Annotated in this window: 104 protein-coding genes, 1 tRNA gene and 1 pseudogene (2 of these 106 only partly in view); 32 read left to right on the forward strand and 74 right to left on the reverse strand. The window is 61.4% G+C overall.

What is annotated here, in order from left to right:
• Together QYC26_RS00290 and QYC26_RS00295 are read left to right on the forward strand one after the other, a co-directional pair.
• Positions 1–20, forward strand: partial view of a YdcH family protein gene (locus QYC26_RS00290; protein WP_317514960.1) — the final stretch only. It extends 172 nt beyond the left edge of the window; the window shows 20 of its 192 coding nt (coding positions 173–192); its start codon lies off the left edge, out of view; the stop codon is at positions 18–20.
• Positions 21–87: 67 nt separating this feature from the next.
• A complete protein-coding gene (locus QYC26_RS00295) occupies positions 88–531 on the forward strand; it encodes a DUF1465 family protein (RefSeq protein WP_317513419.1) in 444 nt (147 codons plus the stop codon).
• A gap of 9 nt (positions 532–540) precedes the next feature.
• On the opposite strand, the gene QYC26_RS00300 is transcribed toward QYC26_RS00295, so the two are convergent.
• Positions 541–1,512, reverse strand: a complete 972-nt coding sequence (locus QYC26_RS00300) for a nitronate monooxygenase family protein (protein WP_317513420.1) — start codon at positions 1,510–1,512, stop codon at positions 541–543.
• A gap of 167 nt (positions 1,513–1,679) precedes the next feature.
• Positions 1,680–2,510, reverse strand: coding sequence for an SDR family NAD(P)-dependent oxidoreductase (locus QYC26_RS00305; RefSeq protein ID WP_317513421.1), 831 nt, complete (start codon positions 2,508–2,510; stop codon positions 1,680–1,682).
• 151 nt (positions 2,511–2,661) lie between these two features.
• Here QYC26_RS00305 and QYC26_RS00310 point away from each other — a divergent pair, with 151 nt between their 5' ends.
• The 4 genes from QYC26_RS00310 to QYC26_RS00325 all read left to right on the forward strand — a co-directional run bounded on the left by QYC26_RS00310 (position 2,662) and on the right by QYC26_RS00325 (position 10,870).
• Entirely contained in the window at positions 2,662–4,953 is a 2,292-nt protein-coding gene (locus tag QYC26_RS00310; RefSeq protein ID WP_317513422.1) for an arylsulfatase, read from the forward strand.
• On the forward strand, positions 4,950–7,286 hold the full coding sequence (locus QYC26_RS00315) for an arylsulfatase (RefSeq protein ID WP_317513423.1): 2,337 nt from the start codon (positions 4,950–4,952) through the stop codon (positions 7,284–7,286). The genes QYC26_RS00310 and QYC26_RS00315 overlap by 4 nt, the downstream gene beginning before the upstream one ends.
• A 33-nt stretch (positions 7,287–7,319) precedes the next feature.
• Complete coding sequence (locus QYC26_RS00320) at positions 7,320–8,222, forward strand: formylglycine-generating enzyme family protein (protein WP_317514961.1); 903 nt, start codon at positions 7,320–7,322, stop codon at positions 8,220–8,222.
• Positions 8,223–8,431: 209 nt separating this feature from the next.
• Entirely contained in the window at positions 8,432–10,870 is a 2,439-nt protein-coding gene (locus tag QYC26_RS00325; protein WP_317513424.1) for a TonB-dependent receptor, read from the forward strand.
• A gap of 71 nt (positions 10,871–10,941) precedes the next feature.
• Here QYC26_RS00325 and QYC26_RS00330 read toward each other — a convergent pair whose 3' ends face one another.
• The 8 genes from QYC26_RS00330 to QYC26_RS00365 all read right to left on the reverse strand — a co-directional run bounded on the left by QYC26_RS00330 (position 10,942) and on the right by QYC26_RS00365 (position 18,932).
• Complete coding sequence (locus QYC26_RS00330) at positions 10,942–11,382, reverse strand: cytochrome c family protein (protein WP_317513425.1); 441 nt, start codon at positions 11,380–11,382, stop codon at positions 10,942–10,944.
• Between the two features lie 99 nt (positions 11,383–11,481).
• Positions 11,482–12,249 (reverse strand): enoyl-CoA hydratase/isomerase family protein, encoded by a 768-nt coding sequence (locus QYC26_RS00335; RefSeq protein ID WP_317513426.1) that lies wholly within the window; start codon positions 12,247–12,249, stop codon positions 11,482–11,484.
• Positions 12,249–13,520 carry an acetyl-CoA hydrolase/transferase family protein gene (locus QYC26_RS00340; protein ID WP_317513427.1) on the reverse strand — a complete coding sequence of 424 codons (1,272 nt, stop codon included), beginning with the start codon at positions 13,518–13,520 and terminating at the stop codon, positions 12,249–12,251. The genes QYC26_RS00335 and QYC26_RS00340 overlap by 1 nt, the downstream gene beginning before the upstream one ends.
• Positions 13,517–14,404, reverse strand: coding sequence for a CoA ester lyase (locus tag QYC26_RS00345; RefSeq protein ID WP_317513428.1), 888 nt, complete (start codon positions 14,402–14,404; stop codon positions 13,517–13,519). The genes QYC26_RS00340 and QYC26_RS00345 overlap by 4 nt, the downstream gene beginning before the upstream one ends.
• Positions 14,391–15,314: a 3-keto-5-aminohexanoate cleavage protein gene (locus QYC26_RS00350; RefSeq protein WP_317513429.1), complete on the reverse strand. Its 924-nt coding sequence runs from the start codon at positions 15,312–15,314 to the stop codon at positions 14,391–14,393. Before QYC26_RS00350 ends, QYC26_RS00345 begins: the two co-directional genes overlap by 14 nt.
• 38 nt (positions 15,315–15,352) lie before the next feature.
• Positions 15,353–16,960: a carboxyl transferase domain-containing protein gene (locus QYC26_RS00355; protein ID WP_317514962.1), complete on the reverse strand. Its 1,608-nt coding sequence runs from the start codon at positions 16,958–16,960 to the stop codon at positions 15,353–15,355.
• Positions 16,960–17,373, reverse strand: a complete 414-nt coding sequence (locus QYC26_RS00360) for an acetyl-CoA carboxylase biotin carboxyl carrier protein subunit (RefSeq protein WP_317513430.1) — start codon at positions 17,371–17,373, stop codon at positions 16,960–16,962. The genes QYC26_RS00355 and QYC26_RS00360 overlap by 1 nt, the downstream gene beginning before the upstream one ends.
• The gene (locus QYC26_RS00365; RefSeq protein ID WP_317513431.1) at positions 17,373–18,932 is read right to left on the reverse strand and encodes an acetyl/propionyl/methylcrotonyl-CoA carboxylase subunit alpha; all 1,560 of its coding nucleotides are present in this window, start codon (positions 18,930–18,932) and stop codon (positions 17,373–17,375) included. Before QYC26_RS00365 ends, QYC26_RS00360 begins: the two co-directional genes overlap by 1 nt.
• A gap of 94 nt (positions 18,933–19,026) precedes the next feature.
• Between QYC26_RS00365 and QYC26_RS00370 the strand changes: the two genes are divergently transcribed.
• The 13 genes from QYC26_RS00370 to QYC26_RS00430 all read left to right on the forward strand — a co-directional run bounded on the left by QYC26_RS00370 (position 19,027) and on the right by QYC26_RS00430 (position 33,268).
• Entirely contained in the window at positions 19,027–20,208 is a 1,182-nt protein-coding gene (locus QYC26_RS00370) for an acyl-CoA dehydrogenase family protein (protein WP_317514963.1), read from the forward strand.
• A 33-nt stretch (positions 20,209–20,241) separates the two neighbouring features.
• Positions 20,242–21,090, forward strand: coding sequence for an SDR family oxidoreductase (locus tag QYC26_RS00375; protein ID WP_317513432.1), 849 nt, complete (start codon positions 20,242–20,244; stop codon positions 21,088–21,090).
• 70 nt (positions 21,091–21,160) lie between these two features.
• Positions 21,161–21,670 carry a MarR family transcriptional regulator gene (locus tag QYC26_RS00380; RefSeq protein ID WP_317513433.1) on the forward strand — a complete coding sequence of 170 codons (510 nt, stop codon included), beginning with the start codon at positions 21,161–21,163 and terminating at the stop codon, positions 21,668–21,670.
• 72 nt (positions 21,671–21,742) lie between these two features.
• On the forward strand, positions 21,743–22,354 hold the full coding sequence (locus tag QYC26_RS00385; protein ID WP_317513434.1) for a TetR/AcrR family transcriptional regulator: 612 nt from the start codon (positions 21,743–21,745) through the stop codon (positions 22,352–22,354).
• 105 nt (positions 22,355–22,459) lie between these two features.
• Complete coding sequence (locus QYC26_RS00390; protein ID WP_317513435.1) at positions 22,460–23,713, forward strand: acetyl-CoA C-acetyltransferase; 1,254 nt, start codon at positions 22,460–22,462, stop codon at positions 23,711–23,713.
• Positions 23,714–23,730: 17 nt separating this feature from the next.
• A complete protein-coding gene (locus QYC26_RS00395) occupies positions 23,731–25,230 on the forward strand; it encodes an AMP-binding protein (RefSeq protein ID WP_317513436.1) in 1,500 nt (499 codons plus the stop codon).
• Positions 25,217–26,032, forward strand: a complete 816-nt coding sequence (locus QYC26_RS00400) for an SDR family NAD(P)-dependent oxidoreductase (protein WP_317513437.1) — start codon at positions 25,217–25,219, stop codon at positions 26,030–26,032. Before QYC26_RS00395 ends, QYC26_RS00400 begins: the two co-directional genes overlap by 14 nt.
• 302 nt (positions 26,033–26,334) lie before the next feature.
• Positions 26,335–28,746: a TonB-dependent receptor gene (locus QYC26_RS00405; protein ID WP_317513438.1), complete on the forward strand. Its 2,412-nt coding sequence runs from the start codon at positions 26,335–26,337 to the stop codon at positions 28,744–28,746.
• Between the two features lie 92 nt (positions 28,747–28,838).
• Positions 28,839–29,264 (forward strand): Zn-ribbon domain-containing OB-fold protein, encoded by a 426-nt coding sequence (locus QYC26_RS00410; RefSeq protein WP_317513439.1) that lies wholly within the window; start codon positions 28,839–28,841, stop codon positions 29,262–29,264.
• Positions 29,261–30,415: a thiolase C-terminal domain-containing protein gene (locus QYC26_RS00415; protein ID WP_317513440.1), complete on the forward strand. Its 1,155-nt coding sequence runs from the start codon at positions 29,261–29,263 to the stop codon at positions 30,413–30,415. Before QYC26_RS00410 ends, QYC26_RS00415 begins: the two co-directional genes overlap by 4 nt.
• Before the next feature lie 6 nt (positions 30,416–30,421).
• Positions 30,422–31,450 (forward strand): alpha/beta fold hydrolase, encoded by a 1,029-nt coding sequence (locus QYC26_RS00420; protein ID WP_317513441.1) that lies wholly within the window; start codon positions 30,422–30,424, stop codon positions 31,448–31,450.
• On the forward strand, positions 31,434–31,748 hold the full coding sequence (locus QYC26_RS00425) for a hypothetical protein (RefSeq protein ID WP_317513442.1): 315 nt from the start codon (positions 31,434–31,436) through the stop codon (positions 31,746–31,748). Before QYC26_RS00420 ends, QYC26_RS00425 begins: the two co-directional genes overlap by 17 nt.
• 32 nt (positions 31,749–31,780) lie before the next feature.
• Complete coding sequence (locus tag QYC26_RS00430; protein WP_317513443.1) at positions 31,781–33,268, forward strand: class I adenylate-forming enzyme family protein; 1,488 nt, start codon at positions 31,781–31,783, stop codon at positions 33,266–33,268.
• 116 nt (positions 33,269–33,384) lie between these two features.
• Here the strand turns inward: QYC26_RS00430 and QYC26_RS00435 are convergent, their stop codons facing one another.
• On the reverse strand, positions 33,385–35,973 hold the full coding sequence (locus QYC26_RS00435) for an aminotransferase class III-fold pyridoxal phosphate-dependent enzyme (protein WP_317513444.1): 2,589 nt from the start codon (positions 35,971–35,973) through the stop codon (positions 33,385–33,387).
• Positions 35,921–38,287 (reverse strand): hypothetical protein, encoded by a 2,367-nt coding sequence (locus QYC26_RS00440; RefSeq protein ID WP_317513445.1) that lies wholly within the window; start codon positions 38,285–38,287, stop codon positions 35,921–35,923. The genes QYC26_RS00435 and QYC26_RS00440 overlap by 53 nt, the downstream gene beginning before the upstream one ends.
• A gap of 571 nt (positions 38,288–38,858) precedes the next feature.
• Between QYC26_RS00440 and QYC26_RS00445 the strand changes: the two are divergent.
• Together QYC26_RS00445 and QYC26_RS00450 are read left to right on the forward strand one after the other, a co-directional pair.
• Positions 38,859–39,052: pseudogene (locus tag QYC26_RS00445) on the forward strand (arsenical resistance protein ArsH); the annotation flags it as partial.
• A 154-nt stretch (positions 39,053–39,206) separates the two neighbouring features.
• A complete protein-coding gene (locus tag QYC26_RS00450) occupies positions 39,207–40,238 on the forward strand; it encodes a sensor domain-containing diguanylate cyclase (RefSeq protein ID WP_317513446.1) in 1,032 nt (343 codons plus the stop codon).
• A 115-nt stretch (positions 40,239–40,353) separates the two neighbouring features.
• Here the strand turns inward: QYC26_RS00450 and QYC26_RS00455 are convergent, their stop codons facing one another.
• The 7 genes from QYC26_RS00455 to QYC26_RS00485 form a co-directional block, all read right to left on the reverse strand.
• Complete coding sequence (locus tag QYC26_RS00455; RefSeq protein WP_317513447.1) at positions 40,354–41,109, reverse strand: SDR family oxidoreductase; 756 nt, start codon at positions 41,107–41,109, stop codon at positions 40,354–40,356.
• A gap of 91 nt (positions 41,110–41,200) precedes the next feature.
• Positions 41,201–41,671 carry a MaoC/PaaZ C-terminal domain-containing protein gene (locus QYC26_RS00460; protein WP_317513448.1) on the reverse strand — a complete coding sequence of 157 codons (471 nt, stop codon included), beginning with the start codon at positions 41,669–41,671 and terminating at the stop codon, positions 41,201–41,203.
• Positions 41,668–42,195 carry a MaoC family dehydratase N-terminal domain-containing protein gene (locus QYC26_RS00465; RefSeq protein WP_317513449.1) on the reverse strand — a complete coding sequence of 176 codons (528 nt, stop codon included), beginning with the start codon at positions 42,193–42,195 and terminating at the stop codon, positions 41,668–41,670. The genes QYC26_RS00460 and QYC26_RS00465 overlap by 4 nt, the downstream gene beginning before the upstream one ends.
• Entirely contained in the window at positions 42,192–43,379 is a 1,188-nt protein-coding gene (locus QYC26_RS00470; protein WP_317513450.1) for an acyl-CoA dehydrogenase family protein, read from the reverse strand. Before QYC26_RS00470 ends, QYC26_RS00465 begins: the two co-directional genes overlap by 4 nt.
• Positions 43,380–43,404: 25 nt before the next feature.
• Entirely contained in the window at positions 43,405–46,896 is a 3,492-nt protein-coding gene (locus tag QYC26_RS00475) for an indolepyruvate ferredoxin oxidoreductase family protein (RefSeq protein ID WP_317513451.1), read from the reverse strand.
• Positions 46,893–47,306: a VOC family protein gene (locus QYC26_RS00480; RefSeq protein ID WP_317513452.1), complete on the reverse strand. Its 414-nt coding sequence runs from the start codon at positions 47,304–47,306 to the stop codon at positions 46,893–46,895. Before QYC26_RS00480 ends, QYC26_RS00475 begins: the two co-directional genes overlap by 4 nt.
• An 11-nt stretch (positions 47,307–47,317) precedes the next feature.
• On the reverse strand, positions 47,318–48,262 hold the full coding sequence (locus tag QYC26_RS00485; protein WP_317513453.1) for a VOC family protein: 945 nt from the start codon (positions 48,260–48,262) through the stop codon (positions 47,318–47,320).
• A 155-nt stretch (positions 48,263–48,417) separates the two neighbouring features.
• On the opposite strand from QYC26_RS00485, the gene QYC26_RS00490 reads away from it, so the two are divergent.
• A complete protein-coding gene (locus tag QYC26_RS00490) occupies positions 48,418–49,026 on the forward strand; it encodes a TetR/AcrR family transcriptional regulator (protein ID WP_317513454.1) in 609 nt (202 codons plus the stop codon).
• Positions 49,027–49,034: 8 nt separating this feature from the next.
• Here the strand turns inward: QYC26_RS00490 and QYC26_RS00495 are convergent, their stop codons facing one another.
• The 12 genes from QYC26_RS00495 to QYC26_RS00550 are packed head-to-tail and all read right to left on the reverse strand — an operon-like array spanning position 49,035 to position 59,754.
• A complete protein-coding gene (locus QYC26_RS00495; RefSeq protein WP_317513455.1) occupies positions 49,035–49,418 on the reverse strand; it encodes a nuclear transport factor 2 family protein in 384 nt (127 codons plus the stop codon).
• Positions 49,411–50,313, reverse strand: a complete 903-nt coding sequence (locus QYC26_RS00500) for an SDR family oxidoreductase (RefSeq protein WP_317514964.1) — start codon at positions 50,311–50,313, stop codon at positions 49,411–49,413. Before QYC26_RS00500 ends, QYC26_RS00495 begins: the two co-directional genes overlap by 8 nt.
• A complete protein-coding gene (locus tag QYC26_RS00505) occupies positions 50,313–51,515 on the reverse strand; it encodes a cytochrome P450 (protein ID WP_317513456.1) in 1,203 nt (400 codons plus the stop codon). The genes QYC26_RS00500 and QYC26_RS00505 overlap by 1 nt, the downstream gene beginning before the upstream one ends.
• A 36-nt stretch (positions 51,516–51,551) precedes the next feature.
• Entirely contained in the window at positions 51,552–51,995 is a 444-nt protein-coding gene (locus QYC26_RS00510; protein WP_317513457.1) for a Zn-ribbon domain-containing OB-fold protein, read from the reverse strand.
• On the reverse strand, positions 51,992–53,152 hold the full coding sequence (locus QYC26_RS00515) for a thiolase C-terminal domain-containing protein (RefSeq protein WP_317513458.1): 1,161 nt from the start codon (positions 53,150–53,152) through the stop codon (positions 51,992–51,994). The genes QYC26_RS00510 and QYC26_RS00515 overlap by 4 nt, the downstream gene beginning before the upstream one ends.
• Positions 53,149–53,634, reverse strand: a complete 486-nt coding sequence (locus QYC26_RS00520; RefSeq protein ID WP_317513459.1) for a MaoC/PaaZ C-terminal domain-containing protein — start codon at positions 53,632–53,634, stop codon at positions 53,149–53,151. The genes QYC26_RS00515 and QYC26_RS00520 overlap by 4 nt, the downstream gene beginning before the upstream one ends.
• Positions 53,631–54,380: an enoyl-CoA hydratase/isomerase family protein gene (locus tag QYC26_RS00525; protein ID WP_317513460.1), complete on the reverse strand. Its 750-nt coding sequence runs from the start codon at positions 54,378–54,380 to the stop codon at positions 53,631–53,633. The genes QYC26_RS00520 and QYC26_RS00525 overlap by 4 nt, the downstream gene beginning before the upstream one ends.
• On the reverse strand, positions 54,377–55,168 hold the full coding sequence (locus QYC26_RS00530) for an enoyl-CoA hydratase/isomerase family protein (RefSeq protein WP_317513461.1): 792 nt from the start codon (positions 55,166–55,168) through the stop codon (positions 54,377–54,379). Before QYC26_RS00530 ends, QYC26_RS00525 begins: the two co-directional genes overlap by 4 nt.
• A 3-nt stretch (positions 55,169–55,171) precedes the next feature.
• The gene (locus tag QYC26_RS00535; protein ID WP_317513462.1) at positions 55,172–56,317 is read right to left on the reverse strand and encodes an acetyl-CoA acetyltransferase; all 1,146 of its coding nucleotides are present in this window, start codon (positions 56,315–56,317) and stop codon (positions 55,172–55,174) included.
• A complete protein-coding gene (locus QYC26_RS00540; protein WP_317513463.1) occupies positions 56,314–57,708 on the reverse strand; it encodes an OB-fold domain-containing protein in 1,395 nt (464 codons plus the stop codon). Before QYC26_RS00540 ends, QYC26_RS00535 begins: the two co-directional genes overlap by 4 nt.
• Positions 57,705–58,601, reverse strand: a complete 897-nt coding sequence (locus tag QYC26_RS00545; RefSeq protein ID WP_317513464.1) for an SDR family NAD(P)-dependent oxidoreductase — start codon at positions 58,599–58,601, stop codon at positions 57,705–57,707. Before QYC26_RS00545 ends, QYC26_RS00540 begins: the two co-directional genes overlap by 4 nt.
• Positions 58,602–58,608: 7 nt before the next feature.
• On the reverse strand, positions 58,609–59,754 hold the full coding sequence (locus QYC26_RS00550; protein ID WP_317513465.1) for an acyl-CoA dehydrogenase family protein: 1,146 nt from the start codon (positions 59,752–59,754) through the stop codon (positions 58,609–58,611).
• A 147-nt stretch (positions 59,755–59,901) separates the two neighbouring features.
• Between QYC26_RS00550 and QYC26_RS00555 the strand changes: the two genes are divergently transcribed.
• Both QYC26_RS00555 and QYC26_RS00560 read left to right on the forward strand, forming a co-directional pair.
• Positions 59,902–60,753, forward strand: a complete 852-nt coding sequence (locus QYC26_RS00555) for a hypothetical protein (protein ID WP_317513466.1) — start codon at positions 59,902–59,904, stop codon at positions 60,751–60,753.
• Positions 60,754–60,793: 40 nt separating this feature from the next.
• The gene (locus QYC26_RS00560; RefSeq protein ID WP_317513467.1) at positions 60,794–61,867 is read left to right on the forward strand and encodes an alkene reductase; all 1,074 of its coding nucleotides are present in this window, start codon (positions 60,794–60,796) and stop codon (positions 61,865–61,867) included.
• Positions 61,868–61,913: 46 nt separating this feature from the next.
• On the opposite strand, the gene QYC26_RS00565 is transcribed toward QYC26_RS00560, so the two are convergent.
• The 9 genes from QYC26_RS00565 to tmk all read right to left on the reverse strand — a co-directional run bounded on the left by QYC26_RS00565 (position 61,914) and on the right by tmk (position 71,544).
• On the reverse strand, positions 61,914–62,747 hold the full coding sequence (locus QYC26_RS00565; protein WP_317513468.1) for an SDR family NAD(P)-dependent oxidoreductase: 834 nt from the start codon (positions 62,745–62,747) through the stop codon (positions 61,914–61,916).
• A 6-nt stretch (positions 62,748–62,753) separates the two neighbouring features.
• A complete protein-coding gene (locus QYC26_RS00570; RefSeq protein WP_317513469.1) occupies positions 62,754–63,524 on the reverse strand; it encodes an SDR family NAD(P)-dependent oxidoreductase in 771 nt (256 codons plus the stop codon).
• Between the two features lie 69 nt (positions 63,525–63,593).
• Positions 63,594–65,891 (reverse strand): TonB-dependent receptor, encoded by a 2,298-nt coding sequence (locus QYC26_RS00575; protein WP_317513470.1) that lies wholly within the window; start codon positions 65,889–65,891, stop codon positions 63,594–63,596.
• Between the two features lie 203 nt (positions 65,892–66,094).
• The gene (locus tag QYC26_RS00580; protein WP_317513471.1) at positions 66,095–66,694 is read right to left on the reverse strand and encodes a TIGR02281 family clan AA aspartic protease; all 600 of its coding nucleotides are present in this window, start codon (positions 66,692–66,694) and stop codon (positions 66,095–66,097) included.
• Positions 66,691–67,458 (reverse strand): MBL fold metallo-hydrolase, encoded by a 768-nt coding sequence (locus tag QYC26_RS00585; RefSeq protein WP_317513472.1) that lies wholly within the window; start codon positions 67,456–67,458, stop codon positions 66,691–66,693. Before QYC26_RS00585 ends, QYC26_RS00580 begins: the two co-directional genes overlap by 4 nt.
• Positions 67,455–68,231, reverse strand: coding sequence for a TatD family hydrolase (locus tag QYC26_RS00590; RefSeq protein ID WP_317513473.1), 777 nt, complete (start codon positions 68,229–68,231; stop codon positions 67,455–67,457). Before QYC26_RS00590 ends, QYC26_RS00585 begins: the two co-directional genes overlap by 4 nt.
• A 3-nt stretch (positions 68,232–68,234) precedes the next feature.
• Entirely contained in the window at positions 68,235–69,794 is a 1,560-nt protein-coding gene (gene metG / locus QYC26_RS00595; RefSeq protein WP_317513474.1) for a methionine--tRNA ligase, read from the reverse strand.
• A gap of 74 nt (positions 69,795–69,868) precedes the next feature.
• Entirely contained in the window at positions 69,869–70,870 is a 1,002-nt protein-coding gene (locus QYC26_RS00600; RefSeq protein ID WP_317513475.1) for an AAA family ATPase, read from the reverse strand.
• Positions 70,867–71,544 (reverse strand): dTMP kinase, encoded by a 678-nt coding sequence (gene tmk, locus QYC26_RS00605; RefSeq protein ID WP_317513476.1) that lies wholly within the window; start codon positions 71,542–71,544, stop codon positions 70,867–70,869. Before tmk ends, QYC26_RS00600 begins: the two co-directional genes overlap by 4 nt.
• 195 nt (positions 71,545–71,739) lie before the next feature.
• Between tmk and QYC26_RS00610 the strand changes: the two genes are divergently transcribed.
• A complete protein-coding gene (locus tag QYC26_RS00610) occupies positions 71,740–73,254 on the forward strand; it encodes an acetyl-CoA hydrolase/transferase family protein (protein WP_317513477.1) in 1,515 nt (504 codons plus the stop codon).
• A 47-nt stretch (positions 73,255–73,301) separates the two neighbouring features.
• Here QYC26_RS00610 and QYC26_RS00615 read toward each other — a convergent pair whose 3' ends face one another.
• Together QYC26_RS00615 and QYC26_RS00620 are read right to left on the reverse strand one after the other, a co-directional pair.
• On the reverse strand, positions 73,302–74,465 hold the full coding sequence (locus QYC26_RS00615) for a D-alanyl-D-alanine carboxypeptidase family protein (protein WP_317513478.1): 1,164 nt from the start codon (positions 74,463–74,465) through the stop codon (positions 73,302–73,304).
• A gap of 56 nt (positions 74,466–74,521) precedes the next feature.
• Entirely contained in the window at positions 74,522–75,529 is a 1,008-nt protein-coding gene (locus QYC26_RS00620) for a lytic murein transglycosylase (RefSeq protein ID WP_317513479.1), read from the reverse strand.
• Between the two features lie 190 nt (positions 75,530–75,719).
• On the opposite strand from QYC26_RS00620, the gene QYC26_RS00625 reads away from it, so the two are divergent.
• Positions 75,720–75,809 (forward strand) — tRNA-Ser (locus QYC26_RS00625).
• A gap of 156 nt (positions 75,810–75,965) precedes the next feature.
• Complete coding sequence (locus QYC26_RS00630; protein ID WP_317513480.1) at positions 75,966–76,193, forward strand: Arm DNA-binding domain-containing protein; 228 nt, start codon at positions 75,966–75,968, stop codon at positions 76,191–76,193.
• A gap of 143 nt (positions 76,194–76,336) precedes the next feature.
• Here the strand turns inward: QYC26_RS00630 and QYC26_RS00635 are convergent, their stop codons facing one another.
• The 7 genes from QYC26_RS00635 to ectA form a co-directional block, all read right to left on the reverse strand.
• Positions 76,337–77,671 carry an MFS transporter gene (locus QYC26_RS00635; protein WP_317513481.1) on the reverse strand — a complete coding sequence of 445 codons (1,335 nt, stop codon included), beginning with the start codon at positions 77,669–77,671 and terminating at the stop codon, positions 76,337–76,339.
• Entirely contained in the window at positions 77,668–78,903 is a 1,236-nt protein-coding gene (locus QYC26_RS00640; RefSeq protein WP_317513482.1) for an MFS transporter, read from the reverse strand. The genes QYC26_RS00635 and QYC26_RS00640 overlap by 4 nt, the downstream gene beginning before the upstream one ends.
• Positions 78,904–78,923: 20 nt before the next feature.
• Complete coding sequence (locus QYC26_RS00645; RefSeq protein WP_317513483.1) at positions 78,924–80,366, reverse strand: aspartate kinase; 1,443 nt, start codon at positions 80,364–80,366, stop codon at positions 78,924–78,926.
• Positions 80,363–81,283 (reverse strand): ectoine hydroxylase, encoded by a 921-nt coding sequence (thpD, locus tag QYC26_RS00650; protein WP_317513484.1) that lies wholly within the window; start codon positions 81,281–81,283, stop codon positions 80,363–80,365. The genes QYC26_RS00645 and thpD overlap by 4 nt, the downstream gene beginning before the upstream one ends.
• 71 nt (positions 81,284–81,354) lie before the next feature.
• Complete coding sequence (locus QYC26_RS00655; protein ID WP_317513485.1) at positions 81,355–81,768, reverse strand: ectoine synthase; 414 nt, start codon at positions 81,766–81,768, stop codon at positions 81,355–81,357.
• A gap of 15 nt (positions 81,769–81,783) precedes the next feature.
• Positions 81,784–83,094 (reverse strand): diaminobutyrate--2-oxoglutarate transaminase, encoded by a 1,311-nt coding sequence (gene ectB, locus QYC26_RS00660; protein WP_317513486.1) that lies wholly within the window; start codon positions 83,092–83,094, stop codon positions 81,784–81,786.
• Positions 83,095–83,109: 15 nt separating this feature from the next.
• The gene (ectA, locus tag QYC26_RS00665; protein WP_317514965.1) at positions 83,110–83,595 is read right to left on the reverse strand and encodes a diaminobutyrate acetyltransferase; all 486 of its coding nucleotides are present in this window, start codon (positions 83,593–83,595) and stop codon (positions 83,110–83,112) included.
• Between the two features lie 270 nt (positions 83,596–83,865).
• On the opposite strand from ectA, the gene QYC26_RS00670 reads away from it, so the two are divergent.
• Positions 83,866–84,354, forward strand: a complete 489-nt coding sequence (locus tag QYC26_RS00670; RefSeq protein ID WP_317514966.1) for a MarR family transcriptional regulator — start codon at positions 83,866–83,868, stop codon at positions 84,352–84,354.
• A gap of 68 nt (positions 84,355–84,422) precedes the next feature.
• Here the strand turns inward: QYC26_RS00670 and QYC26_RS00675 are convergent, their stop codons facing one another.
• From QYC26_RS00675 to QYC26_RS00720, 10 genes are all read right to left on the reverse strand, one after another.
• On the reverse strand, positions 84,423–85,118 hold the full coding sequence (locus QYC26_RS00675; protein WP_317514967.1) for a response regulator transcription factor: 696 nt from the start codon (positions 85,116–85,118) through the stop codon (positions 84,423–84,425).
• Positions 85,118–87,784 (reverse strand): sensor histidine kinase KdpD, encoded by a 2,667-nt coding sequence (locus QYC26_RS00680; protein ID WP_317513487.1) that lies wholly within the window; start codon positions 87,782–87,784, stop codon positions 85,118–85,120. The genes QYC26_RS00675 and QYC26_RS00680 overlap by 1 nt, the downstream gene beginning before the upstream one ends.
• Positions 87,781–88,371, reverse strand: coding sequence for a potassium-transporting ATPase subunit KdpC (kdpC, locus tag QYC26_RS00685; protein ID WP_317513489.1), 591 nt, complete (start codon positions 88,369–88,371; stop codon positions 87,781–87,783). The genes QYC26_RS00680 and kdpC overlap by 4 nt, the downstream gene beginning before the upstream one ends.
• A gap of 11 nt (positions 88,372–88,382) precedes the next feature.
• Positions 88,383–90,479 carry a potassium-transporting ATPase subunit KdpB gene (gene kdpB, locus QYC26_RS00690; protein ID WP_317513490.1) on the reverse strand — a complete coding sequence of 699 codons (2,097 nt, stop codon included), beginning with the start codon at positions 90,477–90,479 and terminating at the stop codon, positions 88,383–88,385.
• Between the two features lie 13 nt (positions 90,480–90,492).
• The gene (gene kdpA / locus QYC26_RS00695; RefSeq protein WP_317513492.1) at positions 90,493–92,196 is read right to left on the reverse strand and encodes a potassium-transporting ATPase subunit KdpA; all 1,704 of its coding nucleotides are present in this window, start codon (positions 92,194–92,196) and stop codon (positions 90,493–90,495) included.
• Positions 92,197–92,209: 13 nt separating this feature from the next.
• Positions 92,210–92,299 (reverse strand): potassium-transporting ATPase subunit F, encoded by a 90-nt coding sequence (locus QYC26_RS00700; RefSeq protein ID WP_317513493.1) that lies wholly within the window; start codon positions 92,297–92,299, stop codon positions 92,210–92,212.
• Positions 92,300–92,407: 108 nt separating this feature from the next.
• Entirely contained in the window at positions 92,408–93,181 is a 774-nt protein-coding gene (locus tag QYC26_RS00705; protein WP_317513495.1) for a TorF family putative porin, read from the reverse strand.
• A 130-nt stretch (positions 93,182–93,311) separates the two neighbouring features.
• On the reverse strand, positions 93,312–94,649 hold the full coding sequence (locus tag QYC26_RS00710; RefSeq protein ID WP_317513496.1) for an amidohydrolase family protein: 1,338 nt from the start codon (positions 94,647–94,649) through the stop codon (positions 93,312–93,314).
• On the reverse strand, positions 94,643–95,917 hold the full coding sequence (locus QYC26_RS00715; RefSeq protein ID WP_317513497.1) for a CoA transferase: 1,275 nt from the start codon (positions 95,915–95,917) through the stop codon (positions 94,643–94,645). The genes QYC26_RS00710 and QYC26_RS00715 overlap by 7 nt, the downstream gene beginning before the upstream one ends.
• 209 nt (positions 95,918–96,126) lie before the next feature.
• Positions 96,127–96,654 carry an RNA polymerase sigma factor gene (locus QYC26_RS00720; protein ID WP_317513498.1) on the reverse strand — a complete coding sequence of 176 codons (528 nt, stop codon included), beginning with the start codon at positions 96,652–96,654 and terminating at the stop codon, positions 96,127–96,129.
• A gap of 349 nt (positions 96,655–97,003) precedes the next feature.
• On the opposite strand from QYC26_RS00720, the gene QYC26_RS00725 reads away from it, so the two are divergent.
• A complete protein-coding gene (locus QYC26_RS00725) occupies positions 97,004–99,406 on the forward strand; it encodes a CoA transferase (protein ID WP_317513499.1) in 2,403 nt (800 codons plus the stop codon).
• A gap of 27 nt (positions 99,407–99,433) precedes the next feature.
• The gene (locus tag QYC26_RS00730) at positions 99,434–99,877 is read left to right on the forward strand and encodes a DUF2147 domain-containing protein (RefSeq protein WP_317513500.1); all 444 of its coding nucleotides are present in this window, start codon (positions 99,434–99,436) and stop codon (positions 99,875–99,877) included.
• A gap of 63 nt (positions 99,878–99,940) precedes the next feature.
• On the opposite strand, the gene QYC26_RS00735 is transcribed toward QYC26_RS00730, so the two are convergent.
• The 13 genes from QYC26_RS00735 to rpsB all read right to left on the reverse strand — a co-directional run bounded on the left by QYC26_RS00735 (position 99,941) and on the right by rpsB (position 112,704).
• Positions 99,941–101,260, reverse strand: coding sequence for a M20/M25/M40 family metallo-hydrolase (locus tag QYC26_RS00735; protein ID WP_317513501.1), 1,320 nt, complete (start codon positions 101,258–101,260; stop codon positions 99,941–99,943).
• 6 nt (positions 101,261–101,266) lie between these two features.
• Positions 101,267–101,500, reverse strand: coding sequence for a 50S ribosomal protein L31 (gene rpmE / locus QYC26_RS00740; protein WP_317513502.1), 234 nt, complete (start codon positions 101,498–101,500; stop codon positions 101,267–101,269).
• A gap of 154 nt (positions 101,501–101,654) precedes the next feature.
• Positions 101,655–102,131 (reverse strand): 3-hydroxyacyl-ACP dehydratase FabZ, encoded by a 477-nt coding sequence (fabZ, locus tag QYC26_RS00745; RefSeq protein ID WP_317513503.1) that lies wholly within the window; start codon positions 102,129–102,131, stop codon positions 101,655–101,657.
• A 6-nt stretch (positions 102,132–102,137) separates the two neighbouring features.
• Positions 102,138–102,773 (reverse strand): OmpH family outer membrane protein, encoded by a 636-nt coding sequence (locus QYC26_RS00750; RefSeq protein ID WP_317513504.1) that lies wholly within the window; start codon positions 102,771–102,773, stop codon positions 102,138–102,140.
• On the reverse strand, positions 102,773–105,514 hold the full coding sequence (bamA, locus tag QYC26_RS00755; RefSeq protein ID WP_317513505.1) for an outer membrane protein assembly factor BamA: 2,742 nt from the start codon (positions 105,512–105,514) through the stop codon (positions 102,773–102,775). The genes QYC26_RS00750 and bamA overlap by 1 nt, the downstream gene beginning before the upstream one ends.
• 66 nt (positions 105,515–105,580) lie before the next feature.
• Positions 105,581–106,714, reverse strand: coding sequence for an RIP metalloprotease RseP (rseP, locus tag QYC26_RS00760; RefSeq protein WP_317513506.1), 1,134 nt, complete (start codon positions 106,712–106,714; stop codon positions 105,581–105,583).
• Positions 106,711–107,880 carry a 1-deoxy-D-xylulose-5-phosphate reductoisomerase gene (locus QYC26_RS00765; protein ID WP_317513507.1) on the reverse strand — a complete coding sequence of 390 codons (1,170 nt, stop codon included), beginning with the start codon at positions 107,878–107,880 and terminating at the stop codon, positions 106,711–106,713. The genes rseP and QYC26_RS00765 overlap by 4 nt, the downstream gene beginning before the upstream one ends.
• Complete coding sequence (locus tag QYC26_RS00770; RefSeq protein WP_317513508.1) at positions 107,877–108,668, reverse strand: phosphatidate cytidylyltransferase; 792 nt, start codon at positions 108,666–108,668, stop codon at positions 107,877–107,879. The genes QYC26_RS00765 and QYC26_RS00770 overlap by 4 nt, the downstream gene beginning before the upstream one ends.
• Positions 108,665–109,408, reverse strand: coding sequence for an isoprenyl transferase (locus tag QYC26_RS00775; RefSeq protein WP_317514968.1), 744 nt, complete (start codon positions 109,406–109,408; stop codon positions 108,665–108,667). Before QYC26_RS00775 ends, QYC26_RS00770 begins: the two co-directional genes overlap by 4 nt.
• A gap of 2 nt (positions 109,409–109,410) precedes the next feature.
• Positions 109,411–109,968, reverse strand: coding sequence for a ribosome recycling factor (gene frr, locus QYC26_RS00780; RefSeq protein ID WP_317513509.1), 558 nt, complete (start codon positions 109,966–109,968; stop codon positions 109,411–109,413).
• Between the two features lie 3 nt (positions 109,969–109,971).
• Positions 109,972–110,697 (reverse strand): UMP kinase, encoded by a 726-nt coding sequence (gene pyrH / locus QYC26_RS00785; protein WP_317514969.1) that lies wholly within the window; start codon positions 110,695–110,697, stop codon positions 109,972–109,974.
• 203 nt (positions 110,698–110,900) lie between these two features.
• Positions 110,901–111,833 (reverse strand): translation elongation factor Ts, encoded by a 933-nt coding sequence (tsf, locus tag QYC26_RS00790; RefSeq protein ID WP_317513510.1) that lies wholly within the window; start codon positions 111,831–111,833, stop codon positions 110,901–110,903.
• An 88-nt stretch (positions 111,834–111,921) separates the two neighbouring features.
• A complete protein-coding gene (gene rpsB, locus QYC26_RS00795; protein WP_317513511.1) occupies positions 111,922–112,704 on the reverse strand; it encodes a 30S ribosomal protein S2 in 783 nt (260 codons plus the stop codon).
• 239 nt (positions 112,705–112,943) lie between these two features.
• Here rpsB and QYC26_RS00800 point away from each other — a divergent pair, with 239 nt between their 5' ends.
• The gene (locus QYC26_RS00800; RefSeq protein ID WP_317513512.1) at positions 112,944–113,177 is read left to right on the forward strand and encodes a hypothetical protein; all 234 of its coding nucleotides are present in this window, start codon (positions 112,944–112,946) and stop codon (positions 113,175–113,177) included.
• Here the strand turns inward: QYC26_RS00800 and QYC26_RS00805 are convergent.
• On the reverse strand, positions 113,152–113,916 hold the full coding sequence (locus QYC26_RS00805) for a phosphatidylcholine/phosphatidylserine synthase (RefSeq protein ID WP_317513513.1): 765 nt from the start codon (positions 113,914–113,916) through the stop codon (positions 113,152–113,154). The genes QYC26_RS00800 and QYC26_RS00805 overlap by 26 nt on opposite strands.
• A complete protein-coding gene (locus tag QYC26_RS00810) occupies positions 113,913–114,647 on the reverse strand; it encodes a phosphatidylserine decarboxylase (protein WP_317513514.1) in 735 nt (244 codons plus the stop codon). The genes QYC26_RS00805 and QYC26_RS00810 overlap by 4 nt, the downstream gene beginning before the upstream one ends.
• A gap of 112 nt (positions 114,648–114,759) precedes the next feature.
• Between QYC26_RS00810 and QYC26_RS00815 the strand changes: the two genes are divergently transcribed.
• Positions 114,760–115,343 carry the start of an NADP-dependent isocitrate dehydrogenase gene (locus tag QYC26_RS00815; protein WP_317513515.1) on the forward strand. It continues 637 nt past the right edge of the window, so 584 of the gene's 1,221 nt are visible here — the first part of the coding sequence; the start codon lies at positions 114,760–114,762; the stop codon falls past the right edge of the window.

Genomic DNA, 115,343 nt, shown 5'->3' on the forward strand with positions numbered 1-115,343 from the left:
TCCCGGACATCATCGCCTGAACGCTGACGCAGCCCCTTTGCTAGTGCCCCTACAACCAAAATATGCGATGCTTCCTGAATGGATCATATGGACACGGCATCGCCGCTGAAACGGCGCCTCGTTGAGGCTCTTTACGAAGAGGCGATGTTTTTGGCAGACGAGGCGCGAGCCTATTTCGATGAACATGGCCAGGACGATCGTAACAAGATGGAGCCGCTTTTGCGTGTCGGCTTCTCATGCGAGTCGCTGAAGGTAACCGCACGATTGATGCACGTGATCGCATGGCTTTTGGTGCAGCGGGCTGTCGATGCAGGAGAGATCAGTACGTCCGACGCACGCCAGCCCGCCCGCCGGCTCGGTCATGCGTCTGCCAGCGAACCCGATATTGTCGGCCAACTTCCCGAAGACGCTCAAAACCTTATCGCACAAAGCAATCAACTCTACGAGCGCGTTCGCCGGCTTGATGCCGGAATGAGCCTGAGCGAAAGCCCGGCGCAATCGTTGATGCGGCGCTTGGAGACCTCGCTTTAACGCATCGGCTCAGCGCATTTTGGCAGCGAGAGCCGCTTTGGCGTCGGCATATTGCTCGCCTAGGCGCGCGATCAGGTTCGCCGCCGGTTCGACTGCACGGATCGCGCCGATGCCCTGACCGGATCCCCAGATATCGCGCCAGGCCTTCCTGGCTTGATTGCTCCCCGAACCGAAGTTCATCGTCGTCACGTCACCCTTGGGCAGATTGTCGGGATCGAGGCCGGCGGCCTCTATCGACTGCCGCAGATAATTGCCGTGTACACCGGTAAACAGGTCGGAATAGATGATGTCGGATGCCCGTCCGGCCACGATGCCTTCCTTGTACTGGCTTTCCGCATTGGCCTCCGCCGTCGCAATGAACGGGGAGCCGATATAGGCGAGATCGGCCCCCATCGCCTGCGCGGCGAGGATCGACCGGCCATGCGCGATCGCCCCGGACAGGGCGAGCGGACCATCGAACCATTCCCGGATTTCCTGAACAAGCGCGAACGGCGACAAGCGTCCGGCATGTCCGCCGGCCCCAGCCGCAACCGCGATCAGGCCGTCGGCGCCTTTTTCAACCGCCTTGCGCGCAAAGCGGTCGTCGATCACGTCATGGAGCGTGATCCCACCCCATTGATGAACCGCGTTGTTGAGATCCTCACGGGCGCCAAGCGATGTGATGATGATCGGGACCTGCCATTTCGCACAGGTTTCGAGATGGGTTTCCAGACGATCATTGGATCGGTGGACGATTTGGTTGACCGCAAAAGGAGCGGCCGGACGCTCGGGATTGTCGCGGTTCCACGACGTCAGTTCCTCAGTGATCTGGTGCAGCCATTCGTCAAGCACCGAATGCGGCCGCGCATTGAGCGCGGGAAAGGATCCTACGATCCCTGCCTTGCATTGCGCGATCACCAGATCGGGGCAGGAAACAATGAAAAGCGGCGAGCCGATAACGGGCAGCCGCAGGCGATCGAAAAGTGGTGAGGCCAGGGTCATGGGCGCCATTCTTGCCCGGTGTTAACCGCCTGTCCAGCAGGATGAATTTGACGCTACGGCATCGTCTGACGCCATGCAGGGTGCTTGAGGTGAGTCGTGCGATAGGTCACTTGCCCGCGTCTTGGGTTGGCGGCGCCGATGCCCCATTACATCGGCGCTACACCAGATCACAATTTCGAAAAATCGAGATTTTGAGGCGCCTGTCGCCCAGTGATCGCCTGCACTCTGCGGTCGAACAGCGGGTCCAGCGCTTCAGGTTGCGGGATGATCCAGTATTCGCCATCGGCCATGGCCGCGAATACGCGCTCGGCAAAGTCGTCGGGCGACAAGCCGTTGGCGGTGAGCATTGTCCGCATCGTGTCGACAAACGCGGCAGTCTCAGGCGTCACCTTGTCGCCAAACGGATCGTTGAAGATGCTGCTCTGCACCGGGCCAGGCGCAAGCAGTGAAACGCGAACGGGCGCCCCAATCATCTGCATTTCAAGGTGCAGAGACTCCGTGAGCGCTACGACTGCGGCCTTGGTGGTCGAATAGGGGGCCATTAGCGGGCTCGGGAGAAAACCACCCACCGATGCTGTGTTCACGATATGCGCAGGCCGCTGCGCCGCCAGCAGGCGGGGAACGAAGGCGCGAATGCCATGAAACACGCCATCGACGTTGACAGCCATCGACTGACGCCAACGCCGGGGTTCGATTTCCCATGTAAATCCGGTCGCCATCACGCCCGCATTATTGAACAACGCATCGACCTGGCCGAAGCGCTGCCAGGCCTGTTCGGCAAGTTTGTCCACCGCATCCATATCCGTCACGTCGGTGGGTATCGCGAGTACTTCTGCGTCGATGGTCTCGGCAAAGCTGTTCAGCAAATCGGCGTTTACATCGGCGAGTACGAGTCTCATGCCTTTTTCTGCGGCTTTGCGGGCCAAGCCTGTACCGATGCCGCTGGCCGCTCCCGTGATTACGGCCACTCCGCCTTCGATCATCACTTCATCAACCATGGAATCCTCTACGCTTTGAATTGTTGAACTGTACGAAACTATATCGTACAGAATGTGGGAAATAACAAATGGGAGGATGATGATGCCCTTTTCAAAAGGAAAGCGGCGTGCGCACAAAATGCTATATTCGTGCGGACTTCTGGCATTTTCTGTGTTTTCTCAGGCTTCGGTGAGCGCGCAGGGCACTCTCCCGCTGCCGCCATCCCCCTTTGCCGGCAAGATTGGCAACACGTATTCCGATTCGACGCCATCCTTCCCGAAACCGATCACCGCACCCGATGGTGCGCCCAATATCTTCCTGATCCTGACCGATGACGTCGGGTTCGGTGCTGCTTCCACCTTTGGCGGTCCTATTGCGACGCCCAATCTCGACAGGCTTGCCAAGCGCGGGCTGGTCTATAATCGCTTCCACACAACGGCCATGTGCTCGCCGACGCGCGCCGCGCTTCTGACCGGGCGTAACCATCACGCGGTTGGTAATGCGGTCGTCAGCGATATCGCTACGGGTTATCCGGGCTATTGGTCTGTGATCCCGCGAAGCGCGGCGACTGTCGCCGAGGTTCTGCGCCAGAGCGGCTACAATACCGCCATGCTCGGCAAGCATCACAATATCCCGATGCAGCAAACGTCGCAGGCGGGGCCATTCGATCAGTGGCCAACCGGCCTCGGCTTCGAGCAATTCTACGGTTTTCTTGGCGGTGATACCGAGCAATGGACGCCCAAGCTCTATCGCGGCAACGCGCCTGCCGAACAGAAATATGACAAGGATCCGAGTTATATTCTCGACCGGGATTTGGCGGATGAAGCGATCAGCTACATCCATGGTCAAAAAGCGGCCGCACCGAACAAGCCATTTTTCCTCTACTATGCGCCAGGAACGGCGCATGCGCCGCATCAGGCGCCTGAAGAATGGATCGCGAAGTTCAAGGGCCAGTTCGACAAGGGCTGGGATGTCATTCGTTCCGAAACGCTGAAACGTCAGATCGCGATGAAGATCGCGCCTGCGGGGACCAAGGACACGCCTCGTCTGAAGGATATCCCTGCTTGGAGCAGTCTCAACCCGGATCAAAAGCGGCTCTATTCCCGGATGATGGAAGTCTATGCCGGAATGCTCGCTTATCAGGATGCGCAATTTGGCCGGGTGCTCGATGAACTCGACCGGATGGGGGAAAGTGGCAACACGCTCGTCATGTTCATCGAAGGGGATAATGGCGCGTCTACCGAAGGCTCGATGCAGGGCAGCACCAACGAACTGGGCACCTTCGCCAACGGTGCCACCGAAGACATGGCGTATCTGAACAGCATGCTCGACAAGCTGGGCGGCAAGGACAGCTATGGTCACTTTCCCGTAGGCTGGGCATGGGCGATCAATGGCCCATTCCCCTGGGCCAAGCAGATCGCATCGCATCTGGGCGGCACGCGTAATGGTCTCGTGGTTTCCTGGCCGGATCGCATCAAGACGCGCGGGGTCCGTTCGCAATTCACCCATGTGGTCGATGTTATGCCGACGATCCTTGAGGCGGTCGGGATCAACGCACCCGATAGTGTCAACGGCGAAAAGCAACAAAGGGTGGATGGCATCAGTTTCGCCTACAGCTTCGACGCGCCGAGCGCTCCGGAGCAGCACGAAACCCAGTATTTCGAGATGATCGGCACGCGCGCGATCTATCACAAGGGCTGGTTCGCCAGCACTACGCCGGCGCGGGTCCCCTGGGTCATGGGCGCGTCCGATCGCGATGCGATGCACTATGACTGGGAATTGTACGATCTCAGCAAGGATTTCTCGCAGGCCAATAACATTGCAGCGAAGCATCCTGAAAAACTGTCTGAGCTAAAGGCGCTGTGGACCTCAGAGGCGCAGCGAAATCAGGTTTTTCCGATCGATGATCGGCAGACCCATGATCGCTCGGCATCGGCCAAGATTGCATTCGCCCCGCGCCGCAAGAATTTCGTCTATTGGGGGAAGGGGATCAGCGTCGCTGACACCGTGGCCCCGCCGATCCGTGGCCGATCTTTCCGCATCGTGGCGAATGTCGACATTCCGCAGGGCGGCGGCAACGGCGCCATCGTGGCGAGCGGCAGCAAGTTTGGCGGGTGGAGCTTCTATCTCGATAACGGCCGCCCCGCAGTACATATGGCCTTCACCCAACAGCCGGCTCACCAGTCGAGCGTGATCGCAAAGGAAGTCCTTCCTGCAGGGCCGGCACAGGTCGTCTATGATTTCGATTATGACGGCGGCGGCTATGGGCGCGGAGGCCTGATGCGTATCAGCATAGGCGACCGCGAAGTCGCGCGCGGCAGGATCGATCGTACCGTCCTCGTTACCGCCGGGCTCGGCGAAACATTCGACATCGGCGACGATACCGGCGCCACCGTGATCGATTATCCCGGCGACAAGCGCTTCAATGGCGGCATCTCGAAGGTAGAGGTTTTCCCGAAATGATACGTTCGCTCGCAGCCATTTTACTCGCTGGTTCGGCAACTTCGGCGCTCGCTGGTGGCTCTGTCCTCCCGGCGCCCGAGCAGCCGTTTGCCGGCAAGATCGGTAACACCTATGCAGATTCGACAGCGGCGTTTCCAAAGCCGGTGTCGGCGCCTGCCAATGCGCCGAACATATTCCTCATCATCACCGATGACGTGGGGTTTGGCGCAGCTTCCACCTTTGGCGGACCGATCCCGACCCCCAATCTCGATCGGCTTGCGGAACGCGGGCTCGTCTATAATCGCTTCCATACAACCGCCATGTGCTCGCCGACGCGTGCGGCACTGTTGACCGGGCGTAACCATCACGCCGTTGGAAATGGCATCGTTGCCAATTTATCGACCGGATTTCCTGGTTATAACAACCTGATGCCTGACAGTGCTGCCACGGTTGCAGAGGTTCTGCGTCAGAACGGTTATAATACGGCGATGTTTGGCAAGCATCACAATGCACCGGAGGCACATGTATCGCCTGAGGGGCCATTCGATCTCTGGCCGACCGGGCTCGGTTTTGAGCAGTTTTATGGGTTCATGGCTGCTGAGACGAACCAGTTCACGCCAGCCCTCTATCGCGACACCACTGCCATCCCGACATTGACGGAAGGTGTGCTCGACAAAGCCTTGGCGGACGAGGCGATCCACTGGATCCATAGCCAGAAAGCCGCAGCTCCGGAAAAGCCCTTCTTCATGTATTACGCAACGGGCTCGGCGCATGCCCCCGTCCAGGCGCCGGCCGAGTGGATCGCGAAGTTCAAGGGCCAGTTCGACAAGGGCTGGGACGTCGTTCGCAGCGAAACTGCCGCCCGCCAGAAAAAACTCGGTGTGGTACCGGCCAATGCCAAGAATACTCCACGTCCCGATGGGATCCGCGCATGGGCCGATATCAGCCCTGATGAACGCCGGATCAACGCGCGCATGATGGAGGCCTATGCCGCCATGCTCGCTTATCAGGATGATCAGATCGGCCGTATTCTCAGCGAACTGGATCGGATGGGTGAGGGGGGCAATACCCTCGTCATGTTCATCGAAGGGGATAATGGCGCGGCTGCCGAGGCAGGGCCCAATGGCAGCACGAACCCTATGTCCAACTTTGCCAACGGGATGAAGGAGACCGTTCAGGATCTTGTCGACAATATCGACAAGATCGGCGGGCCTGAAACCGTCTCCAACTACGGCGATGGCTGGGCTTGGGCTACCAACGCACCGTTCCGTATGTTCAAGCAATATGCCTCGCATCTCGGCGGCACGCGCAATGGTTTCGTGGTTTCATGGCCGGATCGTATCAAGGCGCGCGGCGTCCGTGGCCAGTTCACCCATGTGGTGGACGTCATGCCGACGATCCTTGAAGTAACCGGCATCGCTGCGCCTGAACGAGTCAATGGTGTCGATCAGCAGCCGATCGATGGGGTCAGCTTCGCTTACAGTTTCGACAATGCATCTGCACCGGAGCGTCATACGACGCAATATTTCGAGATGATGGGCAATCGCGCCATCTATCACAATGGCTGGCTCGCCAGCACGACACCGGAAGATGCGCCGTGGAAGGATGTTCGTGGCGGTGTCTTGCCCAGCGAATATAAGTGGGAACTCTACGATCTTCGGAATGACTTTTCTCAAGCCAATGATCTGGCGGCAAAGCAACCCCAGCGACTTGCCGAGATGAAGGCCGTGTTCGAAGCCGAGGCAAGGCGCAACAATGTGCTCCCGCTCGACAATCGGCTTAATCTGGAACGCTTTTCGGCGGCCCAAAGCCAAAACCCGAAGCGCGATCGCTATGTCTATTGGGGCGGCAATCTCAGCATTCCGGCGCTGCGCGCGGCGCCGCTGCTTGCCCGTGGATTCCGGATCTCGGCCGATATCGACCTGTCTTCGGCACCCACCAATGGGCCGCTCGTGTCGCTTGGCAGCAAGTTTGGCGGTTGGGCCTTTTACGTCAAGGATGGTCGACCGATCGCGCTCATGGCTGCGACCCAGCAGAAGGGCGATCAATCGCGCGTTGCAGCACAGGCTCAATTGCCTGCCGGGAAATCCAATCTGGTATTCGAGTTCACCTACGATGGCGGCGTGAACGGCGGTGGGGAAATGGCGATCCTGTCCAATGGCAAGGAAATCGGTCGGGGCCGCATTGCCCGGACGATCTCGAAGCTGCCGGAAATGACCGATACGCTGGACATCGGCATCGATGCGGATACGCCGGTCACCGACGATTATGCGCTTGGCGAAGGATTTTCCGGCCATATCGAAAAGGTCGAAATATCTGTCGCCGCACCGGGGCGTCCCGGCCGCCCGAACTGAGACCAAGAGTAGGAACGGGTTTTGAACGACGGTATGATCGCGCTGGCAGGCGGCACATTTCGCATGGGGTCGGATGACCACTATCCGGAAGAAGGTCCCGCACATCAGGTCGTGGTCGATCCGTTCCTTCTTGATGCAACCCCGGTCACCAACGCCCAGTATTCTGAATTCGTTCGGGCTACCGGGCATGTTACCCTTGCTGAAACCGCTCCCGATCCGGCGGATTATCCCGGTATGCCACCCGAAATGGCGCAGCCGGGGTCGCTCGTGTTCGAACCCGTCCCCGGCCCGGTCGATCTGAACAATCCGCACAGTTGGTGGCGCTTTGCCTTCGGTGCCGATTGGCGCCACCCGCGCGGGCCGGGGTCGTCAATCGAAGGGATGGATGCGCATCCCGTCGTGCATATCGCCTATGGTGACGCAGAGGCCTATGCGGCGTGGGCCGGCAAGCGATTGCCAACCGAGGCAGAATGGGAATTCGCCGCACGCGGTGGCCTGGATGGAGCCGCCTTCGCCTGGGGTGATGAACTGGACCTAGCAGGCGTCCCTCAGGCCAATTATTGGCAAGGGCAGTTTCCCGGTCATAACGAACTCCGGGACGGCCATATGTTTACTTCCCCGGTGCATGCCTTTCCAGCCAATGGTTATGGCCTGGCCGATATGATCGGTAATGTCTGGGAATGGACCTCGGACTGGTTTTCTTCGAGGCATGATGTACCGCAAAAATCATGCTGCATTCCCCGCAATCCCCGCGGCGCAACCGAAGCGGAGAGCCGTGATCCCTGCATGCCTGATATCGCTATCGGCAGACGGGTGCTGAAAGGGGGCTCTCACCTTTGTGCTCCCAATTATTGCCAGCGTTATCGGCCCGCTGCGCGTTATGCGCAGCCGATCGATACCTCCACTTCACACGTAGGGTTTCGCTGCGCCCGCTAGGCGACACACGCCTGTCCCGTCCCCGAATGCATTCCGTCACGCGGCCCGGTTGCGTGGCGCGTCGGCATATGCGCACTTCACGACATTCAAGGGTGTTGAGCCTGAATATGGATTGATGTAACAAATTTAGGCTGCAGTCCAAAATTGGAGCGGCGCCAGAGTTCCAACGACACGAAGCCCGAAAAATATCGGGGGCGGGGGAGGTTAGAATGAATACACGACGTAACGGCGTATCCGGCAATCAGTTGCGCGCGCTTTTCGAAAGCGCTTCGCCACTTCTTATCGCAGTTTCCATGGTTGGCGGCCTCTCAATGGCCAGCCCCGCAATTGCCCAGGACGAGCAGGGCGCCACTTCGGCAACAAGCCTTGATGATATCATCGTGACGGCGCGCCGTAAGGAAGAATCGCTTCAGTCAGTTCCGATCGCAGTTCAGGCGTTCAGCGGTGATGTGCTGACCGAACGCAATATTCAGGACGCGACCGACCTTCAGAAGATGGTTCCCGCGCTGACTACCTATCAGCAGGCGCGCGACGAAGTGACGCTGTCGATCCGCGGCCTTTCCAGCTCGGGCGCATCCGCTCAGGGCCAAAATCCGCGCGTCACCGCCTATTTCGCGCAGGTTCCGCTGCAGACCGGTGATAACGGCCCCGGCCGTTTCTTCGATCTTCAGAACGTTCAGGTCCTTAAAGGGCCTCAGGGCACGCTCTTCGGTCGTAACTCAACCGGCGGCGCGGTGCTCTACGAACCGACGCGCCCACGCCATGAGCTCGGCGGCTATGTCAATCTGCAGCTCGGCCGCTTCAACGATCGCCAGATCGAAGGCGCGCTGAACCTGCCCGCCACCGACACGCTCGCATTCCGCTTCGCTGCCAAGCGCGCCAAGCGCGATGGCTTCACGACGAACATCGTGACCGGTGAGGAACTGGATGATCGCGACTACTTCGCAGGTCGCGCATCGATGCTGTTCACGCCGACGGACAGCTTCGAAAACTTCCTGATGTTCGATTACATGCGCTCGGACACCAATGGTTCGTCGCAGCAGATTGCCGGGCTTGATCCGAACAAGATGTTCGCCCCCAGCGTTGCCGGGATCCCCGTTCCACTCTATCTGGGTGGGAACGGTCCGTCGCCCGCTGGATTGGCAACCGATTTTCTAGGCACCCGGGCTGCAGCTCTCGCTGCCGGGCGCTTCTCGTTTGCGCCCGATCCAATCCTGCAAAATCAGGTGGCTACCCAGAACAGGCTTGGGCCGCGCATCGCGCAGTCTAGTGTAGACGGTGTTTCGCTCACCCGCAGCTGGGGCATCACCAATGTGACGAGCTACACGCTGTCGGATAATCTGACGATCAAGAACATCTTCGGTTATCGTCGCCTGAAACAACTCAGCCGCTACGACCTTGATGGTACGGTGCTGCCGCTGCTCGACCAGATTACGCCGGATGGTGACTGGTCGGTCAACCTGCGCCAGATCAGCGAAGAACTCCAGCTTCAGGGCAGCGCGCTTGACGGTAAGCTCGATTTCACCGTCGGCGGTTTTCTGCTCTGGCAGAACACGCCGTCGCCCCAGCGCTTGGTCCAGACGTCTCTGGGTACTCCTGCGCTCACGATTTCCGAGCCAACAGAACGTAGTCAGGCCGTGTTCGGGCAGTTCACCTATGATCTGTCGGATCTGCTCACGCAGGGGCTGAGCTTCACCGGTGGATATCGCTACACACACGATTACCGTTCGATCACGGCATCCAATTTCCGCGATCCTGCTGGTCGTTTTCCTGACTCGAGTTGTAGCTATGTTCGCGGATGCCCCACTTTTGTGAAGGAAAGCTTCAACGCTTCTTCATATAATCTGGGTCTCGATTATCAGGTCAATCAGGACACTTTGGTCTATTTCACCCATCGTCGTGGCTACCGTGCTGGCGGTCTGAACCCGCAGGCGGGTGATTTCGGGTTTGCTTACGAACCTGAAACGGTCATCGATTTCGAGGTTGGCCTCAAAACCGATTACAATATCGGCGGCATGGAAGGGCGTACCAATATCGCGGCCTTCCATTCGAAGATGAAGGACGCGCAGGTCAGCCAATCCTTCTCGACGCTCAATCCGGTCAATAATCAGATTGCTCTCATCAACCTGATCGTCAACGCGGCTACCGCGAAGATCAAGGGCATCGAAATCGACCAGACCCTTGTCCCCTTCGAGAATTTCAACCTTACGGCGTCCTATTCGTACACCGATGGCAAATACAGTTCGTTCACCGATGTGGCTACCGGCGATGAAATCACCAACCGCCCGTTCCCGTTCCTGGCAAAGCATCGCTTGAACCTCGGTGCGAGCTACAAGGTGCCGCTGTCGCAGGATTGGGGTGATCTCACCTTCGGCGCAAACTGGGCGTATTCGAGCAAGTACGACCTGTCGGTCTTCCCGGATCCGCTTGGCGTCGAAAATGGCTATAACCAGCTCGATCTGCGTCTTCAGTGGGCCAATTTCGGCGATCGCGACGTCTCGATCAGCCTGTTCGCCAACAACGTGACGAAGGAACTGTACAAGATCGGTGGTGTGCCGATCTACTCGGTCCTCGGCTCGACCTCGGTCATCTACAACGAACCGCGTACCTGGGGCCTTCAGCTCCGCTACGGCTTCGGCAGCAAGTAACTACCTCCCGAAGAAAACTGGAGAGGGGCCATCGCAAGATGGCCCTTTTTTTGTTCAGATTGGAACGTTGTTCAATCCGAGTGACTGCGAATATAGGCGATCAGATCTGCGCGATCGAGGGGATCCGGGACGCCCGCAAATATCATCTTGGTCGCTGGAACCACTTTTTGAGGGTCTTCCATCCACGCATCCAATGTAGAGGCGTCCCACCGTCCGTTCGCATTCTGTAAAGCAGCGGTATAGCTGTAACGTGCGCTGTGCTGGCCCAAACGCTGGCCGAAAATGCCATACAGATTTGGTCCGCCGAAGTCTGGAGCGCCCTTGCCGATCTTGTGGCATGCTGCACATTGCCGAAATTTACGCTCCCCTGAATCGACATCCGCCACTGCCAGCAGCGCTTCGAGCGTCGGGTTCGGCCCAGCAGCGTTGAGGCGCTCTTCGCGCCTGTCATCATTACAACTGGCAAGAGCGAAGAGCAGCAGGATGGAAACAATAGTTCGATTGATGTGCAAGGGAGCCTCCTGGGGCTGCCCCTACACATAAGGCCCTATGCGCAATAGTGGACCAAGTGTCTCATATTCGCTGCGGGCGCATAGTTACTTGAATGTCCGTTAAGCGCCTTGCCAGACAGGCTCCCGCTTCTCTGAAAATGCCCGCGGACCTTCTTGGGCATCGGCGCTGCAATAGGCGCGTTCCCAGGCCAGGCGAGCGGCATCAAGCGCCGCGCTACGCCCCATCTCGGTTGCCAGCATGACCGTTTGCCGTGCAGCTGCAATCGATAGCGGTGCGCCTTTCAGGATATCGTGTGCAAGCCCAATCGCTTCGGCCATCAGTCGCTCCGGCGACGTCAGACGATTGACCAGACCGATTTCATAGGCGCGCTCGGCCGAGATCGGCGCCCCGGTCAGCAGGATTTCCATCATGATGCGCTGCGGGATCATGTGGATCAGGGGAGCGGCCCAGGGGCATCCGCGACCAACGCGCACTTCGGTTACCGCAAAACGCGCTGCCGTGCTGGCGACGCAGAGGTCGCATGCCTGCGCGAGCAACCAGCCGCCTGCAAAGGCCACGCCGTTTACCGCCGCAATGGTCGGTTTGCTCAGCGTAACATTGTCCCCGGGCACCGGAAACATGGAGCGTGGCGGGATCGTCAACTGGCTATCGGTCATTTCCTTCAGATTGCCGCCCGCGCAAAAGGCCTTGTCCCCGGCCGCCGTCAGGATCGCGATCCGCATCTGCGCGTCATTCTCGAAACGATCCCAGGCGTCGAAAAGGCCTGCGCGTACATCCCGACCAAGGCTGTTGCGTTCTTCCGGCCGGTTGATCGTGATGATGGCGATCCCGTCTTCCCGGGCCTCGAACAGGACGGCGTCGTTCATCAATATCCCCTTTTTTGAAAGGCGTGCGCTTCGCGGCTCAGATCTTCGCGAAAATCCGGATGCGCGATGGCGATCATGCGTCGCATTCGTTCATCAAGCGGCTGCCCTTTAAGCTCGGCCGCGCCATATTCTGTCACGATGATGTCGACTTCACTGCGTGCCGTAGTGACGGGGCCGCCAAGCTGGTCGACAATGCGGCTAGAGGCGCCTCTACGGCCCGTCGCGGGCAGGGCGATAATCGAGCAGCCCCCTGCAGATCGGCTTGCGGCGCGAACATAATCGACCTGTCCCCCGGTGCCACCGATATAGGCATTGCCGATCGCCTCGGCATTGACCTGCCCGGTCAGGTCCACCTCGACCGCCGAATTGATGCTAACAAGGCGCGGAAGGGCGGCAAGGGCGGCATCGCCATGCGTGTGCCGGGAAGCTTTCAGAAGCAGCGCCGGATTGCGATGCGCGAAATCATAGAGGCGCCGTGTACCGATCAGCGCGCCGCTCACCGAAACACCGCGATCGATGGGCTTGGTCGCATTGGTGACGGCGCCGGCATGCACCAGATCGACCAGCCCGTCGCCGATCATCCCCGAATGGATCCCCAGATCCCTGCGATCGCCGAGCAATTGGAAAAGCGCATCGGGCACCGCACCGATGCCAAGCTGTAGTATCGCGCCGTCACCGATATATCGTGCCGCATGTGCGGCAATGGCGCGGTCAGTCTCTCCGATCTCGACCGGAGCCACTTCGGTCGGCGGGCGGGAGGTTTCGATCCGATAGTCGATGGCGCTCGCATCGAGCCATGCGTCGCAGGTGCTGTGCGGAATCTGGTCGTTGACCTCGGCAATGACGATGCGTGCCTTGGCGAGCGCCGACTGGATATAGTCATTGATAAGCCCGAAGCTGTGGCGCCCCTGATCATCGGCCGGGCTGATCTGAACCATCGCGATGTCGCAGCCGATATGGCCCGTCTCGATCAGCCGACCGATCTGCCCGACATGACAGGGGATGATGCCAAGGCGCCCGGTTGCGGCCAGCGCGCGCATCGTCCCGATCGCGCCCATGCTCGTCAGTCGGATGCCATCGGTCATCTCGGGCGTGAGAATCTTAGAAAAGCTCGAGGCTGCAAAGGCGTTGACTGGGCCGATGCTATGGCGTTGTGCAATCAATGCCTCAATCAGTGTCGCGGGTTCGCCGCAACCATGGCCCCAGACGATGTGATCGCCGGGCGTAATGATTGACGACAGATCGAGATCGGCATCGAGGCGGGTGCTCACGCCGCCGCCCCCAGCGTCAGCACCGCCTGCGCGCGCAACAAATGGGGGCGGTCGAGCATCTGGCCTTTGAACCCCAATGTCCCGGCCTGCGGATTGGCTGCGAAAAGAGCCACGATTTCCTGGGCCTCGGCGAGTTCGGCGGCGGTGGGCGTGAAGGCGTGGTTGATCACCGATACCTGATCGGGATGGATGGCAATCATGCCCTGGAAGCCCGCTTTTCGCGCCTCGACGGCGGTGCATGCAAGCCCGTCCATATCCCTGAAGTCGCCGTGCATGGTCTCGATCGCCGCCACGCCTGCAACTGCCGATCCGGTCACGCAAAGTGAGCGCGCCATTTGATAGGGGAAGCTGTAAGTCCCGTCTTCAGCCCGGTTGGATATCGCGCCGATCGCAGTGGCGAGATCCTCCGCCCCCCAGGTCAGTGCGGTCAGTCGTGCGATGCCCGCATAGCTGTGCGTCTGATACAGGGCTTCGGCCGTTTCGGTTGCAACGATGATGATGCGCGTTACGCCCTCCTCGCGCCCTGAAGCGGCTTCGAATGCGGACAAGAAATGGGAAAGCTTTTCCACATCAGAGCGTGATCGCACCTTTGGAAGCATGATGCCCGCAGGAGCGGCAGGCATGATCGTGGCAAGATCAAGCAAAGCGTGCATAGTGTGCAGCGGATTGATGCGGACCCAGACGCGGCGTGTCTGATCCGGCTGCCCCTGAAGCATGTCACGCGCCATCCGTCGGGCGGTGGGCTTTTCGGATTCTGCAATCGCGTCTTCTAGATCCAGCAGGATCACATCGGCTTCGCTCGCCAGCGCGCGGGCGAATTTGCGTTCGCTGTCGGCCGGAACGAAAAGCCAGGACCGGCGGCGCACGGGATCAGAAACCGACATGGTCAGCACCCTTGAGCGCAAGCATGTGCCGGGCATCATCGGGCGTCGCAACCTCGAGCCCAAGATTTTCGATAATCGCACGGGCCTGGCGAACCTGCTCGGCATTACTGCGCGCCAGTCGCCCGCGTCTCAACCACAGGCTATCCTCCAACCCTACGCGGACATGCCCACCCATCGAGGCAGCATGGGCCGCCACGCGCATCTGGTCTCGGCCGGCGGCGAGCACCGACCAGCTGTAATTGTCCCCGAAAAGCCGGTCTGCGGTCCGTTTCATATGCGCGACATCGTCGGGATGGGCGCCGATGCCGCCGAGCAGCCCAAAGCATGTCTGAATGAAGAGCGGCGCCTGTATAAGGCCTTCGGTCCAGAAGTAATGGAGATTATAGAGGTGGCTTGTATCGTAGCACTCGAACTCGTAGCGCGCGCCAGTCGCGTTCAAGTTTTCCAGTGCGAAGCGAATATCCTTGAAGCTGTTCCGGAAAACCAGATCATCGCTGTTGCGCAGCATTTCCGGTTCCCACTCATGGTCAAACCGGGTGAAGCGTTTCAGCATGGGAAAGAGACCGAAATTCATCGATCCCATGTTGAGGCTGGCAATTTCCGGGCGCCAGCGCAGTGCGGGCTGGATGCGCTCATCCACCTTCATATAGGGGGAGCCGCCGGTCGTGAGGTTCACCACCACATCGGACGCCTGCCGGATTGTGCGCAGGAAGGGCTCGAAAGCCTCCGGGCTCTGATCGGGGCGTCCGTCAACGGGGTTGCGCGCGTGCAGATGGACTATAGCGGCACCAGCTTCAGCCGCGTCGATCGCCGACCGCGCAATTTCCTCGGGCGTAACGGGCAGATAGGGGGACATCGAGGGTGTGTGGATCGACCCCGTGATGGCGCAACTGATGATGATCTTGCTCATATTCCCCTCGCAACTCTTCAGTTTTCATGCCGGTCGGCTTACAGCCGCAGCACCCCCTGCCGTGGTTCTTCAATCGGTGCGTTGAGTGCGGCGTGGAGGCAGATTGCCAGTGCCTGGCGTGTGTCGACGGGGTCGAGGATACCGTCATCCCACAGTTCGGATGTGGCATAATAGGCGCTCTGCTCGCGATTATAGCGCTCGAGAAGCGGGGCGCGGATCGCCTCGATCTCCTCTTCGGTGAACGCTGTTCCGGTTTTCGCGAGTTGGCGGACCTTTAGCTGGGTGAGGACGCTGACGGCTTGTTCGGCACCCATGACTGAAGTCTGCGCCTGCGGCCAGGAAAAGAGGAAGCGAGAGTCAAAGGCCCGCCCGGACATGCCATATACCCCTGCGCCAAATGCGCCGTTGCAATTCACCGTGAATTTGGGGACCGAGCAGTTGGAGACGGCCATGATCAGTTTGGCGCCGTCCTTCGAGATGCCGCGCCTTTCATAGTCGCGCCCCACCATGAATCCGGTGATGTTCTGGAGAAAGATGAGCGGCGTCCGGTTCTTTTCGCACAACTGGATGAAGTGCGCGCCTTTGAGCGAGCTTTCGTTGAACAGGACGCCGTTATTGCCGAGAATGCCCACCTGATAGCCAAAGATATTGGCAAAGCCGCAAACGAGCGTCGTGCCATAGGCGGGCTGATATTCATGGAACCTACTGCCGTCGACGATGCGCGCCACAATCTCGCGAATGTCGAACATGGTGCGGCTGTCGGCGGGAATGATCCCGTAAAGCTCGTCGGCCGGGTAAAGCGGGGGTTCGACTTCGGCGACCGGTGCAAGCACCTTTGCCGGGCGGCGGATATTGGCGACGACCTCGCGCGCGATGGCGAGCGCATGATGCTCGGAATCCGCGGGATAATCGGCGGTGCCCGAAATGCTCGTGTGCATGTCGCAGCCGCCGAGTTCGTCGACCGAGACATCCTCTCCGGTCGCGGCCTTGACCAGCGGGGGACCCGCCAGGAAGATCGCCCCGGTCCCGCGCACGATGATGTTATAGTCGCTGAGCGCCGGGATATAGGCGCCGCCAGCGGTGCATTGGCCGAGCACAACGGCGATCTGGGGAACGCCCATCCGGGATAGCTGGGACTGGTTTCGAAAGATCCGGCCCGCATGATAGCGGTCCGCGAAGAAATCGGCCTGCAGCGGCAGAAACCCGCCGGCGGAATCGCACAGATGGATCACCGGCAGGCGGTTCTCGATCGCGATGTCGAGCGTGCGGACGATCTTCTTCACCGAGTGCGGGTACCAGGCGCCGCCCTTTACCGAGCCGTCGTCGCCATGAATGATGACTTCGCGGCCCGACACGATGCCAATGCCCGAAAGCTGCCCGGCGCTCGGAACCTCACCGTCATAATGCATGTTCCCGGCCAGCGTCGACAATTCGAGAAACGGCGTGCCCGGATCGAGCAGTGCGTCGAGCCTTTCGCGAATGAACAGCTTTCCCTGCGCCCGTATGCGTTCCATGTCGCGCGGTGCGCGGACACTGCGCGCATGTTCCTGGCGCGCCTTCAACTCGGCCGATAGCTGCCGGTTGCGTTCCAAATTGGCGCGGAACTGCGCATTGCGCGGATCGATCCGCGTCTCGATGCTCCGCATCATGGCTGTTCGCTTTCCAGGGATATGAGGCGCGCGTCCTTGTTGAAGGTCTGGCCGATGCCGACATGGACTTCGGCCACGATCCCGCTGCGCGGCGCCTTGATGGCGGTTTCCAGCTTCATGCTCTCGATGACCATCAAGGTTTCGCCCTGCGCGACGGTCGCACCCGATGCCGTCGAAACACTCAGCACTGCACCCGGCATGGGGGCGGCGAGCACATCCCCGGCGTCATGCACAACGCCCTTGGCAAGGAAGGTGACGGCAGGGTGCCATTCCAGAACATGGTTTTGCCCGTCGACATGGATCCAGACATGGCGTCCGTCAAAGATGGCCGGAACGCCGGGATGACGGGGCATGTCCGGGGTCAGGGCCGCGGGCAGGGCGTGCGCCCCGATGGTGAAGAAGCCGGGCATCAGTTACGCCACCCGCCAAGGGCGGCATGCAGCGCGGGAATCTGAGCGACCTCCCGGCGAAGTTCCGGGACAAGCGGCGCGGCCAATGCCGAAAGCCGGCCGAGCAATTCGGCATCGAGCTCCGGCTCGTGCGCAAGATCCGGCTTTTCGCGGATCAGGCCTGTATGAACCTCGCCCGCGATCATGTCGGGATCGGACAGCAGGCGCTGGAGATAGGGCATATTGGTCTGCACGCCAAAGAGCACCACCTGCCTGAGTGCCAGGCGCGCCTGTTCGATCGCATGCGCGCGGTTGCGGCCATGGACGATCAGCTTGCCGATCATCGGATCGAAGGCGGTGGTGACCTGGCTCCCTTCGGTGACACCCGCGTCGAACCGGACATGGGGCGGCATTTGCAGCTTCAGGATCGTGCCGATGCTCGGCGCAAAATCATTGGCGGGTTCCTCGGCGCAGATGCGCAGCTCGATGGCGTGCCCGCTGCAGGTGGCCTCCTCCTGCACCAGCGGAAGCGGCACGCCCGCCGCGATCCGGATTTGCAGCTCGACCAGATCGAGACCGGTTATGGCCTCGGTCACCGGATGCTCGACTTGCAGCCGCGTATTCATCTCGAGGAAGTAGAAGGCACCGTCTTCAAAGATGAATTCGACGGTGCCGGCATTGGCATAGCCGACAGCCCGGGCGATGCCCGCTGCAGCTTCGCATATGGCGCTGCGAAGCGCATCCGAGAGCGCGGGGGCGGGGGCCTCTTCAATGATCTTCTGAAAGCGGCGCTGGATCGAGCATTCGCGCTCGTGGAGATGGACGATATTGCCGTGATGGTCGCCGAATATCTGGACTTCGATATGGCGGGGGCGCTCGAAATAGCGCTCAGCATATAGGCGGCCATCGCCGAAATAGCGTCGTGCCTCGCTGCGCCCGCGCTCGACCTCTTCGGCGAGCATCGCGGGGTCGCGCACGATCCGCATGCCCTTGCCGCCGCCGCCCGCGCTGGGCTTGATGAGGAGGGGCATGCCCAGCGCCTCGGCGCGTGCGAGGAAGGTCGGCGGATCATGATCCTCGATGGCGGATGGTGCGACCGGAAAATTCCGGGACGCCACAAATTCGCGCGCGCGAACCTTGTCGCCCATCAGCTCGATCGCTTCGTGCCCCGGTCCAATAAAGACCATGCCCGCTTCGGCAACCGCCCGCGCAAAATCGGCGTTTTCGGAGAGGAACCCATATCCTGGATGGATGGCGTCGGCCCCCATCGCACGTCCGGCCTGAACGATGCTGGCGATGTCGAGAAAGGCCGAAACGGGGCTGGAGGCGGGATCGAACCAGTGAACCGCATCGGCCAGCGCCAGCGCGGGCGCGTGGGCATCGGCAGGGTGCGCGATCAGCAGCGCGCGCAGCCTCATGGCCTTGACCGTCCGCAGAATGCGCGCGGCGATCTCGCCGCGATTGGCGACGAGAACGGATGTAATCGGAATTGGCGCATCGCTCAGCCCGGGTGCTGTGCCTTGCGCAATATCCGCGCTTTCAATGCCTCTTTCCCGAAGGATGAGCCCGTGGTTCGACATGTTCCTCGCCCAACGTCATTGCGATGTTGACAGTATAGTGAATGCCATTCATTTTGGAGTCAAGGCAGCAAATGGGGATGAGGAGAGCGGGGTGATGGGAGTGGACGGAACAGGCGCATTCACGCTGACGCGCGAGCAGACGCAGATTTTGGACACGGTCGACGGTTTTGCGCGTGCGCATTTATGGCCGCTGCAGCAGAAAATGGACGATGAAGAGCATTGGCCCGACACCGTGATGCCCGCGCTCGGCGAAATGGGCCTGCTCGGCGTGACGGTGCCTGTCGAATATGGCGGCGCGGGCGGGGACCTGTTCACTGCGGCACTGATCACCCAAGGGCTGGCGCGCTGGAACCATGCCATCGCGCTCAGCTATGTCGCGCATGACAATCTGTGCCTCAACAATATCGCGCGCAACGCGTCCGAGGCGCTGAAGCAGCGCTATCTGCCGGGCTTGTGCAAGGGCGATGTCATCGGCGCGCTTGGGCTGACAGAGCCGGGCGCGGGATCCGATGCGCTCGGGGCGATGGCGACCACCGCCCGCTTCGAAAATGGGCGTTACCTGCTCAATGGCACCAAGTTGTTCATCACCAACGGCCCGGTTGCCGATGTGGTGCTGGTCTATGCCAAGACCGACAAGTCACTCGGTTCCAAGGGCATTTCGGCCTTTATCGTCGAAAAGGGGTTCAAGGGCTTCAAGGTGGCGCAGAAGCTCGACAAGATGGGCTTCCGGGGATCGACCACCGCCGAGTTGGTGTTCGAGGATTGCGAGGTACCCGCCGAAAACCTCGTAGGTGCCGAGAATCGGGGGGTCGGCATCGTGATGAGCGGGCTCGATCTTGAGCGCGCGATTGTGGCGATGATCAATGTCGGCATGGCCGAACGCGCGCTCGATCTTGCGATCGACTATGCGCGGACGCGGGTCCAGTTCAACAAGCCGATCGCCTCCTTCCAGATGGTACAGGCCAAGCTGGCGGAAATGTATGTCGGCGTGCAGACGATGCGCACCTTTTGCTACCAGGTCGTGGCCGAAGCGAGCGGGATGGACGAGGCGTCCGGCGGGCGCGGTGAAATCCACAAAAAGACGGCCGCCGCCATCCTCTATTCCGCCGAAACCTGCACGCGCGTTGTGAGCGATGCCGTCCAGATCTTCGGTGGGGCCGGCTATATGCGCGAAACCGAGATCAACCGGCTCTACCGGGCATCGAAGTTGCTCGAGATCGGTGCGGGGACGAGCGAAATCCGGAAAATGATCATCGCGGGCGAGCTTCTTAAATAAGCCTTGTGCGGAAGGAAGGACGGAGGGATCGACATGCCGGAATTTGGCCGCACCGATGCGGAACTGGCCAGCCTGCCGCTGGGGCTGGCGGCGGACAGTCTGGTAGGAAAGGTTGTTCTCATTTCCGGCGCCGGAAGCGGGATCGGGCGCGGCGTCGCGCATTGGTGTGCGCGTCTGGGGGCAAAGCTCATCCTGTGTGGTCGTCGCCTGGAAAAGATCGAGGTGACCGCGCAGGCGCTGACGGCTTATGGCACCGAGGTCATGGTCGAGGCGATGTCGATCCGTGATCCGGCAGCGGTCGCCGCGCTTTTCGATCGGGCATGGGCGCATTTCGGGGCGGTCGACATCGTGATCAACAACGCGGGCGGTCAGTTTCCGCAGGCCGCGATCGATATCTCGCCAAAGGGATGGGCGGCGGTGGTCGACACCAATCTGAACGGCAGCTGGTATATGATGCAGGCCGCCGCGCGCAAATGGCGCGATGCTGGCCTGCCCGGATCGATCGTGAACATCGTTGCCGTCATATGGCGCGGTATGCCCGGGGTTGCGCACACCTGCGCCGCACGGGCAGGGGTGATCTACGCCTCGAAAACGGCCGCGATCGAATGGGCACCGCACAATATTCGCGTGAACTGCGTCGCGCCAGGGATCATCTCGACCGAGGGCATGCGCGTCTATCCCGAGGAAGCCGTGACCGAGATGCCCAAGTCCAATCTCCAGCAACGCTTCGGGCGGATTGAGGATGTGGCCAATGCGGTGTGCTTTCTGGCGGCCGATACCGGGAGCTTCATCACCGGAGAGGTGCTGACGATCGATGGCGGCAACCAGCTTTGGGGAGATCAGTGGACGATTCCACGCCCGGATTATTTCAAGGTAGGGTAAAGGGCGTCCTTTGACAGAAGCAAGCGCGCTATATTCGATGATACGGGTTTCGATGCCAATGGATCCTCATGTGACCGCAGAAGAAGAATTTGATGTCGCTGTGCTCGACGAACCGGGAGCGCTCATCGCCGCCTGTCTCTATTGGCTCCAGGCGCAGAGCCGGCAGACCGCCCATCCGATCTACAAGCACCATGGCCTGTCACCCCAACAGGCATCCTTGTTGTGGCAACTAGCCCCCGGCGAGCTTCTCTCGATGGGCGATGTCGCCGATCGCATGGGGTGCGACATCGCCAATATCACCGGGATTGTCGACAGGCTTGAAAAGCGCGGATTGATCCAGCGCACCATCGGGCAGGATAGGCGGGTCAAGCTGTTGTCGTTCACGCCAGAAGGACTTGCGTTGCGGCGGGAGTTGGTCGGCGCGCTGCATATGCCGCCTGAGTGGCTGGACGGGTTTTCGAGCGAAGAGCAGGGGCAACTCGCGGGCTTGCTTTCGCGGGCAGTTCGTATCGCGGGTGTTGATCCCCGAAACAATCTGCCGCGCCATCCTTTGGGCAGGGCTGTCTCTGGAGAACGGTGAAAAAAGTGGCCATGCCCGGTGCTGCGGCGCCGTCCCGAACTTGCCGATAAGATAATAAGAGGAATATCCCGCTTGCCAGTACCCCCAAAACCACCGCTCTCTCGACGGGAACTGAACAAGTTGCGGATCCGCAACACCATTCTCAATGTCGCTGAAAAGAATTTCGCGCTTTATGGAATAGATGAGGCCTCATTGAATGAGATAGCGGATCTTTCCGAAATTTCTCGCTCAACGCTGTTCAAATATTTCAATGGCAAGGCGGAAATTTTTGAAGCGATCGTCGAACGGATGAATGACGTGTTCTTCATCCAGATCGCCAAAAAATGTGATGAAACTGACGATCCTGCCACCCGCATCCTCGCAATTTTCATCGAATTCGTCGAAGGGTTGGAGCGCTCATCGGCGCCGCCGCGAAAATTCATCGGCCTTTCCATTCGTGAATGGAATGACCCGCAACAATCGCGCCGAATGGAACGCTTTCGTCTCGAATTCTATAGAATCCTGAACAGCGGCAAGCTGCGTGGTGCCCCACAGATCGATTATCTGGTCGATATCGTCGTCAGCATTTTCATAGGCTTGCTCCATAATTGGCGCACATTCGACGATTACCCGCTGCGCCAGAGATTGGTGGAGGCAGCAGGCGAAATTGCGCACATGATCGATCGCCATGCCGTGAAAATTTGAGATCGCTACAATTCCCCCTTGAGTGGACTCAAGTCCGAATATAGACTTGAGTCCTAAAATAGCACGGGTGCATAGGCTGCCCCCGGCAGGAGAGGGCATCAAGCGATGGGTGAAGCCTATATTATCGATGCGGTGCGAACCCCGCGCGGGATCGGCAAACCGGGCAAGGGCGCACTTGCGGACATGCACCCGCAACATGTGGCTGCAACCGTTCTCAAGGCGCTTGCCGAACGCAACAATCTCGAGACCTGCGATGTCGATGATGTGATCTGGAGCGTCAGCACGCAGCGTGGAAAGCAAGGGGCTGATCTCGCCCGTATGGCCGCTCTTGATGCGGGGTTCGACGTCCGCGCAAGCGGCGTGACCATCGATCGCTTCTGTGGTGGCGGGATCACCAGCGTCAATCTGGCCGCGGCCCAGATCCGGTCGGGAATGGAGGATGTGATCATCGCGGGGGGCAGCGAGATGATGTCGCTTCTTGCGTCGATGATGGCAGAGGATATTGCAGCGGGTGTCATGCCCTTGGGCATGAACTCGGGCAATGATCGTTTGCAGGCCGCGCACCCGCAAGCACATCAAGGTGTTTGTGCTGATGCTGTTGCGGCAATGGAGGGTATCGGAAGGACTGATCTGGACGCCTGGGCCCTTGAAAGTCAGCATCGCGCCGCCCGCGCAATTGAAAATGGGTATTTCGACAAGGGCTTGGTTCCGGTTTACCGCGCGGATGGCAGTCTGGCGCTCGACCGGGAACAATATCCCCGTCCGGAAACCACAGCGCAGGATCTGGCCGCGCTAAAGCCCTCATTCGCGGCCATGGCGGACATGCCGCTAGACGCCAAGGCGACAACATTTCGCCAGATGATCAATGCGAAATATCCCGATCTTCAGATCGTGCCTGTCCACCATGCCGGCAATTCCAGCGGTGTGGTCGATGGCGCGGCAGGGCTTCTCCTCGCCTCTGCAGACTATGTAAAACGCAGTGGCCTCAAGCCGCGCGCAAAAGTGCTCGCAGCGGCCAATATCGGCGATTGTCCGACATTGATGCTGAACGCGCCCGTGCCCGCCGCCCGAAAAGTTCTGATCAAGGCGGGCCTTACGATCGCAGATATCGATCTGTGGGAGATCAACGAGGCCTTTGCGGTCGTGGTTGAGAAGTTCATCCTCGATCTTGGGCTGGACCGGGACAAGGTCAACGTGAATGGCGGAGCGATCGCGCTGGGCCATCCCATCGGGGCGACCGGCGCGATGCTTATCGGCACCATGCTGGACGAGCTTGAGCGACGCGACCTCAGGCGTGGCCTCGTCACCATGTGCGCAGCCGGCGGCATGGCGCCCGCAATCATCATCGAACGCATTTGACGGAGATGGGGGTAGATATGACACATACTGGCCCATTGGCTATGGGGGAACTCTTGGCCCATCACGCAGGGCAAGACCCTCGTCGCCCCATGCTGACCGTGGGTGCGGAAACCGTAACACGTGAAGGCTTGGAAGCACGCGCCAATCGGCGCGCCCGTCAGATCGCGGCCTTCGGTGTCGGTGCCGACGATCTGGTTACGGTCGCCATGCCAAATGGCGTCGAATTTTATGAGACGACTTTCGCGCTGTGGAAGCTCGGCGCAACCCCGAACATTGTATCCCCCAAATTGCCAGACGCTGAACTCGGGGCCATCGTCCAGCTCGTCAATCCCAAGGTCGTGATCGGGCCGGATGCGTCGCGTCTGCCCGGACGAAACACCTTGCCCGCAGGGACAATCTTGGACGCTGGCCTGTCCGCAGAACCCTTGCCGCGCGCGGTACCGACTTATTGGAAAGCGATGACCAGCGGTGGATCGACCGGCCGCCCGAAGGTGATTGTCGATCATATGCCGGGATTGTGGGATCCGGCCATGGCCAGCCTCGGGCAAATCCCCGGCGACAATATTTTGAACCCCGGTCCGCTATACCATAATGCCCCGTTTATCGGGACGCATTTCGGCCTTTTTACCGGCTCTCATATCGTCGACATGGTGAAATTCGATGCGGAAATGACGCTGGCGCTTATCGAACGTCATCACATTGGCTGGGTGAATTTCGTGCCGACCATGATGAGCCGCATCTCGCGGCTGCCACCCGAAGTGCGCGACAGTTTCGATCTGACGTCGCTTCGGGCGGTCTTCCACATGGGATCGGCCTGCCCGATCTGGTTGAAGCAGGCATGGATCGACTGGCTTGGCGCTGATCGCATTTTCGAACTTTACTCGGGAACCGAGCGTCAGGGCGCAACGATCATAACGGGTAGGGAATGGCTTGAGCGCAAGGGCTCGGTCGGTCAGCTGCAGCCCGGCGCGCGCATGAAGATCCTGAACGAAGCCGGTCACCCCTGCGCGCCTCGCGAGATTGGCGAGATATATCTACTGCCCGAAACTGGGCGAAATGCGACATATCACTATATCGGGGCGGACGCGAAGGCTGACGGCGAATGGGAATCGCTGGGTGATATGGGGTATGTTGACGAGGACGGGTATCTCTATCTCGTTGACCGTCGCACAGACCTCATCGTGTCGGGGGGCGCCAATATCTACCCGGCCGAAGTCGAAGCCGCGCTTGAAGTGCATCCTCAGATCGTGTCGGCCGTCGTGATCGGTTTGCCCGACGACGATCTTGGCCAGCGCGTTCATGCAATCGTCCAGCCCGTCGCAAACGCAAGCGTCACCGCTGAAGAATTGCTGACGACCGTCAGCGAGCAATTGGCGCGCTACAAGGTCCCCAGAACGCTTGAATTCACCGCTCAGCCGCTTCGGGATGAGGCGGGCAAGATCAGGCGCTTCGCCCTGCGCGAGGAAAGGCTCGGCGCAGTCAACACAGATAAGGGAAGTCAAAGTGAACAAGCTTGAAGGCAAGGTCGCCATCGTTACCGGATCGGGCCGTGGCATCGGCCGCGCGGTCGCACTGAAACTCGCATCTGAAGGCGCCTGCGTGGTCGTGAACGACCTTGACGATGACATTGCGGCCTCCGTCGTGCGAGAAATTGGTGCCAATGCCGTCGCTTGCGCCGGTGATGTGACAGCCCCTGATTTTGGCGAACGGATTGTGCAGACGGCCTTGGAGAATTTCGGCGGTCTGGACATCATCGTCAATAATGCCGGCTATACGTGGGACAACGTCATTCAGAAGACGACCGATGAGCAATTTGATGCGATGGTTGACGTGCATCTCAAGGCTCCGTTCCGGATCCTGCGTGCGGCGGCAGATCCCATTCGCGCGATGGTCAAGCAAGAGGCTGCGAACGGGAAGGTGTCGGCGCGCAAGGTCGTGAACATCTCGTCCATTGCTGGTCTGTTCGGCAATCCGGGGCAGGCCGGATACGCGTCTGCCAAGGCTGCGGTTGCCGGTTTGACCCGCACGCTGGCCAAGGAATGGGGGCGCTACAATGTCACCATCAATTGCGTCGCGTTCGGATTGATCGAAACGCGGTTGATGCAACCGCTGACGGACACCGAGAATGTCGATGCGGAAGGGCGCGCCATTCAGATCGGCGTTCGACCGGAAGCGCTTGAGATCACCAAGGCACTCACGCCGCTTGGGCGTTTTGGGACGCCTGAGGAAGCGGCCGGTGCGGTCTATCTCTTTTGCATACCGGAATCCGATTATATCAGCGGGCAGGTCGTAATCGCGGGCGGCGGGTTGCAGCTCTAAACCGTTATCGTGAGAATGGGTGTCATGCGGCCTTGGCCGCTCCCGCAGGCGCGGCGATCATTCTTTGATTGCCGTGCCTGTTTTATTTGGTGCCTGTCAGATCCTTTGCGAGCCATTCGCTCATCGTCAAAACCACCTCTTCTTCCGTAAGTTAGCATGTCCGCATTAAAAATGAATTAGATTCATTGTCTGTTGAATTACCCCTTCCTGCAGATATAATGAATCAAATTCATAATTCCGGGGAGGGGCTGAGGATGAGGTTGCCAAGGCATATTTGTGCGTCGGCTATAGCGCTTATGGCCATGCCAATGCCCGTTTTTGCGCAAGGCGATGGCGCGGACGGAGCAGATGCGACGCATGTCAGCGATATCGTGGTCACCGCCCGCCGCAAGGAAGAGGTGCTCCAGGATGTGCCGCTTTCGATAAGCGCCTTTAGCGGAGAGCAACTCTCGCAACGCGGGATCCGCACGGTGGAGGAGTTGCGGCAGATATCTGCCGGCGTGAACATCAGCGGGCAGAAGCGCGACGAGGCCAATTTCTATATTCGCGGGCAGGGGCCGGGGGTCGTTCAGGCCGGGCAGCGCAACTTCACCAGCGTCGCCACCTATTTTGCCGAAGTGCCTGCGCTGATTTCGGGGCCCGGCAGTCTTTTCGATCTCCAATCCGTCCAGGTTCTCAAAGGCCCCCAAGGGACGCTTTTCGGCCGCAATACGACAGGCGGCGCCGTGCTCTTCGAACCTGCGGGCCCCACCGACCGGTTCGAGGGCGAAGCGGCGCTGACCTATGGCAATCTCGATCTCATGCAATTTACGGGCATGATCAACCTGCCCTTGGGGGAAAGCGTGGCCTTGCGGGTTGCGGCCGATGTGGCACAGCGCGATGGATATACCCGCAACGTCCTAACGGGGCAAAAACTCGACGGGCGTGAATATCAGGCGGTGCGCGCGACCTTGCTGGTCCGACCATCGTCAAGGTTCGAAAATCGGACGATCTTTGACGGTCGCTTGCAGGACAATAGCGGCAGTTCGGCCATGCTCCGCCAGATCGAGCCGGGGGCAATGCTCGGAGCGATACCGACCCCGGCGGCATTGGCGCCGCTGCTGGGCCTGCCCGCCGGTTCATCGGTCACCATCCCGCTGCGCGCGGGCGGCACAGTTCCGGTCGGCTGTTTGCAGGCGAACCTTGCCGGCTGTCCCACCGGGCAATTCGGCAGCGCGGTCGCCGCGTTCCAGACTGCTTATAATGGCGGTAATTTTGCTGATCCGGCGGCCGGCGGCTTCGCACTTCTCGCCACGACGGCGCAATTGCGCGATATGCTCGAGGATCAACGCGCATTGGGGTCGCGGGCGACGCAGATCCCGATGATGCTGCGCATGAAGCGCCAGTCCTGGGGCGTCACCAACAAGACGCTGTTCGAACTGAGCGATGCTATCACGCTCAAGAACATCATCGCCTTTCGCAGCGCGCGAAGTGCGGACGTTCAGGACTATGACGGTGCGCCGTTCCGCTCGATCGAGACCTATCCGGCGAATGAATGGAGCGCCGGGCAGAACCAGTTTACCGAAGAATTCCAGGTGCAAGGACGCATCGGTGATCGCCTCAACTATATTGTCGGCTATTATCACGAATTCTCAAAACCAGGGTTCACGCCCGTTCAGGGCAGCTATTCGCTTGGGTCGACCGCAACGCGCATCCTGATCAACCGGGACGTGAGCGATGCGCTTTTCGCGCATGCCGAACATGACTTCGCGGAAAAATGGCAGCTTAGCGGTGGCTTTCGTTATACTTGGGACAAGCGGCGCGCCGCGCTCAGCATCTATGATCAAGCGGGCAATTGCAGCCAGCGTGATCCCGCTAATCCGGGAACGACCGGGGCTCCGATTTTCACCTGCCCAATTACCTATGATGCGCGCTTTTCCGCGCCCACCTATGATGCGACCCTGCAATACCAACCGGTCGACGACGTCCTCATCTATGCCGCCTATCGGCATGGTTATAAAAGCGGCGGGTTCAACCTTCCATCACCGCTTCCCGAATATCAGAAATTCGACCAGGAAACGGTCGACGATTTCGAGATCGGGCTGAAGGCCGACTGGAATGTCGGATTTCCGGTGCGGACCAACATTGCACTGTTCCTTGATAAATATCGCGACATCCAGATCCAAACGCCGGTTGCGGTTTCTGGCGTGGGCATCACCTCGCTCGTGCGCAATGCCGGCAAGGCCACAAACAAGGGCGTGGAGCTTGAAGTGAGCGCGCGCCCGGCCGAAGGCCTGATGCTTTCGGGCTTCCTGTCCTATCTGGATTCACAGTGCGATGTGACGCTTGATCGCACCGCCTGCCGCGATGGCGTTCAGACCGCATTCCAGCCCAAATGGAAATATGGCCTGTCCGGGCGGTATGAAATGCCGATCGGGCCGGGGGCACAGGCGCTGGCCGTGTCCGCCGATTATAGCTGGCAGTCGAAGGCCAATACCAACGATCTTGATGCGCCGATCAGCACCTATCCGTCCTATGGGTTGCTGAACGGGCGCCTGGAATGGAACGGCATCGCAGATTCCAGTTTCGATCTCGCGTTGTTTATGACGAACATTACCAACCGACGCTACATCGCGGGTGGTTATCCCCTGACATCACAAATCGGTTTTGAATCCGTATTTTATGGAGAGCCACGTACTTATGGTGCGAGCCTGAAATTCCGCTGGGCAAAATAGTTGACAATATTGAATATCAATATAACCAAATAATTGCACTAGGCACCGGGAAGACTCGGGTCAGCTGCCGCAATGATGATGGAGAGGTGCTGGTGACCAACAGCAACATGGCGTTCCGTCCGGATCCGATCATGACGCTCGATGGGGCTTTTTTCTGGAAGGCTGCCGATGAGAAGCGTTTCGTCGCGCAAAAATGCGATGGCTGTCAGAAGCTGTGGCATCCGCCGCGCGCCATGTGTCCCGAATGCCATAGCCTTGAACGCGGCGAAACGCAGCTATCGGGGCGGGGCGAGGTCATCAGCTGGATCGTGCCGGTCCATCCGGCCGCCTTTGGTTTTGCGACGCCGCCGATCGTGGCGCTGGTGGAGGTTGAGGAAGGCCTTCGGTTCGTCACCAATGTCGAAGGCGTGGATCCGCAAGACATGGAGGTAGGGCTCAAGGTGGTTGTAGATTTTGCGCCCACCAGCGGCGGACATTTCGTGCCTGTCTTCCGCCCCGCAGAGGGAGCCCGCGCATGACGCAGGCGAACCAGACGGCAGCCATTGTCGGTATCGGCCAAACCGAATTTTCGCGCCAATCGGGGCGCTCCGAGCAGCAGCTCGCCGCCGAAGCCGTACTCGCGGCGCTGAACGATGCGGGGCTTTCCCCCGCCGATGTCGATGGGATGATGACCTTCAACCTCGACAATAGCGACGAGGTGGATCTGATGCGCAATCTGGGGGTACGCGAGATCCGCTATACGATGCGCACGCCACAAGGCGGCGCCTCTTCGGTCAGCACGCTCGTCCACGCCAAAAAGGCTGTTGAATCGGGCCTGTGCGATGTGATGGTGATCTGGCGGGCGATGAATGAGCGATCGCAATATCGCTTCGGGCAGCCGCATATGGCGATCACGCCGAACGGGCATAGCTCCACCTTCATCGAATGGTGCCTGCCTTATGGAGCGCAGACGCCGGCGTCCTGGGAGGCGTTGTCGGCGATGCCCTATCTCAATCGCTACGGCGTGACGTCGGAAGACCTTGGTCGAGTTTCTGTTCTGCTTCGAAAGCATGCCTCGACCAACCCGGCAGCGTGGTTTCACGGCAAGCCGATCACGCTTGAGGAACATCAGAACTCACGCTGGATCGTGGCGCCCTATCTCCATCTTCTCGATTGCTGCCAGGAATCGGATGGTGCGGTTGCAATCGTCATCACCCGGGGGGATCGGGCACGCGATCTGCGCCAGAAGCCGGCGCGGCTGCTGGGTGCCGAATATGCCTTTCTGTTCAATCACGAGATCATCTCCGACTTTTATCAGGGCGATCTGACCGAATTGCCGGTGGCACGCCGGGTAACCGAGCGCCTCACGCAATCAGCGGGGTTGGCACCCAGCGAAACCGATGTGGCGATGATCTATGACAACTTCACGCCGCAGGTGCTGCGCCAGCTCGAAGGATTTGGTTTCTGCGCCGCGGGCGAAGCCAAGGATTATGTACGGGATGGCCATCTTGAACTCACCGGACGAACCCCGCTCAGTCCCAATGGCGGCTTGATTGGCGAGGGCTATATTCACGGCATGAACAATATCACCGAGGCTGTCCGGCAACTGCGCGGAACGGCCGCCAATCAGGTGAAATCGGTTGAAACGGTTTTTTGCTGCTCCGGTGTTGCCGGCGCGATACTAGGGTAGAAGGTGATGGTTTTCGTCGATCGTCGAGGGCCTGACATGGGCGCTGCCGCCGCGCGGCGAACAACAAGTCAGGTCGTCGAGATCGATACAAATGTTCGGGTCGGGGATGCAGCTATCCGCGTGATCTGCGAAGTTCACTGGCCCGAAAATCCTCGTAATTCTGGCGCGATCCTCTTCTGCACACCGGGCGGCGGCGTTTCGAGGCGCTATTTTTCGTTGCGCGATCCTGAGGCTCGCCCCGGCCCAGCCATGTTCGACGAGCCCTTCAATTTTACCCGGGCGATGACCCGGGCGGGGCATGTCGTCATAGTGATCGATCCGATCGGAGTGGGGGAGAGCACGCGCCCTGCAGACGGTTATGCGCTGAGGAACGATCTGGTAGCAGAGGTCAATCATCTCGCGCTCGAACAATTGCTTGACCGCTTGCGTCGCGGAGAACTCGCTGCGGAACTCGAAGCCATGCGCAACTGGCCCATCGTGGGTATCGGCCATTCGGCAGGTGCGATGTTGACCGCGCTGCAGCAGGATCGCTACCGCGATTTTTCGGCCCTCATCCTCCTGTGCTTTGGAACGCGCGGGCTACCGGATTATATTGATGAGACGCACCGCGCCGTTCTTGCAACCGGGTTTCCAACGCAGGCGCAAATTGGTGATTTCGCACGCCGCATGTTCGGGGGATCGGGCTATGCCGATCTCCCCCCGCACAACGTGGACAGTCCTGCGGCGCGCGCACTGCAACAAGCCGTCGATAAGGTGGTGGCGCCAGTGGCGGCGCACGCAATGACGCCGGGCAATGTCGCACGGGAACTGGCCGGGATCGACGTTCCGGTATTCCTTGCGGTGGGTGAGCGGGACATGACCGGCCCGCCCGAGCAAATGATCAACGATTATCCCAATTGTCCGAAACTTGCGCTGACCGTGGTCAGAAACGCGGGGCATCATGTCTTTGTCTCGGCGCTTTCTCGTCAGCTCAACTCGGCGATCAGCAGATGGATCTTTCAGCAAGTCGGAGGCCGTAATGACCCGCGAATATAAACCCGGAACCAAGCTCAAAAGCGCAGTTTGCGACACGCAGATCATGGTGTTGCGCGTACCATCCGAGGCGCTGGATCTGCGCTGTGGCGGGGCCGCGATGCTGGAAGGCAATGGGGAGAGCGAGAGTTCGGCGCCCCTTGATCCGACACTTTCGGGCGGCAGCCTGACCGGCAAGCGCTATACCGATGCCGAGGAAAGCATGGAGTTCCTGTGCACCAAGGGCGGGCAGGGGACGCTTTCGGTCGGCGGCGTTCCGCTGGATATTAAGCAGGCCAAGGCTCTGCCGTCCTCCGACTAATCAACGGCGCATCCAATTAGGCGAAATTGCTCATGAACATCTTCATGCTCCTTGAAATGGCGGCCGATGCCTTGCCCGACCGGATAGCCTTGGTGTCGGGAGACCGCGCCTACAGCTATGCCGATCTACTGCGCTTGGCACAGGCAGCCGCCACGGATCTGGCAGAGGCCGATGTCAACCGGCTGGGCTATCTCCACGTCAATTCGCCTGCAGCCCCGATCGCACTTTTTGCTGCGGCGCTGGCCGGCAAGCCTTATGTGCCGATGAATTACCGGCTGACGCGTAGCGAGTTGGACGCCTTGCTCGGGCGCATCGCGCCCGCGCGTGTCATAACGGCGCTCGAGGACATGCCCGAAGGGATCGAAACCGTCGCTCCCGACGTTTTGACCGCACCTTCGCCTCATTTGTCTACCGAACCTGTTCCGGGCGAAAACGATGTCGCGGTCGAACTCTTCACGAGCGGCACGACCGGGGCGCCCAAGGCGGCGGTCCTGCGCCACACCAATCTGCTTTCCTACATCCTTGGTACCGTCGATTTCGCTAGTGCAGATGAGGATGACGCAATCATAGTCACGGTCCCGCCCTATCATATCGCTGGAATTTCGACGATTTTGAGCTCGGTCTATGCCGGCCGCAAGATGATCCAGTTACCGGATTTCGATCCGGGCGAATGGCTGCGTCTGGTGCGCACGCACAATGTGTCAAACGCCTTTCTTGTGCCGACAATGCTCAGTCGGATCGTCGATCACGTTGAAACCGTCAGCGTTGATGCAGCAGAATTACCGAGCCTTCGCGCGCTTGCTTACGGCGGCGGCAAGATGCCGCTTGCGGTCATCGAGCGTGCCATGGCGCTGTGGCCGACCACCGATTTCACCAACGCCTATGGGCTGACCGAAACGAGCAGCACCATCTGCCTGCTCGATCCGGCGGCGCACCGTGCAGCCGCCCAGTCGAGCGACCCGATCGAGCGCCGGCGGCTTGGGTCGGTCGGACGTCCGCTGCCCACCGTCGAGGTCGTGGTGCGCGATGAAGCGGGCCGGGCGGTGGAGGCAGGCGAGCCTGGCCTGATTTTCGTGCGTGGCGATCAGGTCGCCGGCGAGTATCTGGCGACGGGGAGCCTGCTCGATGCCGATGGATGGTTTGCCACGCGTGACCGCGGCTATCTCGATGCAGAAGGCTATCTTTTTCTCGATGGACGCGATGACGATGTGATCGTCCGCGGTGGCGAGAATATCTCGCCGGGCGAAATTGAGGAGGTTCTGCAGAGCCACCCGGCCGTCGCTGAAGCCGCGGTCGTATCGATCCCCGATCCGGAGTGGGGCGAGGGCGTGGCCGCCGCGATCATCCTGAAGCCGGAGCATAGCGCCCAGGAGGAGGATCTACGCCGCTGGACACGGGAACGACTGCGCTCAAGCCGTGTGCCCCAGGCCTTCAGCTTCGTCGAAGGCCTGCCCTACAATGAAACCGGAAAATTGCTGCGGCGCGTGATCCGGGACATGTTCAGGGAACCAGTGGAATAACGCTATTTCGGTATGGTTTGAGAACCTTCAGAGCTTGGATCCCAGGCATGATGCAACCTCATCATGCCTGGTTGAGTAACGATCTCGTCGGAAGATTTCTCGCACCCTCTGTCGCCTCAATTCAGAAAAGTCGACATGTCGACGCAAACCGCGCGGAAGGCCTCGACGAAGCGGTCGGCCTGTGCCTGTGTCAGGGTCAAGGGCGGCTGCAGACGGATTACTGTATTCGAATTGGCCGTCAGGAAAGTCAGGATATTGTGATCCTGCGCCAGCTTGGTCACAAAACGCATGCAGAACATCTCGCCCAGAGAACCCTCGAACCGGCGCATCGCCTCCAGCAGATTGTCGCGCACCTGATCGGGAAGGAAGCGCCAGGTCATGTGCCAGTCTCCGGGTAGTCTAGTCGCGAACTCATGCGCGCCCGCAGAGACAGCACCTGAAAAATCCGCAGCAAATGCAACGGCGAGCATCATGCCCTTGCCTCGGATCTCGCCGATGAACGGAAATTCGGCGGTGGCCTCTTGCAGCCTCAGGCGCAAATTTTCTCCCACGGTGAAGGCCTGATCCATGATCTGACCGTCCACAAGCGCGTCCAACGCGGCCAGCCCCGCAGTCGCCGCCATGTTTCCGCCACCAAAAGTGGAACTGTGCGCCAGGAACCGGTCGCTGCTACCATAGGCGCGATCCCAGATATTCGCGCTGCACAGCGTTGCGCCAATAGGCATAAGCCCGCCCGAAAGCGATTTCGACAAGCACAGGATATCGGCGTGCACATCGTCCCATTGGCTGGCGAGAAAACGTCCCGTTCGGCCCATCCCGGTCTGCACTTCATCGAGGATCAGCAGAACGCCGTAACGGTCGCACAGTGCCCGTACACCTCGCAGATACCCTTCTGGCGGCACATGAACACCGCCCTCGCCAAGGATCGGCTCGACAATGAAGGCTGCAATTGCGTCGGTTGCGAAGCAGTGCTCCAACGCTGCCAGATCGCCGAAGGGCACAGCGAGCGCGCCGGGTAGAAGCGGACGGAACGGCCGCTGATGCTTCTCACGCCCGGTAACCGAAAGGGCCCCCAAGGTTTTGCCGTGATAGCTGTTTTCGACGTGAACGATCTGATGGTGAGGAGAAGAAGCGCGCGCCAGCTTCAGCGCCGCCTCGATCGCTTCGGTGCCCGAGTTCGAGAAGAATACCCGCTCCATGGCACCGCCCACTCTTGTGCACAGGCGTTCCGCCAGAAGCGCGGTTTGCTTGGGAAACGACACATATTGAACGAAATTTGGTTGCTCCTCCGCCAGAAAGCGCTGCAAGGCAGAAACTACGGCAGGTGGATTGTGTCCCAAGTTCAGGCAACCATATCCCGCGACGAAATCCAGATATTCCTGCCCCTGCGTGTCGGTCAGCACCACGCCCTGCGCCTTGGCAAACACATGATCGCAGTGCAGATTTTGCAGGAAATCGGCTAGATAGGGGTTGATGTGGCGGCGAAAACGCTGCGCCGTATCATAGTGATCCTGGCTGCGGCGCTGCACACTGGGCGTCTGTGGGGCGGCCTCATCACGGCCAGCTTGGTGGCGGCAGTGATAACGGCGGAAGCTGGCGACGTGGGTCGGGCTTATGCGTCGCCCATATGAAGCAAGCGGGTCGGGCATGAACCCGTGCCGCTCAGCGATTTCACCAATAGCCAACACCTTGTCCGTCTCGAGAATACGGCCGATCGAATAGATTTCCGCCCTTTGTTCCAACGCAAGGATCAGCGTTTCCGCCAGGCAAGCGTTCAGTTGCTGCTTGATCGTCAGGTTCAGGCTTTCTCCCCCGATCCGCACCTGATCCGAAGCTGTCACACAACCGCCATCGATGATCAGAATGTCCTCGCGCTTCGCGGCAGCACTCTCCTCAACATCGCGCGGTAGCGCCACATCGATCACGATCGATCCGGGCTGAAGGCGATGGGCATCGATCACACCGCCCGCCGAAGTCGCCGCGACGAAAAAGCGTGTCTCAGCGTAGAAACTTGCAATCTCGCCACTGAGACGCACCTTGTTGCGCCAGCGTTCGGGCAGATGCTCTAGCAGGTCCTCGGCCTTGGCGCCGGGGCGGTGCACGAGATCGAGTTCCACGCCGTCCTCGAGCAACAGTCGCGCAATGGCAAGCGCGATCGATCCTGGATAGCCGATGATCGCCACGCGGTGATCCGCAGGGCGCAATCGCATCCACTCCATCACCTGTGCAAGCGCTCGATAGGCCGCGTAAGCCGTCAGCGAATTACCGCTCGTCACTGGTACCGGGCTGGCATTTGCCACTTCGATCCCGTGGCGCCCGACGATCGAGGTAAAACCACCAAGGCCGACGAGATCGGCACCATCAGCCGCCAGCGATCTTGCGCCCTCAACAACCCGGATCAGGCTGGCTTTGGGATCGCGGAGCATCTCTTGCGCGGTCAGCGGAAGATAGCGCAAATGTCCCGATGCCTCAGCTCCTGTCGCGCTGACGATCCGGTCGAAATTCATGAAGGGTACGAGATTGTTGTGCGACCACAACTCGCGCGAATAGCCGCTTTGGAAATCCTCGCTATTGCGCTGGACCAGATCGAGCATTTTTACATAGCGTTTCAGCGGGACGGAGGTGGGATGAGCGATGAAGCCGAAACGCATTTCAGAACCTTTCTTCCGCATGGGCGCGCCCGGGGCGGCCATGGCTGCGCGCAAGCTGATCCTGCTGCCAGCCCGAAACATGGGCGAGCGACATGCCATCGCCTTCGTTGTTGTGGGTCAGGTTGACGGTGAAAAGGTTGATCCTGCCGCGCGCGCGCAGGTCGTCGCGCATCGCGTCGGTGTCGAGGTGGTCAATGGTCCGGGTTACCACCCGATAGCCGCAAAGGTCGCGTTCGCTTGCCGGTACACCCAGGCTCAGCAAGCGCATCTGGCGTGAGGTGCGGTTGAACAGGATCCGTTCCTGATAGGTGTTAATGGCAGAAAATCCGTTGTTGATCAGCACGAAGATCGAGATGCTGAGATCGCGATGCGCACCGTTCGACAGCGCATTCTCAAGTAAGCTGGGCAGGATGTCGGGGGCCAGCGCCCGCGCACCGTCCCCTACAAAGACCAGAAGGTCGGTTGGCGCGGTCTGCGCCAGCGCCACCGTCGCCATATAGGCATCGCCCATTAGCGCCCGGCCGAACCAGCCTGAAAACCCGGCGCGCGTCTTCGGCAGGTTACGGATCGCCGATATTCCGCAGCGCCCGACATCATAGACCCCGGTAAAGTCATAGTTGTCCTGCTCGATCATATCGCGCAGCAACGTGCCCAGATTTTTGAAGAAATAATTGGGCGTCATCGGCAGAACCGGCAGACACCCCGACAGGTCTTCCTCACCCAGATGCGCAGCGGCGATCGCTGCCTTGCGCCGTGCCAGAAGATCATCCGAGACGTTCAGGCGCTCGCGAATCTGCGCCAGTGCGGCATGCGGATCACGGATGACGGCAATATCGGCGAACGGGGCGATATGGCTGGGGGCTGCAACCACCTGGGCAATATGGAACATCCTCTGCAACTTGCCTTCGCCAAAGGGGGTAACCGCCTGCGAGATCTTGTCGCCCAGAAATACCAGCGCCTGTTCATCGCGCGGCGCGATCCGCCTATCGCGGTGGAGAAAACGGTAAACCGCATCTGAAATGCCGTAGACACCCAATGTGCCAAGATAGGCCGGGTTGAGACGACCTTCTATATGGCTCGCTGCCATGCCGGGATGGATGATGCTGTCGGCCAACGCGATGCCGGAGCGCTCGGCAATTTCGGCCAGCAGGGCGCGTGTCGGTGGCCCAATCTTTCCCGGAAGCAGCAATATCCGCTCGGGCCCCTCGTTGAACAACGCGATCAGTCGGTCCAGTGCGTCGCGTGGTTCGTCGTGTGGCGCGTAGCAGGAGACATTGTTCGGTTCGGGCAGCGTCACCTCGGCCACGTTCATCACTGACTGAGTTGCGAGGATCACCACAGGGCCACGATCCTCGTCATACAGCCGCAGGGCTTCCGCAAGGCCATTTGGCAGATCTTCGGGGGCATGGATAAAGACGAACGGGATCCTGCGGGCGCGCAATACTTCGCACCCGTCAAGCTCCGGATTGATCGTCGCCTGAAAGGCATACCAGCGGGCAGGGGGTTGTTCGGCGCAGATGATGAAGCCCCGCGCACGCGCCTCGCATAGATTGGCGAGCGTGCCGCGAAACTCATCGATCATCCCCGCCGTCACAATCGTTACCGATGGTTTGTCGTAAAGCTGCCAGTTGGCCATCGCGCCGCAGGCAAGCGCATGTTCACTGGGGCCGCGCAATACGGGGATATTTCGCTGCTCAGCCAGATCCTCAAAGGCCGAAATCAGGCTCGAGACAAGCGATCCGGTATAATATTGCAGCGCCCAGTTCGCCCCAACCCGCTCTTCAAGGAAATGGGCGAGGGTGGTCGCCATGGCGCTTACGGGGCGTCTGCAATCGCCTGGATGAATTTGGCGATTGGTGACGCTCAGTTCATAGAAATCCATCCAGAGAGACAGCCACTGCGCCCGCAGCAGATCGGGGTCGGCTGGCATCTCGCGGCGGATGAAGTTCAATGGCTGAATCTGATAGGGCGCGCGCTCGGCGGACTGGAACACGATGGTCGAGGTCGGCGTTTGAAACGCGTGCAGGTTCATTGCGCGCAATTGCGTGTAAAAGCCCTGCAACTCCAGATCGATATCGGAGATCGAACGAACTGTATGATGCGGGTCTGAATAGTCGATATAGGCCATGCCAATATGATGCACATCGTTGCGCTGATCGCGGGCGCTTAGCGTGCTCAAAACATCCGTCAGGCTTTGTCCAAGCACCAGATGGACTGAAATCCGGTTTTGCGAACCGGCCAGCGATCGTACCGCACGGTGACGGGCCATCCTGTAATGCGGGCCCATATTGTCCGCTGTAAACACAGGCCAGTCCTCACCGCTGTCCAGCGAAACCTGCTCGAACAGCGTACCCTGCAAATCCGACATCACCGAGAGTCCAGCATGAAAGAAGCCCGCATTGCGCGTCACAACGATGATGCTGACACATACATCCATTATTGGGCCTCCAGTGATGTCAGGGTTATAATTCTGGGCTGAGAACCTAGCCGTCGACACATGTGGACCGATACTTTCGATCGACCACCACACAGCCGAGATTGAATAAATAAATTCTCTTTTCGATATTTTATTTCATAATTACCATTTACCGTTATGATAATTTGCTAAAAACAGAAACAATATACTCATCCATAATGAGCTGAGTTTTTAATTTATCTAAAAAATATCAATCATTTTGGATAAATCCAAAATTGACACCCTATTTGAGCCTAGTTTTACAGATAGTGCAGCCGCCTCTGCATTTCCGCGGAGTGGCAGAAAACTTCATGTCGATGGCCGATGCGCGGCATTACGCTTGTAAATCGGAACGCGAGATGAGTCGTTGTGCGCGGGCAGGGCCAGCTTGGCCCAATGTTTAGCAAGATTGACGACACGGAAATGTGGAAGCGGTTCAAAGATCGATATGGATCGACGCGTGCGCCACCCTGATCGATCACGCAGCAGAATGCCGTTGCCCGATCATGTTGCCGGCGATGAGTGCATGAACTACGCGAACACGCGCTCTGGCCGGGGGACATGCTCTGGTGCAGTCCAGAGCGGCATGGCCAGATCAGCGGGATCATCAAGCCCCAGATCGTTCACCTCCCGCTCCAGATGCATGGGTTTCTACCGACACAGGGGTGGACGCTGGCGTCCTGCTGAAAAGCGGCGGCCAAACGGCAACAACGGGTTGATTACATTAATAACATTTCAACCTGAGCCGAAGATAGCATTGCTCATCAGTCTGGGGGGAAGGGCACCTATGGCCCACCGTCCCAACTATACGACGCCATAAGGAATTACAGCCGTGAACATACTCGTCCACGACAATGCCTTCAGCCAGTTCGCAGGGGATACAAACGGCGTGGACGATGCCGCGGCTTACCGGACGTTGCTTGAATCGACCCAAGCGATCCCCTGGCGGATCGATTGGGAAACGATGCAGTTCACCTATATAGGCCCGCAGATCGAAAAATTGCTGGGCTGGAGACAAGGCAGCTGGATAACGGTTCAGGACTGGGCCACCCGCATCCACGAAGAAGATCGCGAAAGGGTTGTCAATTTCTGCGTCTCGCAATCACAAGCTGGGATCGATCACGAAGCGGATTATCGCGCACTCACCGCGTCGGGAGGCACCGTCTGGATCAGGGATGTGGTGCATGTCGTACGAAAGCTCGATGGTTCGGTCGACAGCCTTGTCGGGTTCATGTTTGACATCAGCGAGCGCAAACGAACCGAAGAACGGGTTCTGGAATTGCAGAAGAAACTCGAGGTTCTGTCCTATACTGATAGCCTGACGGGCATCGGCAACCGGCGCGCGTTCGATACACGGTTGGAAAATGAGTGGCAGAATGCCAAGCGCGGCGGCCACCAACTCTCATTGATCATGATCGACGTCGATTACTTCAAGCAATTTAATGATTTCTACGGGCATACCGAAGGCGATGCTTGTCTCGGCCAAATTGCTCGGGCGCTGCATGCGCTGGCAAAACGCCCGCGAGACCTTGCGGCGCGGCTCGGCGGAGAAGAATTTGCTCTGTTGTTGCCTGAAACCGACGCAGAAGGCGCGCAACGTACCGCACAACTTTGCGCCGACGCGATCGCCACCTTGCGGCTTCCCCACGAAAGATCGGACATCGGCAATATCATCACCGTTAGTTTGGGTGTGGGCACGATCACCATCGAGGGCGACGGGCGCCCGCAAGAATTTGTCGGAGCGGTCGACAACTTGCTCTATGCCGCCAAGCGTAATGGCCGGAACCGATTTGAGGGGGCGAGAATGCAACAGACCGGCTTTGAACCAATCTCGATAATCGATGGAGCACTGCCGGGACGCTGAGGCGTTCGAGTTTTCAATACTGGGGCTTATACACCCATTCGCTCGATAATATACATTATGTTAAATATTAAATGTAAACTGAACCGGGCGCCCCTGAAAGTGCCCCGGCGCAGCGTCAATTGAAATTGGCTTGGCCGCCGTCAAGCGGAATGATCGTTCCCGTCATGTAGCCGAAGTCGTCGGTGCACAGCGCGGCCACCGCGCGACCAATGTCGCGTTCGCATTCGCCGATGCGGCCCATGGGGATGTTCTTGATCACGGCCGCCGCTGCCGCCGGCTCACGTTCGCCGAAATCACGCACACCGGGTGAATCCGCATGCGGCGCGATCACCAATACGCGAATGCCATCGCGGCCCCATTCGACGGCGGCAGCCCGGCTGAGCGTTTCGACCGCGCTCTTGGCCGATGCGTAGATGCTGAAGTTCTTGGGCGTCCAACTCGCGGCCATCGCCGATGTAAAGTTGAAGACGATGCCCTTGCTGTCCTTCAGATGCGGATAACATTGCTTCATGAACCGAAAGCTCGCGAGCGGCCCCGATCCATAAGTGCGCAGGAAGGTTTCGTCGGACATGGCAATCAACGGCCCGAACGGCGCCTCCTGGGCGTTGTTAACCAATATGTCGAGCCGGCCGAAATGCTCGACCGTTCTGTTCACGGACTGTTCTATATCGGTTTCGGATAGGATATCGCACTGAATTGCCATGGCTTTTCCGCCAAACGCTTCAATTTCGGCGCAACAGTCTTCCAATTTCGACAAGGTTCGCCCGATCGCCGCGATTGCGACACCCTCGCGCGCAAGCGCCATGGCGATCCCACGCCCCACGCCTTGCCCCGCGCCGGTAACCAACGCCACTTTACCCGCCAATCGCATCCAATCCCTCCTTCATTCTATTGCGCCATCAAACGACGGTTGCCGCGAAAATAAAAGGGATGAGTCCGTCGGCCGCAGGCCTGATACGCCCTCATTCGGCCAGTTCAGGCGGGTTCCACTGCGCTTCCCTCGCGGACCACGGTGAGGCCCTCTCCTCTCCCGGAACCGCCAACCAAAGGCGGCAGTTGCTTGCGGACACGCCATCACGCTCGATGGCGAGATCCAGGAGCACCCAGTTCCATCCCCCCATATCCTCCAATATGTCCGTCACCCGCCCGGTCAGCGAAAGCACATCGCCCGGGCAAAGCGGCTTGCGCATCCTGAGAGCGGTGCGCCCTACCCGCCCTTCCGGTCCGCTCCATGCTGTGGCGAACGCGCAGAAGAGCCCCATCTGGCTCGGCGTATTGAGGATGATCCCCGGCAGGTTCATATCCTGAGCCCGCTGATGGTCATGATGCTGGGGCTGCCAGTCGCGGCTCGCAATCGCGCCGCCGATGATATGCGCGGCAGCCAGCGTAAGATTGCGCGGTGGCAGGGTCATGCCGATGCAAGGGCCGCTCACCGGGCATCTCCATATCCGAAAAATTTCAGCGTCTCGGTCCCCAGAAGGACGCCGTCTTGGCGGCGATAGTGGACGAGGAGCCTCCAGAATCGCCCCTCGCCCAAACGGTTTTGCGTCACGGGCCCGATCCCCGCCAGCACCTGTTCGGCACATATGATATCCCCCGGCCGCGCGGGAGCCATGAACATCGTCGACGCGCCAACGACGACGGCATTGGGATAACCGAGCCGTTCCTTGACCCGAAAGTGCAGCTCAAGCGGTCGTTCGGCCGGTTCATCCGCCGGGGCCCAGCGATTGGGCCGGGTCCAGGCAGACAACAAGGCTGGCGGCGCCACGCGCCCTCCCGCAATCACCCGGGCCGCGTCATCATCCCAGTATAAGGGGTTTGCATCCTCGATGGCGGCGGCAAAGGCCTCGATCGCGCCCGTCTCCACGATTGCCACCGGCTTGCTCACCACCATGACCTTGCCGAACCAGCCGGCAAGATCGTGTGGAATGTCATCGGCCACCACGTCCTGCGTCAATTGAGCGGCAATCCAAGGCCGCGGCGGGCGATGATATTCTTCTGCACCTCGGACGATCCGCCCCCGATGGTATCGAGGATCGTCGCGCGGTAGCTATGTTCCCACTTGCCATCGTCGGGCGCGCCGTCCGCACCATGCGACAACAGCCCTTGCGGGCCGAGGGCATCCAGCGCGAAATCAGCAATCCGCTGCCCCAATTGCGTACTGAACAGCTTGTACATTGCCGCCTCGACCGCCGGAACATCACCCTTGCTCGCCGCCACGATCACCCGGCGTTGCAGCATCTTTGCCGCCTCCACATCGGCTGCGAGCCGGCCGATCTGCTGCGCAATCAATGGATCGTCTACCACGCATCGGCCGCCCCGCTCCGTTCGCTTCAGCAGATCGAGCAGCACGCGGAACTTGGTGATGATCGGGTTGACCGTGAAGAAGGTGAAGCGTTCGAAATCGAGCGCCTCGCACACATAGGTCCAGCCCTTGTTGACCTCGCCGACCAGATAGTCGTCGCCAACCTCGACATTGTCGAAGAACACGGCATTGGTCCGGTGATCTCCCATCGTCTTGATTTCCTGGATCGTCAGTCCCGGATGATCCATGGGAATAAGGAAAACGCTGATCCCCTTGTGCTTGGGGACATTAGGATCGGTGCGTGCGGCCACCCAATACCAATCGGCAAAATGCGCCGATGTGGTGAACGTCTTCTGGCCGTCGAGTACCCAGCCACCATCGGCACGCGTTGCCCGCAACTTGAGCGCGGCGAGATCCGATCCGGCATTTGGCTCCGAATAGCCAAGCGCGAACTCGACATCGGCGCTCAGGATCTGCGGCAGGAATTCGGCCTTCAGCTTTTCCGAACCATGGCGGATCAGCGTCTTGCCAATGCACCCTACGCCTTTGCCGATCAGCGGCGCGCCACGGCCCGCGAGCTCTTCATTGAGCAGATATTCATAAATACCGGGTCGCGCGCTGCCGCCATATACACCGTCCCAGCTCATCCCCAGATAGCCGCGCGCGCCCATCCGCTTGTTGAACGCGCGGCGCGCCGGGCTGTCCGCCAGCATCGAATCCGCCTCGCGGTCGGGCGCCATGAAATCATGCGCCTCGGCATGCCTTGCCTCCTCGTCCAGAAAGGCCGTAACCTCGGCGACAAACGCCCTTTCCTCTTCGCTCAGCCGAAAATCCACGTCAGTCTATCCTTTCCCGATCCCGTCACGCCATTTCCGGCACGCGCGCCGCGCTGGCTGGCCCGGCATGATATGCCGCCAGCAGTCCCTCGCGCTCCGCACGCAGGCGTTCGATATTTTCTTCCTTGATAAGGTCGTAACCGCGCGCGCCATCATAGAGCGCCGCCAATTCCACCGCCCGGTCATAACGGTCGCCATCAAGCCCGCTCAGCAGGTCCTGAAGCAGCGCCTCATATTCGCCGATCAGTGCGCGTTCGAGCTTTCGGTGCGCCATATAGCCGAACGGATCAAGCGCCGTCCCGCGCAGCCTCTTTAGGCGCGCAAGCATCCGGAAGCCGATCATCACCCAGGGGCCAAATTCCATCTTGCGCGGGCGGCCATCGGCATCCCGCCTCGCCCAAAGGGGCGGCGCAAGATTGAAACGCAGCGAGAAATTACCCTCGAACGCATCGTTGACCGCGTGCATGAAGCTCTCGTCCGAATAGAGGCGCCCGACCTCATATTCGTCCTTATACGCCATCAGCTTGGAAAGCGTCCGAACAACCGCGCGCGTCAGCGCCTCGTCGCGGCCGAACGCCCGGTCCGCAGCGCGCACTTGCTCAACTGTTCGCAGGAAACGCGCGGCATAGTCCGCGTTCTGATATGCGGTCAGCCGGGCCACCCGGTCTGCGATCAGATCGTCCAGGCTTTCCACTGCCGGTTGCGCATCCGCGTCGGCGGACGGCATCCATTCGGCGATCTTTTCCGGATACACGGCCGCGATACGCCCCATGGCAAAGGCGCGGCGGTTGAGCGCGACGGCGGCGCCGTTCAGCGTGATTGCCTGTTGCAGGCTGTCGAGCGAGAGCGGCAGATAGCCTTTCTGCCAGGCCAGCCCGAGCAGGAACATGTTCGCGCCCAGCGCTTCACCCAGCATTTTTATGCCGATGCTGGTCGCGTTCACCCCGGTTGCGCTGTCGGGCCGCGTGTTCGCGTCCACCAGTTGGCGGAGCGGCGCATCATCGAACTTCAGGTCCGGATTGCTTGCAAAGGTGCTTGTCGGCGCAATGAAGCGGTTGAAAACCGCAGCGCTGCGATCGGCCGAAAGCTTTGACAAAACTTCCGCCCCGGTGGCGACCACCAGATCGCATCCGACGAGAAGGTCGATCGCGCCTTGCGGAATGCGTGATGCATGCTCGGCACCATCGGGCGCGGCAAAGCGGACATGGCTGGTGACGGCGCCATTGCGCTGCGCAAGCCCCGAAATATCAAGCACGGTCGCCGGCTTGCCGTCGATATGCGCGGCCATGCCCAGGATCGCGCCGATGGTGACGACACCATTGCCGCCGATGCCTGCGATCAGAATATTGTAATCCTGCGACGGCGTGGGAAGCACCGGCATCGGTAACGTCGCGGCCAGCGCGGTATCATCCTGCGCAGCACTTGCAGCCGCCTTGCGCGGCGTTCCGCCAAGCACGGTCACAAAGCTGGGGCACAGCCCCTTCACGCACGAGAAATCCTTGTTGCAGACCGACTGGTTGATCCGCCGCTTGCGGCCAAGCGGCGTCTGCACGGGTTCCAGCGCGATGCAGTTGGATTGCACGCCGCAATCGCCGCAGCCCTCGCAGACCTCCTGATTGATGAACATCCGCTTGGCAGGATCGGCCACCTTTCCGCGCTTGCGGAGACGGCGGCGCTCGGTAGCGCAGGCCTGATCATAGACGAGCGCAGAAACGCCCTTCCACTCGCGCAGTTCCTTCTGCACCGCGTCCAGCTCGTCGCGGTGATGGAAGGTGATGCCCTTGGGGAAATCCGCAGGGTCGTGGCGCGACGGATCGTCGCTGACGACGGCAATGCGGCGTACCCCTTCGGCATCCAGCTGCGCCGCGACATGCGGGGTGGTGACGCCGCCATCGAATTGCTCGCCCTCGATCGGCTGCCCCCCGGTCATCCCGACGGCACCGTTCAGCAGGATCTTGTAGGTGATGTTGACATTGGCGGCCACACAGGCGCGGACAGCCAGCAGGCCCGAATGGAAATAGGTGCCATCCCCCAGATTCTGGAAGATATGCGGCATCTCCACAAAGGGCGCCTGCCCGATCCAGCCCGCGCCTTCCCCGCCCATATGATAGGAAAACATCGTGTTGCGTTCGGGCAGGAACACCGCAAGCCCGTGGCACCCGATCCCGCTCACCGCCTTGGAGCCCTCGGGCACCTTGGTCGAGCTGTTGTGCGGGCACCCCGCACAGAAGCTGGGCATGCGCATCAGCGCGCCCTGCCCGGCGGCCGGTCCCGGCCCGGCCTGCACCGGCGCGCTGAGCGCAGCCAAGCGCCCGGCAACGCCTTCATCCGCCGGCATGCGCTTGCCAACCGCACGCAAAATCACGTCGGGGCTCAGTTCGCCCACCGAACTCAAAAGCGGCGCGCCCATATCGTCGCGCTTGCCGGTCAGCACCGGGCGCTCGCCTTCGGGCAGATGATAGAGGATGTGCGCCAGCTGCTCTTCGATGACGGGGCGCTTTTCCTCCACCACCATCAGCTCGTCGCAGTCGCGTGCAAAGGCCGTGATATTCTGCGGCTCAAGCGGCCAGACCAGCGCGCATTTGTAGACCGCGATGCCCAACGCCTCGGCGCGGGCCTGATCGATACCAAGCCGCCGCAGCGCTTCGAGCACGTCGAGATAGGACTTGCCCGTGCTGACGATGCCGAGCCGCTTGCGGCCCGCCTTGCCAACGCGAATACCGTCCAGCGCGTTCGCCCGAACAAAGGCCTGTACGGCCAGCAGACGCTGTTCGAACAAACGCTGTTCCTGAACCACCGGCCACACGCCGGGGCGAATATTCAGGCCGTCTGCCGGTGCCTTGTAATCCTCCGGTGTCCGGATCGTGATCCGCGCCGGATCGACGTCGACCGAGGCCGAGGTTTCGATCGTATCGGTCACGCATTTGAACCCGACCCACGCGCCGCTGAAACGCGACATGGCAAAGCCATAAATGCCGTAATCCAGATAATCCTGGATCGTGGCGGGGTGCAGGATCGGCACGCCGAAATGGATGAGGGCATGATCGCTCTGATGCGCCACCGTCGACGAGCGCGCGGCATGATCGTCGCCGCACAGCACCAGCACGCCGCCATTCTTGGCCGCGCCCGCATAATTACCGTGCTTGATCGGGTCGCCCGAGCGATCGACGCCCGGCCCCTTGCCGTACCACATGGCAAAGACGCCGTCATATTTGGCCTTGCCGACGAAATCGATCTGCTGGCTTCCCCATACCGATGTCGCCGCCAGATCCTCGTTCACGCCGGGTTGGAATTGGACATGCGCATCGCGCAGCTGGTCTGACGCCTGCCACAGCGCAAGGTCATAGATGCCGAGCGGCGAACCACGATAGCCGGAGATGAAGCCGGCCGTGTTCAGCCCCGCCTCTTCATCGCGGCGCCGCTGCATGATCGGAATGCGTACCAGCGCCTGGGATCCGGTCAGATACACCCGGCCCGTGGTCTGCGTGTACTTGTCCTGAAGAGTTACCTTGCTCATTGCGCGGGGTCGATCTGCGTCAGTTCGATGGTGATGCCCTGCCCGTCCGAAATCTGGGCAGAGGTCGTGCCGGGACGCAACTGCATCGGCGGGAACGGCACCGGATAACCGGCGGTCTCGGCGGCGGACACGATTTCCGCCAGATTACGCACCATCAACGTCATGTAGCGCAGTCCCGTCTCGGCATCATAGCCGCCGGTATGCGCGGTTCGCTCGGGCGGATTGGCCGGCACCACAATGCGGAACAGCGTCTCACCGCATTTAAGGCGGTGGATATGGCCGATGCCAGGAAGGTCGACGGCACCCGCCTCCTCAAACCCCAGAATATCCCGATAGAAACGCAGCGCACGGTCCAGGTCGGTGGTGACCATGCCGATATCGATCTGCGGCTTGCTCAATTCTACTGCCATTATCGACCCTTTCAGCCAGCCTCGGTTTCGTCTGGAACCATGTTTTCAGCGGTCAGCCCCTTGTGGCCCCACACATCACCCGGCGCGCAGAGGCGCGGTGTCCAGTTCGCGTCGATCCGGACCGCGCCGCAGCCGATCTCAACGTCGAACCCAAAGGGGCTGCGCATGTAGAAGGAGATGATATTGTCGTTGGAATGCCGACCCAGCGTGCTCGAAATGGGAATGCCTGCGGCCTCCACGCGCTCCATGCACCGGCCGACATCATCGATGTCCGCCACTTCCAGCATCAGATGATGGATCCCGTCGAAGGGCCCGACATGCGCCAGGCCGATCGTGTGGTGACGCGGATTGCAGTGATAGAAATTGGCCGACAGCCCTTCGTCGAAGACGTAATAGTCCGACAGGCGGAACCCAAGGACGCGGATGTAGAAATCCTGGTTCGCCTTCAGCTGCGAAACAATCAGGTTCACATGGCCAAGCCCCATGTCTCCCGTCAGGAAATTCATGCCCTGCGGCGACACGAAATCACGGTCGAGGCGCGGCGCATAGAACAGCTCGATCGCATTGCCCGCCGGGTCCTTGGTAAAGGCGATGGCGGTCACCGCCCGCTCAGCCGCTTCGGCCACCGTCCCAGTGCGCACCTCGATGCCAGCCGCCTCCAGTTCGGCACAGGCCTGTTCCAGGTCGATCTCGCTGGCGAGTTCGAAGCCCATGTACAAAAGGCCTTCCGACGGACGCGGATGGATCGCCAACCGCCATTGCCAGGCATCCACCTTCAGATACACCGAACCATCAGCTGCACGGTGCGATGCACTGCATGCCTCACCCGGCACCGAACGCGCCGGCATCAGCCCCAGAATATCGGTGGCAAACCCCATCAGCGCCTCGGGTTCGGGCGCACCGATCCCGACATATCCAAGCCCGCATATCCTCACGCCCGCACTCTCCCCTTGCATTACTTTTCCGATTTGCGTTGCACCGCCTTATAGAAACGATACTATCGGTACCATAATGTGCGGTCAACGCTCTTTTGGGGTTTTGTCCGGCAAGTTTTTGACTTGTGCGTGGCCGCCACGTTATGCGCGCGCTCAAAGAGAGAGATGCACGATCGATGACCAACCCGTCGGAACAACCGGATCACAGCAAGGAACAGGCGCCAAAGCTGGGCCGGCCGCGCAGCGCCCGTTCGGAAAATGCAATCCTGACCGCTGCAATGGAGATATTGGTCGAGCGTGGATATCGCGGCTTCACGATGGACGAGGTCGTGACCCGTGCCTCGGTCAGCAAAGCCACCATCTATCGCCGCTGGCCGTCAAAGGAACTGCTGGCCGTCGCCGCGGTTGACCGGCTTCCCGAGCTCACGCCGGTCGACAAGGGATCGGTCGAGGAAGATCTGTTCGCCATCGTCACCGAATTCGGCGATTTCGTTCAGAATACCGCGCTTGGCACGGTGTGGCCCACGCTCGTCGGCGAACGCAGCCGCAGCCCGGAACTCCGGGCCGCGCTCGACGCCAGCACCGATCGCCGCCGCACCCCGACCAAGATTGTCCTGCAGCGCGCCGTCGAACGCGGTGAACTCCCGGCCGATCTCGACATGGAACTGGCGGTTGATCTCGTCATGGGCCCGATAATGCTGCGCCTCATGTTCGAAAATGCCGACATCAGCCCAAGCGAATTCCGCAAGATCATCCAGGTCGCCCTCAAGGGCCTGGGCCGCTGATCCGCTTGTCAGATAACCGGCCGACCATCCTGCCGCCGGGGCGCGAATACATCCCAATGCTCCACGATCTTGCCGCCTTGCAGGCGAAATAGGTCGACGACATCATATGCGGCGCCGCCGGCAACATCGCCGCCGCTGATATAAACGGCAGCATGCTCGCCATCGACAAGAACGCGGCGCACCTCCACCTTCACATCCCCCATCCGGGCAAACATGGCTTCGAGGGCCAGGATCGCGCTTTCCCTGCCATTCGCAATGCCCGAGCTATGCTGCACATAATCTTCGTGAACATGCTTTTCGAAGGCTGTGCGAATGGCGCGCTGCCCCAGAAAAATGTCGACGAAATCGGCCAAGATCGCCCGGTTCTCATTCGTCTGGCTGCTATCAGGCATGTTCACCCCCTCTTTGCTTCCGCATCTTTTCACGAAGCGCCCCCCAATCCGCATCGCTCCACCCGGTCATTGCCGAAAAATTCGCCCCGTTCGCCTGGTAGCCGGCGGCATCGATCGCGATCATCTGCCCGTTGATGAATTCCGAACCGGGGGCGAGCAGAAAGGTCGCGAGATTGGCCAGTTCCACCGGGCGCCCCGCCCGGCCAAGCGGGTTGGCCGCAGCCGTGTCGAAGCCCTGCTCTTCGGTCGCCAACTGCCGCGCGGCCGCTTCGGTCGTGAAGGCGCCGGGGCAAATGGCATTCAGCCGTATGCCGTGCCGCCCCCATTCCACGGCCAATGACTGTGTCATGCTGTGAAGCCCGGCTTTCGCCATGGTGCACGGCACGGCAAAGGGGCCGCCATTCCATATCCATGTCGTCAGGATCGATACGACGGCCCCGGCGCGCCCTTCCGCGATCCAGCGTCGACCGCACCCCGTCGTCACGAAAAACCCGGCCCGAAACACGGTATCCGCGATCGCGTCGAAACCATTGGGGGAGATATCTTCGGCCCTCGCCACGAAATTGGCCGCCGCGTTGTTCACCAGCCCGTCCAGCGGACCATGAACCGCCCAGATATGATCCAGCATCCCATTGATGGCTTCGGGCTGGCGCAGGTCGCAGACATGCGGCACTACGCTGCCTACGCCGTGCCGCTGTGAGATATCCGCAGCGGCACTTTCCAACACATCGCCGCGACGGCCACAGATATGCACCTGCGCCCCCAGCGCGGCGCATCCCTCTGCCATGACGCGCCCAAGCCCGGTGCCTCCGCCGGTCACAAGGATGCGGCGTCCCGCCAACAGGCTCGGACGCAGCATCATGTCGCTCGCAGCAATCCCGGCGGAGGCCTCCATCACACCAGGTTCCTCGGCGTGAAACGGATCGGAACCCGGTTGAACCCGGCCAGATTTTCGCCGTAAGCGCGTTCGCACTGGTCTTCGATCAGTTCGAAATCACCGACCGCGTTCAAAACCTCCTCGATCATCATCGGCCCAACAAACTGAGCCAGATGGGCGCCAAGACAGAAGGCGACACCGGTCCCAAAGGTCATATCCGCCTTGCGCGGGCGGAAGATGTCGAACTCGTCGGCGCGCTCGAAACGCTCGGCGTCCCGGTTCGCCGAAGCATAGATCATCAACAACCGGTCCCCGGTCCGGATCTGCTGGCCGCTCAGTTCGAAATCGTCGCGCGCGCAGCGCACGAGCATGTTGGTCGGCTGGTCGTATCGACAGGTTTCCATGAACGCGGCCTTGGCCAGCCCGGCGGGGTCGGCCACGACCATCGCCTTTTGCTCGGGATGCTTGGCCAGATAATAGAACACGCCTGCGGTCGCCATCGGGGTCGTTTCGGAACCGGTGACGAGCAGCGAGAAGAAATAGGCGATCATTTCCTCATCGTCGAGGCGGCGGCCATCGATCTCTGCCTCCAGCAGTATCTTGGCGTGGCGCACGGCCGTTTCGGGTTCGGCGCGCAAGCGGGCGACATAGGCGCCAAGATATCCGGCCAGTTCATGCGCGGCGGCGCGGTTGCGCTCAGAGGTCATGCCCTTCTGCCCCGCTTCGCGGTGCATGATCATGTCATCGATCCGCCCGCGCACATATTCGGCATCCTCGCGCGGAATGCCCAGCATATAACCGGCGTTGATGCACATCACCCGGTTGGTCAGATCGCGGTAGACATCGAACTCCCCGCGCGCGACCAACGGCGCCAGTATCTCGCGCACCAGCGCGCGGAGGCGCTCGGCTTCCCCCTTCACCGCCTTTACCGTGTAGGAAGGCGTCAAAAGATTACGCCATGCCCGGCGCTCCGGCTCGTTCATCGTCATGAACGTGCGGGGGATCGGTTCACCCAGCATGTGCTGGCCGAGCAGCGATCCATGCGTGAAATCGATCTTTTCGTCAGCAAGGCTCGCGGCGTTCACGTCTTCATACCGCACCAGTGCCCAGGCCTTGTACTTGTCCATGTAATGCGGGCAACCAGCCTCGCGCATCCGGCGGTAAAGCGCACTCGGATCGCGCATGGCTTCGTCAGAATAGGGATCATAATCAACGGACACGTCATTCTCCGCTTTGCAGAAGGCTGTTCAGGAAATTCATCGGGCAGGCTCGCTCAGCCGCCATGCCGGCCAGGGCGTCCCGCCAAGGTAGCGGACAAGCATGTCAACGGGCGCGCCGATCGAGATGCGATCGGCCTCCACGCCGTTGATCGGATCGTCCGCCCGCTCGACCAGATTGCCCACCAGCCTCAGGCCGGGCTGCTCATCCAGTTCCACAAGCACGACCGGATAGGGCGCAAAGGGTGCAAAGGCCGGGAGCACGGGCGGATAGACGCGGGTAAAGCTCCAAATTCGCCCCCGTCCGGAAAGGGTACGCCATGCGGGCTGCGCACCGCAGCCGCCACAGCGAACGCGGATCGGGAACAACCAGGCATTGCAGGTCCGGCAATGCTGCACGTCAAGCCGCCCTTGCTTCAGCGCCTCCCAAAACGGGGCCTCCGCCCCGTCGCCCATCTCGGGCATGGGTGGGGTTTCGATCATCCGTCCCTCCGCAGCAGCAAAGCGCCATTGGGCGTGCTGTCACACCCCGTCACCAGGCAGGTTTTCGCGCCATCAATCTGTGTCACCGCCTCGCCGCGCACCTGGCGCACCGCCTCGGTCACGAGGTTCATGCCGTGGATATAGGCCTCCGAAAGCCCGCCCCCGGCCGTGTTGACCGGCAGCGCGCCGCCCAGTTGCAGCGCCCCCGATCGGACGAAATCGCTCGCCTCGCCGCGCCCGCAAAAGCCGTAAGCTTCAAGCGAAAACAGGATCAGCGGTGAAAAGGCGTCATAGATCTGCGCCACATCCACATCTTGCGCAGTCAGGTCGGATTGGCGCCATAAATTGGCGGCCGCCACCGCTGAGCAGCCACCCACCAGCGGGGCTGCACGGTGAAAATCGGCCATCGGTTGATGCCCCGTCGCCAGACCTTGGGAAAAGGCATGGATCAGCACGGGCACCTGCCGCAGGTCGCGTGCCCGGGCGCTGCGCGTAATCACAACCGCCACCGCGCCATCGGTTTCAAGGCAATTGTCGAACAGGCACAGTGGCTCCGCGATCATGCGCGCCGCGAAATAATCCTCGGTAGACATCAGCTTGTCACGCATCTGGGCGCGCGGATTGGCATTGGCATTGGCGCGTTGGCCTGTCGCAATCGCCGCAAGCGCATCGCGCCCGTCGCCGTATTCGAAGAAATAGCGCTGGGTCAGCATCGCCACTTCATCGACCGGGCGCAAAAGCCCCGACGGGCGAGACCATTTCCAGTGATCGGTCAGCGTCGACGCGGTCTGCCCCCAGACGCGGGATGCCGCGCCTGATCGCTTGCGCGATCGCCAGACGACGCCGACATTGGCCACGCCCGCCGCCACGGCCAGCGCCACATGGCCCACCGTGCCGGGCGCCGCCCCCCCGCCATGCCCCGTCTGCGAAAAGAAATTGAGGTCGCCAAACCCCATCTGGCGCGCCAACTCGAAATCACTCGTGGCCTCCATGGTGTAGGAGCCGACGGCGTCGACATCCCGGGGGGACAGGCCGGCATCGGCCAACGCCTTGCTCACCGCCTCGCATGCCAATTCCAGCTCGGTGCCCGGCAGCCCCTTGCCAAAGGCCGTCTCCCCGATCCCCACTATCGCGGTGCTGTCCTTAAAGCCGCTCATTTCGCCCTCGGCAGGTAAAGCACCTGTGCGCGGTAGGTCATGGCCGGCTTTTCCTTGCCAACGACATGAACCGCCGTCTCGATGGTGATCATGCTGCCCTTCGGGTGCTGAGTCGCGTCCGCAAGGCGTGCCCGGGCATGGATGCGATCGCCCACCAGCACCGGCGAGACGAAACGAATGCCATCCGATCCATAGTTGAGCGCCGCGCCATGCCCATCGATCGCCCACTTGTTCGCCGGCAGGATCGAGGGGATGAAACTTAGAACCAGCATGCCGTGCGCAACAGCCGCGCCAAAGGGCCCTTCCTCGCGGGCGCGCACCGGATCCACATGGATCCACTGATGGTCGCCGGAAAGTCCTGCGAACTCGTTCACCATCTCCTGCGATATGGTGCGCTCATGCCCCCAATCGCCAAAAGGTTCTTTCGTCAGCAGCGCCAGCCGATCGAAATCGTCAAAGCGGATCTTTTCAACCGGCGTCATGCGCGCGCCTCCTTGCGCAGGTCGCTTGCGGCCTCGGCCTGCAGCGCCGCCGCGAATCCTTCCTCGACACTGCGATTGAGCGCCCGCTTGATTTTCCTCGCCGCTCCCGGCCGTAACCGCGCCGCAGCCGCGCCCAGGGCACAGGCCCGCTCGATCAGGTCGGCCGGCGCGCACACCTCGTCGACCAGTCCGATCGCCAGCGCCTCGCCCGCGCCGATCAGTGGCTCGCACAAAAGCAGCTTCTTCGCCTGTCCGAGGCCCACCAGATGCGGCAAAACATAGGTCGCCCCGAAACCCGGCATGATCCCGTGTTCGGCGAAATTGAGCTTCAACCGGCTGTCTGTCGCGGCAAGGCGCAGGTCGAAACAAAGGCTCATCGAAACGCCAATGCCAACCGCAGCGCCATTGAAGGCGGCGATCAGCAATTTGGGGTGGTCGCGCAACTCGGCGGCAAAACCCTTCACAAAGGCTTCTTCGCCGATGCGCAATCCCGACGGCCCGGGCGGTTCGGTAAAACAGCCATGGTCCGCGCCCGCGCAAAAGGCTTTACCTTCCCCGGTCACGACAACCGCCGCCACACTCTCATCGTCCGTCATTGCGCGAAAGGCGGCGACCAGATCCTCCCCCATTTCCGGCGTATAGGCGTTCAACCGCTCCGGCCTTTGCAGCCGGATGATGGTCACCGGCCCGCGCCGGGCAATGCCGATCGTCCCGAACCCGAAAGATACGAAAACATCTGCCATCATGCGCCTCCCGGCGGCTGCCACACCGGCGCCCGCTTCTCGACAAAGGCCCGGGGGCCTTCCTTGGCGTCGGGATGATCAATCTGTTCCATGATCAGCGACCAGCCAGCGCGCAGCGCCTCGTCCAGCCCCATTTGCTTGGATGCCCAGATCGCCTTTTTCGTGCGGGCAACGGCTGCGGGCGAATGCTGCGCAATCTTTATCGCCAGCGTATGCGCCGTGGTCAGAAGATCGGCGGAGGAAACCACTTCATCGACAAGCCCTAGCCGCAACGCTTCCCGCGCGCCCAGTCGCTCGAGCCCGCCGGTCAGCGCCATCCGCATCACAGCACCAATCGGCATCCGCCGTGCCAGCGTGATCGGCTCCAGCGCGGCGGTGAAGCCCACCGCGACATGCGGATCGGAGAAATAGGCCGTATCCGCCGCAATCACGATATCGGCATCGGCCACGAAATGCAGGCCACCACCCAGCGCGCCGCCGTTCACCGCCGCGATCACGGGCTTGGAAACGCCGTTCTGCATCGATGTCCAACGAATGGAATCGAGGCTTGCAGCACTTCCGGCGCGGTCGGTTTCCGGCGGATCCGTCAGATCGGCACCGGCGCAAAATATCCGCGCGCCAGCCCCCGTCACGATCGCCACACGCGCCTCCGCATCGTGCTCGAAATGGTGCCAGAGCTGCGGCAGTTCGCGGGCCATCGCGGCGTCAACGGCATTATGCCGTTCCGGTCGAGACAGCGTGACGATCGCCACCCCGTCTCGGCGCTCATAGCGAAGCGTGGTGAGTTCCATCGCCTATTCCCGCCCGAGAATGGCGACGGCGCACCCGGTCGGGAAACCGCCGATATTGTGGCTGAGCGCCATGGACGCATTGGGCACTTGGCGGGCCCCTGCACGGCCCTGAAGCTGCAGCGTGTTTTCGACGATCATGCGCACGCCCGTGGCACCGGTCGGATGCCCGAAGGATTTCAGCCCCCCGTCGGTGTTCACCGGCAAGGCGCCGCCCAAGGCAAAACTGCCGCTTTCGATATGATCCTTGGCACTGCCCTTTTCGCAGAAGCCAAGATCCTCGTAACTGAGCAACTCCGTGAGCGTGAAACAGTCGTGAAGTTGGGCCACATCGATCTGGCGGAACGGATCGTCGATCCCGGCCATCTTATAGGCCGCCTGCGCCGCTGCGGCCGTTGCCTTCCAGCGCAGGAAATCGTTATCCGGATCGGTATGCGGATTGGGCGCCGAGGCTGAGGCCACCGCCTTCACCAGAACCGGATCATCGCGAAAGCCGCGCGCCAGCGATGCCTTGGTGATGATCACCGCAGCGGCACCGTCTGTCTGGGCGGCGCAATCGTACAGGCCAAACGGCCAAGAGATCATGCGGGCGTTCAGCGCATCCTCGACGCTGATCTGCTTCTTGAGAAAGGATTTCGGCGCAAGGCAGCCATTGGCGTGGTTCTTCACGGCAATCTGCGCCAGATGCTCGCGTCCCGCTCCAAATGCCTTGAAATAGGGCTCTGCGCATAGCGCGAACCACCCGGCCGGCGTGGCCGGCAAGTCGCGAACACCGCGAATGCTTACCGACGGGCCGGAAACGCCCCGGTCCTTGGGCTTGTCATAGCCGACAACCAGCACCGTATCGTGAACGCCCGCCGCAACCGCCATGCATCCCGCGCGAAATGCCTCGGTCCCGGTCGCGCAGTAATTATAGACCGAGGTCAGCGGCTTGAAGAGCTTCAGCGATTCCGAAACTTCCACCGGCCCCTGCGCCGAATAGAGCGAGCCGCAATAGATCGCATCGATCTGGCGATTGGGGTCTTCGATACCGGCATCAGCATAGGCCTCGAACACCGCGTCGACGATCATGTCTTCAGCGTTCTTGGTCCAGTTTTCGGCAAATTTCGAGCATCCGGCGCCTACAATGGCTACCTTGTCCCTAAGGCTCATTTCGCGCCTCCCGCCGCGGGCACGGCTTTCCAGAAATAATTGGGCTTGCGGCCCGCCTGATGGATCCGCCGGAACGCAAATCGAACGGGCATGCCGATCTCCACCGAATCCGCCGCGATATCGGCGATCTGCATGTGAATGCGCGGGCCATTCTCCACCTGAACGATGCCAACCACCGTTGGCGGCTCGGCGCTGGGGAAGAAGGCATCGCGCGTGAAGGTCACGAGATGCCCTTGCCCCTCGGCATAGCTTTCGCGCACGAACGGCCCCTGCTTGTTGCACCGTATGCACACCCGCCCCTTGGGAAATTGGGGCTCGCCGCAGCCGCAGCGTTGTCCGCCGAGCGCATTGTTCTCGTCGCGTTCACGATAATGAACGGTGGCGGAAATGCCCTGATCGTCCGGCGCGGGATATTCGGTCATGTCCAGTCCCAGCGCACGGCGATAAATGTCGAGGCTGGCGACCGGCTTGCGCGCCGCCAGTGCGGCCTCCACCGACTGCCGTCCACTCGCCTGTTCCATTTCGAACAACAAGGCCTCTGCCCCGTCGCCATGCGCCAGCATCGCAATGCGCCGTCCTTGCGCCCCTCCGTCCAGCGCCGACGCAAGCTGCAACGGCGCATGCGCCGTGCCGCAAAAACCGACCTTGCCAAAAAGGGGCTTCTCCACTTGATCGGGAGACAGTTTCAGCCGCGCTGCCAGGCTGCCATGCGCCCGCGCATTGGGGGCGCTCAGTACCCAGTGCCACTCGGCGTTAGCGCCGCGCTCTGCCTTCAGCGCATCGCCCGCAGCGGCCGCCGGAAGAAGATAGCCATATTCGGTGACGAACCGGTCTTCCCAGCCATGGGGAAACCGGTCCCCCGGCCGCCGCCAGACATCGATGATCTCCTCGGCCCGCGACACATTGCCGATATGGCGGGCAATCACCCCCTCCGTGCCGATCAGGAAAGCCGCAGCCGCATCGCCGCCATTCGCCTCGAAATCGCTGCCGGGCGCGCCCGAACGGCAATCGGCGGCAATCACCAGCGCTTCGTCTGCGGCGCCGGCCCGGACCGCATCGATCGCCGCGGCAAGCGCCTGTGCGCCGCCGCGCGTCGAATGTGCAATATCCGCGGTGCGAACGCCTTCAGGCAAATCCAGCGCACGCGCGACCAGGGCTGCCGCCTGCTTTTCGGCATAGCCATGGCTGGTGGTGGCAAAAAGGATCAGGCCGATGCGATCCCGCGCCCGGCCCGTCAGGCAATTGCGCGCAGCCGCCACGCCCAGCGTGACACTGTCCTCGTCGGACCAGGCAACCGTGCGTTCGGCCTCGCCCGCCCGCCCGCCACGTAGCAGGCCAAGCGGCATCCGCCGCAGCGGCAGATGAACGCCGTGCGCGACGATCCCGGTCATCGCCCATGCTCCTGCACCGGCCGTTTCACACCGTCATGAAACGGATAGGGCTGGCCCAGCATGCCGAGTGCACCGAAGGCGCCGCGCATCTGCGCCCGGAATTGGGCCTGGATCGTCTCCAGATCCCAGCCTTCCGAACGGATCAGCGTCTTGCCGTAATGCGGCTGGGAAAGCAGCGCGATGCGGTCTCCCCCCGTGCCGAACACCTGGCCGGACACGAAATCGGCCTCATCCGATGCCAGGAAAACGATCATCGGCCCGTTGAGCGTCGGATCCGGTTGCACCGCCAACACGCCCTCGCCCGGCTTTGTCGTCGCCGACATGCGCGACATGCCCAGCGGGCTGACCGCGTTCACCCGAATGCCATAACGCGCCAGTTCCAGCGCCCAGGTGTAGGTCATCGATGCGATGGCCCCTTTCGCCGCCGCATAGTTGGTCTGCCCGAAACTGCCGAAATGCGCGGCAGAGGTGGTGTTGATCAGCGCGCCACCGCGCCCCTGTTCCACCATCCGCCGGGCGGCATGTTGCGCGCACCAGAAGGTGCCCTTCACATGAACCCGCCAAACCGCGTCGAACTCGTCGCCGGTCATCTTCAGGAACGTCCGGTCCTTCAGATTGCCCGCATTGTTGACGAGGATGTCGATCCCGCCAAACGCATCGACCGCGGACTTGACGAGCGCGGCCGAGCTTTCCTCGCCCGAAATATCATGTGTCGAGGCGATCGCGCGCGCGCCAAGGCTTTCAATCTCCGAAACCACGGCGGCCGCCGCAGCACCGTCGATGTCGTTGACCACAACAGCCGCGCCCGCGCGCGCCAGGTGCAGCGCATGGCCACGGCCGATGCCGCCGCCCGCGCCGGTAACGATCGCCGATTTTCCTTCCAGAATCGTCATGGGAACCTCAGTTGAGAACAGGGATTTCGCCGGCGATCACCCGCCGCGCGAGTTGCGCTTCCAGCCATCCGCTTTCGCCGTGCAAAAGCTGCTGATGCTTGGCGCGCCGGAAATAGAGCTGCGGATCAGCCTCGGTGGTGAAGCCCAGCCCGCCATGCACCTGGATCGACAGCGCCGAAATGCGCCGGAACGCACGGCAAGCGAACAGCTTGGCCGTGATCGCGAGGCGTTCGAAATCGCCTTCTTCTCCGTGCGCCCAAGCCGCTTGCCAGACGAGCACGCGTGCCGCCTCCAGTTCGGTCGCGGCATCCGCCAGATAATGGGCAATCGCCTGAAAACTGCCGATCGGCCGATCGAACTGCTCGCGCTCCTTGGCATAAGCGATAGCCAGTTCCAGCGTGCGCTGGGCGCCGCCAACGGCTTGCGCCGCCAAGGGCACAAGCCCTTCAAGAAAGGCGCGGCTCCAGATCGCCGCAACGCCCCCCTCAGGTGCCATCAGGTCGCCGTCCGCGATTTCCACCGCGTCGAAATCGACCGTGCAAAGCGCAGCACTCGCCAGATTGGGCTCCACCGCAACCGAAACACCGCGCGCCCGGGCGTCGATGCACGCCAGCACATGTTCATGATCCCGGTCGGGATGGCGCAGCAGCACCAGCAAGCGATCGGCGAGATTGGCATAACCGACAAAGCATTTGCGGCCGGAAAGAACCAGCCCGTCGCCCGAACGCATCGGCGCAAGGTGAACGGTCTCGATGTCATCGTTTCCGCCCGTTTCGTAAAAGGCAGGAACGATCACCAACGAACCGTCCGCAAGCGGAGGCAGCCACTGCGCCTGCTGCTCCGCCCTGCCTGCCGCCGCAATCAGCCGCGCGGCAAAGATGCTGCTTTCAAAATGTGGCACGGGTGCCAGCGCGCGGCCGAATTCATGCGCAGCAACGCTCGCTTCGATCAGCCCAAGCCCCGAGCCGCCATGCTCCTCGGCAATGCCGAGCCCAAGAAACCCTGAGTCCGCAAGGCTCCGCCACAGCCGCTGCATCACGCCTGTGGGATCAATCTCCGCGCGGCGCACCGCCTGACTGTCGGATTCCGCTTCGCAAAGGCCGCGCAGGCTGTCGCGCAGCATCTCCTGCTCTTCTGTAAAGTCGAGGTCCATCTTCGTCCTGCATCCGTCTCCAAGAGCGGTGGCTTCCGATTTGCCGCGCAGCCGGAGATTTTCCGGAAACGCAGTCGACAAACGCCACCGCCCCACTTACAGTACCATCGGTACTCATTTTCTGGGTTCGGTCAAGCGGCACATGCGATGAAAGAAAAATTTGACGAAAATCCGCCCCCTCGACGTGGTCCCAGCGATGAGGATCTGGCGCTGGCCCCACCCGCGGAACTCGGAACAATCCTGTTCTCTATGGTCGAGCCCCATCCCGGCCATGCGGCGGAATTCGCGCGCTGGTATGAGCGTGATCATTTCTTTTCAGGCTGCATGGCAGGTGCCGATTTCTTCTCGGGTCGCCGGTTCGTCGCGACGAAGGATTTGAAAGGGCGCCGTGTTGGTGACGGCGTTTCGCCGGAAACCGGCATTGATCGCGGCTCCTTCCTCAATCTCTACTGGATCATGAAGGGCCGCCGCGATCCGGCGCTCAACTGGTCGGTGGATCAGGTCCGGCGCCTCGCCCGGCAAGGGCGCATGGGCCCGCCGACCGACAGCATATCGACGGGCTTCTACGAATTCTCTGGTCGAACAGCCGATCAGCCCGAAGACATTCCGGCCGAGCTCGCGCTCGAATATCCATACAAATCGGCCTCCGTTCTGCTGCTTGAACGCAGCGAAGGGACGACTGAAGAAGCCTTCCGCGCCGCCGTTGCCGCACGGATTGCGCCGACACTTTCGTCACCGCGCAGTCAGGCATTGTGGTTCCGGCCGCTGCAACTGCCCGCCAATGCCCCCCGGATCGCAGTGCCCGTCCCACGGGGCGAACTGGAATGCGGCTGGCTGGTCCTCCTCTTTTCCGACTGCGCGCCCGATGCACCTGCATGGGACGATATCTTCGCGGACCTCGATCAGGCGCTGAAAGCATCCAGGCTCGGCCATCTTCGCCTCGGCGGATGCTTTCGCCCCATCCTGCCGGGCGTCGATGATTACACAGATAACCTTTAAACAATATAATTTATTCAATCTTTTAGGAGAGAAACCTGAAATGCTGTCTCTATTCGATCCAATCGCGCTCGGCGATCTTCAACTCGCCAATCGCATCGTCATGGCACCGCTTACCCGCAGCCGCGCGGGCACTGGGGATGCGCCCACCGCGCTGAACGCCCAATATTATGCGCAGCGTGCAAGCGCGGGGCTGATCGTGGCCGAGGGCAGCCAGCCCAGCCCGGACGGCAAGGGATATTGCCGGACCCCGGGCATCTACACCGAGGAACAAGTTGCGGGCTGGAAACTGGTGACCGACGCGGTGCATGCCGCCGGTGGACGGATCGTGCTCCAGATCATGCATTGCGGCCGCATATCGAGCCATCTGAACAAGGACGAAGGTGCCCGAACACTCGCCCCTTCCGCCATCCGCGCCCGCGGGCAAATCTATACCGATGTCGCGGGCATGGTCGATTTCGATGAGCCCGAAGCGCTCACGACCGAGGAGGTCCGCACGGTAATCGATGAATATCGCGCGGCTGCGGCTACCGCGATCCGTGCCGGCTTTGACGGTGTCGAACTCCACGCTGCCAGCGGTTATCTGCCGATGCAGTTCCTCTCCACCGGCACCAACCAGCGCGACGATATCTATGGTGGCAGCCCCGCCAATCGCTGTCGTTTCGTGATCGAGGTGCTAGAGGCAATGGCCGCCGAAATCGGTGCCGGCCGGGTCGGCATGCGGATATGCCCGGGCAACCCGCTGCACGACATTCAGGACGACAACCCCGTCGAAACATACGAAACGCTGCTGCGGGCGGCATCGCCGCTCGGGCTTGCCTATCTGCACCTGATCCGGCTCAAAAGCCTGCCCTTCGATCCGCTTGCCCTGTGCAGGCAGAATTTCGCAGGCCCCTTGATCCTCAACGAAAGCCTCGATGCCGCGCAGGCGCAGCAGCACATCGATGCGGGCGACGCCGAAGCCTGTTCCTTCGGGCGCTTCTACATCTCCAATCCGGATCTCGTGGAACGCTTCCGTGCGGGCGCGGATGTTGCGCCTTTCGATCGGCACACGCTCTACACCCCCGGCGCTGGCGGCTATACCGATTACCCCGCGCTGATGCCGCAGCCGGCCTGATCATTTCCGGGGGGCAGGTTTCCCCGCCCCCCGGCCCCCTAACCGATCAAACGGGCGGGAACAGCATCCACCCCCCATCTCCGTCGCGTATCCAGCCCCGCGCCGCAGAGGTCCCGCCGTCGACATTCAGGATTGCCCCGGTCACGTAACGCGCGAGCCTTGAAGCCAGGAAAACCGCGGCGCCCGCGCAATCATCAAGATCACCGTCACGGCCTAAGGGAACATAACGATTTCGCGCTGCGATGCGCGCCGGGGCCGTCATGTCCGGATTCATGCACAAAAGACCGGGCGTGATCACGATATCGGGCACGATCGCGTTGACGCGAATGCCGTGCTCGCCAAGTTCCAGCGCCATGGTCTGCGTCAAGTTCAGCATCGCCGCCTTGCACGCCGCGTAGATCGAAAAGCCCGGCGCGCCCCGCTGCCCTTCGATGCTCGCGACATTGATGATGGAACCGCCCATGTTCCGCGCGATCATGGCATTGGCGGCCACACGCGTCGTTTCCATCGTGCTCGAAAGGTTGAGGGCGATCTGGCGCTCCCGGCTGCGCTCGCCCTGCTCCAAAAACGGCGCAAATCGCGCACCGCCGGCATTGTTGACGAGGATATCCACCCCGCCGAACCGCTCGATCGCAGCCGCCGCTGCATCGGCCGCCTGGGCGGCGTCCCGCAGATCGGCTTCCACCACGCAGGCGCGTCGGCCAAGCGCACGAATGTCGCCTGCTGCGCGCTCGCCGGCTTCGGGGTCGATATCTATGATCGCGATATCTGCGCCAAAGCCGGCAAGCCCCAGGGCAATCCCGCGTCCTATTCCGGATGCGCCGCCGGTAACGAGCGCAACCTGCCCATCCAGTCGGGCGTCATCAGGATGCAGGGACACGTTCGGCTAGGCGCCCATATAGAGTTGAACGGCCTTGCCGCCGTCGACCGGCAGTGTCGCGCCCGTGATGTAGGACGCCTTGTCCGACAGCAGAAATACGATGGCCTCAGCCACCTCAGGTGCTTCCCCTGGACGCCCAAAGGGAATGGCGTCCGCCGTCGATTGCGAGGCAACCGGATCTTCGAGGAATGCGGCGGTTGCCGGGGTCACGATCTGACCGGGGGCCACGGCATTCACGCGCACGCCTACCCGCGCGCCTTCCATCGCGGCAACCGACGTCATCTGGATGAGCGCCGCCTTGGACGCCGAATAGCTCGCCATGCCGGGGGCGGCCCGCAGCCCGCAGGTGGATGCAATGTTGACGATCGATCCCTTGCCCTGCGCGCGCATCACATTCATCGCGGCGCTCGTGCCGACAAAGGTCGCATCGGTATTGACCGTGAAGTCACGGCGCCAGTCTTCGAACGACAATTCACCCATTATGCCGAAGCTGACCGACATCGCGTTGTTCACCAGCATATCGAGCCGGCCATAACGGGTCGCAACATCAGCGACCACGCCTTCAAAGGCCGCACGATCGGACACGTCGAGTTGTATCGCCTCAACCTTGCCACCGGCATCGGCAATCGCCTTGCGCGCTTCCTCAAGCCGCTCGGCACGGCGTGCGCAGATCACCACGGCGGCGCCGCGATCGGCGAGGAGCCTTGCGGTCGCAAAGCCGATGCCATCGCTTCCGCCGCTGATCAGGGCGACGCGCCCTGCCAGATCCTGTTCCATATTTCTCTCCAGAATGATCGCTTGATTGAAACAGGTGGAGCGATCGCTGCGCCCCACCCCGAACAAAAATCAGAACTTGAAACCGAGTTCGACGCCGTAGGTCGCCGGTTCCGAATAGGGCGCGGCCTGCGACACAAAACCGTTGATCGTGTCGCCCTGGGCGATGATGAACTGCTTGTTCCGCGTATCGAAGATGTTCTGCCCCCAAAGAGACACGCGCATTTCCGATCCGCCTTCAAGCGCGCGGGCCCAGGTGATCCGGCCATTCACCGTTTCCCGCGACGGGGCGTGGTAGAATTCCCGACCGGGCACCGCGGGGCCTGCGCCGGCCGCGCCGTAGAAACCGCTCTGGTACCGGAAATCGGCGTGTGCGCTGAAGCTATTGTCGCCAACACGCAGGAACGTCGCGTCGCCCGAAAGCGTCAATGTGTTGCGCGATGCGAACGGAATGACGAACCGGTCTGCAATATTCTGGCCCACCGCAAAGGGTGAGCCCGGATTGACCGCAGGGTCAAAGGCGCTGCCAACGGGAACGAGCAGTGTGTCGACCTTGGTATCCACCAGCGCATAGGACGCCGTCAGCGAGACATCACGAGCGGGCCGTGCAATCAGCTCAACCTCCAGCCCCTGGATCGTGCCGCTGCCGATATTCTGCGTATCGACGATCGACGGATCAAAGGCATCGACGGGGATGTCGATCTGCAGGCCCTTGATCTTGTTGTGGTAGGCCGCAAGGTTGAAGAGCAGGTGACTGTCCAGCCACTGCGATTTCAGGCCAACCTCATAGCTGGTGATCTTTTCCGGTCCATAGGTAAGCGTAAAGTCGCCGCCGCCTTCGCTCGATCCTCCGGCACGATATCCGGTCGAAAACTTGGCATAAGTCGTCAGGTCCTGCGTCCATTTCATGTTCGCGGTAAACGCAGGATTGAAGCGGTTGAAGGTCTGGCGATTACGAATATCGGTTTCGACCGCAAAGCCATTCACGACGATCGAGCGCGCAGCAGTCTTCTTGTCATCGGTGTAACGCCCGCCAAAGGTCAGTTCCAACCGATCATCCAGCACCGGCGGCGTCCAGGTTAGCTGCGCAAAAGCCGCCTTCGACTCCGACGTCGCCCGAACCCGTCGGTCGGTTACGACCGTTCCCATCCCGAATGGCAGCGTCAAGTTCTGGAACAGCGCGTTCGAGCCGCGCTCATCAAGATAGAACAGGCCTATCGTATATTCGAGCCGACCATCACCACTATGCCCAACCAACTGGAATTCCTGCGTGAACTCACGGTTCTTCAGCCGCCGTTCCTGGTCGATATTATAGGGGAAGGTCGGCAGGCCAAGCGCAACGGTAAGATCGGTGAAGGAATGCGCCTTCAGTTCGCGGTATCCGGTCAACGACTTCAGCGTAACCAGATCCGACGCATCCCAGCTTAGCGTCAGCCCGTGATTGTCATAATCGGTCTTGCTCACCGGCAGATCGACCGGACGATAGGTCTGGTACGGGTCATCCGAATAGCCCGGCACAACGCCAACAAGCGATGGGTTTACGTAATAAGGCGGGGTCGATCGCGTGCGCCCCTTGTCGAACTGGTAATCGGCTACAAAACCCGTGCCGGCGTCCCAGCGCAGGGCAACGCGCCCAGCAAGGTTGCCAAGCTCACCATAGTCGTTCGACGGCCCGATATTTTTAACATAGCCGTCCTTCTCGCTGTACAAGAAGGAAAATTTGGCAGACAGATTGTTCCAGGCAGGCAGGTCCAGACTGGTCAGCAGGCGAACATAGTCACGGTTGCCATAGGTCAGCTGCGCCTTGCCGCCCAGTTCGCCGCTCGGCTTCTTTGAAATGATGTTTACCGCACCGCCGGTCGTGTTGCGGCCATAAAGCGTGCCCTGCGGCCCGCGCAGCACCTCAACCCGCTCTACATCCGCCAGATCGAACAACGCGCCTTGCGCGCGCGACCGGTGAAAGCCGTCAACATAAATGCCAACGCTGCCATCCTTGGTGATCTTGTCCGCATCGGCCTCGCCCTGCCCGCGCATCGTCAGCACCAGCGTGTCCGAATTGGTGACATAGGGCACCGAATTCAGCGTCGGCGTCATGTTCACCACACCGCTGAAGTTGGTCGCCCCGGCATTGTCCAGCGCGTCTGCCGACAAGGCAGTGATCGCGATCGGCACTTCCTGCAGCCGTTCGCTGCGCTTCTGCGCCGTCACGACAATGTCGAGCGCGCCGTCATCCTGGGCAAATGCCAGGCCCGGCGCTGCCAACGCGGACGTCAAGACCAGCATTGCCGCCCAACGGCGACGGGGCCCGCCGTCCTTCAAATTGCTACCGATCGTGCTGGCACGCTGAATGCATTCATGCCGCAAAGCCATTTCCATCCCCTCCATGCGATTTCCGCCCCCGGATCTTTCTGCCCAGAGACGATTTATTTATGGTACTATCGTTACCCTTCAATCGGTACGGATGTTACCGTTATGAGTCAATCGACACGTCAAGGGAGCGCGACGAAATTATCGCCGTGCGGGCACATGTTAGAATTTGGATCAGGGACGGCGGCGCAACAGCCGCCAAAACTTTATGGCTGCAATACGAGGGTTTGCCCCTCAACGCGCCAGCTCTGCATCGAAGACAGGAAATTCATACCCAGCAAGCTCATGTCGCCTTTGTCGTCCGGCGATATCGTCGCGGCGAGGTCAGATCGCACGATCGGCCCGATGCTCAGGCTCTGGATACGCGCACGCCGCACTTCAGATATGCCCGCCGCCGTTTGCACCATCATCGGCAACCCCTTTTGATCGATCGAAACGCCGCTACGCTCCGCCACATCGCGCGACAGCATGGTGACGGTCGCCCCACTATCGATCAGGAAGCGCACAGGGGTGCCGTTGACCTCGGCGTCGGTCCAGAAATGGCCGTCGGCACTCATGGCAATATGCACCGCGCCGCTGGCGCTCTCTACCTGCTGGCCCAGAAACGCGAGTTTTGCGCGCGACCATCCATGTGCTATTTCACCGCGCAGCGCGAACCCGAAAAAGACGACCACGAATATCGCGATCCACGCCAGTGCCATCAGCACGGTTCGACGGAGCGGAAGACGCCGCGCAACCAGCGAACTTGCGACCAGCACCAGAGCCCCTATTCCCCAGATGAGTTCGGCGCCCTGATCCCCGGTCATGTCGTCTCCAAAACCATTCCATCCCAGCCCGGAACTATGTGCGCGGGCAGTTCCGCGCGCAACGTCTCATAATCCATCGACTGGTCCATATGCGTCAGCACCGCGCGGCGGGGCCTTACCCGGTCGATCCAGCCCAAAGTCATCGCCAGATGCGGGTGCGAAGGATGGGGTTTCCGCCGAAGCGCGTCGACCACCCAAATATCACAGCCTGAAAAACCCTGCTCCATCTGATCGGTCAGTCCGTTGGCATCGGTCGAATAGCAGATCGCGCGGCCCGCCGCTTCGAACCGGAAACCGGCCGAGGTTATGCTCCCATGCGGCTGATCCACCGTCAGCACCGCGATATCGCCGATCGTCAAATGATCAGGCAGCACATTGCCCGATACGGTCGGTGGATATTCCCCCTTACCTTCGAATGCATAGGCAAAACGCTGTCCCAGAGAGGCCAGGACCTGCGAACGGGCATAGACGTCCACGGGGCGGCCGCGCGCATGAAACAACTGCCGCAGATCGTCTATCCCATGGCAATGATCGGCATGGTCGTGCGTCCAGAGCACCGCATCCACATCGGCAACATCGGCGCGCAGCAGTTGTTCGCGCAGATCGGGCGACGTATCGACCAATATCCGGGTGCGTTCGGTCTCGATCAGGATCGACGCGCGGCTGCGTCGGTTTTTCGGGTTCGTCGGATCGCAATCGCCCCAGTCATTCCCGATCCGCGGTACACCCGATGATGTGCCGCTGCCGAGAATGCGAACCCTCACGCGCGGACCTTGCTGAACAGCCGCAGGAAATTCTCGCTGGTCTGGCGCGCCAGCGTCTCGGCATCCACGCCGCGAAGATTGGCGAGGAACCGCGCCGTGTCGGCAACATAGCCCGGCTCGCATGGCTTTCCGCGATGCGGAACGGGCGCAAGGAACGGGCTGTCGGTCTCCACGAGCAAACGATCGGCAGGCACGCGCGCAGCCGTCGCCTGAAGATCGCGTGCATTCTTGAAGGTCACGATGCCCGAGATCGAGATGTAGAAGCCCAGATCAAGCGCAACGTCGGCAAACGCATCGCTCGCCGTGAAGCAGTGGATCACCCCCGGAAAAGCGCCGTTCGCCATTTCCTCGCGCAGGATCGTGGCGGTATCGTCCTCCGCATCGCGCGTATGGACGATCAGCGGCAATCCCGTTTCGCGGGATGCGGCGATGTGCGCGCGAAAACTGCTTTGCTGCTGCGCGCGGTCACTGTGATCATAATAATAATCAAGCCCGGTCTCGCCGATGCCAACCACCCGCGGATGCGTCGCCCGAGCCACGAGCTTGGCGGTGTCGATATCGGGATGCTGATCCGCCTCATGCGGATGGATGCCCACCGTCGCCCAGACGTCAGCCGCCTGCTCGGCGGTGGCGATGATGTCGTCCCATTCGCGCTCGCGCGTGGAGATGTTGAGCATCAGCCCAACCCCCGCAGCCCGGGCGCGATCCAGCACGCCGGCCTGGTCTTCGACCAGGCCTTTGTAGTTCAGGTGGCAATGGCTATCGATGAGCACGGCTCAATCCTCTGCAGGTACTTCCAACCTGGGGAAGATGGGGGTCGGCGCCGCGAGCGTGAAGCCCGAATTGCCAAGCTCCTCATACCAGCCCTTTGCCGTCAGTGCCGCCAGATCGCGCTGGTCTGCCCCCATGCCAAGAATATCGAGCAGCTTGCCCGCAGCCGTCGGAACGACAGGCTGGATCGCAATCGCAAGATCGCGGATCGCGATGAACAGCGTGCCCAGAACCGCCTCCATGCGTTCCGGGTCGGTCTTGCGCAGCGTCCAGGGCGCCTGCGCATCGATATATTGGTTGCAGGCGAAGACCGCCTTGATCCAGCTCTCGATCGCCTGCGAAATCGCAAGATCATTCATCAGCCGGGGCAGTTCGATTGCCGTCGCATTGCGCACGGTTTCCAGCAATTCCGTATCCACGGGCTGAACGGCGGCTCGAGACGGCAAGCGCCCTTCAAGGTTCTTGGCGATGAACGACAATGTCCGCTGCGCCAGGTTCCCAAAGCTGTTGGCGAGATCGGCGTTGCAGCGCGCAACGATCGCTTCGGCGCTATAGCTGCCGTCATTGCCGAAGGTGACTTCGCTCAGCAGGAAATAGCGCAACTGGTCGACGCCGAAACGCTCCGCCAGTTCGAGCGGATCGGCGACATTGCCAAGCGATTTCGACATTTTTTCGCCGCGGTTCAGCAGGAAGCCATGGCCAAAGACGTGCTTGGGCAGCGAGATCCCGGCAGACATCAGGAAAGCCGGCCAGTACACCGCGTGGAACCGGACGATATCCTTGCCAATGATATGAAAATCGGCAGGCCAATATTTACGGAAGGCTTCGGTATCCTCAGGATAACCGAGCCCGGTCAGATAATTGGTCAGCGCGTCGACCCAGACATACATCACATGGCCGTCGCTGTCCGGCACCTTCACGCCCCAGTCGAAGCTCGTGCGCGAGATCGAAAGGTCGGCAAGACCGCCTTCGACGAAACGCATCACCTCGTTCCGCCGGCTTTCGGGCCGGATGAAATCGGGCTGCTCATTATAGAGCGCGAGGAGCCGATCTTGATATTCGGAAAGCTTGAAGAACCAGCTCTCCTCCGCCGTCCAGGTCACGGGCGTGCCTTGCGGAGACAGCTTTTCTCCATTCTCGCCTTCAACGAGTTCCTTCTCGTCGTAAAAGGCTTCGTCGCGCACCGAATACCAGCCTTCATAGCGATCGAGATACAGATCGCCATTGGCTTCCATCGCCTTCCACAACGCCTGGCTCGCGGCATGGTGCGCCGGTTCGCTGGTGCGGATGAAACGATCGCAGGAAATGTTCAGTTCGTTGGCCATGGTCTGGAAATGACCGGACATTTCCTCGGCCAATGCCACTGGAGTGATCCCACGGTCACGCGCCGTCTGCGCCATCTTCAGTCCATGCTCGTCAGTCCCGGTCTGGAAAAAGACGTCACGACCAGCCATGCGCTGGAAACGCGCAATCGCATCGGTCGCGATGGACTCATAGGCATGGCCGATATGCGGCTTGCCGTTGGGGTAGCTGATGGCGGTGGTGATGTAGAATGGTTCAGACATGGCGGCAGGCTTTACGGTGGAATGCCGCTGATTGGAACACCATCATTCGCAAATCACACTCACCCTGCGCCCACTCACTCTGCGCGACGAAAACTTTCCGGTTCCGCCGTTTCGGCAAGCCCGGCAATCAACGTGCCGATCTCAAACACCGTCGTCTGCGTATCGAGCGACAGCCCGATTGCGCTCGCGGCGAGATCACGGCATTGCTCCCAACGTTGCAGCGCATCTGCCAAAGCCAGGCCCCGGCGGTCCTGAGCGGCTCGCGCAATGAAGCTCGGTGCCCGCTGCAGAAACGCCTCATAGCGCATTTGCGCCGCTTTCAGCGCAAGACTACGCGCAAGGCCAGCGCGCAAAGCGTTGGACGGATCGCCGCCCGCCGCAATCGCCGTCATGGCAGCATCCAGCCCGGCAATGTCGAGCCCCGCAAAGCCGATCGCCTTGCCCGGAGCCCCCTCTCCTGCCACGGCGAGCGAGGTAACCTCTCCTTCCTCCGCCTCGGGCAAGGCCGCGCGCAGCGCCGCCTGCATCTCCGCATCGCCAAGCGGTGCAAAGCGGAGCATGCGGCACCGTGAACGGATCGTCGGAAGCAACCGCCCCGGTGCGTGACTGATGAGTAGAAACACTGTTCCAGCCGGTGGCTCTTCCAGATTTTTGAGCAGCGCGTTCGAGGCCGACCGCTCGAGATCGTCGATCGCGTCGATGATGATGACGCGCCGGGAGGAAAGCGACGGCGTCGTGGCAAACATGCCCTGCAATGTGCGGACCTGCGCAATCGAAATGCTGCGCGCCAGTTCGGTGCCACTGTCCTTGGCGAGACGTTCCAATCGCTTGAAATCGGGATGGCTTCCCGCCTCCAGCAATTTTGCAATGGGATGGGCGGGATCCACGTCAAGCCCACCCAGTTGGACAGCGGGCCCAGCCGCTTCGGCCAGCAGCCGACACGCAGCCATCTGCGCGAAGCGCGCCTTGCCTACCCCCCGCGGGCCAGCCAACAGCCAGGCATGATGCAGCTTGCCGCTGTCCATCGCCTCTCGAAATGCAGCTACCTGGTTTTGATGGCCGATCAATTCGCTCATGCTACCACCCGTTCAGCGAGCCATGCGTCGACGCCGTTCAGCACCGCCTCGCGGACAATGTCCATGGTGGGATTGGCATCGATCACCAGCGTACGGTCCTGACAGCGCCCAGCCTGAGCACGAAAATCATCGCCGACGCGCTGATGAAAGGCTAGATCGAGATCCTCGAACCGCCCCTCGTCCAATCCTTGTTCGACGAGCCGCGCCCGGCTGCGCGTGAGACCTAAACGCGCGTCGACGTCCAGCAACACCGTCAAATCTGGCCAAAAATCGTCCACGAACTGGCGGTGGAGCATCAGGATCATTTCCTGTGACAATCCGCGGCCAGCGCCCTGATAAGCAAGCGTCGACCCGACATAGCGATCGCACAGCACAACGCGCCCCGCAGCCAACGCCGGCTGGATAACGCGCTTCACATGCTGAATGCGCGCTGCAATCATCAATAATAGCTCAGCGCCTTCATCCCAGATTGCGCCTTCGGCCGACAAAAGTAGGCGGCGAAGCTCCAAACCTTCATCGGTCCCGCCAGGTTCTCGGGTCAGCAGCACATCATGGCCAAGCGCCATCAGATGCGCACCAAGCGCGGCAACGGCACTGCCTTTTCCAGACCCGTCACAGCCCTCCACGACGATGAAAACCCCTCGGTACGATTGCATAATACGTCGGTCGATCATCGTGCTTTGCATTTCATGGAATGGGGCATGCCCCCTACTATCCGATTTTATCGTTTAACAACAAGGCAACAGCCAAAACGATCGGATTCTCGTTTGCTCACAAACGTAAATATCCATCATTGACCCCAAAACACCGAGGTGTATGGGGCCCAAAAACATAATAATCACAACCAAGTTTCGCAGGAAGACAGGACAATGAAAGACAGCAGGATCAGGAACGCTGCGCTACGTTCAAAAATCGTGAGCGCCGAAGAAGCAGCAGCGATGATCGAACGCGATACCGCCGTCGGCATGAGCGGCTTCACCGGTTCCGGTTACCCCAAGGCAGTGCCCCTCGCGCTCGCCAGCCGCATGGATGCAGAAAATGCCCGCGGCAACCCATTTCGCCTGCGCGTATGGACAGGCGCGTCGACCGGCCCCGAACTCGATGGCGCACTCGCACAGGCCAATGGCGTCGAATTCCGCCTTCCCTATAATTCGGATCCCATCTGCCGCGAAAAGATCAATCGCGGCCAGATGGAATATCTCGACATGCACCTCAGCCAGGTCGCGCCGATGGCATGGCAGGGCTTTCTCGGTCCGCTCGATACGGCGGTCGTAGAAGTCACGGCCATCCGTGAAGATGGCTCGCTGGTTCCCTCAACCTCGATCGGCAACAACAAGACCTGGCTCGACCGCGCAGACAAGGTAATCCTCGAAGTCAATCGCTGGCAGAACCCAGCGCTCGAGGGCATGCACGACATCTATTACGGCACCGCGCTGCCGCCCAACCGCGTGCCGATCCCGATCGTGAAGTCGGATGATCGCATCGGTGACACGTGCTTCCGCTGCGATCCTGACAAGATCGTCGCCATTGTCGAAACCGACATCCCCGATCGCAACGCGTCCTTCACGCCGCCCGATGAGAATGCACGGGGGATCGCGCAGCATCTTCTCGAATTCCTGAAGCACGAGGTGAAGAAGGGCCGCCTGCCCGAAAATCTCCTTCCGCTTCAATCCGGCGTCGGCAACATCGCCAATGCCGTGCTCAGCGGCCTGATCGATAGCCCGTTCGAAAATCTGACAGCATATACAGAGGTCATTCAGGACGGCATGCTCGACCTGCTCGACAGCGGCCGCCTGCGCTTTGCTTCGGGCACAGCCTTCTCGCTCAGCCCCGAAGCTGCAACGTCGGTCAACGAACGCCTTGATGACTATCGCGGTCGCCTGCTGCTGCGTCCGCAGGAAATCAGCAACCACCCCGAAGTGATCCGCCGCCTCGGCTGCATTTCGATGAATGGGCTGATCGAGGCCGATATGTACGGCAACGTCAATTCAACCCATATCATGGGCTCGCGCATCCAGAACGGCATCGGCGGTTCGGGCGACTTCGCGCGTAACGCATTCCTGTCGATCTTCATGACGCCGTCGATTGCGAAGGGCGGCAATATTTCGGCGATCGTGCCGCACGTCTCGCATGTCGATCATATCACGCAGGACGTTCAGATAATTGTGACCGAGCAGGGTCTGGCGGATCTGCGCGGGCTCAGCCCGAAGCAGCGCGCCAAGGTGATCATCGAGAATTGCGCGCATCCGTTCTTCAAGCCGCTGCTCGCGGACTATTTTGAACGCGCTCAGCGCAATTCCTTCGGTCTGCAGTCGCCGATGATTCTGAAAGAAGCGCTCTCATGGCATGAGCGTTTTGTCGAAACTGGGTCGATGCGCCCCTGATTTCGGATATTGGCAGGAGCCGCGCAGTGCGGCTCCTGCCATAATTTTTAGCCGAACAACGACATCAGACCGGCCCAGGCGCGGCCAAAGAAGCCTGCCTCACCCACATCCTGTTCCGCCACGAGCGGCATCGTCTGTGCCGGCATGTCGGGCGTGCTCACCACCAGATCGGCGATGTGCTGCCCCTTCTTGATCGGCGCCTTGATCGGACCATTGTAAACGACCGCCACCTTCATGTTGGCGGCCGCACCTGCCGGCAGCGTGACCGAGATCGGGCGCGCTGCGACAAGCCCTACTTCGCTAACATCACCCATCTGGACTTCCGCGGTCTGAACGCGCTTGCCGGCCGCAACGATCGGCTTGGCGGTCCACGCCTTGAAACCCCAATCCATGAAGCGCACAGATTCCTGGATACGGCCATTGAACGTATCCAGCCCGGCAACCACCATCACCAACCGGCGACCGTCCTGTTCGGCGGACCCCGTAAAGCCATAACCCGCTTCCTGCGTGTGTCCGGTCTTCAGCCCGTCTGCCCCGCGGACGCGCCCAAGCAACGGATCGCGATTGGCTTGGGTGATGGCATTGCCGCCCATCGTTTGGCCCCAGGTGAAGCTGTCCTTGCTGTAGAACTGCTTGTAGAGCTTGGGATGTTCCTCGATAGACGCCTTCGCCAGCGTTGCCAGATCACGCGCCGTTACATAGGTGCGCCCTTCATCGGGCCACCCGTTCGACGTTCCGAACTGGCTGTTGTTCAACCCAAGGCGCTTGGCGGTTGCGTTCATCCGCGCGACAAAGGCTTCCTCGGTGCCCGAAATGCCCTCGGCCAGCACGACGCAGGCATCGTTACCCGACAGCGTCACGATGCCGTACAAAAGGTTCTCGACGCTCACTTCCTCGCCAGCCGAAAGGAACATGGTCGATCCCGCAGCGGGCCCATGCCACTTCTTCCAGGTTTCCGGGCGCACCGTGAATTTCTGATCGAGTTTAAGCTCACCACTCTTGACCATGTCAAAAGCGACCTGAACCGTCATCATCTTGGCCATCGATGCCGGCGGAATGCGCTGGTCAGCGCCCTTGGCATACAGCACGGCGCCCGAAGACAGGTCTTCAAGAAAGGCAATCGGCGCCGTGGTCTCGAAGGGCGGCGCAGCCGCGCTCACAGGATAGGACAGGGCCAGCGCGAGCAGCGAGGGAAGCAGGATCGGTTTCATCTATCTCTTTCGATGAGCAGAATCGGATTGGTGAGAAAATATCGGTGTCGGTGATGTCAGCGGGACACTTGATCCGCCAACAGCCCAACGGACAATGCATAGAAGTTCGAGCAGTTATAATCCAGAATGGCGCGATAATTGGTCGTCAGCAAATAGGCCGTCTGTCCAACGCCGTCAGGCTCCAGCAATGAAGCCAGTTCGTTGTCTCGCGGCACCGGAGCCCCGATCGGGGTGATACCAAGCGCACGCCACTCTGCGATCGTCTTCCACTGGCTGTGCCGGTCATGCACGCGCGGGCAACGCGGCGCGGAGGTCTTGCTCGCGATCGCGCTTCGATTGAGCCCTACGGGCACCGAGACGGCAACGCCCCAAGGGACATTGGGGCGCCAGCCCGCATTGACGAAATAGTTCGCGATCGACGCCAGAGCATCGGGCTCGCTCGACCAGATGTCCTTGAACCCATCACCATCGCCATCCTTGGCGAGGCGAACATAGACCGAAGGAAGAAACTGCGGATACCCGGTCGCCCCCGCCCAACTGCCGACCAGCCGGCTGCGTGGAACGCCCTGGTCGATCATCTTCAGCGCAGCAAGAAACTCGGCCGTGAACAACTCGCGGCGACGCCCTTCATAAGCGAGGCTCGCCAGAGCCCGGAGCAAATCGAAATTGCCGGTATAGGCCCCGTAATTGGTCTCATGGCCGTAAATCGCCACCATGATCGCCTCTGGGACGCCGGTTTCTTGTTCGATCCGCGCGAGTTGCGGACGGAGTTGCTGATATTTCGCGCGCCCACGATTGATCCGTGCCGCATCGACATGCCGCGCCTTATAAGGCGCGAAAGCAGGAATCGGCGCATTGGGCGCACCACCAGGCTGCGCTCGGTCTAGTTCAATGACGCGCGCATTATAAGTCAGCGTCGGCAGCACGCGATCAAGCGTCGCGCGACTAATCCCTTCCCGCTCGGCGCGCCCACGAAGCCCATTCAAAAATGATTGAAACCCATCTTCGCTCTGCGCATGCGCCTTGGAAACAACAAGGCTGCTCTGCGGCAGGGCGGCTGCCATTAGGACTGCGGCTGAAAACAAAATGGAACGCATTGCTCCCCCTTCTCCCTAGGCATGCCATAGCCATGCCCGAAGGTGAAACCCCCTTCGTCGTATGATCCGCACAAAAGGTCGCGTGCGTCACGATTTTTAACGATCATGCACACACCCCCTTTCCCTCGGTCTCGTCAGCCGATATGGCCAGCGCGAAGGAAGAGTGGCCGAGTGGTTTAAGGCAGCGGTCTTGAAAACCGCCGTGGGTGCAAGCTCACCGTGGGTTCGAATCCCACCTCTTCCGCCACCGATCTCGATCGGACGGCCTCTAAAACCTCTAAAAACCTTGATTTTTAGCCGATTTTAGACTAACTTTGGTCTCAGTCGGTTTCTCCCGATGCCCCCAAATCTCATCGCCATCGGGGGCATTTTGGGGGCACGCAATCGAGATTTGGGGGCACCGATGCTCACAGACTTGCAGGCCAGAAAGGCGCAGGCTCGGGACAAGGATTACAAGCTCTCCGATAGCGGCGGATTATATCTGTTCGTCACCGCAAAGGGGGCGAAGTCCTGGCGACTCAAATACCGCTTCGCCGGGCGTGAAAAACGTCTGGTCTTCGGTCAATATCCTGAAATCTCGCTGAGCGAAGCCCGCGACCTTCGCGACGAGGCTCGCCGGCAAGTCCCGTGAATTTCAGGATCCCACGGTCGAGAAGTGCAATCGCAAGTTTGCCAGCGCGGCGCTACAATGGAGACGTTCGACAGGCTGGCACGCTTTCGACATAGCCGCGGGTCATGATCTGGAGACTGTCAAACCCGATACAGGGCTGGCTGTCATGTGGCTCGCTCTTCCGCGAACGGATCGTCGTGGAGTGATCGCCCTGCCGTTTCCGGCATGAAACGCAGTGCGATCAAACCGATGACACAGGCCACCATCATATAGAATGCCGGCATAAGCTCATTGCCGGTCGCGCTGATCAGCGCGCTGCCGATCGCCGGCGCGGTACCGCCAAACAGCGACGTAGACAAATTATAGGCGATAGCAAAGCCGGCGAAGCGGGCGGCAGTAGGGAACAGCGCCGGGAAGGTCGCCGAGATCGTCGCCAGTTGCGGCACATAGAGTAACCCGAGCAGCACAAAACCGATGATCGCGCCGACCAGCCCTGTCGCCATCAGCATGTAGAGAGGCACCACGCCGACCAGCAGGCCGATTAGCGACAGGCGCCACATCGAACGCCGCCCGACCCGATCGGACATATGCCCCGCGATAGGAATGAAAAGCATCATGAAGAGCATGCCAATGATCGGCACCACCAGAGCCTCATCCGCAGACAGGCCGATACGGCGTTGCAAATAAGTCGGCATGTAGCTGAGCAGCGTATAGTTGACGACGTTGAGCGCCACGACCAGCCCGCCCACGACTAGCATCGGCCGCTTATGGTCGCGTAGCAGCCGGGAGAGTGGCAGCGATCCGCTGCCTTCGGCTACCTGCTCGCGAAAGACCGGGGTGTCCTCCATCTTTGATCGCAGATACATGCCGATCAGGCCCATGGGCGCGGCCACCAAAAAGGGGATACGCCAGCCCCAAGCATGCATAACCGTATCGCCCAGCACGAGCGAAAAGCCCAGCATCAAGGCCGCACCGAAGGAGAAGCCAGCCAACGTGCCGAACTCGAGGAAGCTGCCATAGAAACCCCGCCGGTCGTCGGGCGCATATTCGGCCATGAAGGTCGCCGCCCCACCATATTCTCCGCCGGTCGAAAAGCCCTGTACCATGCGCAGCAGGATGAGCAGCGCAGGTGCCGCCCAGCCGATCTGCGCATAGGAAGGGATGAGACCGACGGCGAGCGTCGCGCCCGACATCAGCAGGATGGTCAGCGCCAGCACCGACTTGCGCCCCAGCCGGTCGCCCAGCGGTCCCCAGAACAGGCCACCGAGCGGCCGGACGAGGAAGGAAATGGCGAATGTGGCCAGAGCGAACAGTACGGCATCGTCCACGTCCCCAGGAAAGAGCGCAGCGGAGATATAAGTCACGCCATAAGCATAGATGCCATAATCGAACCATTCAGTAGCATTGCCCAGCGCCGAAGCGGCGATGGCGCGACGCAAGGTGAGGTTGTCAACCTGCGCTGGGGAGGCAGCAGTCACAGGGATGGCGGAAGCGGTCATTCAGTCTGTCCATCTACGGTATTGGGATCGAGCAGCGACGCCACCGGCGTTGTGCGGGGCACGATTTGGAATTCCTGCTGGTAGGGCACCGGAACGGGCGGGGTCGCGGCCTGACGCCAGAGGCCGAAGGCAAGCGTCGCGCCGGCACACAGGGCTATGAAGAGAAAGAGCCCGGTCGTCGGCGCAAGGCTCATCAACAGCGCCGCGCCCAACGGACCGATCGCCGCTCCCACCGAATAGAGCAGCACCAGCCGGCCACTCGCTGCAACCCGCTCGGTTGCATGCAGCCGGTCGTTGCAGTGCGCGACGCAGAGCGGATAGAGGGCGAAGCTGAGTCCGCCGAACAGTGCGCCTAGCGCCATCAGCAGCGGCCCATCCGACATCAGCATCGCCAGCGCCGTGCAGACAGCCAATGTCGCGGCAAAGCAGCCGACGATCACCCAGCGCCGGTCGAGCCGGTCCGACAGGCGCCCCAGCGGCCATTGCAGCGCGACGCCGCCCAAGATGACGATCATCATGAAGCTGGCGGTCGCGCCAAGGTTCAGCCCCAGCCGGCGCACATGCACCGCCGCCATGCCATAAAAGGCGCCGAGCATCAGCCCGGTCGCGACCGACCCGACCGTGCCAAGCGGTGAGGCTGCATAAAGGGCGCGGATGGTGAAGGCCTGCGCATCGACGGGCGCGGGTGCGCTGCTGCGGGTCAGGCAAAGAGGGATGATGGCAATGGAAATGAGGATGGAGGCAATCTGAAACGGAACCGTCGGCAACGCGCCGCTCGCGCCCAGCAGCAATTGCCCGACCGCCTGCCCGGAATAGAGCGCAGCCATATAGCCAGCGAGCACGCTGCCGCGCGTTTCCGCCTCCGCCCGGTCGTTGAGCCAGCTTTCTAGGCAGATGAACACGCCGGCAACGCAGATGCCGTCGATGAGGCGCAGGCAGGCCCAGAAGGTCGGATATTGGACCAGCGCATAGGCCAATGTGCTGGCCGACAGCAACGAGACGAAGGCAGCGAAGGCACGGATATGCCCTACCTGTCGCACGATTGCCCCGGCCCGCAACGCGCCGACCACAAGACCACCAAAATAGGCGGTCGCAACCACGCCGATCACCATCGTGCGTGCCGCTGCCCCCTCCAACCGCAAGCCGATCAGCGTGGACATAAAACCGCTGCCCGCCATCAGCATGAAGATTGCGAGCAGCAGACTACGGACGGGGTGGATCGCGGCGAACATGGATGGTGACCGAGCGCGGATCAGGCCGCACGCCGATCCTTCGCCGGTTCTGCCCCGTCCTCCACTAAAGCGCGGTGCAGCGCGCCCACGGCGCTCTCATAATGATCGACATCGACGATGAACTGCACGTCGACATTGCGGATCTGGTGCTGCATCGCGACGATCGGCACATTGGCATCGGCCAGCGACCTCAGGGCGTCGGGCACCAGCCCCGGCCGCGCTATGTCGCTGCCGATGAGCGATACGATCGCCACCGGCTGGGCCGATATGGCGGCGTCGGGATAGCGAGCCTGCAAATCCGTGATCACCCGCTTCACCGTCGCCGCATCGGCGGACAGATAATGGGTGATGGTGTTGGCGTTCGACGCCTTGCTGACGATCCAGGCGTCATGCCGGGCCAGCACGTCCAATATCGCCGCGTCATAGCCCTTCACGCCGACCATATCCTGCTCGAAGAACATGAGCGCCTGCGCATGGCGCACGCCGGTGACGATCTCGACGCGCGGCGTATCGGACACATAGCCGCCACATATCAGCGTTCCGCCATCTTTCCGGTCGAACGTGTTGCGCACCCGCAGCGGAATGTCGGTCTGGCGCAGCCCCCTTCCCGCGCCAGGATGGATCGCCTCCATCCCCAGATTGGCAAGCTGGTCCGCCACCTCATAATTGGTGCGGCCGATCTTGCGCGCCTTGTCCGTGCCCACGAGGCGCGGGTCCGCGCTCGACAGATGGAACTCCTTATGGATGATCGCCTCGCGCGCCTTCGTCAGCACGGCAATGCGCGAGAAGGTCATTTCCGAATAGCCGCGCGCATAGAGCCGCACCATGCCCTCGCTGCATCCGGCATAGCCGGTGACGATCGGCAAGGTGGTCGCCAGATCGATCAGCGAGAATGCTTGCGTGATCCGGTCGTCCAGTTCGCGCATGTCCTGCTGGTCCCACAGGGTCAGGTCGACAAACTGCGCATTGACGCCTCGGTCGCGCAGCAGCAGCGCGGTCGAATGCGCGCTATGCGCTTCGCCGAGGCCCGCCAGCAGTTCGCGCACCGTCATCAACTGTTCCTTGACGCAGAAACGACCATGGCTGCGCAGCCGCGCCAGATCATCAAGACAGGCCGCAACCGCATCGATCCGCATGTCGACAAAGGCATTGGCCTCCGCCAGGCGGTCGGCGCGGACGAACATCGTCGCATTGCGCTCCTGCATGGCGCGGCGCACCGCCTCCATCGTCTGACGCCAGCCGTCCGTATCCTCGTCCGCCACGAAACAGGCATAGACGCCCGGCTCACCGCTTTTCTTGTGCTCCAGCAGCAGGTCGGTCATGCCAGCATAAGCCGATACCACGAAGATGCGATGATAGAGGTCCGCGCCCTTACGGCCGGCGATCAGCACATTGTCGAACAATGTCGCGGTCGCGGCCATGGACGTGCCGCCGATCTTCTCGACGCTATGCATGCGGTTCATGCCAGCGCCTCCTCCATCAGTGGTCCGGTGACCGGTGCGATCACCTGCGGTTCGCCGCGCGCGGCGATGAAGGCGGGGCGCGGCCGGTCTACGCCAAAGGGTGCCGCAAGCCGGTTCGACACGGCATTATAGACCAGAAAGGCGTTAGCGCGCGGGAACGGCGTGATGTTGCCGTTCGAACCATGCATGGTGTTGCAGTCGAAGATCACCACCGATCCCGGCTTGCCGGTCGGCGCCACGATGCCATGACGATGCGCCAGTTCGGCCAGGCTATCTTCGTCGGGAACGCCATATTCCTGGCGCTTGAGCGACTGACGATAATGGTCCTCGGGCGTCTCCCCGACGCAGGTCAGGAACTGGCGGTGCGATCCGGGGATCAGCATCAGCGGGCCATTGTGCGGCATATTTTCCGCCAGGAGCACCGACATGGACAGCGCACGCATGCGCGGCATGCCATCCTCCACATGCCAGGTCTCGAAATCGCTGTGCCAGTAGAATTCCTTGCCTTGGAAACCGGGCTTATAGTTGAGCCGCGACTGGTGGATATAGACATCGTCGCCCAACAGGAAGCGGGCCACGCCGGCCAGCCGGCTGTCCGCCGCCAGCCGCTCGATAACCCGGCTCTGGGCATGGATGCGGAAGATCGAACGGACTTCGTTGCCGCCCGGTTCGGTGATGACGGTTTCGGCTTCCAGCGCATCGGGATCGGCCAGCAGCTTGCCGGCCTCGCGCTGAAGGAAGGCGACTTCCACGTCGGAGAAGATATCTTCCAGCACCAGATAGCCGTCGCGATCGAAGGCGTCGGCCTGTTCGCGGCGGATCGGCGCGCCTGCGCTCCAATCGGCATGGACGACCGGATCGTGGCGCGGCAAAAATTCCGCCATGTCGGCATGGCGAGACGGGTAGAGGTCTTTCATGGGACTCCCCCTTTCAGTCTAAGGATGTTCAGGCGTGGCAGGCTCGCGCAGCCCCGAGGCTGCGTCACGCATCAGTCGGCCAGCGCAGGCTCGCGCCTGGCACTGGTAGCGGCGGGATAGGCGCCATTCTCGTCATGCACTTCCTTGCCGGTGACCGGCGGATTGAAGGTGCAGGCGCACAGAATATCGGTTTCCGGCCGCACGATATGCTGGTCATGGGCGTTGAGCGCATACATGACGCCGGGCGCCAGTTGATGGGTAATGCCCGTGCCCAGATCCTCGATCGTGCCCGTGCCCTTGAGCACAAGCACGGCCTCCAGATGGTTCTGGTAGTGCATGTGCAGTTCCTCGCCCGCGTACATGGTGGTGACGTGGAAGGAAAAGCCCATATTGTCGTCCTTCAGCAGAAGGCGAGCGCTTTCCCAGCCTGCGGACTTTACATTACGGTCGGACTTGCGGATGTCCTGAAGCTTGCGAACGATCATGTCTGATATCTCCTCTTATTCTGCGGCGACGCCATAGGTGACGGTCAGCGCGGACCGGATGCTCTCCTCGAGAATGTCGAGGCCGGCCGACAGCACGGCGTCCTCGATCACGAGAGGCGCCAGCACCTTGACAATCTCGTCGTGCGCGCCGCTGGTTTCGATGATGAGCCCCTTCGCAAAGCAGGCGGCTGTGATGGTTTGCGCAACTTCGCCCGATCCGACGTCGATGCCGCGCATCATGCCGCGGCCGCGTGTCGACAACCCATATACGGCCGCCATCGCGTCCAGCCGCCGTTCCAGCAGCGCGCCGCGACGGGCAATATCCTGCCCGAACTGCGCGTCGCCCCAGAAATGGCGGAGCGCGGCGGTGGCGGTGACAAAGGCATGGTTGTTGCCCCTGAAGGTGCCATTATGTTCGCCCGGCGACCATTGATCCAGTTCCGGACGGAACAGGGTGAGCGCAAAGGGCAAACCCATGCCCGACAACGACTTGGCCATGGTGACGATGTCGGGTGTGAAGCCCATGCCTTCGAAGCTGAAGAACGGGCCGGTGCGTCCGCAACCCGCTTGGATATCGTCGACGATCATCAGCGCGCCATGGCGCTTCGCGATTTCGGCGATCCGGCGCAGCCATTGCGGCGAGGCGGCATTGAGGCCGCCCTCCCCCTGCACAGTTTCCACAAGGATGGCGGCCGGCGCGTCGAGGCCACTCGACGGGTCGGACAAGCGCCGTTCCAGCAGGTCGGCCGTATCGACATCGGGACCATGATAACCGTCATAGGGTTCATGGGCGACGTGGCTCAGCGGCACGCCCGCGCCGCCGCGCTTGGCGGCATTGCCGGTGCAGGCGAGCGCGCCGAGCGTCATGCCGTGGAAGCCGTTGGTGAAGGCGATCACAAGTTCGCGACCCGTAATCTTGCGCGCGAGCTTGATCGCGGCTTCGACCGCATTGGTGCCGGTCGGCCCGGTGAACATGGCGCAATAATCAAGCCCGCGGGGGCGCAGGATCACATCCTCCAGCGTGGCGAGGAAATCGGCCTTGGCATCGGTGTGCAGGTCAAGGCCATGGGTGATGCCGTCGCCGGCGATATAATCGACTAGCGCGGCCTTCAGGACCGGATGGTTGTGGCCATAGTTGAGCGTGGAGCAGCCCGACAGGAAGTCGAGATAGCGGCCGCCCTGATTGTCGTGCATCCACACGCCTTCCGCGCGGTTGAACTGGCGCGGCATGGCGCGGGCATAGCTGCGCACGGCGGACTCGCGCCGCTCATAAATGGCCGTGTCGGGAATGGCGCTAGTGGGTTTGGGCTGGGTTGTGACAGTCATGGTCTACAATCTCTCTCAACTATGCGCCGGGATCGGCAGCGGGCCGATGCATGCCTGCCATTCGGTGGCATGAGCGCCGGCAAAATGAGCCTGTTCTTCAAAGCGGGCGGTCTTTTCGATCGGGGAGCCCCACCGCCGCGCAAGCCCCTCAAACAAGGCCCAGGACGCCCGATTGTCGTTGGTAATAGTCGTCGTCAGATGGGTGACGCCGGCCTGCTCGGGCCGGGCCAGCAGTGCCTCAATCATGCGCCCTGCAAGGCGCTGCCCTCGCGCGGCGGGCGACACCGCGACCTGCCAGACGAAGAAATTTTCCGGCGCGGCCGGCGGGCGATAGCCTGATACCCACCCGACCACTTCACCGCCCCGATCGGCGACGATGCAACTGTCGGCAAAGTCGGTGCATTGCAGCAGGTTGCAATAGGCCGAATTGGGATCGAGCGGCGGACAGGCCGCGATCAATCCGCTGATGTCTGGTCCGTCCGTGGCGACGGGCGTGCGCAGAACGACATCCTGCCCCTCACCCAATTTTGAGCGCGCATAAGCCCGTGGCGACGAAGTGGTCGCTGTAGCTATGAAATCGAAGATTGTTCATCTCCCGAATTATATTTTACTCGAAGAAGCAGATTCTCCGGTGGGATGCGGAGTTATATGCCGATTTCAGGCGACTTCTTCAACCCCGACGGTGAAATTATAGTTCATATGACAAAGTATAATGGCGGAATCGTTTGGCAGCGATGGTGCTTTGCGAGGCTTCGCGCTATGCCCATTGCTATGGATTCCGAAATGGCCTCACTGACCCTGCGCGCGCTACGCCGCGTCCTGCGTGCGACCGAAATTGGCAGCCGCCAGTTGGCGACGATCACCGGCCTAACCCCCTCACAATTGCTGGTATTACGGGAAATTGACACGCGTGGATCCGCCACCCCCTCGGCCGTGGCGCACGCGCTGCAATTCAGCCAGGCGACGATCACCGCGATCGTCGACCGACTGGTCTCGCTCGGCTTCGTCCAGCGCCAGCGGGGCGAACGCGACAAGCGGCAGATTCACCTGACTTTGCTGCCTGACGGCCGTGACGCCTTGGCTGACGCACCCGACCCCTTGCAAAAGCGCTTCACCGACCGCTTCGACGCACTCGCTACTTGGGAGCAGGCAATGATCCTCGCGGCAACGGAAAGGCTGGCGGTGCTGATAGATGCAGATTCGATCGACGCCGCGCCGCTACTCGACAGCGGCCGGATCGACCGTTCCGAACCGCATTGACGCCTCATGTGCTCCCGCAGAGATCCGTCAAAAGCACAATGGTCGGCCGCGCGCCCCCTCGATGGCAATCAGCCCCGACCATCGGATAATCGATACCCAACACCCATTTCATTCACGATCAAACGCGGTTGCTGAGGGTCGTCTTCCAGCTTTTGGCGTATATTGCGGACAACCACCCGCAGATATTCGACATGATGCTCGACTTCATGCGTCCAGACGCTTTTCAGCAATTGGGCATGGGTAATCACGCGGCCGGGGAAACGAGCCAGCGCCTCGATCACACCATATTCCTTGGGGGTTAGATGAACCTCGATCCCGGCCTTGAAAATGCGACGCCGCACAAGGTCTATCTCGACATCACTCACGCGAACGGCGCTGCTACCCCCCTGCGCCGTCACGCGGTGGCGTAGCGCCGCGCGGACACGTGCGAGCAATTCATCGGTGTCGAAAGGCTTGGTGACATAATCATCGGCTCCCAGATCGAGCGCAGTGACTTTCTGTTCGGTCGCCTCGCGTGCCGAGACAACCAGCAGCGTGGCACTGGAACGCTGTTTGATAAGCGGAACGAGTTCGAGGCCATCGCGATCAGGTAACCCAAGATCGAGCAGTACAACCTGCGGCGACTGCGTCGCCAGCGCGGACAGCGCCTCGCTCGCGTCCCCCGCCTCAATCACGTCGAAATCAGCGCGCACCAAGGCTGTGCGGAGCAGCCGGCGGATATGCGGCTCATCATCAACAACGAGCACACGATTGGCAGCGGTCATCAAACGATCTCCGGCCCCGGTTCCCGCACAAGCAGTGCGGACGGAAAATAAAGAGTGAAGCACGCGCCTTGCGGTTCAACGCGGTTGGCTGCAGAAACGCTGAGCCCCATTGCCTCAGCAAAACCCTTGACGATGGCAAGCCCCAACCCGGTGCCTCCCTTCGTGCGGTCAGACCCTTCCAGCCGGGCGAAGGTCTCGAAAATCTGGCTCTCGCGTTCTGGCGGAAGGCCCGGCCCCTCATCAAGGATTGAGAGCAAGATACCGTGCGCTTCGCGTGTGCCCCTGATGACGATGGGTGTACCGGGATCGGCATAGCGGCCAGCATTGTCCAGCAGATTGATGAGGCAGTGATGGAATAGCTGCGCGTCGATGCGCACGAGCGGCAAAGTGGGTGCTACCGCAAGCTGGATCGCATGCCCTTCAAGCGTTTGACGCGTATCATGGACAGCACTTGCAACCGCGTCTGTAAGATCGGTCGCTTCGATGTTGAGCCTAAGGGCCCCTGCTTCAACGCGAGCCATATCAAGCAGGTTCGCAACGAACCGGTTGAGCCGCTGCGCCTCCCCCTCGATCACGTCGACCAGCGGCGCAGCTTCCTTGCGCCTGAGTTCAGTGGTCGCGGCCAAAATGGTCGTCAGCGGCGTGCGGAGGTCATGGCTGACCGAAGAAAGCAGCGCCGCGCGCAACCGATCCCGCTCGCGTAATTGTTCGATGTCGCGCATGTCTCGCTCAAGCTGCATCCGTTCAAGGACGATCGCGGCCTGATCGAGAAGACTAATCAGCATCGGCATCTGGTCTGCACGAACAGGCTCGCCAGCATCATCACGCGCGAGCCCCACAACGCCGAGTACGCCGCGTCCCGCGCGCAACGGCTGAAACAACCAATCTGACGACGTGAGGGTTGAAGATCCACGCCCTGCGGGCTGCCCCTTGTCGATCGCCCATTGTGCCGCGGCCAGTTCGATCTGCTCCAACCGATTTTCCGGTGGAACTGCAGCATGAAGCTCCGGCCCATTGGCGGACGGCAGGAGGAGGACTGCGCGCACATCTAACAGGCGCGCAAGCTCTGCGCAGATCGCCTGCATCAGTTCTTCCTCATTTGCGGTCACGGTGAGTTCGCGAGAGAAGCCTGCAAGCGCAGCATTTTGACGTGCGCTCGACGCGGCGAGGTCCGCCTGCGCGCGAACGCGCGCCGCAAACTGGCTGGTGACCACGGCCACACCCAACAACACGATGATGGTGACGACATTCTCGGGGTTATTGACCGTAAGCGTGCCGGTCGGCGGCAGGAAAAGGAAATTATATGCAAGGGAAGATAGCGCACCGGTGAACAGCCCCGCGCGCAGCCCAAACAAGCTCGCGGCTGCCATCACCGGCACTAGGTAGAGCAAGGCGAGGTTACCCAGGTTCAGAAAGGTCGAAAGAATGGTGGCAAGTGCACTAATCGCCGCGACCATCAAGGCCGACCAAAGGTAATGAGCAGGATCGCCCCAGTTGCGACGACGCGTCCGTTCCACGGGTTCGGGCAATGCTTCATGCTCGGCGGGCAGGACATGGACCGCAATGTCCGAAACGCTGCGCACCAGCCGATCGACCACCGAACCATGTCGGAATTCGAACCACCAGGAGCGCGCCGACTTGCCGACGACGATCTGGGTGGCGCGTGCATCGCGCGCGAAGGCGGAAAGCCCGCTGACGACATCGGCGGCGGGGATCGTCGCGGTGACTGCGCCGAGCTGCGAGGCAAGCGCGAGCGCTTCCGACACGCGCTGGCGTTCAGCGTCGGACAGTTCATGCGATCGTCGCGTCTCGATATGCACCGCGGTCCAAGGCGCGCGGAGCGCATCGGCGAGCCGCTTGGCGGCGCGGACGAGGCCGAGCGTATGCGGCTGCTCGCTGACCGCAACGAGAACGCGCTCCCCCGCCGCGAAGCTTCCCGCAAGCGCGTGCGCGCGGACATAATCGAGCATCTGCGCGTCGACCGCCTGCGCCGCGCGACGCAGTGCCAGCTCACGCAGCGCCGAGAGGTTGGATTTGGAGAAGAAGTGATGAAGTGCGCGGCTCGCCTCTTGCGGGATGTAGACCTTGCCCGCCTTCAACCGCTCGATCAACTCGTCGGGCGGGATATCGACGACCTCGATTTCGGCGGTCTCGAGAATGCGGTCGGGCACCGTCTCGCGCACGCGGACGCGCGTGAACGAGGCGACGACGTCGTTGAGGCTTTCGATATGCTGGATGTTGACGGTCGAATAGACGTCGATCCCCGCGTCGAGCAATTCCTCGACATCCTGATAGCGCTTGGGATGGCGGCTGCCCGGCGCGTTGGTGTGCGCGAGCTCGTCGACAAGCACGAGCTGCGGGCGGCGTTCGAGGATGGCGTCGATATCCATCTCGGTGAGCATGTGCCCCTGATAGGCGATGGAGAGGCGCGGAATGACCTTGTGGCCGCGCGTCAGCGCCTCGGTTTCCTGTCGCCCATGCGTCTCGACCACGCCGATGACGACATCCCTCCCCTCACGGCGCTGCTGCGCGCCGTCGGTCAGCATTTCATAGGTCTTGCCCACACCCGGGGCCGCGCCGAGAAATACCTTCAGACGGCCACGGCCCTCCTGCGCCGCCTGACGCAGAAGGGCCTCGGGTTGGGGTCGGTTTTCGTCCGGTTTCACTCCGACTTGTTACCCCCAAGCTGGTCCAGCTGTCGATTGAGTTCCAGCACGTTGACGCGGTCCTCGCCAAGGAAGCCCAGCAGCGGGCGTCTGACCGACTGTTCGACAAGGTTGCGCACGCGCGCGTCGTCGAGCCCTCGGACGCGCGCGACGCGCGATACCTGCGCCAGCGCCGCCGCAGGCGAGAGATCGGGATCGAGCCCCGAACCCGATGCGGTGACGAGATCGGCCGGCAAGTTGCCCGAAACCCCCTCTGCGCGCCGTGTCGCGATATCGGCGGTGACTCGATCGGAAAGCGCCTGGCTCGTCGGCCCGAGGTTCGAGCCCGAAGACGCAAGCCCGTCATAGCCCTTGCCCGCCGCCGAGGGGCGCGTGTGGAAATAGCGTTCGCCGGTGAAGGCCTGTCCTGCGACTGCCGAGCCGATCACCTTGCCGTTTTCGGTGATCAGGCTGCCATTGGCCTGATTGGGGAAGATGAGTTGTCCCAGGCCGGTAAGCGCGAGCGGATAGGCGAGCCCCAACAGCAGCGCGAAGAGGATGGTGAGCGCGAAAGCGGGGCGGAGCGCGGTTGCGATATCCTTGCCCATGTCAGTTACTCCTATGCGAGGCCAAGGCCGTTGACGACGACGTCGATCAGCTTGATGCCGATGAAGGGTGCGACGAGGCCGCCAAGGCCGTAAATGGCGAGGTTGCGCGCGAGCAGCGGGCCCGCGGCCATCGGCCGGTATTTCACGCCCTTTAATGCGAGCGGGACGAGCAGCGGGATGATCAGCGCGTTGAAAATGATCGCCGAGAGGATCGCAGATTCAGGGCTGCTCAGCCCCATCACGTTGAGCACGGCGAGCCCCGGATAGAGCACGACGAACATCGCCGGGATGATCGCGAAATATTTGGCGACGTCGTTGGCGACCGAGAAGGTGGTGAGCGCACCACGCGTCATCAGCAACTGCTTGCCGAGGCCCACAACCTCGATCAGCTTGGTCGGATCGCTGTCGAGATCGACCATGTTGCCCGCTTCGCGCGCGGCCTGCGTGCCGGTGTTCATCGACACGCCGACATCGGCCTGGGCGAGCGCCGGGGCGTCGTTGGTGCCGTCGCCGCACATCGCGACGAGCTTTCCGCCCTCCTGTTCCTTGCGGATCAGCACAAGCTTGTCCTCGGGGGTGGCCTGGGCGAGGAAATCATCGACGCCCGCCTCAGCCGCGATCGACGCGGCGGTGAGCGGATTGTCGCCCGTGATCATTACGGTGCGGATACCCATCGTGCGCAGCTCGGCAAAGCGTTCGCGGATACCCGCCTTGACGATGTCCTTGAGGAAGATCGCGCCCAAGAGCTTGCCATCCTTCGCGACCGCGAGCGGGGTACCGCCCTGACGCGCGATCTCGTCGGTGATGCGGCGCAGCTCGGTCGCCGCCGCGGTTTCGCCGAGGCCAGGATTGGCCTTGAGCACCGAATCCACCGCGCCCTTCTGGATGATCGCGCCGTTATATCTGATCCCCGAGATCCGCGTCTGCGCGGTGAAGGGGATCACCTCCGCCCCCTTCGGCAAATCGGCCTGCGCGATGCCGAACTGCTCGCGTGCAAGCACGACGATCGAACGGCCTTCAGGGGTTTCGTCGGCAAGGCTGGCCATCAGCGCGGCTTCGGCCAATTGCTCCATCGGTGTGCTGCCGACAGCGCGGAACTCGCTCGCCTGACGATCGCCGATCGTGACCGTGCCGGTCTTGTCGAGCAGCAGCGTATCGATATCGCCCGCCGCCTCGACCGCACGGCCCGACTTGGCGAGCACGTTGAAGCGCACCAGCCGGTCCATGCCCGCAATGCCGATCGCCGAGAGCAGGGCCGCGATGGTGGTCGGGATGAGCGTGATCAGCAGCGCCGCGAGGATCGCGACGGGGATGCTGCCCCCCGCATAGCTGGCAAAACCGGGGATGGTCGCGACCGCGATCAGGAAGATGATCGTGAGCCCGACGAGCAATATGGTGAGCGCGATCTCATTGGGGGTCTTCTGCCGCTCGGCGCCCTCGACCAGCGCGATCATGCGATCGAGAAAACCCTGGCCGGGATTGACCGTGACGCGGACGCGGATCTCGTCGGAGATGACGCGGGTGCCTGCGGTCACCGCCGAACGATCGCCGCCCGCCTCGCGGATCACGGGCGCGCTTTCGCCGGTGATCGCGGCTTCGTTGACCGAGGCGACCCCCGCGACGACGTCACCGTCCGACGGGATGAGATCGCCGGTCTGGACGAGGACGATATCGTCGACGCGCAATGCGCTGGCGGGAACGCTTTCAAAAGCATCACCCTTGCCCTTCAGCCGCTTGGCGGTGAGTTCGGCCTTGGTGGCGCGCAGGCTTGCCGCCTGCGCCTTGCCGCGGCCTTCGGCGAGCGCCTCGGCAAAGGTGCCGAAGAGCACGGTCAGCCACAGCCAGATCGCGAGCTGGAGCTTGAAGCCGAAGGCGAGCGGATCGCTGCCGATGAAAAGCAGGATGGTGAGCAGCGCCGCCACGGTGGCGGTGACGAACATCACCGGGTTGCGGATGAGCTGGCGCGGATCGAGTTTGCGGAAGGCATCGCGGCAAGCGGGCAAGAGCAGTTCCGCCGCGAAGATCGATTTCGGTGCGTGATGCCTGGCCGATGCACCGCTCCATTCGGGAGCGGGCACGATGGCCGATATCGGTGCGTGAGGCGTCATGAATACGCTCCAATCAGAAGAGTTGGCCAGAGGTCATCGCGAGATGATCGGCGATGGGACCGAGCGCGAGGCTCGGCAGGAAGGTGAGACCGCCAAGGATCAGGATGATCCCGACGAGTAGGCCGACCCACAGGCCGCCCGTGGTGGGGAAGGACCCCGCCGATTCGGGCACATGCTTCTTCGCCGCCAGCGACCCCGCGATCGCGAGCATCGGCACGATGATGAAGAAACGGCCGAGCCACATCGCGATGCCGAGCAGCGCGTTGTAATAAGGCGTGTTGGCGGTGAGGCCGGCAAAGGCGGAGCCGTTGTTCGCGACGCCTGAGGTGAAGGCGTAGAGAATCTCCGAAAAGCCGTGCGGCCCCTTGTTGAGCGGCCCTGCGAGCCCCGCGCCGAGCACCGAACTCAATGCGGTGAAGCCAAGGATGATGAGCGGCAGGATCGCTATGCTAAGCACCGCGAGCTTGACCTCGCGCGCCTCGATCTTCTTGCCGACATATTCGGGAGTACGCCCTACCATCAGCCCGGCGACGAACACCGCGAGGATGGCGAAGAGCAGGAAGCCGTAGATGCCCGCGCCTACGCCGCCGATCACGATTTCGCCCAGCTGCATGTTGAATAGCGGGATCATGCCGCCAAGTGCAGTGAAGCTGTCGTGCATGGCGTTGACCGCACCGCATGAGGCCGCGGTGGTGACCACCGAGAACAGCGCCGAGGCGGCGATGCCGAAGCGGACTTCCTTGCCCTCCATATTGCCGCCGGCGACGCCGAGATTGTGGAGGATCGGATTGCCTGCAGCTTCCTGCCAATAAGTGATGGTGACGCCCGCGAGGAACAGGATCATCATCGCCGAGAGAATCGCCCAGCCCTGGCGCGTATCGCCCACCGCCTTGCCGAAGCAGTAAGTGAGCCCGGTGCCGATCACGAAGATCGAGAGCATCTGGGCGAGGTTGGCGAGCCCGGTGGGGTTTTCGAAAGGATGCGCCGAATTGGCGTTGAAGAAGCCGCCGCCATTGGTGCCGAGTAGCTTGATCGCTTCCTGGCTTGCGACGGGGCCGAGCGCGAGCGTCTGCTTCACGCCCTCGAGCGTGGTGAGATCGACCGAACCGGCAAGCGTCTGCGGCACACCGTTCGCGATCAGGAAGAGCGCATAGCCGATGCAGACCGGCAGCAGCAGATAGAGCGTGACACGCGTGACATCGGCCCAGAAATTGCCGATCGCCTTCGCCTCACGTCGCGCGAAACCGCGGAACAGCGCGAAGGCGAGCGCGATGCCCGTCGCCGCCGAGAGGAAATTGTGAATGGTGAGCCCAAGCATCTGCGACAGGTTCGACATCGTCGATTCACCGCCATAGCTCTGCCAGTTGGTGTTGGTGTTGAAGCTGACCGCGGTGTTGAAGGCGAGGTGATCGCCGACCCCGGGCAGCCCCTGCGGGTTGAAAGGCAACACGCCCTGTAAACGGAGCACCGCATAGGTGAAGAGCAGCAGCACCGCGTTGAAGAGCAGCATATGGACGGCGTAGCGCCGCCAGTTTTGTTCCTCGTTCGGATTGATCCCGGCAAGCGTGTAGAAACCGCGTTCGACGGGGCCGAGCACGGCGTGGAGCGGCGTGCGGCGGCCTTCGTAGAGCGCGAACAGCCAGAGCCCGACGGGTTTGGCGAGCGCCAGCAATATGCCGGTGAAGGCGAGGATGAGGATCCAGCCCTGAATCGTCATGGCAAGGCTCCGTTCAATAGCGTTCGGGTCGCACGAGCACGGCGACCAGATAGACGAGAAGCGCGATCGCGGTGATCGCGGCGAGCCAGAGGTCGAGCGTCATATGCGGCCTCCTCAGGCGTTGTCGCACAGCCGGGCATAGGCGAGCGTGACCGCCACCAGCCCGAGGATCAGTCCGACCCACATTATGTCACCCATGATGCGTCTCCCGTCAGAAGGATGCGGTGAGCGAGACGACCGCGGCGCCATCGACGATGGTGCGCCCGCGCGTGGTTCCGCTGGTGTAAAAGGCGTCGGCGGCGGTCTTGCCGATATCGGTATCGACATAGGCGATACCGAGCGTCAGCATCTTCCAGGTAGCGTCGGCACCGATCAGCCAGTCGACATAGTCGCCATGAGGACCCGCGAGTGTCGCGCCGCTGCCGGTGGTGTAACCGAGATGCGCCTTCAATGTGACAGGCGCGCCGGGAATGGCGACGCTGCCGTCGGTATAGACATAGAGATTGTCGGCATCGCCGATCGCATCCTGCTTGGGTGCATATGCCGCGCCGAGCTTGAGCGAAGCGGGGCCGACGGTGCCGCTTAGCGCGGCATAAGGCTCGGCATAATCGGTGCGGTCGGTTCCCGGATAGAGATACCAGAGCAGCCCGACGTCGACCGCGAGATCACCGATTTCCTTTCTGAACCCGGCATAGAGATCAAGCTCGGTATTGGACCCGCCATAGCTGCCAAATCCAGCAAGGCTTGAACCCCATGCCCCGACATACAGCCCAGACGCATGAGAAGCGGTGAGCCCAGCCTGAACCGCCATGTCTTCGTCGGACTGGGAAACACCACGAAACCGATATTGCGATACCAGCGCGGCATTGCCTGCGAATGTCAAATCGGTGGCTTTGTCATTGGCATCGTTCGCCATGGCTGGCGATGCAAAAAGGAGCGTCGTAACGACCGCCAGAACCGCATATGATTTTATATTGATGCGCATTGTTGCCCCCATCGTTACGGGGGCGACGGCCAATCCGCGCCCCTCACGATGTGAGGCATGCAACTAGGAGAGGCGCGCGTTCGAATTCGAGATCAGGGAAACGCGCATCGCATAGGATTTTCATATGAATTCATTGTGAGGGCGTGATTCCGGTCTCAAAAATCACCTCCCCGCCTGCGATCGTCGCACGCACGCGGACCTCGCCTAAATCCTCCTGCGCGGCTCCCCAAGTACGATCTATCAGGCACAAGTCTGCTATGGCGCCGAGCGCAACGGAGCGCGCTCCGTCGCCCGGCGCATGCCCCTTGCCGATATAGAGGCCTAGCGCTTCATCGGATGATAATTGCTCTGCGGTAAAAGGCGCCGAGCGAGTAACGGCGGCGGCCATCGAGGCCCATGGGTTCAGCCCGCCAAAAGGCGCATCGCTGCCCGCTGCAAGCCGTACCCCCGCATCAAGAAGCCCCTTCAGCCGGTACAGCCAGGGTTGCATCTCCGCCTCCACTTCACGCCGATAGTCATCGCCGCGTTCGGAGATGAAATGCGGCTGGGTCACGACCGTCACGCCCAGATGGGCCATCCATTCGGCACAGTGCGGGGGCGCGATCCCAGCGTGCTCGATCCGGTCTCCATCCATGGGGCCCGCCTGTTCGATCGCGGCCAATGTGAGCATGAGTTCGGCGAGCGTGACGCAGTGCGCCGCAACGGGACGCCCGACGCCGTGGGCACGAGCAATTTCAGCTGCGAGAGCGTCGAGACCCGGCAGGTCATGATCGTGGTAATGGAGCTTGACCGCGCCGCGTGAGATCTTGCCGGTGGCGGGTGCCGCATCGAGTTCAGCCCCGCCCATCACGATCAGGCGCTGCGGCAGTTGGGCTGCGACGTACCGATGATAGTCCGCCAACCCATTGCGCGGGGTGGTATCCGTAACCCCGGTGACGCCGTGGCTGGCCAGCTTGTCCGCCAGCGGCCGCAGGTCGACCGCGCCATTCAGGCGTTCGCGGATCCAGCCATCCTGATCGATCAATCGGCCATCGCGCGGGACCTGTTCGCCCAGTATCTCGGCAGCGAGGCTGTTGACCACCCACATCCGCCCGCCTCGGTGCTGGATGCGCATGGGGCGCTTAGGGCCCATCGCATCGAGCCAGTCGCGGTCGAGATCGACACCGACGCTGGGGTGATAGCCAACGCCCCGTATCCACCCCTCTCCCGGCGCCGCGTGGAGCATCTCCGCCAAGTGATCGGCAGAATTCACCTCGGGCGGGCCGCACCTGACCGACAGGAGGGCGGCCGCCGCAGCATTCAGATGGATGTGATGATCGTGCAGGCCTGGCAGCAGCGCGTTGCCGTTCGCTTCAATGATCCGTTCGCCATCATAAGGCTGCAAGACCGGGCGAATGTCCGCGATCAATGCGCCCGTCAGGCGGACGTCGCGAAGTTGCCCGCCGAGTTCGGCTCCACGGATCAGCACCGGTCCAGCACCTCCCTTGTATCGGCGCCCGCCTGCCGTGCGACGCCCCGATCCACACGCAGCGGATAGAGCGGCGCGGTATCCGCCTCCGCCTGTCGCTGCCAATCGGCGTAAACGGCCCGATCCGCAATCCCGGCCTGCATCGCATGCGATGCCGTCCCGGCCAATGACAGGGGAAGGAGCGCCCCCTTCCCGCTCAGCCATCCGGCCCATGCCGCGAGGGCCGCATGAATGCCGGTCAGTGGATCGGCGATCGCATCGCCCACAAAAACCGCCTCCCCGCAGCATGCCTCCATCGCCGATACCAGGCCCGCTTCAACCGCCGCATCGTCGCCAAAGCCAATGCGGTCTTCATCGGCATAGGCGGTAATGCCGACCCAGACGGTGCCGCGCGCCACCGCGGCATCCCGGTCGATACCCAGCCGCCTGAGCGCTCGAGGGCGAGAAGCCTCAATCACGATATCCGCACGCTCGACGAGCTTGTGCAGCGCGCGCAGGGAATCGCCGTCGCCAAAGTCGACCATGACGCTGCGTTTGCCGGCATTGAGCAGATTGTAGAAACCCGGCGATCCCGCCCGGCCGCCATCGGGGCGCGTGCGGCTTTCCACCTTGATCACCTCCGCCCCCGCCATGTGCAGCAGCGACGCGGCAAGCGGCCCCGCCCAGAGCGCCGAAAAATCCACCACCAAGGGCCGCCCGCGGGTGCGCATCGCGGGGCCGACAGGGGAGAACAGCGCCGAGCCTGATGGTGCAGGCCGATCCTGCGCAATCGGCAGGCCGAGTTCGATGCCTTGCTCAATCACGCTATCGACCCGCATTAGCCTGATGGCGTTGGCGACAGACGTCAGATCGCCCGCGTCGCATCCGGCGAGGATCGAAACCAGAAGCATATCGTCGGGGCGCGCCAGATTGAGCGCGATCCGCCCGTCCGCCGCGTCGAACAAATGGCATGAGCCATTGGCGGACACCCGCCCTTGCCGGCTCAGGCCGAGCATGCGCGCCCGTTCGCCCAAAAGCATGGCCCCCTGTGCGGGAAAATGTGCATGCGGCGCCAGTGCTTTCAGCGCGAGCAACGCGCCATCGGCCGCCGAACCAAGCGCTGCGGGAGTCATGAGCGGCGGGCCGTCCGGCGCCCCTGAAACCGCCATGAGACCGGACCGCCGCCAGCCAAGCGCCGGCGGATCGCCAAGGCCGGCAATCGCGGCCGGGTCGCATCCGAGTTGGGAGAGGAGTAAGCGGGCATAGGCCCGTTCCGGATTACGCAACACGCCCTCATCGCCTGAAGCAAGGCAGGCATTCACGGTTCGCGCTGTCTCCATGTTGCTCATTTATCAAGCTGCAGAAAAATCAAGCGTCGCCTTGCCGCGGCCACACCATCGCTGCTCGCACCGGTCCCTTCATCTGTCATCATCCACCCCGAATGACCATAGATGTACGCAAAATTCGAACCATCATAACATTAGCGAGGAGTGGCCAGCTAACCACGGCGCGCGCGCCGTTGCCCGATATGCGCGATCGCCTTCATCATCCGCTTTTCCACCGAACTAACGGACATTTCGAAATGCGCGGCGATCTCGGAATAGCTCAGTCGCTCCAGGCGATTGAGGAGGAACACCTCGCGCGTTCGCCTCGGTAGTTCCTCAAGCGATCTGGAAATATGCTGAAGCGCCTCCCGGCTTTCCGAAACGCATATCTGGGTGGGCTCGTCGCTCGCCACGTCGAAGCCATCCAGCGAAACATGATGCGCCTCGTGCCGCGCCTCGGAGCGTCGGTACAAATCGATGAGAACGGAGCTGGCGACGGAGAACAGATAGGAATCGAGCTCTCGAATGCTTGCCCTTTCCTGTCGAAACAGGCGGACAAAGCTGTCCTGCGCGCAATCTTCGGCAATATCATGGGCAAGCCCCTGCCTGCGAAACCACTGGACCAGCGGGCGCCTGAAGCGCTCGGCCAAGATCGCGGTTGCACATGGCATGGCGGGCGACCGCGCGTAACTTTTCCGCATCTCTCCCCTCCGTTGGCCCGGCGCTTTTTGCACCTCAACCCAATGAGTTCTCGTACGACCCAGTTACGCAACGAACCGAAGGCATGGCCCAAATCCCATATGCCTCCCCGGCGCCCAGCGCATCTTGCGGCGCAGATCGGTATCCCATCCATGGGATCTGAAACCATCATCACTGAAGGGGATTTACAAGGCAAGATATTTTCCGATATCATTTCGAAAATATATTTGAAAGCAGCGAGTTTCCCGCAAAAGACACGTTTTACGGCGCCGCACCGAGGTGAGAACAAAACCCATCCACCCGGTCGGAACTGAATTTTCCAACATCGAATCATGGCATTGGGAGAGGAATATGGGGACGTTAGATGGCCTGAAGGTGCTCGATCTGAGTTGGGGCGTTTCGGGGCCGATGGCCGCCATGCTTCTCGGCGATCATGGTGCCGAGGTGACGCGGATCGAGCGTCCGGGCGGCGACCCCTTTCCCAATCTTCTTGGCTACAAGGTCTGGCACCGTGGCAAGAAAAGCGCCGAGTTCGACCTGAAGAACAGCGCCGATCTCGACCTGTTTCTTCGACTGGTTGTCGAAGCCGATATTCTCATCGAAAGCTTTTCACCCGGTGTGACCGCGCGGCTGGGTATCGATTATGCATCGCTTCGCCAGATCAACCCGCGGCTGATCTATTGCTCGATCACGGGCTATGGCGCAGGTACCGAAGATCAGGATCTTCCCGGCTATGACGCGCTGGTTGCCGCGCGATCGGGGCTCCAATATGAACAGCGCGGCTGGCCCGAAAGCGCCGTTCAGCGTATGAGCGGACTGCCCAATGAATTCGCGGAAACCGCAGACATCGATCCCGACTGGGTTCAGGGCGCCAATCGCGATGGCCCGCTTTTCGTCGCTTCGCCCTGGCCCTCGCTCGGCGCCTTCTACGCGGCCTCGACCGGCATTGCCGCAGCGCTGTTCGCGCGCCAGAAAACCGGGCGCGGCCAGCGTGTCGAAACGTCGTTGAAGCAAGGCGCGATGATCTGCAGTGCGGGCGTATGGCAAAAGGCCGAACAGCCCGATGCCCCCGGCTTCAATACATGGATCCTCGGGGCCCAGTCCCCCAAGGGCCACTTCCAGTGCAGCGATGGGCGCTGGGTGCACAACTGGGTGCCCAATCCGCGCTTCATCCTGCAGGCGTCGGCTGGCGACAGCCTTAATGCAACGCCCGACCTCACCGTCCAGAACGATCCCGACCGGTTCGGCATCGGCCCCGAAGAACTGCTGGTCATGGCGCATTATCAGCCATTGCTTGCCGATGCCGTCCGCCGCTTCACCGCGGCCGAATGGGTCGAGGCGGCGCGCGTCGCGGGGATGACGATGCAGGAATGCCGCCCGATCGAAGAGGCGCTCACCGACCCGCTGCTGCTCGACGATGGCTGCGTGACGACCGTCGAAGACCCCGAACTGGGCCCGATCAACCAGGTCGGCATCACCTATCGCCTGTCCAACAGCCCGGGCCAGGTGTCAGGCCCCGCGCATGCGCGCGGCGCGGATACCGCCGCAGTCAAGGCATATGCCACTGCGCTACCCAAGGCCGCCGCTGTTGCCGCCGCGAATGACGGCCCAACGGCGGACGCCCCGCTCAAGGGTATCCGCGTGCTCGATCTGGGGCTTGCCATTGCTGGCCCGTTCAGTTGCCAGTTGCTGTCCGACCTCGGCGCAGAGGTGATCAAGATCAACACGCTGTGGGACGGTTACTGGCACCGCACCCACATCGCCTATATGGCCAATCGCGGAAAGCGTTCGGCCGCGCTCATGCTGAAACACCCCAAGGCGCGCGCGATCCTGCAGGAACTCATCGCCACCGCCGACGTGATCCAGCACAATATGCGTTACGACGCCGCCACGCGGCTCGGCCTCGATTATGAGACGCTGTCGAAGGAATTCCCACGCCTCATCTATTGCCATTCGCGCGGCTTCGAGAAAGGTCCCCGCATGGGGCTGCCTGGTAATGACCAGACGGGCGCGGCGCTGGCGGGGATCCAGCACGCCGACGGCGCGGTAGCCGCAGGCGGCAAACCGTTATGGAGCCTGACCTCGCTCGGCGATACCGGCAACGGCTTCCTCGCGACCGTAGGTATCCTCAACGCGCTGATGGATCGCGAGAAAACCGGGCGCGGCCAGTTTGTCGACACCTCGATCATCAACGCGTGCCTGCTGACGACAAGCTATGCGGCGGCGCGTCCCGACGGGTCGGCGCTTGACCGCCCGACGCTCGACAAGAACCAGACGGGGCTGTCGCGGCACTATCGCCTGTACCAGACGAGCGACAATGGCTGGGTGCAAGTTGCCGCGATCACGCCCGCACAGCAGGCGGCCTTTGACGGGCTTGTCGGTTCTGATGCCGAGGCCGCGTTCGCGGGCCTGTCCGCAGGCCAGTGGCTGGAACGCCTCGCCATGGCGGGCGTCCCCGCAGAACTGTCTGATCCTCGCGCCTCGCTGGGCCTGTTCGACAACGCGCTCTATCGGTCGCGGGGGTGGACCACGCACAGCCAAGATCCCTATGTCGGGCGCATCGATCAGATCGGCCATTGCTACAGCCTGTCGGAAACGCCGCTGACCTTCCAGGGGGGGCCGTTGATCGTAGGCCGCGACACCGCCGCGCTGCTGGCCGAACTCGGCTATTCCGATACCGAAATCAGCGAGATGGCCGCCCAGAATGTCATTGGCTGCGACACCCCCGTCCCCGCCGAACCTGCCATCGCCTGAACATCTTCCCAACGGAGACATTCGAGAATGAAATCTGGACACAAGCCCTGGATATTTGCGCTGTCGGCCTTGGTGCTATCCCCCCTGCTCCTGGCATCGGCCCCGGCAAAGGATCCGCTGCTCGGCAAATGGCAGTCGCAGGAACGCGGCGGCGTCACGGCCTTTGAGCGCTGCGGCGATGCCATTTGCGGACGTGTGATCGATGGAGACTCGCTGCGCGCCAACCCCGATCTGCGCGACGTTAAAAATGGCAATGCCAGCCTGCGGTCCCGCAAGGTCAAGGGCATGATCGTGCTCCACAACTTCAAGGGCGGCCCCAAGCAATGGAAGGGCGGGCCGCTTTATGATCCCGAGCGCGGCATGGGTGTGCAGAGCGGCACCATCACCCTTGTCGACCAGAATACGATCAAGGTCACCGGATGCTTTGGCGGTTTCATCTGCCAGTCCGAAGTGATGAGCCGGGTGCGCTAAATCCGATCTCGCCGAGGGGGCGAAACCTGCCCGTCGATGCTTCGGCATCGACGGGATTTTCCGTCAATGGGCGATTTTTGCGACGGCCAGAAGCGACAGCAGGCCAACGGAGAGCCCGCGTACGCTTTCTGCCTTGGCCACATCGATATATTCATCGGTCGAATGCGCGCGGGCACCCGAGCCACCCGAACCGATCGTGATGGCGGGAATACCCATGCTGATCGGGATATTCGCATCGGTCGACGACGCACCGAATTCCGGGGTATAGCCAAACGCGCGAACGGCCGCCGCCGTCAGCGCGGCGACGGGCGCGGTTTCCGCCGTGTTGCCGGCCGGGCGATCACCGATCTTCTGCTTCTCGACACTGATCGCGCCTTCACGCGTCGACCGCGCGGCATTTTCGGATGCCACGGCCTTGTCGACGATCTGCAGCAACTGCCCTTCGAGCTTGTTCAATTCGGCCGCGCTGCTCGATCGCATATCGAACTCGACAAAGACCGAATTCGGGATCGAATTGACCGAGGTGCCACCGCCGGTCACCGATGCGGCATAGGTGGTCTTGGGCGTTGCCGGCGGCGTGATACGATAGAGATTGTCGATCGCGCGCGCCATGGCCGCCATCGGGTTGACGAGGCCGAATGCACCAAAGCTGTGCCCGCCCGGCCCCTTGAACGTCATGCGATACCGTTTGGATCCCACGGCGCCATTGGTGATGCGCGCGGGATTAAGCCCGTCGACCGAGTAAAAGGCCGCAACGCGGTCTTTATATTTTCCTTCGGTGAAGAAATGGCGCACGCCGCGCAGGTCGCCCTGCCCTTCCTCGCCCACCGTCGCGACGAACAGGATATCTTGACCCGTCTCGATATCTGCGGCCTGAAGCGCGCGCGCATAGGCCAGCAGCGCGGCCAGCCCCCGAGAATCGTCGCCGATACCCGGCGCATAGAGGCGCGTGCCCTCCCGCCGAACCTTGATCGGGGTCTCTTCAGGAAAAACCGTGTCGAGATGCGCGGAGATGACCACGACCTTGCCGCCTGCCGGGGCTGTCCCCCGCCGCAGCGCCATGACATTGCCGACGGCATCGGTCTCGATGTCGGCCAGGCCCACGGCCTTCAGCTTTTCAGCAAATGCCCGACCGCGCTTTTCCTCGCCAAAGGGGGGCGCCGGAATTTCGGTCAGCGCAATGATTTCATCAATGAAATGATCGTGTTGCGCATCGATATTGCGTACGGCCTTTTGATAGGCCGGCAAGGCGCGGATCGCCGCAATGCTGCGATCTTCCTTGGTCGCAGCCCCCGCCGCTGCCGGCACCGTGGCCAGCAACAGCGAAAGGCTGATAAGTTGAAGCGCGCCGAAGCGTTTATGGGCAATCCGTGCACGCTCCATAGCAGCTTACTTCTTGCCGAGCGTAAGGCCACCGAAGCGCTTGTTGAAGCGTGCGACCTGACCACCTGCGTCGAGCAGGCGCTGGTTGCCACCGGTCCATGCCGGGTGTGCCAGCGGATCGATTTCGAGCTGCATCGTGTCGCCTTCCTTGCCCCAGGTGGAGCGGGTTTCGAACACGGTGCCGTCCGTCATCTGCACCTTGATCATGTGATAGTCGGGGTGAATGCCTTTTTTTGCCACGTCATTTTCTCCGTAAATGGCTGGTTACCGACCAGCCGGAAAACAAAAATTACCCATGGCGGATGCCATGTGCGTTACGGCGGGCGCTCTAGACGCCTGCTCGCGGATTGACAAGCCCGGCTGGACGGTTGCCGGGCACGGGCTTGTCATCCGATCAGTTGCTCGGCGGATCCGCAATCATCGCGGTGAAGTTCGCTTCAGCCACGACCTTGCCGTCGATCAGCGCCTTGCCTGCAAATTTGCAAACCGATGCACGCTTCTGGACGAATTCCACTTCAAGACGAAGCAGAACGCCGGGTTCGACGGGTACGCGGAACTTCACGCCGTCGATCGACATGAAATAGACGAGTTTTCCCGAACCCGAGAGACCAAGGCTTTCCACCGCCAGAACGCCTGCAGCCTGCGCCAGCGCCTCAACGATGAGAACGCCGGGCATGATCGGGCGGCCAGGGAAATGGCCCTGAAAGAACGGTTCGTTGATCGTGACCGCCTTGATGGCCGCGATCGACCGGTCGGGGATGATTTCCTCGACACGGTCGACCAGCAGCATCGGATAACGGTGCGGGATCGCCGCCAGAACGCGTCGGATGTCGAAAGGTCCGATCGCGGCCTTATCCGTAGCTTCGCTCATGGATTATCAGCGACCCTGAGGCTGCTGCGCGGGCGCCGCCGGTGCCTGCTGCTGCTGACCCGGACGCCAGCCTGCGGGCGGCACGATGTTTGCCGACGGGACGAGGCGGTTGAGCTCGGTGGTTACTGCAGCGGTGATATCGGCCGCCGGCTGATAGGCGACGGTGGCACCGGGAACGACAACCAGATCAACCTGCTTCGCGCGCATCGCACCGCGAACGGCTTCATCCATCTTGGGTGCGATCTGCTCGAGAACATAAGCGCGCGACAGGGCCACGGGTTCGCTCAGGCGGTTCAGTTCCTGTTCGGCGGCGGCATTCTTCTTCTGCAGCGCTTCGGCGCTCGGACGAACCGATGCTTCGGTTGCGTTGGGCGCCTTGGCGGCAGTCTGATAGGCGTTGATCAACGGCTGCAGTTCGCCCTGAAGCGCGGTACGACGCGCGTTCAGCTGATCGATCTGCGCCTTATAGGTCGTCTGCATCTGCGTCATCGCGGTCTTGAACGCGTTCGAATCAAGAACGGCCTTGTTGTCATCGACAACGCCGATCGCGCGCGCCTGCGCATGGGCCTGGCTGGCGACCATCATGGGCGCCGTAGCGGCAAGCGCAAGGAGCAGCGCCTTGCGGTACATCTTCTTGGTCATCAGAATTGGGTCCCTACGTTGAAAGTGAACAATTTGGTATCGTCGCCATCTTCTTTGACAAGCGCCTTTGCGATGTCGATGCGGAACGGCCCGAAGGGCGAATTCCAATTCACGCCAAAGCCGACCGAAACGCGCGGCTTGGCAGAATTGCCAACAAAGCGTTCGAGGAACGGATTGATCGTGTTACCCAGTGCGGTGTTGGCGGCACCGGTGGTTGGGCACCCGCCGCTGGCATCGGCGACACCGATCGGACAGAAGGTCGTCGCCGTCTGATCCGGCGTCAGGTAAAGCGCGCGCCCCTGAGAATCGCGCGTGGGCAGGAAGATGGCATCGGGATCACCGTCGCCATCATTGTCGGTAAACTCCTGAAGCTTCGGCTTGCGAACGCCGAACACCGCACCCGCATCGATAAAGATCGAAGGACGCAGCCCCATTTCACGCGCGCCCGAACCGAGCGGAATTTCAAGCTCTGCGCGGGTCATATAATAGGTACGCCCACCCAGTGCGTCATCGCTCACATTCTTGGTCGAAACCTGCAGATTGCCGTTCGCGTCACGGACATAGCCATTTGCGTCCGTGAGGTACTGGAAGCGTTGGACGCGCGGGCCGATACCGCGAATGTCAAAGCCGCGGATCTGCGGTTCACCAAGGAAGAAGCGATCGGTCAGACGGATACGATCGATCGGGCTGCCGTCAACACCCACACGGGCACCGCCCAGCGGCTGGATATGGCCGCCTTCTGCGCTCAGCGAGAAGATGAAGTTGCCGAGGACCTTCCAGTATTTCGAGGCGCGCGCCACGGTCCGCAGGTAATTCACGCTGCCCCCAAGGCCAGCGAAATCCTGACTGAGGCTCATGCGGTTGCCACTCGACGGACGAATGCGGTTGTTCGTGTTGTCGAACGCCAACGTGTAGCCGATCGACGACGTCGTCCGCTTGCCGATTGCGTCGCACAAGTAGCGCCCTGCGAGCAGCGGTTCACAGCGCGAGATACCGTTGGCATCGGTCGAGTAGAAGGTATTCTTGTCGAGGCTGACATCATCATAGGTCAGGCCATAGCGCAGCTGCCCCTGCCAATATTCGGTGATGGGCACGCCCAGACGCACCTGAAAACCGGTCGAAACCTGCTCATAGGTGGTGTTTCGGTCGTTATTGACGAAATTGAACGAGTTATAGTCGCGGCGGAAGATATCACCGCCCAGCGCGATATTCTTGTCGAACAGATAGGGCTCGGTGAAACCAAGCTCGATAGACTTCGAATAGCTCGAATAATTCACCGCCGCGCGCAGCAACTGCCCCTTACCGCGGAAGTTGCGCTGCGTGATCGACGCGTTGATGATGAAGCGTTCAAGGCTGGAGAAACCGGCCGAGAGCTGAAGCTCGCCGGTCGACTTTTCCTCGACATTGGTTTCGAGCACGATGCGATCAGGCGCCGAGCCCTGCTTCTGCTCGATCTCCAGATTTTCCTGGAAATAGCCGAGCGACTTGATGCGATCCGCCGAGCGGCGCACCTGGAAGCTGTTGAAGGCATCGCCTTCCGCCAGACGGAACTCGCGACGGATGACCTTGTCCTGGGTCTGCGTGTTGCCGTTGATGTCGATGCGCTCGACATAGACGCGGTCCGAATCGGCCACCTGGAAGGTGATCGACATGGTCTTGGCGTCCTTGTCGCGGTTGAAGTCCGGGCGGACATCGGCGAAGGCGTACCCGACGAGGCCGGCGGTTTCCTTGATCCCGTCGACCGTGTCTTCGACGGCCTTGGCGTTATACCAGTCGTCCTTCTTGATCTTGATCAGACGCTGGATCGTATCCGAACCGAAATCACGGATTTCGCTTTCGACGTTGACGTCGCCGAACTTGTAGCGATCGCCTTCTTCCACCACATAGGTGATGATGAAATCGCGCTTGTCCGGCGTCAGTTCGGCCACCGCCGAAATCACGCGGAAATCGGCATAGCCTTCGGTCAGGTAGAACTGGCGCAGCTTTTGCTGGTCATAGGCCAGACGGTCCGGATCATAGCTGTCGCCCGAGCTGAAGAAGCGGTAGAAACGCGACTGCTTGGTCGCCATCTGACCGCGCAGGTCGCCATCCGAAAATTTCTCGTTGCCGAGAATATTGATCTGACGAACCTTCGACTTCGGGCCTTCGTTGATTTCGAAGACGATATCGACGCGATTCTGATCCAGCTGGACCATTTTCGGCTCGACGGTCGCGGCAAAGCGGCCCTGGCGACGGTAAAGCTCGATGATGCGCGCCACGTCGGCGCGCGCCTTGGTGCGCGTGAAGATCTGGCGCGGTGCCAGGCGGATTTCCGGACGGATCTTGTCTTCCTTCAGGCGCTTATTGCCTTCCAGAATGATGCGGTTGATCACCGGGTTCTCACGGACCTCGATCGTCAGCGCGCCGGCATTGTCGCGAATTTGGACGTCTGCGAACAGCTCGGTCGCGAACAGGTCCTTCAGCGCCTGATCGAGCATTTCGCGCGTGTACGGCGCGCCGGCGCGCAGCGCGGTGTACGAACGCACCGTATCCGCCTCAAGCCGCTGCGACCCGACCACCTGGATCGAGCGGATCACCTGTGTCTGCGCGGGTTGACCGGAAAGCTGGGAAACCGCCGGCGGCGCCACCTGCCCCTGAGCCCCCTGCGCCAGTGCGCCTGAGGCCTGGCCGGCAAGAACGGTGCCGACGAGCAGGGCCGCCGATGTGCGTTTGCAGAAGCTGATCGTGTTATTCGCTTTCACGCGTTCCCACCCTAGAATTGAATGCCGTCCCTATGACGGCTTTTACGCAGCCCTGCCCGATCAGCGTCAGCCGATCAAGCCGGACAGCCGTTCCCAAACCTTGAACGACGATAAATCGTTGATTGTCACGAAGATCATGAGCGACAGCAGAACCAGCAGGCCGGAACGGAATGCCCATTCCTGCGCCGCCACGCCAAGCGGTTTCCGGCGTATCGCCTCGATCGCATAGAAGAGAAGATGTCCGCCATCGAGCATGGGAACTGGCAAGAGATTGATGAATCCCAGATTAATCGAAATCAGTGCGACGAAGAAGATGAAGTTCTCAAAGCCCTGAGAAACCTGCTCCCCCGAAACCTGCGCGATACGCAGCGGCCCGCCAAGCTCCTTCGCCGAACGCCGCCCCGTGAGCACCTGACCCAGCGTATCCACCATCGTGCGCAGGATCGCTCCGGTGCGCTCAACGGCCACAGCCGGCGCCTCGACAATGCTGACCGGAACGATCACCGGGCGTGGTGAATAAATGCCCAGCGCGCCGATTTTATATTCATTTCCAAAGCGATCGGTCTCGATCCTAACGCCGGTCTGAAGTGCGATCCTATCGGCCGCACCGTCGCGCACAATGTCGACGTCAACCGTCATCGCGGGGCGATACTGGATATAGCCGGCAATATCATTGAACGTCGCCATAGCGCGCCCATCGATTGCGACGATCCGATCGCCAATCTCGATGCCACCGCGCTCGGCAGCCGATCCAGCGATGAGCTTCTCGACAACGGGCGGCGTCTGGCTTTGGCCGTAAGCGACCGCAAAGGCACCCAGAACCAGAAGCGCGAACAGGAAATTGACCGCCGGTCCGGCGAATACAATCAGCGCACGCTGCCAGACAGGCTTTGCCTGAAAGGTCCGCGCCTTTTCCTCAGGCGGCAGTGCCAACCACTCTGGCGACGTCTGGCCTGCGGGGCTCATATCGCCAGCGAATTTCACATAGCCGCCAAGCGGCATCCAGCCAATCTTCCAGCGCGTGCCGCGCTTATCGGTCCAGCCATGAATTTCGCGGCCAAAGCCGATCGAAAAAGCCTCTGCATGAACGCCGAAAAAGCGCCCGACCAGATAATGGCCCATTTCGTGGATGAAGACGAGCGGCCCGATAACGAGCACGAACGCCAATATTGTAAGCAGGATACCCGGGTTTTCGGTCAAGCAGCTTTGGCCTTAATCCATTCCTGCGCCCGCAGGCGCGCCTCCCGGTCGATCGCAAACACATCATCGAGCGATGCCGGAACTGATGGGTCATACCCGTGCAGAACAGCCTCGACAACCGTGACGATATCCAGAAACCCGATCCGCCGTTCCAGAAACGCGGCCACCGCAATTTCATTGGCGGCATTGAATATCGCCGGCTTTGCGCCATCCGCGATCACGACCTCTCGCGCGACGCGCAGCGCGGGGAAACGATCGAGATCCGGCTGCTCGAAATCGAGCCTGGATATCTTTGCGAAATCCAGGCTTTCGCATGGCGTGTCCATGCGCTGCGGCCAGGCCAGACTATGCGCGATGGGGGTGCGCATATCGGGCGTGCCGAGTTGCGCGAGTACCGAGCCATCGACATATTCCACCATCGAGTGGACGACCGACTGGGGATGCACGATGATTTCGATCCGCTGCTCGCTGATCGGGAACAGGTGATGGGCCTCGATCAACTCAAGCCCCTTGTTCATCATCGTCGCGGAATCGATCGAGATCTTCGCACCCATCGACCAGTTCGGATGCTTCACCGCCTGCTCGGGTGTCACCGACGCCATGGCCTCGCGCGAAGCGGTACGAAATGGACCGCCACTTGCCGTCAGAATGATCCGCCGCACCTTGTCGAGCGCGGCCATGTCGAGGCACTGAAATATCGCATTATGCTCGGAATCGACGGGCAGCAGCGTGGCGTCATGCGCAGCCACTGCCTCGATCATCAGCGATCCCGCCGAAACCAGCGCTTCCTTGTTCGCCAGCGCGACGGTGCCGCCACGTCGTACGGCTTCCATGACGGGCGACAACCCTGCGCAGCCCACAATGGCGGCCATGGTCCAGTCGACCGACCGTGCCGCCGCCTCGGCGATTGCCCCGGCGCCGGCGGCGGCCTCGACACCGCTCCCCGACAAGGCCTGTTGTAATGCCGCGAAGCGGCTTTCATCGCCGATCACGGCAAGCTGCGCCCGCGTCCGGATCGCGGCCTTGGCCAATCCCTCAACGTCGCTGTTTGCCGTCAACGCTTCGACCCGAAAGCCCTCGGGATTGCGTTCGATCAGGTCGAGCGTCGAGGTGCCCACCGAACCGGTGACACCAAGGATGGTCACACTTTTGGGGGCATCAGTCACAGCATGAATTCCGTAATCACCAGCAGCGCAACCATGGGGGCTACCGGCACGACGCCGTCAAGCCGGTCCATCACCCCGCCATGGCCTGGCAAGATCGTGCCGCTGTCCTTGACCCCGGCGCGCCGCTTCAAAATGCTTTCATAAAGATCCCCGCCCTGCGCCACCGCAGCCAGCGCGAAACTCGCGAGTGCCAGCCCCAGCGGCAAGCCGCCCCAGCGATGAAAAGTCAGCCCGGTCAACAGCGCGGCAACCATGCCGCCGCCAAGGCCAGACCAGGTCTTGCTCGGGCTCCAGGCGGGCGCCAGCTTTGGACCGCCCACGAAACGGCCGGTAAAATAGGCGCCGATATCGGTCGCCCAGACGATTGCGAGCGTCCAGAAGGCGAGGATCAGCCCGCTCTCCTGCTCGCGCAGGAACAGCAGTGCCGCGACCGGCAACCCGGCATAGAGCACGCCCCCACCCAGTTGCGCGCGGCGGGAAATGATCGCCACGAAAAAGGCCGCCCCTGCAAGCAATCCGAGCGCAAAGAAACTTGGCCCCGCCGCCAGCGGCGACAATATGGCCAACGGCACGGACAAGGCGAACATCGCAACCTGCCTGTCGCGCGCGCCAACCTTTGCCAGGTCAGCCCATTCGCCCATCATCAGGAGTGCCATCGCACTGCCGAGCACCCAAAAGGCCACCCCGCCCGCGACAAGCGCCGTCACGGCAACCGCGATCAGGATAATCCCAACGACCGCGCGCTTTGGCAGATCCCCCATGCCACCCGGCTTTGGCGAACCCGTCATAATCCTCCGAAACGTCGTTCCCGCTGCCCGAAATGCGCCAGCGCATCGACAAGGCATTGTTTGTCAAAATCCGGCCAGAGCGTATCGACGAAATGCAGTTCCGCATAGGCCGCCTGCCACAACAGGAAGTTGGACAGGCGCTTTTCACCCGATGTCCGGATCAACAGATCCAGCGGCGGCAGGTCTTGCGTGTCCAGATGCGTGTCGATCATCTGCTCATCGATCGCCGCCGGAGCGATTTCGCCCGTCTGCACCCGATCAGCAATGGCACGCACCGCGCGCACCATCTCGAACTGCGCACCGTAGTTGAGCGCAATGGCCAGCGTCATCGCGCGGTTGCCCGCCGTCCGCTCCATCGCGCCGTCGATCAGGCTCACGAGATCCGGCGCAAGGGCCTTATAATCGCCGATCACGCGCAGGCGCACACCGGCATTGGCGAATTCATCGATATCCGAGAGGATGAAAAGGCGAAGCAACCCCATGAGATCGCTCACCTCTTCTTGAGGCCGTCGCCAGTTTTCCGACGAAAATGCGTATAGCGTCAGCGCCTCGATACCGAGATCGCCTGCCGCGCGGACGATGCGGCGCGCGGCTTCCACGCCCTGCCGGTGCCCGGCAACACGAGGAAGCAACCGCTTTTTCGCCCAACGCCCATTGCCATCCATGATGATGGCAACATGTCTTGGCGCCGCCCCCTGCCCCGCTTCCGGACGAGGTGAGCTGGCAGTGGCGCGCGCAATCCTCACTGGCCGAGGATTTCCTTTTCCTTGGCGGCAGCGGCAGCATCGATATCGGCAATCGTGCTGTCGGTCATCTTCTGCACTTCGGTTTCGAGCCGCTTGCGCTCGTCTTCGCTGATCTCGTGCTTCTTTTCGTCGGTCTTCAGCGAATCCATGCCGTCACGACGCACGTTGCGCGCAGCGATACGGGCCTTTTCGGCATATTGGCTGGCGAGCTTGGCCAGTTCCTTGCGGCGCTCTTCGGTCAGATCGGGGATTGGAAGGCGCAGCGTCTGGCCATCGACGATCGGATTGAGGCCAAGCCCCGACGACCGGATTGCCTTGTCGACCGGGGTCACATTGCTCTTGTCCCAGACCTGGACCGAAAGCATCCGCGGCTCGGGCACCGATACGGTCGCCACCTGAACGAGCGGCATCTGCGCGCCATATACGTCAACCGTGATCGGATCGAGAAGCGAGGTCGACGCGCGGCCGGTACGCAGGCCGCTAAGATCGTGCTTCAGGGATTCGACGGCGCCGCGCATACGACGTTCGATATCGGCCTTTTCATAGGCGGGCATGGTTTATCCTTCCTCGTTTTGAACGATCGTAGCGGTGCCATCGCCGGCAAGCACGCGGGCCAGATTGCCCTGCTCACGGATGTTGAACACCACGATCGGAATATTGTTGTCGCGGCACAGGGCTACTGCGCTCGCGTCCATAACCTTCAGATCATCTGAAAGAACCCGGTTGAAACTCACTGTTTCATAACGCTTTGCCGTATCGACCTTCTTCGGGTCAGCATCATAGACGCCGTCGACCGAAGTGCCTTTGAACAGCGCGTCGCAATTCATTTCGGCCGCCCGCAGAGCAGCGGCGCTGTCCGTCGTGAAATAGGGATTGCCGGTGCCGGCAGCGAAAATCACGATCCGTCCCTTTTCCATATGGCGCTCGGCACGCCGGCGGATAAAGGGTTCGCACACCGTGCTCATCGGAATGGCAGACTGAACGCGCGTATCGACGCCGATCTGCTCGAGCGCATTCTGCACCGCGAGCGCATTCATCACAGTTGCGAGCATGCCCATATAGTCGGCGCTGGTGCGCTCGAAACCCTTGGCCGCAGCCGCCAGCCCGCGAAAAATATTGCCGCCCCCCACAACGACGCACAGTTCGTGCCCGGCGTCCTTCGCGGCGGCGATTTCGCCCGCAACACGCGCAACGGTGGCTGGATCTATGCCGAACTGGCCATTGCCCATCAACACTTCGCCGGAAAGCTTCAGGAGGATTCGGTTGAAGCGCGGCCGTGTCATCAGCAAATAATATCCATTACAGTAGGGAAGATGGCGCGCACCTTAGTGGCGCATATATGCCGTGCCAAGCGCAGAAGCGCGACAAAGCAAAACCCGCGCCGCACAGCCTGAAATTCCGACGCAAAATCTCAAGGAATTTTTATAAAATCCAATGAGTTGACGTCAGTTTTAAACAGGCCGCGCGAGCGCGGGCTTTTTAGGACTTAGCCTTTGTTGGCTACTGCCGCGACTTCAGCCGCGAAGTCCGATTCCTGCTTCTCGATGCCTTCACCGAGTTGGAAGCGGACATAGTCCTTGAGCACGATCGCGCTGCCGGCTTCCTTGCCAGCGGCCGCGACGACGTCCGCGATCTTGGTCTTGCCGTCCATGACGAACAGTTGGCTGAGCAGCGCGTTTTCCTTGCGATACTTCGCAACCGCGCCTTCAACCATCTTCGCGACGATGTCGGCGGGCTTGCCCGATTCGGCAGCCTTTTCAGCAGCGATCACGCGCTCACGCTCAACGAGATCGGCCGGCAGGCCGGTTTCATCGAGTGCCAGCGGGAATGCAGCCGCGATGTGCATGGCAAGCTGCTTGCCAAGCGCTTCGAGCTTGTCGGTCGCCGCTTCGCTTTCCAGCGCAACGAGAACGCCGATCTTGCCCATGCCGGGCGCCAGCGCGTTGTGGACATAGGCAACAACCGCGCCGTTATCGACCGAAACGGTCTTGACGCGGCGCAGCGCCTGATTTTCGCCGATCGTCGCGATGTTGGCGGTCAGCTTTTCAGCGACCGTGCCACCGCCCGGATAGGCAGCTGCCGCGAGGGCTTCGATGTCTTCACCGACGCCCGATTCAAGCGCAACCTGCGAAACCGCACGCACGAAATCCTGAAACTGTTCGTTCTTGGCAACGAAGTCGGTTTCGCTGTTGATTTCAACGGCGACACCCTTGGTGCCGGCAACGTGAACGCCAACCAGACCTTCAGCAGCCGTACGACCTGCCTTCTTGGCAGCCGCAGCAAGACCCTTTGCGCGCAGCCAATCGACTGCTGCTTCGAGGTCGCCACCGGTTTCGTTCAGCGCCTTTTTGCAATCCATCATGCCTGCGCCGCTGCGCTCACGCAGTTCCTTGACGAGGCCGGCAGTGATCTCCGCCATGATATCTTCCTTCTCTAGTCCAGAAATGACGCGGCGAGGCAAGGATGCTTCGCGTCCCTACCTCGCCGTTATTACACTTTCACGAAGCTCAGGCGTCTACCTGGCTCTCGTCAGCAGCAACGCCAAGCGCGGGCTCGACCGGCGGTTCAGCCTGCGCGCCGAGGTCCACGCCGCGTGCCTGCGCAGCAGCCTGGCCACCGCGGGTCGCAGCAACGGCGACCGCTTCGCAGTAGAGGCGGATGGCGCGGCTTGCGTCGTCGTTCGCCGGAACCGGGAACGCGATGCCGTCGGGGCTGACGTTCGAGTCGAGGATCGCGACAACCGGAATACCAAGCGTGTTGGCTTCCTTGATGGCGAGCTCTTCCTTGTTGGCGTCGATGACGAACATCACGTCGGGAATACCGCCCATGTCGCGGATACCGCCAAGCGACAGCTCGAACTTGTCGCGCTCACGGGTGAGCTGCAGCACTTCCTTCTTGGTCAGGCCGTGCGTATCGCCCGACAGCTGCTCTTCAAGAGCCTTGAAGCGCTTGATCGACTGCGAGATCGTCTTCCAGTTGGTGAGCATGCCGCCCAGCCAGCGGTGGTTGACATAGTGCTGGCCAGCCTTGCGAGCGGCTTCAGCGACCGGCTCCTGCGCCTGGCGCTTGGTGCCGACGAACAGCACTTTGCCGCCACGGGCAACAGTCTGATCGATGAAGTCGAGCGCACGCGCAAAAAGCGGAACGGTCTGCGACAGATCCATGATGTGGATGCCGTTGCGATCGCCAAAGATGTAGGGCTTCATCTTCGGGTTCCAGCGATGGGTCTGGTGACCGAAGTGCGCGCCGGCTTCAAGCAACTGATGAATAGTGACGACAGGGGCCGCCATAGTCTTTCTCCTTCCGGTTGATCCTCTGGGAAGCAAGAACCGCAGGGCAGAGCCCCAAGGCACCGGTATGTGCGCTTCCCATGTGGAATGGCGGCCAAATAGCGCGCCAAATGGCGGAAATCAAGGCCCGGCTCACATCCGCTGATATTGCGATTGACACATGGAACAAAAATAGAACATAAATATCAGATCAAAACGGGAACATCGGTTGCCGCAGGGCGCCGAAACGGGAGGCCGACATGGCACATCTTCTGACGACGCTTCTGTTTGTGACGGTAATGGCCGGCGCGGCAATCAACATGCACGCGCTCTTTTCGGAATATCGGGACGCGATCATGGACGCGCTTCATGGCCGCTCACGGCGTAGCGCTTTCACCTATTCGGCGATGTCGAGGGTGGTCCACGCGCCGCGCCATGCGCCGCGCGTGGTGACACGTCACAAGGTCGTCAGGCTGACGCGCGCTGCCGCTTGACGCGGGAATAGCTGCGAATGCTGAACGGGATGGCAGCCAGATAAAAGGCACAGATCACCGACAGCGTCGCCCAGGGCGCCGAAAGCAACGCCGCGCCGAGCAAACCGACGGCGGCGAGCGCACCGAGACGTACAGTGCGCCGCAGGCGAAGCGACGACCAGCTATAGGTTGCGATGTTCGAGATCATCAGGAAGGCGACAAAGGCGAGCCAGGGCGCAACCACATAGGTTTCGCGGAAAACCGTCTCGCCGGTCCACAGCGTCAGATAGACGGGAAGCAGGGCAAGCCCCGCCCCTGCCGGCGCTGGCACGCCGGTGAGAAAGCCCGCCGATTTGTGCGGCTGTTCCTGCACGTCGATATTCGCGTTGAACCGCGCGAGCCGCAGCGCACAACATACTGCCAGCGCCAGCGCGAAGATCCACCCGAACTGCGGCAGGTGCTGCAACGACCAGAGATAGATGATGATCGCGGGGGAAACCCCGAACGCGATCGCATCGGAAAGGGAATCAAGCTCGGCACCGAACCGGCTCTCTCCCTTCAACAACCGGGCAATGCGGCCGTCGATACCGTCAAGACAGCCGGCCAGAATGATCGCGGCCACCGCCTTCTCCCATTCCCCGGCAATGCCGAAGCGAATGCCGGTCAGCCCGCAGCATAGCGCGAGCGCGGTGACGGCGTTGGGAATGAGCGCGCGGAGCGGAATACCCCGGCGCGGCGGCGAGGCGACATCGCCGCTCATTGCGGTGTGGCGCTCAGCGACTGGGCATCGCCAACCACGGCAAGCATCGTCTCGCCGGCCACGATTCGCTGGCCAAGCGCCACCTTGGGCATCGTGCCTGCAGGCAGATATACGTCGACGCGGCTGCCGAAACGGATCAGGCCGATACGCTGACCGACGGCAACGATGTCGCCCGGCTTGACGAAGGGCACGATGCGACGGGCAACAAGGCCCGCAATCTGTGTAAAGCCGATGCGCATGCCGTTGCGATCCTCGACCAGGATATGCTGACGCTCATTGTCTTCCGACGCCTTGTCGAGATCGGCGTTCAGGAACTTGCCCGCGATATAGACGACGTTCTTCACCGTGCCGCTGATCGGCGTGCGGTTGATGTGCACGTCGAACACGCTCATGAAAATCGAGACTCGCGTCAACGGCTGATCGCCCAGACCGTCCGGCCCGGCCATTTCGCGTGGCGGCATCACATGCTGGATCAGTGTCACCATGCCATCGGCCGGCGCCACGATCAGCCCTTCCCCCTGCGGCACCGAACGGACGGGATCGCGGAAGAACGCCGCCACCCACAGGGTGATCCCAGCCATCGGCCAGGCAAGCGTTTCCCATGCCATCCAGGCAAAAAACAAGGTGATTACTGCCGCAATCAGGATGAATTTTCGGCCCTCGGGGTGGACGCTCGGCCAGCGCCATTTTACCCCTGTTGGCTGATTTTCCGCTTTGTTCAGATCTGTCATTCGCATCTCTTACGGCGGGTGGTTCGCAGTTACAACGGGACTTACTGTTGATCCACGCGCCTTAGAGGCCTAGAGGCACCCGCGAAACCATCCCCAAGGAAAGAGTGCGTCCATGGCCAAGATTAAGGTGAAAAACCCGGTCGTCGAAATCGACGGCGATGAAATGACCCGTATCATCTGGCAGTGGATTCGTGAGCGGCTGATTCTCCCCTATCTCGATATCCAGCTTGATTACTACGATCTCGGCGTCGAAAAGCGCGACGAAACCGAGGACAAGATCACCGTCGATTCCGCCAAGGCCATCCAGAAATATGGCGTGGGCGTGAAGTGCGCGACGATCACCCCCGACGAAGCCCGCGTCGAAGAATTCGGCCTGAAGAAGATGTGGAAGTCGCCCAACGGCACCATCCGCAACATTCTCGGCGGCGTCGTTTTCCGCGAACCGATCGTGATCAAGAACGTTCCCCGCCTCATCCCGGGCTGGACCGACCCCATCGTCGTTGGCCGTCACGCATTTGGCGACCAGTACCGCGCGACCGATTTCAAGGTGCCCGGCCCCGGCAAGCTGCGCCTCGTTTTCGAAGGTGACGACGGCACGACGATCGACGAAGAAGTCTTCCAGTATCCGAGCTCGGGCGTCGCGCTCGCGATGTACAACCTCGACGAATCGATCCGCGACTTCGCGCGCGCCAGCAT

Source organism: Sphingomonas sp. C3-2, assembly GCF_033025475.1.
Lineage (GTDB): Bacteria > Pseudomonadota > Alphaproteobacteria > Sphingomonadales > Sphingomonadaceae > Sphingobium_A.

Bases quoted from the DNA above. Each gene is read 5' to 3' on its own strand.
- QYC26_RS00295 (WP_317513419.1), top strand. From the start codon at position 88: ATGGACACGGCATCGCCGCTGAAACGGCGCCTCGTTGAGGCTCTTTAC.
- QYC26_RS00300 (WP_317513420.1), bottom strand. From the start codon at position 1,512: ATGACCCTGGCCTCACCACTTTTCGATCGCCTGCGGCTGCCCGTTATC.
- QYC26_RS00305 (WP_317513421.1), bottom strand. From the start codon at position 2,510: ATGGTTGATGAAGTGATGATCGAAGGCGGAGTGGCCGTAATCACGGGA.
- QYC26_RS00315 (WP_317513423.1), top strand. From the start codon at position 4,950: ATGATACGTTCGCTCGCAGCCATTTTACTCGCTGGTTCGGCAACTTCG.
- QYC26_RS00320 (WP_317514961.1), top strand. From the start codon at position 7,320: ATGATCGCGCTGGCAGGCGGCACATTTCGCATGGGGTCGGATGACCAC.
- QYC26_RS00325 (WP_317513424.1), top strand. From the start codon at position 8,432: ATGAATACACGACGTAACGGCGTATCCGGCAATCAGTTGCGCGCGCTT.
- QYC26_RS00335 (WP_317513426.1), bottom strand. From the start codon at position 12,249: ATGAACGACGCCGTCCTGTTCGAGGCCCGGGAAGACGGGATCGCCATC.
- QYC26_RS00345 (WP_317513428.1), bottom strand. From the start codon at position 14,404: ATGTCGGTTTCTGATCCCGTGCGCCGCCGGTCCTGGCTTTTCGTTCCG.
- QYC26_RS00350 (WP_317513429.1), bottom strand. From the start codon at position 15,314: ATGAGCAAGATCATCATCAGTTGCGCCATCACGGGGTCGATCCACACA.
- QYC26_RS00355 (WP_317514962.1), bottom strand. From the start codon at position 16,960: ATGCGGAGCATCGAGACGCGGATCGATCCGCGCAATGCGCAGTTCCGC.
- QYC26_RS00360 (WP_317513430.1), bottom strand. From the start codon at position 17,373: ATGCCCGGCTTCTTCACCATCGGGGCGCACGCCCTGCCCGCGGCCCTG.
- QYC26_RS00365 (WP_317513431.1), bottom strand. From the start codon at position 18,932: ATGTCGAACCACGGGCTCATCCTTCGGGAAAGAGGCATTGAAAGCGCG.
- QYC26_RS00370 (WP_317514963.1), top strand. From the start codon at position 19,027: ATGGGAGTGGACGGAACAGGCGCATTCACGCTGACGCGCGAGCAGACG.
- QYC26_RS00375 (WP_317513432.1), top strand. From the start codon at position 20,242: ATGCCGGAATTTGGCCGCACCGATGCGGAACTGGCCAGCCTGCCGCTG.
- QYC26_RS00390 (WP_317513435.1), top strand. From the start codon at position 22,460: ATGGGTGAAGCCTATATTATCGATGCGGTGCGAACCCCGCGCGGGATC.
- QYC26_RS00395 (WP_317513436.1), top strand. From the start codon at position 23,731: ATGACACATACTGGCCCATTGGCTATGGGGGAACTCTTGGCCCATCAC.
- QYC26_RS00405 (WP_317513438.1), top strand. From the start codon at position 26,335: ATGCCAATGCCCGTTTTTGCGCAAGGCGATGGCGCGGACGGAGCAGAT.
- QYC26_RS00415 (WP_317513440.1), top strand. From the start codon at position 29,261: ATGACGCAGGCGAACCAGACGGCAGCCATTGTCGGTATCGGCCAAACC.
- QYC26_RS00420 (WP_317513441.1), top strand. From the start codon at position 30,422: ATGGTTTTCGTCGATCGTCGAGGGCCTGACATGGGCGCTGCCGCCGCG.
- QYC26_RS00425 (WP_317513442.1), top strand. From the start codon at position 31,434: ATGACCCGCGAATATAAACCCGGAACCAAGCTCAAAAGCGCAGTTTGC.
- QYC26_RS00430 (WP_317513443.1), top strand. From the start codon at position 31,781: ATGAACATCTTCATGCTCCTTGAAATGGCGGCCGATGCCTTGCCCGAC.
- QYC26_RS00440 (WP_317513445.1), bottom strand. From the start codon at position 38,287: ATGTCGGATTTGCAGGGTACGCTGTTCGAGCAGGTTTCGCTGGACAGC.
- QYC26_RS00455 (WP_317513447.1), bottom strand. From the start codon at position 41,109: ATGCGATTGGCGGGTAAAGTGGCGTTGGTTACCGGCGCGGGGCAAGGC.
- QYC26_RS00475 (WP_317513451.1), bottom strand. From the start codon at position 46,896: ATGAGCAAGGTAACTCTTCAGGACAAGTACACGCAGACCACGGGCCGG.
- QYC26_RS00480 (WP_317513452.1), bottom strand. From the start codon at position 47,306: ATGGCAGTAGAATTGAGCAAGCCGCAGATCGATATCGGCATGGTCACC.
- QYC26_RS00485 (WP_317513453.1), bottom strand. From the start codon at position 48,262: ATGCAAGGGGAGAGTGCGGGCGTGAGGATATGCGGGCTTGGATATGTC.
- QYC26_RS00490 (WP_317513454.1), top strand. From the start codon at position 48,418: ATGACCAACCCGTCGGAACAACCGGATCACAGCAAGGAACAGGCGCCA.
- QYC26_RS00495 (WP_317513455.1), bottom strand. From the start codon at position 49,418: ATGCCTGATAGCAGCCAGACGAATGAGAACCGGGCGATCTTGGCCGAT.
- QYC26_RS00500 (WP_317514964.1), bottom strand. From the start codon at position 50,313: ATGGAGGCCTCCGCCGGGATTGCTGCGAGCGACATGATGCTGCGTCCG.
- QYC26_RS00510 (WP_317513457.1), bottom strand. From the start codon at position 51,995: ATGATCGAAACCCCACCCATGCCCGAGATGGGCGACGGGGCGGAGGCC.
- QYC26_RS00515 (WP_317513458.1), bottom strand. From the start codon at position 53,152: ATGAGCGGCTTTAAGGACAGCACCGCGATAGTGGGGATCGGGGAGACG.
- QYC26_RS00520 (WP_317513459.1), bottom strand. From the start codon at position 53,634: ATGACGCCGGTTGAAAAGATCCGCTTTGACGATTTCGATCGGCTGGCG.
- QYC26_RS00525 (WP_317513460.1), bottom strand. From the start codon at position 54,380: ATGATGGCAGATGTTTTCGTATCTTTCGGGTTCGGGACGATCGGCATT.
- QYC26_RS00530 (WP_317513461.1), bottom strand. From the start codon at position 55,168: ATGGAACTCACCACGCTTCGCTATGAGCGCCGAGACGGGGTGGCGATC.
- QYC26_RS00535 (WP_317513462.1), bottom strand. From the start codon at position 56,317: ATGAGCCTTAGGGACAAGGTAGCCATTGTAGGCGCCGGATGCTCGAAA.
- QYC26_RS00540 (WP_317513463.1), bottom strand. From the start codon at position 57,708: ATGACCGGGATCGTCGCGCACGGCGTTCATCTGCCGCTGCGGCGGATG.
- QYC26_RS00545 (WP_317513464.1), bottom strand. From the start codon at position 58,601: ATGACGATTCTGGAAGGAAAATCGGCGATCGTTACCGGCGCGGGCGGC.
- QYC26_RS00550 (WP_317513465.1), bottom strand. From the start codon at position 59,754: ATGGACCTCGACTTTACAGAAGAGCAGGAGATGCTGCGCGACAGCCTG.
- QYC26_RS00555 (WP_317513466.1), top strand. From the start codon at position 59,902: ATGAAAGAAAAATTTGACGAAAATCCGCCCCCTCGACGTGGTCCCAGC.
- QYC26_RS00560 (WP_317513467.1), top strand. From the start codon at position 60,794: ATGCTGTCTCTATTCGATCCAATCGCGCTCGGCGATCTTCAACTCGCC.
- QYC26_RS00570 (WP_317513469.1), bottom strand. From the start codon at position 63,524: ATGGAACAGGATCTGGCAGGGCGCGTCGCCCTGATCAGCGGCGGAAGC.
- QYC26_RS00575 (WP_317513470.1), bottom strand. From the start codon at position 65,891: ATGGCTTTGCGGCATGAATGCATTCAGCGTGCCAGCACGATCGGTAGC.
- QYC26_RS00580 (WP_317513471.1), bottom strand. From the start codon at position 66,694: ATGACCGGGGATCAGGGCGCCGAACTCATCTGGGGAATAGGGGCTCTG.
- metG (WP_317513474.1), bottom strand. From the start codon at position 69,794: ATGTCTGAACCATTCTACATCACCACCGCCATCAGCTACCCCAACGGC.
- QYC26_RS00600 (WP_317513475.1), bottom strand. From the start codon at position 70,870: ATGAGCGAATTGATCGGCCATCAAAACCAGGTAGCTGCATTTCGAGAG.
- tmk (WP_317513476.1), bottom strand. From the start codon at position 71,544: ATGATCGACCGACGTATTATGCAATCGTACCGAGGGGTTTTCATCGTC.
- QYC26_RS00610 (WP_317513477.1), top strand. From the start codon at position 71,740: ATGAAAGACAGCAGGATCAGGAACGCTGCGCTACGTTCAAAAATCGTG.
- QYC26_RS00615 (WP_317513478.1), bottom strand. From the start codon at position 74,465: ATGAAACCGATCCTGCTTCCCTCGCTGCTCGCGCTGGCCCTGTCCTAT.
- QYC26_RS00620 (WP_317513479.1), bottom strand. From the start codon at position 75,529: ATGGCAGCCGCCCTGCCGCAGAGCAGCCTTGTTGTTTCCAAGGCGCAT.
- QYC26_RS00630 (WP_317513480.1), top strand. From the start codon at position 75,966: ATGCTCACAGACTTGCAGGCCAGAAAGGCGCAGGCTCGGGACAAGGAT.
- QYC26_RS00635 (WP_317513481.1), bottom strand. From the start codon at position 77,671: ATGACCGCTTCCGCCATCCCTGTGACTGCTGCCTCCCCAGCGCAGGTT.
- QYC26_RS00640 (WP_317513482.1), bottom strand. From the start codon at position 78,903: ATGTTCGCCGCGATCCACCCCGTCCGTAGTCTGCTGCTCGCAATCTTC.
- QYC26_RS00645 (WP_317513483.1), bottom strand. From the start codon at position 80,366: ATGAACCGCATGCATAGCGTCGAGAAGATCGGCGGCACGTCCATGGCC.
- thpD (WP_317513484.1), bottom strand. From the start codon at position 81,283: ATGAAAGACCTCTACCCGTCTCGCCATGCCGACATGGCGGAATTTTTG.
- QYC26_RS00655 (WP_317513485.1), bottom strand. From the start codon at position 81,768: ATGATCGTTCGCAAGCTTCAGGACATCCGCAAGTCCGACCGTAATGTA.
- ectB (WP_317513486.1), bottom strand. From the start codon at position 83,094: ATGACTGTCACAACCCAGCCCAAACCCACTAGCGCCATTCCCGACACG.
- QYC26_RS00670 (WP_317514966.1), top strand. From the start codon at position 83,866: ATGGATTCCGAAATGGCCTCACTGACCCTGCGCGCGCTACGCCGCGTC.
- QYC26_RS00675 (WP_317514967.1), bottom strand. From the start codon at position 85,118: ATGACCGCTGCCAATCGTGTGCTCGTTGTTGATGATGAGCCGCATATC.
- kdpC (WP_317513489.1), bottom strand. From the start codon at position 88,371: ATGGGCAAGGATATCGCAACCGCGCTCCGCCCCGCTTTCGCGCTCACC.
- kdpB (WP_317513490.1), bottom strand. From the start codon at position 90,479: ATGACGCCTCACGCACCGATATCGGCCATCGTGCCCGCTCCCGAATGG.
- kdpA (WP_317513492.1), bottom strand. From the start codon at position 92,196: ATGACGATTCAGGGCTGGATCCTCATCCTCGCCTTCACCGGCATATTG.
- QYC26_RS00700 (WP_317513493.1), bottom strand. From the start codon at position 92,299: ATGACGCTCGACCTCTGGCTCGCCGCGATCACCGCGATCGCGCTTCTC.
- QYC26_RS00705 (WP_317513495.1), bottom strand. From the start codon at position 93,181: ATGCGCATCAATATAAAATCATATGCGGTTCTGGCGGTCGTTACGACG.
- QYC26_RS00720 (WP_317513498.1), bottom strand. From the start codon at position 96,654: ATGCGGAAAAGTTACGCGCGGTCGCCCGCCATGCCATGTGCAACCGCG.
- QYC26_RS00725 (WP_317513499.1), top strand. From the start codon at position 97,004: ATGGGGACGTTAGATGGCCTGAAGGTGCTCGATCTGAGTTGGGGCGTT.
- QYC26_RS00730 (WP_317513500.1), top strand. From the start codon at position 99,434: ATGAAATCTGGACACAAGCCCTGGATATTTGCGCTGTCGGCCTTGGTG.
- QYC26_RS00735 (WP_317513501.1), bottom strand. From the start codon at position 101,260: ATGGAGCGTGCACGGATTGCCCATAAACGCTTCGGCGCGCTTCAACTT.
- fabZ (WP_317513503.1), bottom strand. From the start codon at position 102,131: ATGAGCGAAGCTACGGATAAGGCCGCGATCGGACCTTTCGACATCCGA.
- QYC26_RS00750 (WP_317513504.1), bottom strand. From the start codon at position 102,773: ATGACCAAGAAGATGTACCGCAAGGCGCTGCTCCTTGCGCTTGCCGCT.
- QYC26_RS00770 (WP_317513508.1), bottom strand. From the start codon at position 108,668: ATGACGGGTTCGCCAAAGCCGGGTGGCATGGGGGATCTGCCAAAGCGC.
- frr (WP_317513509.1), bottom strand. From the start codon at position 109,968: ATGCCCGCCTATGAAAAGGCCGATATCGAACGTCGTATGCGCGGCGCC.
- pyrH (WP_317514969.1), bottom strand. From the start codon at position 110,697: ATGACACGGCCGCGCTTCAACCGAATCCTCCTGAAGCTTTCCGGCGAA.
- tsf (WP_317513510.1), bottom strand. From the start codon at position 111,833: ATGGCGGAGATCACTGCCGGCCTCGTCAAGGAACTGCGTGAGCGCAGC.
- rpsB (WP_317513511.1), bottom strand. From the start codon at position 112,704: ATGGCGGCCCCTGTCGTCACTATTCATCAGTTGCTTGAAGCCGGCGCG.
- QYC26_RS00800 (WP_317513512.1), top strand. From the start codon at position 112,944: ATGGCACATCTTCTGACGACGCTTCTGTTTGTGACGGTAATGGCCGGC.
- QYC26_RS00805 (WP_317513513.1), bottom strand. From the start codon at position 113,916: ATGAGCGGCGATGTCGCCTCGCCGCCGCGCCGGGGTATTCCGCTCCGC.
- QYC26_RS00810 (WP_317513514.1), bottom strand. From the start codon at position 114,647: ATGACAGATCTGAACAAAGCGGAAAATCAGCCAACAGGGGTAAAATGG.